100 protein-coding genes and 1 pseudogene (2 of these 101 running past the window's edge) are annotated in these 115343 nt (G+C 74.7%); 60 read left to right on the forward strand and 41 right to left on the reverse strand.

What is annotated here, in order from left to right; genetic code table 11:
• From ACN20G_RS35685 to ACN20G_RS35725, 9 genes are all read left to right on the forward strand, one after another.
• Window positions 1-1347 carry the 3' portion of an MFS transporter gene (locus ACN20G_RS35685; RefSeq protein ID WP_424217510.1) on the forward strand. It extends 150 nt beyond the left edge of the window, so only the last 1347 of its 1497 coding nucleotides appear in the window; its start codon lies off the left edge, out of view; the stop codon is at window positions 1345-1347.
• Between the two features lie 121 nt (window positions 1348-1468).
• Window positions 1469-3016, forward strand: a complete 1548-nt coding sequence (locus ACN20G_RS35690) for an FAD-dependent monooxygenase (RefSeq protein ID WP_424217511.1) — start codon at window positions 1469-1471, stop codon at window positions 3014-3016.
• Complete coding sequence (locus ACN20G_RS35695) at window positions 3013-4116, forward strand: ketoacyl-ACP synthase III family protein (RefSeq protein ID WP_424217512.1); 1104 nt, start codon at window positions 3013-3015, stop codon at window positions 4114-4116. Before ACN20G_RS35690 ends, ACN20G_RS35695 begins: the two co-directional genes overlap by 4 nt.
• Window positions 4117-4193: 77 nt before the next feature.
• Window positions 4194-5300, forward strand: a complete 1107-nt coding sequence (locus ACN20G_RS35700) for a ScbA/BarX family gamma-butyrolactone biosynthesis protein (protein ID WP_424217513.1) — start codon at window positions 4194-4196, stop codon at window positions 5298-5300.
• Window positions 5297-6073: an HAD family hydrolase gene (locus ACN20G_RS35705; RefSeq protein ID WP_424217514.1), complete on the forward strand. Its 777-nt coding sequence runs from the start codon at window positions 5297-5299 to the stop codon at window positions 6071-6073. The genes ACN20G_RS35700 and ACN20G_RS35705 overlap by 4 nt, the downstream gene beginning before the upstream one ends.
• On the forward strand, window positions 6073-7164 hold the full coding sequence (locus ACN20G_RS35710) for a 3-oxoacyl-ACP synthase III family protein (protein WP_424217515.1): 1092 nt from the start codon (window positions 6073-6075) through the stop codon (window positions 7162-7164). Before ACN20G_RS35705 ends, ACN20G_RS35710 begins: the two co-directional genes overlap by 1 nt.
• A 281-nt stretch (window positions 7165-7445) precedes the next feature.
• Window positions 7446-8921: an FAD-dependent monooxygenase gene (locus ACN20G_RS35715; RefSeq protein ID WP_424217516.1), complete on the forward strand. Its 1476-nt coding sequence runs from the start codon at window positions 7446-7448 to the stop codon at window positions 8919-8921.
• A 76-nt stretch (window positions 8922-8997) separates the two neighbouring features.
• A complete protein-coding gene (locus tag ACN20G_RS35720) occupies window positions 8998-11316 on the forward strand; it encodes an SDR family oxidoreductase (RefSeq protein ID WP_424217517.1) in 2319 nt (772 codons plus the stop codon).
• 6 nt (window positions 11317-11322) lie between these two features.
• Entirely contained in the window at window positions 11323-12717 is a 1395-nt protein-coding gene (locus ACN20G_RS35725; protein WP_424217518.1) for an MFS transporter, read from the forward strand.
• 270 nt (window positions 12718-12987) lie between these two features.
• Here the strand turns inward: ACN20G_RS35725 and ACN20G_RS35730 are convergent, their stop codons facing one another.
• Window positions 12988-13773, reverse strand: coding sequence for an SDR family NAD(P)-dependent oxidoreductase (locus ACN20G_RS35730; RefSeq protein WP_424217519.1), 786 nt, complete (start codon window positions 13771-13773; stop codon window positions 12988-12990).
• 127 nt (window positions 13774-13900) lie between these two features.
• Window positions 13901-14854, reverse strand: a complete 954-nt coding sequence (locus ACN20G_RS35735) for an NAD-dependent epimerase/dehydratase family protein (protein ID WP_424217520.1) — start codon at window positions 14852-14854, stop codon at window positions 13901-13903.
• 336 nt (window positions 14855-15190) lie between these two features.
• Between ACN20G_RS35735 and ACN20G_RS35740 the strand changes: the two genes are divergently transcribed.
• The 3 genes and pseudogenes from ACN20G_RS35740 to ACN20G_RS35750 all read left to right on the forward strand — a co-directional run.
• Window positions 15191-16003: a TetR family transcriptional regulator gene (locus ACN20G_RS35740; protein ID WP_424217521.1), complete on the forward strand. Its 813-nt coding sequence runs from the start codon at window positions 15191-15193 to the stop codon at window positions 16001-16003.
• A gap of 286 nt (window positions 16004-16289) precedes the next feature.
• On the forward strand, window positions 16290-17045 hold the full coding sequence (locus ACN20G_RS35745) for a thioesterase II family protein (RefSeq protein WP_424217522.1): 756 nt from the start codon (window positions 16290-16292) through the stop codon (window positions 17043-17045).
• Window positions 17046-17089: 44 nt separating this feature from the next.
• Window positions 17090-17678, forward strand: a pseudogene (locus ACN20G_RS35750) (hypothetical protein); the annotation flags it as partial.
• Between the two features lie 70 nt (window positions 17679-17748).
• On the opposite strand, the gene ACN20G_RS35755 reads toward ACN20G_RS35750, so the two are convergent.
• From ACN20G_RS35755 to ACN20G_RS35765, 3 genes are all read right to left on the reverse strand, one after another.
• The gene (locus ACN20G_RS35755; protein WP_424217523.1) at window positions 17749-18174 is read right to left on the reverse strand and encodes an NUDIX domain-containing protein; all 426 of its coding nucleotides are present in this window, start codon (window positions 18172-18174) and stop codon (window positions 17749-17751) included.
• A 27-nt stretch (window positions 18175-18201) separates the two neighbouring features.
• Window positions 18202-18705 (reverse strand): DUF1772 domain-containing protein, encoded by a 504-nt coding sequence (locus ACN20G_RS35760; protein ID WP_424217524.1) that lies wholly within the window; start codon window positions 18703-18705, stop codon window positions 18202-18204.
• A 354-nt stretch (window positions 18706-19059) separates the two neighbouring features.
• Entirely contained in the window at window positions 19060-19482 is a 423-nt protein-coding gene (locus tag ACN20G_RS35765) for an MmpS family transport accessory protein (protein ID WP_424217525.1), read from the reverse strand.
• Between the two features lie 561 nt (window positions 19483-20043).
• Here ACN20G_RS35765 and ACN20G_RS35770 point away from each other — a divergent pair.
• Window positions 20044-20712, forward strand: coding sequence for a TetR/AcrR family transcriptional regulator (locus ACN20G_RS35770; protein ID WP_424217526.1), 669 nt, complete (start codon window positions 20044-20046; stop codon window positions 20710-20712).
• On the opposite strand, the gene ACN20G_RS35775 is transcribed toward ACN20G_RS35770, so the two are convergent.
• Window positions 20681-23659, reverse strand: coding sequence for a helix-turn-helix transcriptional regulator (locus tag ACN20G_RS35775; protein WP_424217527.1), 2979 nt, complete (start codon window positions 23657-23659; stop codon window positions 20681-20683). The two genes, ACN20G_RS35770 and ACN20G_RS35775, sit on opposite strands and share 32 nt — an antisense overlap.
• A 556-nt stretch (window positions 23660-24215) precedes the next feature.
• Between ACN20G_RS35775 and ACN20G_RS35780 the strand changes: the two genes are divergently transcribed.
• From ACN20G_RS35780 to ACN20G_RS35820, 9 genes are all read left to right on the forward strand, one after another.
• The gene (locus tag ACN20G_RS35780) at window positions 24216-24767 is read left to right on the forward strand and encodes a hypothetical protein (protein ID WP_424217528.1); all 552 of its coding nucleotides are present in this window, start codon (window positions 24216-24218) and stop codon (window positions 24765-24767) included.
• Window positions 24764-25516, forward strand: a complete 753-nt coding sequence (locus tag ACN20G_RS35785; RefSeq protein WP_424217529.1) for a thioesterase II family protein — start codon at window positions 24764-24766, stop codon at window positions 25514-25516. The genes ACN20G_RS35780 and ACN20G_RS35785 overlap by 4 nt, the downstream gene beginning before the upstream one ends.
• Before the next feature lie 207 nt (window positions 25517-25723).
• Complete coding sequence (locus ACN20G_RS35790; protein WP_424217530.1) at window positions 25724-26683, forward strand: methyltransferase; 960 nt, start codon at window positions 25724-25726, stop codon at window positions 26681-26683.
• 193 nt (window positions 26684-26876) lie between these two features.
• Window positions 26877-27704: an AfsR/SARP family transcriptional regulator gene (locus ACN20G_RS35795; RefSeq protein WP_424217531.1), complete on the forward strand. Its 828-nt coding sequence runs from the start codon at window positions 26877-26879 to the stop codon at window positions 27702-27704.
• A 27-nt stretch (window positions 27705-27731) separates the two neighbouring features.
• Window positions 27732-28196 (forward strand): group II truncated hemoglobin, encoded by a 465-nt coding sequence (locus ACN20G_RS35800; RefSeq protein ID WP_424217532.1) that lies wholly within the window; start codon window positions 27732-27734, stop codon window positions 28194-28196.
• A 336-nt stretch (window positions 28197-28532) separates the two neighbouring features.
• Window positions 28533-29759 carry an MFS transporter gene (locus ACN20G_RS35805; RefSeq protein WP_424217533.1) on the forward strand — a complete coding sequence of 409 codons (1227 nt, stop codon included), beginning with the start codon at window positions 28533-28535 and terminating at the stop codon, window positions 29757-29759.
• A 101-nt stretch (window positions 29760-29860) separates the two neighbouring features.
• A complete protein-coding gene (locus ACN20G_RS35810; protein ID WP_424217534.1) occupies window positions 29861-30619 on the forward strand; it encodes a methyltransferase in 759 nt (252 codons plus the stop codon).
• A gap of 75 nt (window positions 30620-30694) precedes the next feature.
• Entirely contained in the window at window positions 30695-32176 is a 1482-nt protein-coding gene (locus ACN20G_RS35815) for an NAD(P)/FAD-dependent oxidoreductase (protein ID WP_424217535.1), read from the forward strand.
• 65 nt (window positions 32177-32241) lie between these two features.
• Complete coding sequence (locus ACN20G_RS35820) at window positions 32242-32616, forward strand: RidA family protein (protein WP_424217536.1); 375 nt, start codon at window positions 32242-32244, stop codon at window positions 32614-32616.
• A 114-nt stretch (window positions 32617-32730) separates the two neighbouring features.
• On the opposite strand, the gene ACN20G_RS35825 is transcribed toward ACN20G_RS35820, so the two are convergent.
• Entirely contained in the window at window positions 32731-32928 is a 198-nt protein-coding gene (locus tag ACN20G_RS35825; RefSeq protein ID WP_424217537.1) for a DUF397 domain-containing protein, read from the reverse strand.
• Window positions 32925-33755 carry a helix-turn-helix domain-containing protein gene (locus ACN20G_RS35830; protein ID WP_424217538.1) on the reverse strand — a complete coding sequence of 277 codons (831 nt, stop codon included), beginning with the start codon at window positions 33753-33755 and terminating at the stop codon, window positions 32925-32927. Before ACN20G_RS35830 ends, ACN20G_RS35825 begins: the two co-directional genes overlap by 4 nt.
• A gap of 107 nt (window positions 33756-33862) precedes the next feature.
• On the opposite strand from ACN20G_RS35830, the gene ACN20G_RS35835 reads away from it, so the two are divergent.
• Window positions 33863-34225: a hypothetical protein gene (locus tag ACN20G_RS35835; protein WP_424217539.1), complete on the forward strand. Its 363-nt coding sequence runs from the start codon at window positions 33863-33865 to the stop codon at window positions 34223-34225.
• A 387-nt stretch (window positions 34226-34612) separates the two neighbouring features.
• Here ACN20G_RS35835 and ACN20G_RS35840 read toward each other — a convergent pair whose 3' ends face one another.
• Entirely contained in the window at window positions 34613-35653 is a 1041-nt protein-coding gene (locus tag ACN20G_RS35840) for a sulfotransferase (RefSeq protein WP_424217540.1), read from the reverse strand.
• Window positions 35654-35807: 154 nt separating this feature from the next.
• A complete protein-coding gene (locus tag ACN20G_RS35845) occupies window positions 35808-37502 on the reverse strand; it encodes an alpha/beta fold hydrolase (RefSeq protein ID WP_424217541.1) in 1695 nt (564 codons plus the stop codon).
• Window positions 37503-37815: 313 nt separating this feature from the next.
• On the opposite strand from ACN20G_RS35845, the gene ACN20G_RS35850 reads away from it, so the two are divergent.
• Complete coding sequence (locus ACN20G_RS35850; protein WP_424217542.1) at window positions 37816-38241, forward strand: lipocalin/fatty-acid binding family protein; 426 nt, start codon at window positions 37816-37818, stop codon at window positions 38239-38241.
• Window positions 38242-38283: 42 nt separating this feature from the next.
• Here ACN20G_RS35850 and ACN20G_RS35855 read toward each other — a convergent pair whose 3' ends face one another.
• A complete protein-coding gene (locus ACN20G_RS35855; protein WP_424217543.1) occupies window positions 38284-38862 on the reverse strand; it encodes a flavoprotein in 579 nt (192 codons plus the stop codon).
• A 229-nt stretch (window positions 38863-39091) separates the two neighbouring features.
• Between ACN20G_RS35855 and ACN20G_RS35860 the strand changes: the two genes are divergently transcribed.
• The 8 genes from ACN20G_RS35860 to ACN20G_RS35895 all read left to right on the forward strand — a co-directional run bounded on the left by ACN20G_RS35860 (window position 39092) and on the right by ACN20G_RS35895 (window position 48989).
• Window positions 39092-42415, forward strand: coding sequence for a non-ribosomal peptide synthetase (locus ACN20G_RS35860; protein ID WP_424217544.1), 3324 nt, complete (start codon window positions 39092-39094; stop codon window positions 42413-42415).
• Window positions 42412-44052 carry a GMC family oxidoreductase gene (locus ACN20G_RS35865; RefSeq protein ID WP_424217545.1) on the forward strand — a complete coding sequence of 547 codons (1641 nt, stop codon included), beginning with the start codon at window positions 42412-42414 and terminating at the stop codon, window positions 44050-44052. The genes ACN20G_RS35860 and ACN20G_RS35865 overlap by 4 nt, the downstream gene beginning before the upstream one ends.
• A gap of 23 nt (window positions 44053-44075) precedes the next feature.
• Complete coding sequence (locus tag ACN20G_RS35870) at window positions 44076-44852, forward strand: thioesterase II family protein (RefSeq protein WP_424217546.1); 777 nt, start codon at window positions 44076-44078, stop codon at window positions 44850-44852.
• 5 nt (window positions 44853-44857) lie between these two features.
• Window positions 44858-46015, forward strand: coding sequence for an acyl-CoA dehydrogenase family protein (locus ACN20G_RS35875; protein WP_424217547.1), 1158 nt, complete (start codon window positions 44858-44860; stop codon window positions 46013-46015).
• A 112-nt stretch (window positions 46016-46127) separates the two neighbouring features.
• Window positions 46128-46817 carry a helix-turn-helix domain-containing protein gene (locus tag ACN20G_RS35880; RefSeq protein WP_424217548.1) on the forward strand — a complete coding sequence of 230 codons (690 nt, stop codon included), beginning with the start codon at window positions 46128-46130 and terminating at the stop codon, window positions 46815-46817.
• 37 nt (window positions 46818-46854) lie between these two features.
• A complete protein-coding gene (locus tag ACN20G_RS35885) occupies window positions 46855-47484 on the forward strand; it encodes a hypothetical protein (RefSeq protein ID WP_424217549.1) in 630 nt (209 codons plus the stop codon).
• A gap of 130 nt (window positions 47485-47614) precedes the next feature.
• On the forward strand, window positions 47615-48646 hold the full coding sequence (locus ACN20G_RS35890) for a trypsin-like serine peptidase (protein ID WP_424217550.1): 1032 nt from the start codon (window positions 47615-47617) through the stop codon (window positions 48644-48646).
• A 73-nt stretch (window positions 48647-48719) separates the two neighbouring features.
• Window positions 48720-48989, forward strand: a complete 270-nt coding sequence (locus ACN20G_RS35895) for a hypothetical protein (RefSeq protein WP_424217551.1) — start codon at window positions 48720-48722, stop codon at window positions 48987-48989.
• 112 nt (window positions 48990-49101) lie between these two features.
• Here the strand turns inward: ACN20G_RS35895 and ACN20G_RS35900 are convergent, their stop codons facing one another.
• Window positions 49102-50067, reverse strand: a complete 966-nt coding sequence (locus tag ACN20G_RS35900) for an NAD(P)/FAD-dependent oxidoreductase (RefSeq protein WP_424217552.1) — start codon at window positions 50065-50067, stop codon at window positions 49102-49104.
• Between the two features lie 697 nt (window positions 50068-50764).
• Between ACN20G_RS35900 and ACN20G_RS35905 the strand changes: the two genes are divergently transcribed.
• The 4 genes from ACN20G_RS35905 to ACN20G_RS35920 are packed head-to-tail and all read left to right on the forward strand — an operon-like array spanning window position 50765 to window position 54646.
• Entirely contained in the window at window positions 50765-51715 is a 951-nt protein-coding gene (locus ACN20G_RS35905) for a pseudouridine-5'-phosphate glycosidase (RefSeq protein ID WP_424217553.1), read from the forward strand.
• Window positions 51712-52419, forward strand: coding sequence for an HAD family hydrolase (locus ACN20G_RS35910; protein WP_424217554.1), 708 nt, complete (start codon window positions 51712-51714; stop codon window positions 52417-52419). Before ACN20G_RS35905 ends, ACN20G_RS35910 begins: the two co-directional genes overlap by 4 nt.
• Window positions 52416-53876, forward strand: coding sequence for an MFS transporter (locus ACN20G_RS35915; protein ID WP_424217555.1), 1461 nt, complete (start codon window positions 52416-52418; stop codon window positions 53874-53876). Before ACN20G_RS35910 ends, ACN20G_RS35915 begins: the two co-directional genes overlap by 4 nt.
• Window positions 53873-54646, forward strand: coding sequence for a maleate cis-trans isomerase family protein (locus tag ACN20G_RS35920; protein WP_424217556.1), 774 nt, complete (start codon window positions 53873-53875; stop codon window positions 54644-54646). The genes ACN20G_RS35915 and ACN20G_RS35920 overlap by 4 nt, the downstream gene beginning before the upstream one ends.
• A 67-nt stretch (window positions 54647-54713) precedes the next feature.
• Here the strand turns inward: ACN20G_RS35920 and ACN20G_RS35925 are convergent, their stop codons facing one another.
• Genes ACN20G_RS35925 through ACN20G_RS35935 form a run of 3 tightly spaced genes read right to left on the reverse strand, consistent with a single transcriptional unit; the run spans window position 54714 to window position 55959 of the window.
• Window positions 54714-54905 carry a DUF397 domain-containing protein gene (locus ACN20G_RS35925; RefSeq protein WP_424217557.1) on the reverse strand — a complete coding sequence of 64 codons (192 nt, stop codon included), beginning with the start codon at window positions 54903-54905 and terminating at the stop codon, window positions 54714-54716.
• Between the two features lie 20 nt (window positions 54906-54925).
• Window positions 54926-55123 carry a DUF397 domain-containing protein gene (locus ACN20G_RS35930; RefSeq protein ID WP_424217558.1) on the reverse strand — a complete coding sequence of 66 codons (198 nt, stop codon included), beginning with the start codon at window positions 55121-55123 and terminating at the stop codon, window positions 54926-54928.
• On the reverse strand, window positions 55120-55959 hold the full coding sequence (locus ACN20G_RS35935; protein WP_424217559.1) for a helix-turn-helix domain-containing protein: 840 nt from the start codon (window positions 55957-55959) through the stop codon (window positions 55120-55122). Before ACN20G_RS35935 ends, ACN20G_RS35930 begins: the two co-directional genes overlap by 4 nt.
• 200 nt (window positions 55960-56159) lie before the next feature.
• On the opposite strand from ACN20G_RS35935, the gene ACN20G_RS35940 reads away from it, so the two are divergent.
• Window positions 56160-56570 (forward strand): hypothetical protein, encoded by a 411-nt coding sequence (locus ACN20G_RS35940; protein WP_424217560.1) that lies wholly within the window; start codon window positions 56160-56162, stop codon window positions 56568-56570.
• A gap of 507 nt (window positions 56571-57077) precedes the next feature.
• Here ACN20G_RS35940 and ACN20G_RS35945 read toward each other — a convergent pair.
• Window positions 57078-57737, reverse strand: coding sequence for a Type 1 glutamine amidotransferase-like domain-containing protein (locus tag ACN20G_RS35945; protein WP_424217561.1), 660 nt, complete (start codon window positions 57735-57737; stop codon window positions 57078-57080).
• A 168-nt stretch (window positions 57738-57905) separates the two neighbouring features.
• Here ACN20G_RS35945 and ACN20G_RS35950 point away from each other — a divergent pair, with 168 nt between their 5' ends.
• From ACN20G_RS35950 to ACN20G_RS35970, 5 genes are all read left to right on the forward strand, one after another.
• On the forward strand, window positions 57906-58334 hold the full coding sequence (locus tag ACN20G_RS35950) for a GNAT family N-acetyltransferase (RefSeq protein WP_424217562.1): 429 nt from the start codon (window positions 57906-57908) through the stop codon (window positions 58332-58334).
• A 56-nt stretch (window positions 58335-58390) separates the two neighbouring features.
• Window positions 58391-58801, forward strand: coding sequence for a VOC family protein (locus tag ACN20G_RS35955; RefSeq protein ID WP_424217563.1), 411 nt, complete (start codon window positions 58391-58393; stop codon window positions 58799-58801).
• Window positions 58802-58925: 124 nt separating this feature from the next.
• The gene (locus tag ACN20G_RS35960) at window positions 58926-59456 is read left to right on the forward strand and encodes a helix-turn-helix transcriptional regulator (protein ID WP_424217564.1); all 531 of its coding nucleotides are present in this window, start codon (window positions 58926-58928) and stop codon (window positions 59454-59456) included.
• 4 nt (window positions 59457-59460) lie between these two features.
• Window positions 59461-60117 carry a glyoxalase gene (locus tag ACN20G_RS35965; protein WP_424217565.1) on the forward strand — a complete coding sequence of 219 codons (657 nt, stop codon included), beginning with the start codon at window positions 59461-59463 and terminating at the stop codon, window positions 60115-60117.
• Window positions 60118-60179: 62 nt separating this feature from the next.
• On the forward strand, window positions 60180-60632 hold the full coding sequence (locus ACN20G_RS35970; protein ID WP_424217566.1) for an iron chaperone: 453 nt from the start codon (window positions 60180-60182) through the stop codon (window positions 60630-60632).
• A gap of 16 nt (window positions 60633-60648) precedes the next feature.
• On the opposite strand, the gene ACN20G_RS35975 is transcribed toward ACN20G_RS35970, so the two are convergent.
• A complete protein-coding gene (locus ACN20G_RS35975; RefSeq protein ID WP_424217567.1) occupies window positions 60649-61644 on the reverse strand; it encodes a DUF5937 family protein in 996 nt (331 codons plus the stop codon).
• A 90-nt stretch (window positions 61645-61734) separates the two neighbouring features.
• On the opposite strand from ACN20G_RS35975, the gene ACN20G_RS35980 reads away from it, so the two are divergent.
• Window positions 61735-62937: an MFS transporter gene (locus tag ACN20G_RS35980; protein ID WP_424217568.1), complete on the forward strand. Its 1203-nt coding sequence runs from the start codon at window positions 61735-61737 to the stop codon at window positions 62935-62937.
• Between the two features lie 33 nt (window positions 62938-62970).
• On the opposite strand, the gene ACN20G_RS35985 is transcribed toward ACN20G_RS35980, so the two are convergent.
• Both ACN20G_RS35985 and ACN20G_RS35990 read right to left on the reverse strand, forming a co-directional pair.
• Complete coding sequence (locus tag ACN20G_RS35985) at window positions 62971-63621, reverse strand: response regulator (protein WP_424217569.1); 651 nt, start codon at window positions 63619-63621, stop codon at window positions 62971-62973.
• Window positions 63606-64826, reverse strand: a complete 1221-nt coding sequence (locus ACN20G_RS35990) for a sensor domain-containing protein (protein WP_424217570.1) — start codon at window positions 64824-64826, stop codon at window positions 63606-63608. The genes ACN20G_RS35985 and ACN20G_RS35990 overlap by 16 nt, the downstream gene beginning before the upstream one ends.
• Window positions 64827-64935: 109 nt before the next feature.
• Between ACN20G_RS35990 and ACN20G_RS35995 the strand changes: the two genes are divergently transcribed.
• Both ACN20G_RS35995 and ACN20G_RS36000 read left to right on the forward strand, forming a co-directional pair.
• Window positions 64936-65733 carry an ABC transporter ATP-binding protein gene (locus ACN20G_RS35995; RefSeq protein WP_424217571.1) on the forward strand — a complete coding sequence of 266 codons (798 nt, stop codon included), beginning with the start codon at window positions 64936-64938 and terminating at the stop codon, window positions 65731-65733.
• Between the two features lie 4 nt (window positions 65734-65737).
• The gene (locus tag ACN20G_RS36000) at window positions 65738-68179 is read left to right on the forward strand and encodes an ABC transporter permease (protein WP_424217572.1); all 2442 of its coding nucleotides are present in this window, start codon (window positions 65738-65740) and stop codon (window positions 68177-68179) included.
• A gap of 24 nt (window positions 68180-68203) precedes the next feature.
• Here ACN20G_RS36000 and ACN20G_RS36005 read toward each other — a convergent pair whose 3' ends face one another.
• Window positions 68204-69337, reverse strand: coding sequence for a glycosyltransferase (locus ACN20G_RS36005; protein WP_424217573.1), 1134 nt, complete (start codon window positions 69335-69337; stop codon window positions 68204-68206).
• A complete protein-coding gene (locus ACN20G_RS36010) occupies window positions 69334-71550 on the reverse strand; it encodes a BTAD domain-containing putative transcriptional regulator (RefSeq protein WP_424217574.1) in 2217 nt (738 codons plus the stop codon). Before ACN20G_RS36010 ends, ACN20G_RS36005 begins: the two co-directional genes overlap by 4 nt.
• A 260-nt stretch (window positions 71551-71810) precedes the next feature.
• On the opposite strand from ACN20G_RS36010, the gene ACN20G_RS36015 reads away from it, so the two are divergent.
• Window positions 71811-73025 (forward strand): RNA-guided endonuclease InsQ/TnpB family protein, encoded by a 1215-nt coding sequence (locus ACN20G_RS36015; RefSeq protein WP_424217575.1) that lies wholly within the window; start codon window positions 71811-71813, stop codon window positions 73023-73025.
• A gap of 197 nt (window positions 73026-73222) precedes the next feature.
• Here ACN20G_RS36015 and ACN20G_RS36020 read toward each other — a convergent pair whose 3' ends face one another.
• The 4 genes from ACN20G_RS36020 to ACN20G_RS36035 form a co-directional block, all read right to left on the reverse strand.
• The gene (locus tag ACN20G_RS36020) at window positions 73223-75367 is read right to left on the reverse strand and encodes a prolyl oligopeptidase family serine peptidase (RefSeq protein WP_424217577.1); all 2145 of its coding nucleotides are present in this window, start codon (window positions 75365-75367) and stop codon (window positions 73223-73225) included.
• A gap of 43 nt (window positions 75368-75410) precedes the next feature.
• Window positions 75411-76850 carry an MFS transporter gene (locus ACN20G_RS36025; RefSeq protein WP_424217578.1) on the reverse strand — a complete coding sequence of 480 codons (1440 nt, stop codon included), beginning with the start codon at window positions 76848-76850 and terminating at the stop codon, window positions 75411-75413.
• Between the two features lie 4 nt (window positions 76851-76854).
• Complete coding sequence (locus ACN20G_RS36030; RefSeq protein WP_424217579.1) at window positions 76855-78045, reverse strand: radical SAM protein; 1191 nt, start codon at window positions 78043-78045, stop codon at window positions 76855-76857.
• A 123-nt stretch (window positions 78046-78168) separates the two neighbouring features.
• Window positions 78169-78507: a hypothetical protein gene (locus tag ACN20G_RS36035; protein WP_424217580.1), complete on the reverse strand. Its 339-nt coding sequence runs from the start codon at window positions 78505-78507 to the stop codon at window positions 78169-78171.
• Between the two features lie 328 nt (window positions 78508-78835).
• On the opposite strand from ACN20G_RS36035, the gene ACN20G_RS36040 reads away from it, so the two are divergent.
• Genes ACN20G_RS36040 through ACN20G_RS36050 form a run of 3 tightly spaced genes read left to right on the forward strand, consistent with a single transcriptional unit; the run spans window position 78836 to window position 81586 of the window.
• A complete protein-coding gene (locus ACN20G_RS36040; RefSeq protein ID WP_424217581.1) occupies window positions 78836-79711 on the forward strand; it encodes a S8 family peptidase in 876 nt (291 codons plus the stop codon).
• On the forward strand, window positions 79708-80301 hold the full coding sequence (locus ACN20G_RS36045; RefSeq protein ID WP_424217582.1) for a GAF domain-containing protein: 594 nt from the start codon (window positions 79708-79710) through the stop codon (window positions 80299-80301). Before ACN20G_RS36040 ends, ACN20G_RS36045 begins: the two co-directional genes overlap by 4 nt.
• Before the next feature lie 46 nt (window positions 80302-80347).
• Window positions 80348-81586 (forward strand): cytochrome P450, encoded by a 1239-nt coding sequence (locus ACN20G_RS36050; RefSeq protein ID WP_424217583.1) that lies wholly within the window; start codon window positions 80348-80350, stop codon window positions 81584-81586.
• Window positions 81587-81616: 30 nt separating this feature from the next.
• On the opposite strand, the gene ACN20G_RS36055 is transcribed toward ACN20G_RS36050, so the two are convergent.
• Together ACN20G_RS36055 and ACN20G_RS36060 are read right to left on the reverse strand one after the other, a co-directional pair.
• On the reverse strand, window positions 81617-82663 hold the full coding sequence (locus ACN20G_RS36055) for a LuxR C-terminal-related transcriptional regulator (RefSeq protein ID WP_424217584.1): 1047 nt from the start codon (window positions 82661-82663) through the stop codon (window positions 81617-81619).
• 196 nt (window positions 82664-82859) lie between these two features.
• On the reverse strand, window positions 82860-83783 hold the full coding sequence (locus ACN20G_RS36060) for a ScbA/BarX family gamma-butyrolactone biosynthesis protein (RefSeq protein ID WP_424217585.1): 924 nt from the start codon (window positions 83781-83783) through the stop codon (window positions 82860-82862).
• Between the two features lie 148 nt (window positions 83784-83931).
• Between ACN20G_RS36060 and ACN20G_RS36065 the strand changes: the two genes are divergently transcribed.
• The 3 genes from ACN20G_RS36065 (at window position 83932) to ACN20G_RS36075 (ending at window position 86510) form a co-directional block, all read left to right on the forward strand.
• Window positions 83932-84579: a ScbR family autoregulator-binding transcription factor gene (locus ACN20G_RS36065; RefSeq protein ID WP_424217586.1), complete on the forward strand. Its 648-nt coding sequence runs from the start codon at window positions 83932-83934 to the stop codon at window positions 84577-84579.
• Window positions 84576-85541: an SDR family oxidoreductase gene (locus tag ACN20G_RS36070; RefSeq protein ID WP_424217587.1), complete on the forward strand. Its 966-nt coding sequence runs from the start codon at window positions 84576-84578 to the stop codon at window positions 85539-85541. Before ACN20G_RS36065 ends, ACN20G_RS36070 begins: the two co-directional genes overlap by 4 nt.
• Before the next feature lie 201 nt (window positions 85542-85742).
• The gene (locus ACN20G_RS36075; RefSeq protein ID WP_424217589.1) at window positions 85743-86510 is read left to right on the forward strand and encodes an SDR family NAD(P)-dependent oxidoreductase; all 768 of its coding nucleotides are present in this window, start codon (window positions 85743-85745) and stop codon (window positions 86508-86510) included.
• Between the two features lie 27 nt (window positions 86511-86537).
• Here ACN20G_RS36075 and ACN20G_RS36080 read toward each other — a convergent pair whose 3' ends face one another.
• Window positions 86538-87872, reverse strand: coding sequence for an IS701 family transposase (locus ACN20G_RS36080; RefSeq protein WP_424217590.1), 1335 nt, complete (start codon window positions 87870-87872; stop codon window positions 86538-86540).
• 169 nt (window positions 87873-88041) lie between these two features.
• Here ACN20G_RS36080 and ACN20G_RS36085 point away from each other — a divergent pair, with 169 nt between their 5' ends.
• Genes ACN20G_RS36085 through ACN20G_RS36105 form a run of 5 tightly spaced genes read left to right on the forward strand, consistent with a single transcriptional unit; the run spans window position 88042 to window position 91600 of the window.
• A complete protein-coding gene (locus ACN20G_RS36085; protein WP_424217592.1) occupies window positions 88042-88680 on the forward strand; it encodes a TetR family transcriptional regulator in 639 nt (212 codons plus the stop codon).
• Entirely contained in the window at window positions 88677-89510 is an 834-nt protein-coding gene (locus tag ACN20G_RS36090) for an AfsR/SARP family transcriptional regulator (protein WP_424217593.1), read from the forward strand. Before ACN20G_RS36085 ends, ACN20G_RS36090 begins: the two co-directional genes overlap by 4 nt.
• Window positions 89510-90094, forward strand: a complete 585-nt coding sequence (locus ACN20G_RS36095) for an RNA polymerase sigma factor (RefSeq protein WP_424217594.1) — start codon at window positions 89510-89512, stop codon at window positions 90092-90094. Before ACN20G_RS36090 ends, ACN20G_RS36095 begins: the two co-directional genes overlap by 1 nt.
• The gene (locus ACN20G_RS36100) at window positions 90091-91044 is read left to right on the forward strand and encodes an Ada metal-binding domain-containing protein (RefSeq protein ID WP_424217595.1); all 954 of its coding nucleotides are present in this window, start codon (window positions 90091-90093) and stop codon (window positions 91042-91044) included. The genes ACN20G_RS36095 and ACN20G_RS36100 overlap by 4 nt, the downstream gene beginning before the upstream one ends.
• 31 nt (window positions 91045-91075) lie before the next feature.
• Entirely contained in the window at window positions 91076-91600 is a 525-nt protein-coding gene (locus tag ACN20G_RS36105) for a methylated-DNA--[protein]-cysteine S-methyltransferase (RefSeq protein WP_424217596.1), read from the forward strand.
• A gap of 91 nt (window positions 91601-91691) precedes the next feature.
• Here the strand turns inward: ACN20G_RS36105 and ahcY are convergent, their stop codons facing one another.
• From ahcY to ACN20G_RS36150, 9 genes are all read right to left on the reverse strand, one after another.
• A complete protein-coding gene (gene ahcY, locus ACN20G_RS36110) occupies window positions 91692-93161 on the reverse strand; it encodes an adenosylhomocysteinase (protein WP_424217597.1) in 1470 nt (489 codons plus the stop codon).
• Window positions 93139-94173 (reverse strand): methylenetetrahydrofolate reductase [NAD(P)H], encoded by a 1035-nt coding sequence (gene metF / locus ACN20G_RS36115; protein WP_424217598.1) that lies wholly within the window; start codon window positions 94171-94173, stop codon window positions 93139-93141. Before metF ends, ahcY begins: the two co-directional genes overlap by 23 nt.
• 30 nt (window positions 94174-94203) lie before the next feature.
• A complete protein-coding gene (gene metH, locus ACN20G_RS36120) occupies window positions 94204-97695 on the reverse strand; it encodes a methionine synthase (protein ID WP_424217599.1) in 3492 nt (1163 codons plus the stop codon).
• Window positions 97692-98678 carry a carbohydrate kinase family protein gene (locus tag ACN20G_RS36125; protein WP_424217600.1) on the reverse strand — a complete coding sequence of 329 codons (987 nt, stop codon included), beginning with the start codon at window positions 98676-98678 and terminating at the stop codon, window positions 97692-97694. Before ACN20G_RS36125 ends, metH begins: the two co-directional genes overlap by 4 nt.
• An 81-nt stretch (window positions 98679-98759) precedes the next feature.
• Window positions 98760-99968, reverse strand: coding sequence for a methionine adenosyltransferase (metK, locus tag ACN20G_RS36130; protein ID WP_424217601.1), 1209 nt, complete (start codon window positions 99966-99968; stop codon window positions 98760-98762).
• A gap of 47 nt (window positions 99969-100015) precedes the next feature.
• Window positions 100016-101431: a lyase family protein gene (locus ACN20G_RS36135; protein ID WP_424217602.1), complete on the reverse strand. Its 1416-nt coding sequence runs from the start codon at window positions 101429-101431 to the stop codon at window positions 100016-100018.
• Entirely contained in the window at window positions 101428-103434 is a 2007-nt protein-coding gene (locus ACN20G_RS36140) for an FAD/NAD(P)-binding protein (protein WP_424217603.1), read from the reverse strand. The genes ACN20G_RS36135 and ACN20G_RS36140 overlap by 4 nt, the downstream gene beginning before the upstream one ends.
• Before the next feature lie 49 nt (window positions 103435-103483).
• Window positions 103484-104524 (reverse strand): methyltransferase, encoded by a 1041-nt coding sequence (locus ACN20G_RS36145; RefSeq protein WP_424217604.1) that lies wholly within the window; start codon window positions 104522-104524, stop codon window positions 103484-103486.
• A gap of 36 nt (window positions 104525-104560) precedes the next feature.
• Window positions 104561-106213 carry a class I adenylate-forming enzyme family protein gene (locus ACN20G_RS36150; RefSeq protein ID WP_424217605.1) on the reverse strand — a complete coding sequence of 551 codons (1653 nt, stop codon included), beginning with the start codon at window positions 106211-106213 and terminating at the stop codon, window positions 104561-104563.
• A gap of 255 nt (window positions 106214-106468) precedes the next feature.
• On the opposite strand from ACN20G_RS36150, the gene ACN20G_RS36155 reads away from it, so the two are divergent.
• Together ACN20G_RS36155 and ACN20G_RS36160 are read left to right on the forward strand one after the other, a co-directional pair.
• Window positions 106469-108136, forward strand: a complete 1668-nt coding sequence (locus ACN20G_RS36155; protein WP_424217606.1) for an FAD-dependent monooxygenase — start codon at window positions 106469-106471, stop codon at window positions 108134-108136.
• Between the two features lie 168 nt (window positions 108137-108304).
• The gene (locus tag ACN20G_RS36160; protein ID WP_424217607.1) at window positions 108305-109213 is read left to right on the forward strand and encodes an AfsR/SARP family transcriptional regulator; all 909 of its coding nucleotides are present in this window, start codon (window positions 108305-108307) and stop codon (window positions 109211-109213) included.
• Here the strand turns inward: ACN20G_RS36160 and ACN20G_RS36165 are convergent.
• On the reverse strand, window positions 109153-110595 hold the full coding sequence (locus ACN20G_RS36165; RefSeq protein ID WP_424217608.1) for an MFS transporter: 1443 nt from the start codon (window positions 110593-110595) through the stop codon (window positions 109153-109155). The genes ACN20G_RS36160 and ACN20G_RS36165 overlap by 61 nt on opposite strands.
• A 327-nt stretch (window positions 110596-110922) precedes the next feature.
• Here ACN20G_RS36165 and ACN20G_RS36170 point away from each other — a divergent pair, with 327 nt between their 5' ends.
• On the forward strand, window positions 110923-111729 hold the full coding sequence (locus tag ACN20G_RS36170) for an SDR family NAD(P)-dependent oxidoreductase (RefSeq protein WP_424217609.1): 807 nt from the start codon (window positions 110923-110925) through the stop codon (window positions 111727-111729).
• 154 nt (window positions 111730-111883) lie between these two features.
• On the opposite strand, the gene ACN20G_RS36175 is transcribed toward ACN20G_RS36170, so the two are convergent.
• The 3 genes from ACN20G_RS36175 to ACN20G_RS36185 all read right to left on the reverse strand — a co-directional run.
• Entirely contained in the window at window positions 111884-112531 is a 648-nt protein-coding gene (locus ACN20G_RS36175; protein WP_424217610.1) for a cupin domain-containing protein, read from the reverse strand.
• 128 nt (window positions 112532-112659) lie between these two features.
• Window positions 112660-113880 (reverse strand): MFS transporter, encoded by a 1221-nt coding sequence (locus ACN20G_RS36180; RefSeq protein ID WP_424217611.1) that lies wholly within the window; start codon window positions 113878-113880, stop codon window positions 112660-112662.
• Window positions 113881-113984: 104 nt separating this feature from the next.
• Window positions 113985-115343 carry the 3' portion of an FAD-binding oxidoreductase gene (locus ACN20G_RS36185; RefSeq protein WP_424217612.1) on the reverse strand. It continues 324 nt past the right edge of the window, so only the last 1359 of its 1683 coding nucleotides appear in the window; its start codon lies off the right edge, out of view; the stop codon is at window positions 113985-113987.

A 115343-nucleotide genomic window follows, 5' to 3' on the forward strand; every position in this document is an offset into this window, starting at 1 on the left:
CTCGCCGTCGACTTCTCCATCATGAACGTCGCCGTCCCGGTCATCGGCCGCGAACTGTCCTTCGCCCCCGAGAACCTCCAGTGGATCGCGACCGCCTTCGCGCTCAGCGCCGCCGGCTTCAGCCTCCTCTTCGGCCGGATCGCCGACATGATCGGCGCCCGCAAGGTCTTCCTCGCCGGCCTGACCCTGCTCACCCTGTCCTCGCTCCTCGGCGGGCTCGTCGACGCCTCCGGCCCGCTGCTCGCCGCCCGCGTCGCCCAGGGCCTGGCCACCGCCATGGTCACCCCGGCCGGCCTCGCCCTGCTGATCACCTCCTTCCCCGAGGGCCCGTTGCGCGACAAGGCCCTCGGCCTCAACGGGGCCATGCTCTCGGCCGGTTTCACCTGCGGCGCGATCCTCGGCGGACTCCTCACCGACGTGCTCAGCTGGCGCTGGGGCTTCTTCGTCAACGTGCCCGTCGGCATCCTGCTGCTCGCCGTCACCCCCCTGCTGCTGAAGGCCACCAAGGGAGCGCGCGGCGGACGCCTCGACATCCCCGGCGCCGTCACCGTCTCCGCCGGCCTGATCGCCCTGGTCTACGGCATCTCCGCCGCCGGCCAGTACGGCTGGGGCGACCCCACCACCCTGATCGCCCTCGCCGCCGGCGTGGTCCTGCTGGTGGTCTTCGGCTTCGTCGAACTGCGCGCCCCCGAACCCCTCGCCCCGCTGCGCATCCTCAGCCGCACCACCGTCACCTGGGGCAACATCGGCGGCGCCGCCACCTTCATCGGCTTCACCGCCATGATCTTCCTGCTGACCCTCTACCTGCAGGACGTCCTCGGCTACTCCCCGCTCGCCACCGGCCTCACCTTCGGCGTCTTCGGCGTCGGCGCCTTCCTCGGCGGGGTCACCGCCCCCCGCTGGATCGGGATCCTCGGCTCCAGCCGCGCCGTCCTCGTCGCCGGCCTCCTCGTGCAGGGCGTCACCGTCGGCGCCCTGTGGTTCGCCGGCGACGCCAAGGGCTGGCTGTACGGGGTGCTCGCGCTGGCCTTCGTCAGCAGCTACGCCCACGTGGCCGCGATCGTCGGCTTCATGGTCACCGCCACCTCCGGCCTGCCCGACGAACAGCAGGGCCTGGCCACCGGCATCACCACCCTCACCCAGCAGGTGTCCATCACCGTCGGCATCCCGATCATGAGCGCGATCGCCACCGCCCGGATCCGCTCCCTGCCCGAGCTGCCCGCGCACACCGCGACCCTCTCCGCGATCAACCTGTCGATCCTGGTCAACGGGCTGATCCTGGTCGTCGTCGCCCTCCTCGTGGCCCTGTTCCTGCGGGCCCGCCGCGCCGCCGCCCACCGGCCCTGACGGCCGCCACGACCGGCCGTCGCCGGGTGCCCGTCACGCGCCCCCGTCCGCACCCGGCGACGGCCGCACCACCCCCGCCCACCGGCCCCCGCAGCCCCTCGCGTCGAGAGGACACCGTCCGATGAACCGGCCCACCCCGCCCCCGCCGCCCGGCGACCCGCGCGCCGTCGACGTGCTGATCGCGGGCGCCGGCCCCACCGGCCTGATGCTCGGCGCGCTGCTGCGCCGGCTCGGCGTCGACGTCGTCCTCCTCGAACCCCGCACCGGGATCGACCCCCGCACCCGCGCCGTGATGGTGCACGCCGCCGCCCTCGAACTCTTCGACACCCTGGGCCTGCACGAGGCCCTGGACGCGCGGGGCGTGCGCTGCCGGCGGATCGACTTCCACACCCCCCACACCGAGCGCCTCGGCGGCCCCTTCCGCGTGGACTTCGCCGACCTCGCCGGGGACACCCCCTTCCCGCACTACCTGAACGTGCCGCAACCGGCCGTCGAGGAACTGCTGGAGGCCGAGTTCACCGCCCGGGGCGGCCGGATCCTGCGGGGCGCGCGCCTGGCCCGGTTCGAGTCCGGACCGCACGGGGTGGACGCCGTCGCCGTTGACGCCGAAGGGGCCGAACCGCGGTTCGCCGCGCGGGTGTTGATCGGCGCCGACGGGGCGGGCAGCACGGTGCGCACCGCGCTCGGCGTCGACTTCCCCGGCACCACCTACCCCATGAGCTACCTCCTCGCCGAGGGCCTGCCCGTGCTCGACCCCGACCCCGAGACCTCCGCCATGTACGTGGGCCCCGGCGGCGCCGTCTCCCTGCTGCCGCTGCCCGACGGACAGGTGCGGGTGGCCGGGCCGGTCTCCGCCACGGCCGCCCTGGACCGCGAGACCGCCCTCGACCCCGAACTCTTCCGCCGCGAGGTCGACGCGCTGGGCCACGGGGACGCGCTGCGCCTGGCCCGCCTGGACCGCACAGCCCACTATCAGGTCCACGAACGCCTCGCCGACACCTTCCGCGTCGGCCCCGTGCTGCTGGCAGGCGACGCCGCCCACCTCAACTCCCCGGCCGGCGGACAGGCCATGAACACCGGCTTCGGCGACGCCTGGGCCCTGGCCTGGCGGCTGGCCGCCATGCTCGGCGGCGCCCCCGACACCCTGCTCGACGACTACGCCCGCGAACGCCGCGCCGCCGCCGCCCAGGTCGCCCGCACCACCGCCGTCCTGCCCCTGCTCACCCGGATGCGCGAGGCCGACACCCCCGCCGCCCGGGCCGCCGTGGACGAGGCCCTGCGCGGACACGCCGCCGCCTGGAGCCGGCTCTACCCGCACCACGAACCCGGCCGCGAGGGCACCGGACCCGAGACGGTCGGCGCCGACCTGCCCGCACCCGCCGAACACCGGCTGCGGCCCGGCGCCCGCGTCCCCGGCCACCGCCCCACCCTCGGCCGGCACACCCTCCTGCACCGCCCCGGCGCCCGGCCCCCGGCCGGCGAGGGCCCCGAACTGCCGCCCGGCACCCTCGCCGCCGCCCTCACCCCCGGGCAGCTCGCCCGCCTCGACCGACACGACCCCGAGGCCGTGGCCGTCCTGGTCCGACCCGACGGGCACGTCGCACGCCTCGTGCGCGCCGCCCGCCCCTCGACCGTCCGCACCGCCCCCGCGCAGGAGGCCCACGCATGACCGTCACCACCAGCCACCCGCCCACCCCCGCGCCCGGGCCCGCCGGCGCGCCCGGGGCCGCTCCCCCGGCCCTCGTGACCATCACCGGCACCGGCTCCCACCTGCCCACCACCCGACTCGACCTGCCCACCGAGGCCGGCCGCCGCACCGGCACCGACCCCGAACGGATCCGCGCCACCGGCTACCGCACCATCGCCGCCGAACGCGCCCACCACCCCGCCGACATGGCCCTGATCGCCGCCCGCCGCGCCCTGGCCGCCGCCGGCACCGACCCCGCCGACCTCGACCTGATCGCCGTCACCGCCATCCACCGCCACGGCCACAAACGCCTGTGGTCCCCGGCCTCCTGGCTCCAGGCCCGCCTCGGCAACGACCGGGCCCTGCCCTTCACCGTCAACCAGGGCTGCAACGCCCAACTCCTCGTCCTCGACCTCGCCGCCGGCTTCCTCGCCGGCCGCGGCCTGCGCACCGCCCTGGTCGTTGCCACCGACCGCTTCGCCGACTCCGCCTTCGACCGGTTCACCGCCGACTACGGCATCGTCTACGGCGACGGGGCCGCCGCCGCCGTCCTCACCACCGACCCCGCCCACACCACCGCCCCCGAGGCCCCCGGCCCGCACTGGCGGGTGCTGGCCGCGCACAGCGTCAGCGACCCCGGCCTCGAAGGACTGCACCGGGGCGACGAACCCGCCCCCGAGACCCCCGACACCCTCGCCGACGAGCACGACGTGCGCGCCGCCAAACGCCGCTACCTCGCCGCCCACGGCTCCGACAGCCTGCGCGCCGCGACCTGCCGAGCCGTCCGCGAGATCCGCGCCGCCCTGCTCCCCGAGGGCGACCACCCGCGACTGCGGCACATCGTCTACCCCAACCTCGGACTGCCGCTGCTGGAGGAGAACTACTTCCCCGAACTGCCCGGCGGCGCCGACCGCTCGCTGTGGGAGTTCGGCGCCACCGTCGGACACCTCGGCAGCGGCGACCAGATCGCCGGCCTCGACCACCTCTCCCGCACCACCCACCTCGCCACCGGCGACCGGGTGCTGCTGCTGGGCGCGGGCTCCGGGTTCACCTGGACCGGGATGCTCCTCGAACGCGTCTGAACCGATCCGCCCCCGCGCACCGAACCGCGCCGGGCACGCACGTACCGGCCGACCCCACCAGAAAGCAGGTTTCGCACGTGACCACCGCACCCTCGCTGCCGGACCAGGCCGCCGACACCCTCGCGGCCGTCCCCGACCTCAGCTACGACCGGACCATCGACCGGTCCCTGGTCCACCGGGACTCCCTGAACGAGGTCTTCCTCACCGACCTGCGCCCCCTGCCCGCCGGTACCGGACCGGGCACCCCCTACGTGGCCGCGGCCCAACTCCCGCGCTCCCACGCCTACTACGGCGACCACCTGCTCAGCCCCACCCTGCACGACCCGATACTGCTGCTGGAGGCCGCCCGGCAGGCCGCGCTGGCCGGCTCGCACGCCTTCCACGGGGTCCCGCGCACCGACAAGTTCATCCTCACCCACCTGCGCGTGCACCTGACCCGCCCGGACCGGCTCGCGGTCGGCGCCGCGCCCTGCCCGCTGCGGCTGCACGCGGCCATCGACAACCACCACCACCGCGAGGGCCGCACCACCGGCCTCGACCACCGGATCGAGTTCCGGGCCGGGGACACCGTCATCGGCACCGCCGCCGTCGGCCTGCGCTTCAAGTCCGCCGACTCCTACCGCGAGCTCAGACTCCGCGGCCGGGACGGCCGGCCGCTGCCCTCCTCCGCCGACCACGAGCCCGGCGCCGGCCACAGCGTCGTCGACCCCTACCTCGTGGGCCGCGCCAACCCCGAGAACGTGGTCCTGTCCGACGTGCGCACCCAGGGCGAGAACCACCTCGCCGCGCTGCGCGTGCCCGGCCGGCACCCCAGCATGTTCGACCACCCCCAGGACCACCTGCCCGGCATGGTGCTCGCCGAGGCCGCGCGGCAGCTCGCGCTGCGGGCCGCGCTGGAGACCCGGGGCATGTCCCCGTCGCGGACCGTGGTCACCGACCTCGCCGTGACCTTCACCCGGTTCGGCGAACTCGACAGCCCGTCCCTGCTGACCGCCGTGGTCGGCCCCGACCGGCCCGCGCCCGAGCCCGAGCCGCACTACACCCAGGGCGGGGTGCTGGAGCCCGAGGAGCCCACCGGGTCCGCCGTCGGCCGGCCGGTGCAGGTGCGGGTGGAGGCCACCCAGGACGGGGCGAGCCTGTGCCTGTTCTCGCTGACCCTGACCCGCGTGCGGACCCCCCGGTGAGCGGCCGGGACGGGGTGCGCGGCGCCCGGGTCGCGGCGTTCTTCGACGTGGACGAGACCCTCGTGGACCTGAAGTCGATGTTCCGGTTCCTCTCCTTCCACCTGCGGCGCGGCGGGGCCGCGCCCGGCACCGACACCCGGCTGTTGGACGCGCTGCGGGGGGCCGCCGCCGACGGCGTGCCCCGCACCGAGATCAACCGGCGCTACTACCGGCTCTTCGCGGGGGAGAGCCGGGCCGAGCTGGCCGCCTCCGGGCGGGAGTGGTTCGCGGCGGAGCTGCGGGAGGAGCCGTTCATCGCGCCGGTCGTGGAGCGGTTCCACGCGCACCGGGAGCGGGGCGAGACGACGGTGCTGATCTCGGGGTCCTTCTTCGCGTGCCTGGACCCGATCGCCGAGCACCTGGGCGCGGACCTGGCGTTCGGGACCCGGCCCCGGGTCGGCGCCGACGGGCGGTTGACGGGGGAGGTGTTCGTGCCGCTCATCGGCGAGGCCAAGGGGCGCACGGCGCGGGCCGTGGGCGCCGTCCTGGACCTGGACCTGTCGCGGTCGTGGGGCTACGGGGACCACGCGAGCGATCTGCACCTGTTGGAGGCAGTGGGCCGGCCGGTGGTGGTCGGCGCCGATCCGGTGCTGCGGGCGCGGGCCGCGCGCGGGGGCTGGGAGGTGCTGCCGCTCGCGGAGCCGGAGTCGGGGCCCGCGCCGGTGCCGGGGCCGGTGTCCGGGTCGGGTGCCGCGGCTGCCTCGGCGCGGGTGCCCGAGGGGGTGAGCGGGTGATGTCGGCCTGGCACCGGACCCCGATCGCGATCCTCGGCACCGGCTCCCACCTGCCCGAACGGGTGGTGGACAACGAGGAGGTGGGCAGGCTCGCGGGGGTGGACGCCGACTGGATCACGGCGAAGACCGGGATCCGGGAACGGCGCCGCGCGGCCCCGCACGAGGCCACCTCCGACCTCGCGGCCCGCGCCGGCCGCGCGGCCCTGGAGCAGGCCGGGCTGACCCCGGCCGACCTCAGCTGGATCCTGGTCGCGACCTCCACCCCCGACCAGCCGCAACCGGCCACCGCCGCCCTCGTGCAGCACCTGCTGGGCGCGGAGCGGGCCGCCGCGTTCGACGTGAACTCGGTGTGCTCCGGGTTCGTGTTCGCGTTGACCGCCGCCGAGTCCCTGCTGCGGGCGGCGGGCGGCACCGGGCACGCGCTGGTGATCGGCGCGGACGTGTACTCGCGGATTCTCGACCACCGCGACCGCAAGACCGCCATCCTCTTCGGCGACGGCGCCGGGGCGGTGGTGCTGGGACCCTCGCCGCACGGGGGGCAGGGGTTCCTCGGCAGCCGGCACCTGACGCGCGGGGAGGCCCACCACCTGATCGGCGTGCCGGCCGGCGGCAGCCGCAACCCGGCGTCGGCGGCGACGGTCGCGAGCGGGGCGCACCACTTCCGGATGGACGGGCGGGCCGTGCGGTCCTTCGTGCACGAGGCGCTGCCGGCGGCGGTGGCCGACGTGCTGGACGCGACGGGGGTGCACCGCGACCGGGTGGACCACTTCGTGCCGCACCAGGCCAACGGGGTGATGATCGGGGAGGTGTGGCCGGCGCTGGACCTGCCCGAGGCCACCCTGCACCTGGACGACCTGGCCCGGTACGGGAACACCGGGGCCGCGTCGGTGGGCATCGCGCTGGACTCGGCCCACCGGGCCGGCGGGCTGGCGGAGGAGGACGTGGTGCTGCTGTGCGCGTTCGGCGGCGGCATGTCGGTGGGCTCCACCGTGCTGAGCTGGGCCCCCACCGCCCACGCCCGTCCGCCCCGGCTGCTGACCACGGCCGGCGCGGGCGGCCCGGGGGCGCGGGGGTCCGGGCCCGCCGCCTGAGACCGGCGGTCGGGCCCGCCCGCAAGGCGAAGGCCGTTCCTCGCGCGCACGGGGTGAGCGCGAGGGGCGGCCTTCCCGCGCCGTGCGGCAAGGTCCGGCGGGGGCGGTTGACGGGATCCTGACCTCGGCCGCACCCGGCCCTGACCGGGCCGGGAAACTTTGACACGACCTCACCGGTCCTTGTCACGACCGTTGCCCTGCCGGGCCCGGCCGCCGACGAGACTGGGCCGACGCCCGCACCCGCGGCGTGATTCCGCCCCGGCCGGTCGAGGAGCAACCCGATGGACACCGCCGTGATCGTCGCGGGCGCCGGCCCCGCCGGACTGACCCTCGCCGCCGAGCTCCGCCTCGCCGGCGCCGAGGTCCTCGTCCTCGAACGGCTCCCCGAGCCCACCGGCGAGTCCCGGGGCCTGGGCCTGTCCGCCCGCACCCTGGAGATCCTCGACGAACGCGGGCTGCTGGAGCGGTTCGCGCCCCTGGAGACCGGCACCCGGGCGCACTTCGGCGGCGTGCCCCTCGACCTCGGCGTGCTGCCCGGCAAGCCCCGCGCGGCCACCGCCGTACCCCAGTCCGTCACCGAGGAGCACCTGGCCGCGCACGCCCTCGCCCTCGGCGTCGACATCCGCCGGGGCCACGAACTCCTCGCCCTCGACCAGGACGAGGACGGGGTGACCGTCACCGTGCGCGGCCCCGACGGCGAGCACGAACTGCGGGCCGGCTGGCTCGTCGGCTGCGACGGCGGCCGCAGCACCGTCCGCAAGGCCGCCGGCTTCGACTTCCCCGGCACCGAGGCCACCTGCGAGATGTACCTCGCCGACCTCACCGGCCTCGACCTCGCGCCGCGCACCATCGGCCAGACCGTCCCCGGCGGCATGGTCATGGTCGGCCCGCTGCCCGGCGGCGTCACCCGCGTCGTGGTCTGCGAACGCGGCACCCCGCCCCGCCGGCGCACCACGCCCCCGCCCTTCGGCGAGATCGCCGCCGCCTTCGAACGCCTCACCGGCGAGGACATCTCCCACGCCACCCCGCTGTGGACCAGCGCCTTCGGCGACGCGGCCCGCCAGGTCACCGAGTACCGGCGCGGCCGGGTCCTGCTCGCCGGCGACGCCGCCCACATCCACCTCCCGGCCGGCGGCCAGGGCATGAACACCGGCATCCAGGACGCCGTCAACCTCGGCTGGAAACTCGCCGCGACCGTCGCCGGGCACGCCCCGCCCGGCCTCCTCGACAGCTACCACGAGGAACGGCACCCGGTGGCCGCCCGGGTCCTGACCAACACCCGCGCCCAAGGGCAGCTCATCCTCGGCGGCGCCGACGCCGCACCGCTGCGCGAGGTCCTCGGCGAACTCGCCGCCCACGACGAGGTCGCCCGCCACCTCGCCGCCATGATCTCCGGCCTCGACATCCGCCACGACGTGGGCAGCGGCCCGCACCCGCTGCTCGGCCGTCGACTGCCCGCCCTGCCGCTGCTCGTGCGCGGCGCCGAGACCACCGCCCGGGCCCTGCTGCGCCGGGGACACGGGGTCCTGATCGACCTCGCCGACAACCCGCGCCTGCGGGCCCGCGCCGCCGGCTGGACCGACCGCGTGGACCTCGTCACCGCGGAGGCCCCCGAGCTGCCCGCCGACACCGGACTGGCCGGCACCACCGCCCTGCTGCTGCGCCCCGACGGGCACGTGGCCTGGGCCGCGCCCGGCAGCCACCACGACCTGCCCATGGCCCTCTCCCGCTGGTTCGGCGACCCCCTCACCGCCTGACCCGCCCCGCACCGTCCGCCCCGCAACCGCTCGACCCGCAACCGTTCGACCCGCCGCACCCGCCCCAGGAGCCCCGATGCCCGCCGACCCCGAGCCGCGCGCGGTGCTCGTCGTCGGCGCCGGCCCCGTCGGCCTCCTGCTCGCCGTGGACCTCGCCCGCGCCGGCGTCGACGTGCTCGTCCTCGAACGCCGCACCGCACCCGACACCGAGTCCCGGGCCACCGCCCTGCACGCCCGCACCCTCGAACTCCTCGCCGACCGCGGCCTGTCGGACCCGCTCGGCCCCTTCGACCGCGACCCCCGGGGCCACTTCGGCGGCATCCCCCTCGACCTCGCCCTGCCCACCACCACCGGGCACCCCGGCACCGGCAAGGTCGCCCAGACCCACCTGACCGCCGTCCTCGCCGCGCACGCCGCCGCACTCGGCGTCGAGATCCGCCGCGGCCACACCCTGAGCGGCCTGACCCAGGACGCCCACGAGGTCCGCGCCGAGGTCCGCGGCCCCGGGGGCACGCACGAGGTCCGCGCCCGGTGGCTCGTCGGCTGCGACGGACAGGACAGCGCCGTGCGCGCCCTGACCGGCGTCGACTTCCCCGGCACCGACCCGCGCCGCGCCCTGCTCCGCGCCGACCTCGCCCCCGGCACCGCCGACATACCCGACCGGCGCTTCCAGCGTCTGCCCGCCGGCCTCGCCGTCGCCGCCCGCAGACCCGACGGCACCACCCGCGTCATGGTCCACGTCCACGCCGACCCGCCCCGCCGCACCCCCGGACCCCCCACCCCCGCCGAGGTCGCCGCCGCCTGGCACACCGTCACCGGCGAGGACATCGCCGGCGCGCGCATGGACTCCCTGGCCGTCCTCGACGACGGCAGCCGACAGGCCGCCCGCTACCGCGCCGGCCGCGTCCTCCTCGCCGGCGACGCCGCCCACCGGCAACTGCCCGTCGGCGGCCAGGCCCTCAACCTCGGCCTGCACGACGCCGCCAACCTCGGCTGGAAACTCGCCGCGACCGTCGCCGGCCACGCCCCGCCCGGCCTCCTCGACAGCTACCACGAGGAACGGCACCCCGTCGGCGCCCGCGCCCTCACCCAGATCCGCGCCCAGACCGACCTGCTGCTCGCCGACCCGACCGGCGAACCCCTGCGCGCCGTCACCGCCGAACTCCTCGCCCTGCCCGCCGCCCGCGCCCACCTCGCCGCCGCGATCACCGGACTCGACCACCACCATCCCGAGCCCGGCGCCGAGGAGCACCCGCTCGTCGGCCGGCGACTGCCGCACCCGCTGCCCGAGGCCGGCGTCGGCCTGCTGCTGGCCCCCGCGGGACCCGAAGGGGCCCCGTACCGGGAGCTCGCGGCCCGCTGGGCCGACCGGGTCCGCGTCCACCCACTGCCCGGAACGCACGAGGCCGAACGCGGGCCCGGGGCGCACGGCGCGCTGCTGGTGCGGCCCGACGGGCACGTGGCCTGGGCCGCCGACACCCCCCACCCCCTCGACCACGCCCTCACCCGCTGGTTCGGGGCCCCCACGCCCACCCCCACGCCCGCACCCCGGTCCGCACCGGAGCCCGCCCCCCACGCCCCCGTTCGCGAGCCCGCCACCCGGCGGGCCGTCACACGAAGGAGCACCACCATGGCCCGGCTCACCGGGAAAACGGCCCTCGTCACCGGGGCCAGCCGAGGCATCGGCCGGGCCACCGCCCTGCGGCTGGCCGCCGACGGCGCCCTCGTCGTCGTCCACCACGGCCGCACCGACAGCGCCGCCGAAGAGGTCGTCACCCGCATCGAGAAGGACGGCGGCCGGGCCTTCGCGCTGCGCGCCGAACTCGGCGTCCCCGGCGACGTCGACCACCTCTTCGACGCCCTCGACGAAGGACTGCGCGCCCGCACCGGCGGCACCGACCTGCACATCCTCGTCAACAACGCCGGCATCACCGGCGGCGGCGAGAGCCCCGAGGACACCACCCCCGACGCCTTCGACCGGCTGATCGCCGTCAACGCCAAGGCCCCCTTCTTCCTCGTCCGCCGCGCCGCCCGCACCATGCCCGACGGCGGGCGCATCGTGAACATCTCCTCCGGCCTCACCCGCGTCGCCAACCCCGCCGAGATCGCCTACGCCATGACCAAGGCGGCGCTCGAACAACTCGCCCTGCACTGGGCCCGGCTCCTCGCCCCGCGCGGCATCACCATCAACACCGTCGCCCCCGGCATCACCCGCAACGACAACCCGGTGTTCGACAACCCCGACGCCGTCAAGGCCATGGCCGCGCTCTCCGCGTTCCAACGCGTCGGGGAACCCGAGGACATCGCCGACGTGGTCGCCTTCCTCGCCGGCGACGAGGCCCGCTGGATCACCGGCGCCTTCCTCGACGCCACCGGCGGCACCCTCCTCGGCTGACCCCCGATGAGACCCTCCCGGCCCCCCGCCGCCCCCCGCCTGGCCGGCGCGCTCCCCGCGAGCGCGCCGCCCGGCCGGGCCCTCGCGCACGTGCTCGCCGCCGGCATGCTGCTCGACGCCCTCTCCGTCTCCCTCGCGCTGCCCCTGCTGCCCGCGCTCACCGGCCCCGACACGCTGGGCCCGGCCTGGCCGTTGACCCTGTTCGCGGCCGGTTTCGCGAGCACCCTCCCCCTCGGCACCCACCTCGCCGCCCGCCTCGGCCGCCGTCGCCTGCACCTGGCGGCCCTCGCCGGCTTCGCCCTCACCGCCCTCGTCGGCGTCCTGTGGCCCGACCCCTGGGTCCTCGCCGCCGGCCGCGTCCTCCAAGGCGCCGGCGCCGCCCTCACCGCCCCCCTCGGGCTCGCCGTCCTCACCGCCGGCCGGCCGCCCGGCCCCGCCCGCGACCGCGCCCTGGCCCCTTACACCCGCGCCGGGGTCCTCGGGTTCACCACGGGCCTGCTCCTCGCCGGCCTGCTCGCCGTGCCCGCCGGGCCGCACCGCGCGCTGGCCCTGCCCGGCCTGCTGGCCCTGCCGCTGCTGCTCGCGGCCCGCCGGCTGCTGCCCCCCGACCCGCCCGCCCGGCCCGCCCCGGCCGCCGTGCCCCGGCCGCCGCTGCGGGCGCTCGCGGCGGGCGCCGTGCTGCTGCTGGCGCTGCCGCCCGTGCTGCGGGCCGCCGCCGACCCGGCCACCCCCGCCCTGCTGACGCACCTCGCGCTGGCCGCCGTCCTCCTGCTCGCGCTGGCGCTGGCGCTGCTCGCGCACGCCCGGCCCGGACTCCTGCTGCCGCCCCACCCCGGCTCCCTGCACCGCGCGGCCCTGACCGCGGCCTGCCTCAACGGGGCGCAGGCCACCGTCCTCGTCCTGGTGGCCCTGCGGCTGCACGGGGCCGGCCTCGGCCCGACCGGGACCGCGCTCGCGCTGCTGCCGGCCGCCCTGCCCGCGGCCCTGCTCGGGCTGTTCGGCGGCGGGCCCACCCGCCGGGTCCTGGCCCGGCACGGCACCACCGGGCCCGTCGCCGCCGGTCTCGCGCTCGCGTCCCTCGGCGTCCTGCTCCTGCCCCGGGACGCGGCCGGGCCGGGGGAGGTGGGGGCCGTGCTGCCCACCGTGACGCTGCTCGGGCTCGCCCTCGCCCTCGCCTTCACCCCCCTGCACACCCGGGCCTTCGCCGAGGTGGGCGAACGCGGCCGGGCCGGCGCCGTCACCCTCTACCAGACCGCCGTCCAACTCGGCGCCGTCCTCGTGCCCGCCGCCGGCCTCGCCCTCGCCCCCCGGGGCCCGGACGCGGCCCTCCTCGTCCCGCTCGCGGCCCTCGCCGCCGGCCTGCTGCTCACCCTCACCCCGGCCCGGGGCGGCGGGCGCTGACGGTCCGTCGCGCGGTGCCGTCGGCGGATGTCGTCGCCGGATTCGGAGGTTCCGGGCGCGGGTGATCATGGGGTAGAGTTCTGTTCGTGCTCGCGGGGGAAACCCGACAAAGCGGGTTCATGCGTTGGTGGTCCAAGGAAAGACACCCCACTTCCCGTGGGGGGATGTAGGTGCAAGGCCTGCCCAGCGCTCGATGTTCGAAGGCCCCGGCCTCCTCACGGAGACCGGGGCCTTCGGCGTTCCCGCGCCGGTGCGCGCGGGAGCGGCGGATCAGTAGTTGCCGAGGCCGCCGCAGACGTTCAGCGCCTGCGCCGTCACGGCCGCCGCGTCATCGCTCACCAGGTACTCGACCATCGCCGCGACCTCACGGGTCTCCACGTAACGCCCCATCGGCACCCGCTGGGTGATCCGGTCGAACGCCTCCCGCTCGGTGACCCCCCACACGGCGGCGTAGCGGGTCCGGACCCCCTCCGCCATCGGCGTCTCCACGAAACCGGGGCAGACCGCGTTCACGGTGATGCCCGTCCGCGCCAGCTCCAGGCCCAGGGCCTTCGTCAACCCGACCACCCCGTGCTTGGACGCCGAGTACGGCACCGCCAGCACCACGCCCTGCTTGCCGCCGGTCGAGGCGATGTTGACGATCCGCCCCCGTCCCTGGGCCAGCATCCCGCCGGCCGTCAGGACCTCGCGGGTCATGCGGAACAGGCCGGTCAGGTTCGTGCCGATCACGTCGAGCCACAGCTCGTCCGTCAGCTCCGCCGTCTTCCCGCCGCCGCTGCGCCCCGCGTTGTTGACGAGGATGTCCACCGGACCGAAGCGGTCCACGGCCGCGGCCACGAACGCCTTGATCTGCTCCGGGTCCGACACGTCGCAGGTGGTGCCGTCCACCTCGAAGCCCTCGTCGGTCAGCTCCTTCACGGTCGCCGCCACCCGGTCGCCCTGCCGGGCGCACAGGAACACCCGGGCCCCCAGACCGGCCAGCCGACGGGCCACCGCGAGCCCGATGCCGCTGGTCGCGCCCGTGACGAGGGCCACCGGCTTCGTTGCCTGGGTCATGATCGAAAACTCCTCGCAGTCGCCGTGGGACGTCGAACGCGCCCCGCCCCCACCCTGCGGCCCGGCCCTCGCGTCCCGGTCGAGCCCGGGCCGGCCGGGATGCGGGGCGGTCGGGGCACGGGCCGGCTCAGACGGTGGTCCGGGCCTGGGGGCGGGGGCCGCAGGAGGACACGAGCCGGGCGAGGGCCTCGGGACCGCCCACGCCCAGCGGCGGCCCCGGGCTCACCCCGAGGTCGGACCAGAGCGGGGAGCTGTCGAACCAGTGGTCGCCCAGCAGCATCTCCAGCGAACCCGAGGCCCACGGCCCCGTCTCCGCCGCCACCGCCCGCGCCTGCGCCGCGCCCGTGACCCGTTCCGGCCACGGGACCCCGCCCCACAGCGCCGCCGCCCGCAACAGCCGCTCCACCGGCACCGGGATCGGGTGCGCCGCGTGGTAGACCCGCGCGCCCAGGCGCTCCGGCGGCGCCAGCGCCACCCCGACCAGGGCCCGGGCCAGGTCCGAGGCGGTGATCACGGAGTGCAGGGTGGACCGCTCGGTCGGCGCCCCCGGCAGGGTCCGCAGCAGGCGCACGAGCGTCGGCAACACCCACCGGTCGCCCGCGCCCACCACGATGTGCGGGCGCAGGACCGTGCCGCCCGCCGCCGTCACCAGGTCCTCGGCCAGCGCCCGGGTCCGCGAGGTCTCCGACCCGGGCCGGCGCGTCAACTCCTCGGGCCGCGCCGCCCGGTACTCGCCCCGCCCGTACACCGAGGCCGTGCCCAGGTACACCAGCCGTCGCACCCCGGCCCGCCCGGCGTGCTCCAGCAGCGCGGCCGTGCCCCGTGCGTTCACGCGTTCGTTCGTCGCGGCGTCGCCACCGATCTGCGAGGCGCAGTGGACGACGGTGTCGACCCCGTCGCACAGCCCGCGCAGCGCCGTCGGATCGCCGAGGTCGCCCCACACCACCTCGGTCCCCGGCGGCAGTTCGCCCGGATCCGCGCGGTGCGCCAGCACCCGCAGGGCGCGGCCCGTGGCGGCGGCCTCCCGGACGACGTGCCGTCCCACGAACCCCGCCGCACCCGTGATCAGAACAGTGCTCATCCGACATCCCCTCATGCCATCCGGAAAAAAATACGGACTCCCCGGTCCTTTATTGAGGATGAGGGGGGCGGATGGGGAGCGTCGAAGCCCGGTTCTGTCACCTCGCGGGGTGCGCGGGGGCGTGCGGAGGGGTGGTTTCGGGCGCCTGATCACGGGGTTTTCGGGGGTCCTGGGCGGGCTGGGGTCGGGCGCGGGCGGGTGGTGGGCGGATCAGGGGAGGGCGGCTTGAGCAGGGGACCTCCTGGATGTGATTGACAAACCGTTCGTGCTGTTTTCTACTCGGGCCATCGCCCGCCAGGGGTGCGGCCCGCACCCGAGCCGGCAGGAGGAGATCACGTGGACGACACCGGACGCCAGTCCCGCCCGGAACCGGACCGCGCGACCACCCCCGGCCCTCGGCGTGTCCCCCCATCGGGCCGCGCCCCCGAAGGCACCCTCACCGCCGGCCTGGCCCGACTCGCCCGCCTCGTGCGCGTCACGGGCCGCCGGAACCCGAGCCGGGCGGAGGCCGAACGCACGCGCCGCCGGATCCTCGACGCCGCCTGCGAACTGATCGCCCGCGAGGGCCCGGCCGCCGCCGCCCCGGCCCGCCTGGCCCGCGCCGCCGGCGTGCGCCGGGCCGTGCTGCGCCGCTACCACCCCACCCCCGAGTCGCTGGCCGACGCGGTCTGCGCCCGCGCCCGTGACCCCTTCGCGGAATTCGTGCGGCGCGCGTGGGAGACCGGCACGCCGCCGCTGCGCACCCTCGTCGAACTGACCGCGCGTCAGACCCGTGCGGTGGGCGAGGATCCGGCCGTCCGCGCCGCCCTGCGGATCGCCGCCGAACGCGCGACGCGACCCGATGCGGCGGGCGGCGACCCGTACCGGGCCTGGACCGTTGAGGTGCTGCGGCTGCTCGGCGAGGCCCGCGAACGCGGGGACCTGCCGGCGCGCGCCACCGGCCCGGCCGTCGAGGACCTGGTCCCGGGGCTGTTCCGGGCCCTGGGCGCGGTGGCCTCCCGGGAACTGCCGCCGGCGGAGGCCCGCGGCCGCGCGGAGGCGTGCCGGCTGCCGCTGCTGGCCGCCCTCCCGAAACCCGGCCGGGGCCCGCGCGCGCGGACGGGCTTCGGGGCCAACGGTGGTGACGGAGTGTCGGTGATCATGGGGTAGAGTTCTGTTCGTGCTCGCGGGGGAAACCCTGACAAAGCGGGTTCATGCGTTGGTGGTCCAAGGAAAGACACCCCACTTCCCGTGGGGGGATGTAGGTGCAAGGCCTGCCCAGCGCTCGATGTTCGAAGGCCCCGGCCTCCTCACGGAGACCGGGGCCTTCGGCGTTCCCCCACGCGTCCGTCCGTCCGTCGAGGTGGGCGCCGGCGATCCTCCGGCGCGCCGCGAGCGGTGCGGTCCAGGGTCGGGCCACGGGGCCGCGTGGCCGCCGACGAGGAGAGGGACGCGGATGACCGAGCGGCGGATCCGACTGCACTGCTTCGCGCACGCCGGCGCCGGGGTCTCCGGCTTCCGACGCTGGGGGCAGTTGCTCGCCCCCGCCGGGATCGACCCCGTCGCGCACCCGCTGCCGGGCCGCGAGGGCCGGGCCGGCGAGGCCCGCGTCACCGACCGTGCCGCGCTGCTCGCCGCGATGCTGCCGCTGGTCGCGCCCGCGCCGGGAGCGCCGCGCGACCCGGTGGTGTTCTACGGGCACAGCCTGGGCGGCCTGGTCGCCCACGCCCTGACGCGGGCCCTGCGCGGGGTCGGCCTGCCCGGCCCGGACCTCCTCGTGCTCGGCGCGTGCCCGCCCCCCGGCACCCCCAACTCGCTGACCGACGCCCGACACGCCTCCGACGAGGACCTGCTGCGGCTGCTCGTCGACCTCGACGGGGTGCCCGCCGACCCGGCGCTCGCCAGGTTCTGGCGCCGGATGGTGCTGCCGGTGCTCCGCGACGACCTGCGCCTGGGCGCGGACCTGCGCGACCGGGCCCTGACCGACCGCGCCGACCCGCTGCCGGACCAGCCGATGCTGGTCCTGGCCGGCGACCGTGACCCGCTGGTGCCGGCGGAGGCGATGGCCGGCTGGTCGGCGTACACGACGGGCCCGGTGTACACCCGCACCCTGCCGGGCGACCACTTCTTCGTCCGCGACCCGGAACTCCCCACCCTCCTGCGCCGCACGGCCCGAGTCCTCACCCGAACCCGCACCCCGATCCCGGCCTGAGCCGGCGGGGCCGCCGGCGGGGGCTTGCTACCGTCGGTCAGTCGCTGGGCGGGGTCGCGATGCCGAGGTGGCTGCGAGGGGCGGCGTGGCGACAGGGCGACGGGGACGAGCCGGTGATGTGGCGTGTCGACGAGACCGATCGATCCGGAGCTGCCGGAAGCGTGGTGGGAGGCGTTCAACCGTTCCTTGGATGCCCTCGCGGCGCAGGAGACCAGCCGGGTGGCGACACCCGACACGGTGACGATCACGCAGGACGGGGTGACGGAGGCGGCGCGTCGCTTCGTCCCGGAGGGCGTGGACACCGTGGTGCGGCGGTGGCGCCCGGCTCACGCCGATCTGAACTGGGCGAACATGACGGGCCCGGAGTTCTGCCTGTTCGACTGGGAGGACTGGGGCATGGCACCGCGGGGGTTGGACGCCGCGTCGTTGTGGGGGAACTCGCTCGCCGTCCCGGACCTCGCCGAGCGCGTGCGCCACGAGCGACGGCACGACCTGGAGAGCCGGGACGGCAAGCTGATGACCCTGTTCGTCTGCGCGAAGATCCTCGCCCCGGACGCGCACCCCGAGGACCCGCGCCTCGAACCCGCCCGCCGGACGGCGGAGCGGATCACGGCGGAACTTCGATCCGCCTGACGGGCGGCCCGTGACGTCGGGCGGGTACCGGAGGGCGTCGATCAACTCCCGGCCCGAGGCGGCGGGGCGTCTATACGGTTTGCTCGGCCATGGCGTTCTCGATCAGGGGCACGGCGGTCGGGGGTTGGAGACCGAGTGCGGCGAGGGCCTGGGGGGTGAAGGGGACTTCGGCCAGTTCGTAGGTGCCGCGATCGGTGCGGGCGAACTCGGGGCCGGTGCGGTCGTCGAAGGACCAGGCCCGGGCCTCGGCGAGGTAGATGTGCTGGACCTCGTCGCGCTCGGTGTCGGTGAGGGTCCCCAGCAGTCGGACGATGCGCGCCTCGCCGGCGATCTCCTCGTGGATCTCGCGGTGGAGGGCGGCTTCCGGTGTGGGGTCGCCGTCCTCGACGCCGCCGCCGACGAGCACGTGGTAGACGCCGCGCCCGGGGACGGTGCGGCGGATGGCGAGCATGGTGCGGGCCGGGGTGACCAGGACGGCCCGGACGCGTTCCTTCACGGTCTCTCCTCGGGGTGGGTGTCGGGGTCAGAGGGGGGTCTCTGTCAGGAGGGAGTAGGTCAGGAGGGCCAGGGTGAGGGTGCACAGGAGGGTTCGGACGCGGTTGGCTCGGGTCCAGGGGGATTCGAAGCGGGTGCGCAGGGCCGTGGCTTCGGCGGGGGTGAGGTGTTCGGGTGGGCCGGCCGCTTCCAGGGCGTTGTTCAGCGGGATGTTGATCCTGCCCGTGACCGCGAGGGAGGCCAGGTAGACCACGAGGGCGGCGGTGACCGGGAGGGGGGTGGGGTGGGGGTTCGGGGCGAACCAGGTGAGGGCGGCGGCGAGCGCGGTGAACAGGGCGGTGCCCAGGTAGCCGAGGAGGAACCAGCCGTTGAGGATGACCCGGTTGATCCGCTGCATCACCTCGATCAGGGTTCGGTCGTCGGTTTGGCGCAGGGCCGGCATCACCGAGATGCCGAAGCCCCAGAACAGTCCGGCCACCAGGCCCGCCGTCAGCGTCGCGGCCCCCAGGGCCGCCACTCTCGCGATCTCCACCCCGACATCCACCCCTCGTCGTCTCGTCCGGCGGCCATCATGGCAGCGGGAGGGCGGTGTCGGCACGGTGGTTTCGGCGGTGCGGGGCACGGGTGGTGACGGTCCGTCGGCGGACGTCGTCGCCGGATTCGGAGGTTCCGGGCGCGGGTGATCATGGGGTAGAGTTCTGTTCGTGCTCGCGGGGGAAACCCTGACAAAGCGGGTTCATGCGTTGGTGGTCCAAGGAAAGACACCCCACTTCCCGTGGGGGGATGTAGGTGCAAGGCCTGCCCAGCGCTCGATGTTCGAAGGCCCCGGCCTCCTCACGGAGACCGGGGCCTTCGGCGTTCCCGCGTGGGTCAGCGGGTCAGCGGGTCAGCCGGTGATCGGGGAAGTGCCGATGCAGGTGGCGCTGCCGGTGCCGGTGTTCTCGGCGAGGACCTTGCCCTTGTGGAGGATCTTGCACGTGATGGAGGCGTCGGGGGCGCCGGCCGGCACGAGGCTGGAGGCCATGACGCCGCGCAGGGTGACGTTCTTCTTCCACGGCACGGTGGGCTTGGTGACGGTCTCGGTGCCGGGGTTGGTGGCCTCGCCCTTGCCGTCGCCGAAGACGATGACCTCGACGCCGGTGCCCGTGACCTCGTAGGTGACCTCGTAGGGGGTGTCGACGGCCTTGTCGACGGCCTCGGCGACCGCGCCGTCGACCGCCTTGCCGGCGTCCTCGGCGGCGGAGCAGGCGCCGAGCCCGGCCACCAGGGCGGCGACGGCGACGACTCGGGCGATGCGGCTCACGTGCATGGTGGGTGTCCTCGGGGGTGGTACGGATCTGGTGTGCATCTGGTGCGGATGCCGATCCCGCACTCAACAGTAAAGGATTCTTAAAGTCAACCTGTGAGGGGGGTGGGGTCCGGCCGGGGGTGCGGGGTGGGGGGCGGCCGGTTCCGGGTGCTCGGGGGAGGGGGGAAACCTACCTTTCGGGGCCTTGAATATGCCTTCGAGGGGCAATGTTCGGCATTCCGGTTCGGATTTCGCGGGTTTCCTTGCCGGTTTTCTCGCGCGGGGGGTGTGGGGAACCGGTGGGGTGATCGGCTTATTCGGAATGGTGCCTTCCGGAGTGGGGGTGAGAGGGGTTCCCGGGGTTTTCCGGCCGGGGGTGGGGGAATCGGGCCGGCCGAAAGTTTGTGGGGTGCGGGGAGTTGTCGACGTGCGGGGTGCGAGGCGGCTCGGGGGCCGGAAGCGGAACACGACAGTCGTGTTGCGGGACTCGTGATCGAGGGGTCCCGGCGGCCGGGGTGGGGGATGATGAGCGCGCCCGGGGGCCTCCCCGGGGGCCGGCGGCGAGCACGGGGTGGGGGACGGGTGCGTCCAAGCGGGGTCGGATCACCGGTACGGGCGGCGCGGCAGCCGCTGACCCGCCCGCGGATCGTCGCGGCGGCCCTCAGGATCCTGGAACGCGAGGGCACGGCGGGCCTGAGCATGCGCAAGCTCGCCGACGAGCTCGGCAAGGCCCCCGCCGCCGTCTACCGGCACGTCAGCGACAAGCGCGAGCTGATGGGGCTGCTCTTCGACGAGGTCTCGCGCCGCATCGTCATTCCCGAGTCCGACGACGAGCCCCGGGCCCTGATCCTGGCCGCCGCCCAGAACGCGCACCGCACCCTGGAGGAGCACGGCTGGGTCGCCGCCGGCATGTTGGACGGCGCGCTGGTGGGCGCGACCTCCCTGCGGCTGTCCGAGTTCGTCCTCGACACCCTCGTGCGACACGGGATGAGCGACGAGGCGGCGGCGCGGCTGCACCTGGCGATCTGGCAGTACCTGATCGGGCACCTCGTCGCCGGCGCGCCCCGCGTCATCGGGCCGGAGACCGGCGACGCGGAGCCCGGCCGGTATCCGACCGTGCACCGCGTCGCCCCGCTCATCGAGCGGATGAGCGACCAGGAACGTTTCACCGCCGGGCTGCGCGTGCTGTTGGACGGGGCCTTCGCGCCGGCCCCGCCCGTCACCCGGTCCGCAGGCGCGGCACCGGCGTGAGCGCGGCGGCCCGGGGCCGGCGCAGCGGCACCGGCTCCGCGGCCCGCCGCCCGCCGCCGAAGGGCCCGGTGTCCGGGGACCTGGTGTCGGGCGGTTCGGGGGCCGGCGTGTTCGGTGCGTCCGGTGCCGGTGTGGTCGGCGCCTGTGTGTTCTGCGAGGGGAAGAACAGGGTCAGTTCCGCCCGTCCGCTGATCCGCAGCTTGCGGTAGGAGTGGGTCAGGTGCGATTCCACGTTGCGCAGGCTGACCTTGAGCGAACGCGCGATGCTCCGGTTGCTCATCCCGCGCGCCGCCAGGTCCGACACCAGCCGTTCCGTCGGCGTCAGCAGGGACTCCGCCGAGGCCTTGCGCGGGTCCGGTCGCCCGCCCGCGTCCCGCAGCTCCCGCTGCACGGCCCGCACCAGGCCGTCCGCGCCCAGCGAGATGCCCACCTCGTTGGCCCGGTGCAGCAGTTCCCGGGCCCGGCCGGCCCGGCCGCCGCGCCGGTGCGCGCACCCGGCGGCGAACAGGGCCTGCGCGAACAGCAGCGGCGCCGGTTCCGGCTCCAGCAGGTCCGCCGCCTGCCCCGCCCAGCGCAACGCCTCCTGCCCGGTGCCGGCCGCGGCCTGCGCGACCAGGGCCCGGCCCAGCGCGAACGGCGCGTCCCAGCGCCGGGCCAGTTCCGTCTCCTCGCGGGCCGTGCGCCGCGCCCCCGTCACGTCGCGCAGCTCCATCTCCAGCGCCGCCCGGGTCGAACGCCAGGGCAGCACGGCCGGGTTGACCACCCCGCGCCGGGCCAGTTCCTCGGCCACGTACCCGATCAGCGCGAGCCCCTGCGGGGCCTTGCCCAGCCGGCCCAGGGCGCGGGCCGCGCTGTGCGCGAGGTGCAGGTGCCACCAGGTGCCCGGCCGGTCCCCGGCGCCCACCGGCACCTCGTCCACGAGGGCCCCGGCCCGCGCCACGTCGTCCTTCTCCAGCGCCACGTCGATCAGCACGCTGCGGGCCAGCGCCCCCACGTGGTGCCGGCCGGCGCCGATCCGGGTCAGGAGCTCGGCGGCCTCCCGCGCGTCGTGTTCGGCCTCGGCCAGCGCGCCCCGGTGCAGCCGCACCAGGGCCCGCACGGCCAGGGCCTCGGCGAGCCGGGGCACCGCGCCCTCGGCCCGCGCGAGCCGCACCTCGGCCGCCATGTGCCGGCCCGCGCCGTCCACGTCCCCGGCCCACAGCAGGGCCAGCAGGGCGTGGTACCAGCTGGGGGAGCCGTGCGGGGCGCGCGGCACGGACAGGATCCGGTCCGCTATCCGGCGCACCGCCGGGGCGCTGTCCCCGGCGGCGGTGCGGGCGAGCAGCACGCGTTCGAGGCGGTCGCCCTCCGGGCCGCGCGCGCCGAGGCCGTCGGGCGTCCCGTCGGCTTCAGGCGTGCCGGCTTCGGGTGTGCCGGCCTCGGGCGCGGGCGCGCCGGCGGTGCCCTCGTGCAGGCGCAGGTGGGTCAGGGCCCGGTGCAGCCGGGCCAGTTCGGCCGGGTCCCGGGGCACGTCCTCGCGCCGTACCTCCTCCAGCACCCGGCGGGCCCGCGTCGGCTCGTCCAGCCGCAGCAGCGCGTCCGCCAGTCGCAGGGAGCGGCGCAGTCGCTCGCCCGGGTCGCGGGCGCCGGCCGCGTGCGCGGTCAGGGCGCGGGCCGCGGCGGGCAGGTCCAGGCTGGTCAGGGCCTCGATGCGCAGGCCCTCGGCGTCCCCGTCGGCCTCCGGTCCGCCGTAGAGCACGGCCTTCTCGATCAGTCGGCGGGCGCCGGCCGGATCCCGACCCAGCGCGCCCCGGGCCACGTCGAGCAGCAGCGGCGCCATCCACGGTTCGTCCAGCCGGTGCGCGCGCACGAGGTGCGCGGCGACCTCCGGGGCGGGGGCGCCGCGTTCGCGCAGGCAGCGGGCCGCCGCCCGGTGCAGTTCGGCGCGTTCGGCGCACGGGATGTCCTGGTAGAGCAGCCCGGCCAGCAGCGGGTGCCGGAACCGGGTGTCGTGCGGGTCCAGCAGCCCGGACTCGGTCAGCCGGTTCAGGCAGCGGCACGCGTCCTGCGCCGAGACCCCGCACAGCCGGGCCAGCAGGCCCACGTCCACGGGCCCGGTCAGGGCGCTGACGGCGCGCGCCACGTCCAGCCCGTGCGGGTCCAGCCGCCGCAGCAGGCACAGGATCCGCTCGCGGACCGCCGGCAGCGGGCGCCGGCCGTCCGCGCCGACGCCCTCGGGCGTCTCGCCGCCCGCGCCCGCCGGGGTGGTGCGCAGGCGTTCGGTCAGCAGGTAGGGGTTGCCGCCGGTGTCGGCGATCAGGGCGTCCACGGACTCCCGGCCGTGGTCCCCGAGGGCCGCCGCCAGGTCCACGGCCGCGCTCGTGCTCAGGTCGTGCAGGTGGATGTGCCGGTCGGGCCGGATGCCCTCGCCGAACTCGACCAGCAGGTGCGGGTCCCGGGTGGGTTCCCCGCAGCGCTTGGTGGCGACCAGGGCCACCGGGAGGTGTTCCAGCCGGCGGGCCAGGAAGCCCAGCCAGAGCAGGGACTGCCGGTCGGCGTGCTGCACGCAGTCCACGGTGAGCAGGACCGGGGCCCGTCGGGCCGCGCCCGCCAGGGCCGAGAACAGCTCCGCGAGCAGCGGGTAGTCGGGGTCGACGGGGGCGCCGTTGGGGCCCGCGCCGCACGAGGCGAAGGCCCGCTCCCAGCCCCGGGCCGTTTCCGGCAGGGTGCCGAGCAGCTGGTGCACCACCCCGAGGGGAAACCTTTCCTCAGTGGCCGAGGCCGTCGCCGACAATACGATCATGGACCGCTCCCGGGCGGTCTCCTCGGCCCAACGCAACAGGGAGGTCTTGCCCGTTCCGATGAACCCCTCGACCAACGCCACCGCACCCGAACCCGCCCTGGCGGAATCGAGCACCCCGGTGATGATCCCCGCTTCTTCGTTCCTGCCGAACAGTTCCTGGGGCACCGCCCCCACACCTCCTGCTAGCACGGTCGACGATCCGGTCAACGGTTCGGCGGACCAGGAGAGGGCCCGTGTCCGCGCCGCCCTCGGCGCCCGCCGCACGGCCGGATTCTCGTCCTGTTCGGGGCCCCCGGAAAGCAGTCGGCCGAACGCATGGGAAACCGGCGCGGTCAAGGCCGGTTCTCGGTCACGCGAAAAGGTGCCGGCCCGAGTTCGGCGCGGCGCGCGGGAAACGACGTGGAAGATGTGGGAGCGACCCGGCGCTCCGACCCGTTCCCACCCCCCGGAAATCGGTGAACGGTGTACACCCGCAATGCCCGCCGACGGTAGCACGGCCACCCTCCGGTTTCGCGGGGAAGTTTCGCCGACTCCCTTTCAAACGTGTTCCTTCGGCCAGTGCTTCGGTGGCACCGTATTGCCGCCCCGGACCCGGGTACCGGTACCGTCGGCACGGCTTTCGCGGTGCCGGCCGACCGTCCCCGCACCCGAGGACGGGAGGGACCCCGGCCCGAGCGCCCCGACCTGTTGGCGGAAAACACATCCGAAGGAGCGCAGCCGCGTGTCCCCGATCCGACCCGAGGACCACCCCTGGCGCCGGCCGGCGGGCGAGCAGCCCGGCCCCGACCGCACCGAACGCTTCACCCTCACCCTGACCGGACTCCTGCCGCACGCCTACGCCCACGCCTGGCGCACGGTCCTGGCCGCCGACCCGCTCGGCCGCACCGCCGTCCACCGCGACCCCGACGGCCGGCCGCGCCGCGTCCCGGTGCCCGGCGCGCGCACGGAACTGCGCATGGTGGACTGGCGGGCCACCCGCCCCGCCGTGCAGGACACCCGGCTCGCCGAACTCCTCGCGGCGGAGGCCGCGGCCGGCCTGCGCCCGGAGCACGCGCGCCCGGGGCACGTGCGCCCCGAATACGTGCGCCCCGAGTACGCGGTCCCGATGCGGGCCACGTTGATCCGGCGCGACGAGGACACCTGGACCCTCGCCTGGCGCTACGCCCGCGAGCTCGCCGACCGGGCCACCGGCCTGCGGCTGCTCGCCGAGGTCGCCGACACCTACGCCGTGCTGCTGCGCGGGGACCTCGTGCCCGAGGGGGCGGGCCGGTGAGCGCCGGGGACTCCGTCCGCCTGTTCTGCCTGGCCCCCGAGGGCGTCTCGGCCGGGGTCTACCTGCCCTGGGCCGACGCCCTGGGCCCGGCCGTCCTCGTCACCCCCGTCGAACTCCCCGGGCACGGCCGCCGCACCGACCGGCCGCGCACCGCCCCCGACCGGGTCCTCGCCGAGATCCTCCCCTACGTGGCCCGGCTGCGGGACCGGCCCTTCGCCCTCTACGGGCACGGCCTCGGCGCCCTCCTCGCCCACGAGATCGCCGTCCGGCTCGAATGGGAGCACGACGCCGTCGCCGAACGCCTCTACGTCTCCGGCACCGGCCCCCACCCCCGGCCCGCGCCCGCCGGCGCCGCCCCCGCCCCCGTCCCCGTCGACGCCGACCTGCTGCGCTCCCTGGCCGATCAAGGCCGGATCCCGCCCGGCGCCGCCGAACCCCGCCGCGCCGCCCGCACCCTGGCCGCGCTCCGCGCCGATCTGACCCTGCGAGCACAGTGCCGGCCCGACCCCCGGCACGTGCTGCACTGCCCCCTCACCGTCATGACCACCCCCCGGGACCCCGACCTCACCCCCGCCGACGCCGCCGCCTGGCGCGCCCGCACCCGCAGCACCACCCGCGTCGAGAGCTTCACCGGGGACCCGCACTTCCCCCTCAGCGCCCGCTGGGAGGTGCTCGGCACCTTCGAACGCGACCTCGTGCGCCCCCGCGCGGCCCACCGCGCCGCCGGTCTCGCCGGCACCGCCTTCTGAACCCCGCGCACACCCCCGGGACCCCCGCCGTCCCACAACCGGCAACGGGAATTGCCCCCGGCGCCCGGCATCCACATGCTGGGCGCCGGAGGTGACCTCCGATGCCGACGGACCCGTCGCAGCCCCCCACCGGCCGCCGCCCCCGCCGTGCCACTGCCGGCGTCCGGGCCGTCCGGACGCGCCGAACCGACCCGGAAGGCGGACCGCATGACCGCACACCCCTTGGAGGACCGGGGCCACGAAGCCTTCGACGAGGACCCCGACCCCGACCTGCCGGACGCCTCCCTCGACGACGCGGCCGTGGACGCGGCCGCGGATCCGACGGGCGGTGACGCGGGCCTCGACGACACCGACCCCGGCCTGCCCCCCGAGGTCCTGCCCTGGCTGCGCGGCCTGTTCGGCCCCGGCGACACCGCCGACGCCGTCCGCCGCGTCCTCGACGCCGCCGGCGCCGCCGGGGCCGGGACCCGCGCCCTCGCCGCGACCTTCCCCCGCGCCGAGATCCTCGTCGCCGACCGTTCCCCCGCCCGCCTCGCCCGCGCCGCGATCCGCGCCGCCCGCGCCGGCATCGGCGACCGCGTCGGCACCCGCCGCGCCGACCACCCCGCCGACCACGCCGCCCTGGGCCCCGCCGAACTCGTCTGGACCGGCAACGCCTGCCGCCGCCTGGGCGACCAACAATGGGCCCTGACCGGCCTGGCCGCCGCCCTGCGCCCCGGCGGGATCCTCGCCGTCGCCGAACGCGGACTGCCCCCGCGCTACCTGCCCCGCGACATCGGCATCGGCCGCCCCGGCCTCCAGGCCCGCCTCGACGCCGTCGAGGAGTCCCTGATCGCCGCCGACCGGGCCCGCCTGCCCGGCTCCGTGCCCGTCGTGGAGGACTGGCCCCGACTGCTGGCCGCCGCCGGACTCGTCCCCACCGGCAGCCGCACCTTCCTCGTGGACCTGCCCGCCCCCCTCGGCCTCGCCGCCCGCCGCCGCCTGCACGCCCGACTGACCCGGCTGCTCGCCGAGGCCGGCGACCTCCTCGACCTCGTGGACCGGCTCACCGTCGAGGAACTCGTCGACGGCGACGCCTGCACCGGCATCCTGTGGCGCCCCGACGCCTTCTACCTGACGGCCGTCACCGTGCACACCGCCCGCCTCTGCGCCCCCCGCGCCTGCTGACCGAAGGACCACCCGTGAACGCCCCCGGAGCGCCCCGCGCCCGGGGGCGTTCGGCCGCCCGGGGCAGGGCCGGGCCGCTCATCCTTCGGTCAGTTCTGCGGTCGGACCGTATTGAGGCCCCCACCGCCGCGAACCTACGTTCCCGGTGCAGCGGACGGCACTCGTCCGGGACGGCTCACGTGGGGAGGACACGGTGCGGATCGGAGTACTGGGACCGTTGCACGCCGAGCTCGACGGGGTGGACGTCGTGCCCACCGCCGACAAGAAGCGCCGCATCCTCGCGCTGCTCGCCCTCCACCCCGGCCGGCTCGTGCCGGTCGCCGACCTCGCCCACGAGGTGTGGGGGCCCTGCCCGCCGCGCAGCGCCCACAACACCCTCCAGACCTACGTGCTGCGCCTGCGCCGCGACCTCGCCGCGGCCCACGGCGGGCCCGAGGGCCCGGCCCGGGCCCGCGCCCTGCTCGCCACCGGCCACGGCGGCTACCTGCTGCGGATCGACCCCGGCGACGTGGACGCCCACGCGTTCACCGCCGCCGCCCGCACCGGGCACGCCGCGTTCGCCGCCGGCGACCCCGCCGGCGCGGCCCGCGAACTCGGCCGCGCCCTGGCCCTGTGGCGCGGACCCGCCCTCGTGGACCTCGCCGGCTCCCCGGGCCTGCGGATCCGGGCCGCCGCCCTCGAAGAGGAACGCCTGCTCGCGCTGGAGCGCCGGCTCGACGCCGAACTGCGCCTGGGCCGGCACGACGAACTCCTCCCCGAACTCGTGGAACTGACCGGACTGCACCCCACCAACGAACGCCTGCACTCCCAGGCCATGGTCGCCTTCCACCGGGCGGGCCGCTCCGCCGTCGCCCTGGAGCTGTACCGGGAACTGCGCCGCCGGCTCGTCGGGGACCTCGGCCTGGAGCCCTCGATCCGCCTGCAACGCCTGCACCGGGCCGTGCTCACCCTCGATCCCCGCCTGGAGGAACTCGCCCACGGCGGCCGGCCCACCCCCACCTTCGACCTGTACGCGGCCTGACACCACCCACCACGAAAGGGGACCACCGTGACCCAGCAGCCCGTCACCCTGTACGAATGGGCCGGCGGCGCCGAGGCGCTGGAACGGCTCACCGAGGAGTTCTACACGCACGTCCGCAAGGACGAGCTGCTCGCCCCGCTCTTCGCGTACATGACCGACGACCACCCCCAGCACGTGGCCACGTTCCTCGGCGAGGTCCTCGGCGGACCCCCCGCCTACACCGAGCACCACGGCGGCTACCGGCGCATGCTCTCCAGCCACCGGGGCCGCGACATCACCCCCGAACAGCGCGCCCGCTGGGTCGAGTTGATGCTCGCCGCGATGGACACCGTCGGACTCCCCGACGACGCCGAGTTCCGCTCCGCGTTCGTCGGCTACATCGAGTTCGGATCCCGGCGCGCCATGGCCAACTCCCGGCCCGACGCCGGCCCCTCCGGCCGCACCACCATCAAGACCTGGGGCTGGGGCGAGGCCCTCCCCGGCGATGACTGACCGGCGTCCGGGCCGGGCCCCGGGCCGGATCCCGGGTCGGGCCCCGGGCTCGGCGCCGCGCGGGCGTCCCGGGAACGGCAACAAATGTTGTCCGCGTCACCGCCCCGGTCCGAGCATGAGCACCCTCGGCGACAGGACCGACCGGACCGACATCACCGACCGTACGGGCCCCCGTCGCCGCGCGACCACCCGCGACGGGGCCGGCCGCCCGCCGCCCCGACCACCCCCGTGAACCTCGAACAAGGAGTTCGCCATGCGCCCGATCCCACGCCCAGGCCCCGCGCGGCACACCGCGCACCGACCCACGCGGCGGCCGCGGACGGGAGGCGACGCGCGATGAGCGTGGAGACCGAACCCCGCACCCCCACCCCCGAGAAGGGCGCGGGCCGCCTGCCGTTCGCGGTGTACCTGCTCGCGTTCAGCCTGTTCGCGATGGGCAGCGCCGAGTTCCTGCTCGCCGGCGTGCTGCCCGACATCGCCACCGACCTGGACATCTCCCTGTCCCAGGCGGGCGCCCTGATCTCCGCGTTCGCGATCGGCGTCGTCATCGGCGGGCCCCCGCTGGCCGTGCTCACCCTGCGCTGGCCGCGCCGCACCACCCTCGTCGTCTCGCAGGTGTTCTTCGCCGCCGCCGTCGCGGTCGGCCTGGTCACCGACGACTTCGTGGTGCTGCTCGTGACCCGCTTCCTGTGCGGCCTGGCCTACGCCGGGTTCTGGGCGGTGGCCGCCGTCACCGCGATCAGCCTCGTCACCCCCGACCGCACCGCCCGCGCCTCCGGCGTCGTCGTCAGCGGCCTCAGCATCGCCATGGTCGCCGGCGGCCCGGCGGGCGCGCTGCTCAGCCACTTCACCGACTGGCAGGGCGGATTCTGGGCGGTGGTGGCCCTCACGGTGCTCGGCGCGATCTCCACGGCCGTCGCCGTCCCCGCCACCAGCGCGGCCGGCGAACCCAGCGTGCGCCGCGAACTCACCGCGATGAAGCAGCCCCAGCTGTGGGTGATCTACGCGGCCACCCTGCTCAGCACCGCCGCCTACATGATCACCTACAACTACTTCGCGGCCTTCCTCACCGACATCACCGGCATCGACGCCGTGTGGGTGCCCGCCGTCCTCGTCCTCTTCGGCATCGGCGCCTTCATCGGCCTGTCCATCGGCGGCCGGATCTCCGACGGACGCCCCCACCACGCCCTGCTCATCGGCGCGGCCGGCATCCTCGTGACCTCCGTGCTGCTCGCCCTCCTCGGCCGGCACACGGCGGCCGTCGTGCCGCTCGCCCTGCTCCTGGGCGTCGCCGGCTTCATCCTCAACCCCGCCATCTACGGCCGGGTGTTCACCGTGGCCTTCCAGGCCCCCACCCTCGCCGGCGCCACCGCCGTCTCCATGTTCCAGCTCGGCATCAGCATCGTGCCGGTCGTCGCGGGCGTCGCCCTCGGCGCGGGCGCCTCGCTGACCGCCATCCCCTGGCTGGGCGCGGTCATCGCCGTGCTCACCGTCCCCACCGTCCTCATCGACCGGGCCATGAACCGCAAGCGGCAGGCAGCCGCGACCCCGGCCGAAGCCTGACCCCGCGCGTCCCTCACCACCGGCCCGGACCCCGGGCCGGACGGTGGGTGCGCCCCGCGAGGTCGGCGACCACCCGCCGTGAGAGAGGAACACGCACACCCATGCCCGACATCGACAACGCGCTCGGATACGAACTCGGCAGCCGCGTCGTCTCGACCATCGAGAGCGACGCCCGCCGCGAACCGGTCACCTTCCGGCTGCTGGACCGCGAGTGGGAGCTGCTGCCCGAGGTGTTCCCGCCGTTCACCGACCCCGGCCCCGGCCTGTTCGCGTCCTGGGTGCCCTACGAGAAGGGCACCCGGTTCCTGGAGATGGGTTGCGGCGCCGGTCTCGCCGCCGTCCTCGCCGCCCTGGAGGGCTGCGAACGGGTCTGGGCCCTGGACGTGAACCCGGCCGCCGCCGAGAACGCCCGCCGCAACGCGGAGCGGCACGGCGTCGCCGACCGGGTCACCGCCCTGACCGGCGACCTGTTCGCGCCGCTCGCCCCCGGCGAGACCGTGGACACCATCTTCTGGAACACCCCCTTCATCGAGGCCCCCGAGGGCCGGCCCTACCGGGGCCACATCGAACGCGCCGTCTTCGACCCCGGCTACGGGCTCGTCGCCCGCTTCTTCCGCGAGGCCGCGACCCACCTGGCCCCCGGCGGCCGGGTCCTGATCGGCACCAGCGAGGTCATGGGCAACGCGCCCAAGATGCTGCGGGCCGCCGCCGACGCCGGCTTCGAGGGGACGCGGCTGCGCGGGGAGTCCGTGGAGCTGCCGCCCGAGGCCCTGGGGGACTCCGAGACGGTCCGCGCCCACGTGGACGAGCGCGGGGTCCTGGCCATGGACTTCACGCTCTACGGGTTCACCCGCCCGTGAACGCCGCCCCGTGCACGCCCTGTGTGACGCATCCGACCGTGAACAGCTCGACTCGACGAACGATGGGACTGTGACGTGAACGCCAACGGGAAAGCCGACCGCACCACCGACCGCACCGGATTCGACGTGGTCGTGGCCGGCAACGGGGTCCTCGGGCTCTCGCTCGCCTGGGAGCTGGGCCGGCGCGGGCAGCGGGTGGCCGTGGTGGGCAGGCCGCACCGGCCGTGGGCCGGATCGGCGGCGGCCGGCGCGATGCTGGGCTCCTTCGGCGAGGTGACCACCTCCCTGCTGTCCACCGAGCACGGCCGCGCCAAGCTGGAACTCGGCATCGACGCCGGCCGGCTGTGGCCCCAGTGGTTGGAGCGGCTGGAGGAGGAGACGGAGGGCGGCGAGCACAGCGGACCGATCCGCACCGCCAACGGCACCACCGTCATCCTCAACACCATCGGCACCGCCGAGATCGACGACACCAACTACAACGCGATCCGCGCCGAACTCGACCGCTACGACGAGCCCTACGAGGACGTGGAGCCCGCCGACCTCGACTGGGTCGACGCCGAACCCATATCCAGGCCCCTGAAGGCATTCCACATCCCCGGCGAACACGCCGTCGACGCCTCCGCCCTCCTCACCCGCCTGGAGACGGCCGCCGTCCGCGCCGGCGTCACCCTCGTGGACGCGTTCGCCACCCGCGTCGAACACCGCGGGGACCGGGTCACGGGCCTCGTCCTCGACAACGGCGAGACCCTGCACGCCGACCACGTCACCCTCGCCGCCGGCGCCCGCACCCAGGAACTCCTGGACTCCCTGCCCATCGGCACCCGCATCCCCCGCCTGGTCAGCGGCTACGGCGTCTCCTCCCTGATCGCCACCGGCGACGGCACCACCCCCGACAGCGTCATCCGCACCCCGAACCGCAGCTTCGCGTGCGGGCTGCACGTCGTGCCGCGCGGCGAGGGCCAGGTGTACGTGGGCGCCACGAACGTCATCTCCGTCGAACCCCGCGACACCGCCGAGATGCGCGACCTGGTGTTCCTCCTCCAGTGCGCGCACCGGCAGGTCCGGCGCAACCTGTGGAACAGCGATGTCAGCAAGGTGCAGGTCGGCAACCGGCCGGTGTCCGTGGACGGCTTCCCGCTGCTCGGCGCCGGCGGCATGGACGGCCTGTGGGTGATGACCGGCACCTACCGCGACGGCCTGCACCTGAGCCCGCTGCTCGCCCGCGACTTCGCCGCCCGCATCCTCGGCGAGACCCCGATCGCCGACCTCGACCGCTTCGCGCCCGTCCGGCAGCCGCTGAACGGGGGCGGCCGGCAGGAGATCGTGGACGTGCTCATCGACCACCAGATGGGCATCGGCTACGAGCAGGACTGGACCATCCCCGTCGAATGGCACCAGTGGATCGAGATGGACCTGCGGCCGGCCACCCTGGCCTGGGCCGACGAACTCGACCCCGAGTACACCCCGCCGGCCGAACTGCTCTTCGCGTCCCGCTTCGACCCCGAGCTGGTCAGCCTGCTGCGCAAGTACTACGCGACCTGCCGCGAACACCGCTGAGCCTCGGCGGCCGCCAGGCCCACGTTCCTCACCCTCTGCCCGCGCACCACAGAAAGGTCCCGACCATGGCCGTGGAGAACATCGACCCGCCCGAACTGCCCAAGCCCTACGGATGGCGACAGGTCGCCGTCGGTACCGGTGACCGCCTGGTGTTCCTCAGCGGACAGGTCGCCAAGAGCGCGGACGGCACCCCCGTCGGCACCGGCGACCTCGCCGCGCAGACCGAACAGGTCTACCTGAACATAGCCACCGGCCTCGCGGCGGGCGGCGCGAGCTTCGACGACGTGCTGCGGCTCACCGTGTACGTCAAGGACTGGCACCTCGACAAGTGGGAGGCCATCACGGCGGGGCCGCGCGCGCGGCCGAGAAACTGGGCGTGGACGTGGTCAAGCCGACCACGCTGGTGGGCGTGGCCACGCTCGCGGAGCCCGAGTTCATGATCGAGATCGAAGCCTGCGCCATCGCCTCCTGACCCACCCCGCCCCACCCCGAAACCGCGGCCCCCCTCCGGGACCTTCCCCCGTTCCCGGAGAGGGGCCGCTTCGCGCCCGGGCTCAGCGGTGGGCGTCCTTGACACCGGCCACGAACGCGGTGAACGCGGTCGCGCCGAAGGCGAGGGTGGGGCCGGCGGGGTTCTTGGAGTCCCGGACGGGCACGGTGGCGGAGGCCATCAGATCGGCCGAGACCTCGACGCACTCCCCACCGTTCTGGCTGTAGGACGACTTGAACCAGCGGATGGCTTCGGTGCTCACGATGTGCCCTTTCGTAGTTCGTGGATCAGGGCCACGGATGCCGCCTGGGACATCGCTCGGGCCTGGAGCTGATAGTAGGCCGCCAGCATTCGGCCTGTCGTACGCGTGTCCCGCTCCAAGTGCCCACGCTGTGCCGACTCCGCGTAGGACACCACCGACCGGTTCGGCATGGTCAGGATGTAGAGCGGCAGGTGGAGCGGGCGCCAGGCCCCCATGCCGAACGGTGCCACTTGGAGGATCGTGTTCGCGGCATCGGCGAACTCGATGAGGGCGTCCAACTGAGCGGCCCACACCTCCGGTGGTCCTACGGTTCGCCGGAGGCAGCTCTCGTCCAGGACCAAGTGGATCAGCGGGCGCCGGGAGTGGATCCGCTGACGGTCGGCGATCACCTGGAGTCGTTCCGCAGCCTCGTCCGGGGTGGCCACGTCCATGCCGACCTCGGCCTGTACGAGTTCGGCGGCGTAGCCCGGCGTCTGCACCAACCCCGGGATCGCGCTCACCCCGTACACGCGCAGTTCGACGCACTGCGTCTCCAGGTCCACGTACTCGGCGAAGCCTTCGAGGAGCGCGCCTCCCTTGATCCGTCGCACCTCGGCCTCGAAGGACTCCCGGGTGCCTCCGAGACTGAACGCCACGTCGACGGCCCTCGCGAACTTGAGGGTTGCCGGTCGCTGGGCAATTTCGACGTTCGAGATGTGCGAGGCGGTGTACCCCGTCGCCTCGCTCATGCGGTCGCATGACCAGCCCTGTTGGTCGCGCAGTCTGCGCAGACGCACCCCCAGCTTCGCGTGTGGTCCGGAGTTGGGGTCCACCATCCGTCGGTTCATGCGCGTGCCTCCCACCCTCAGTCAGCGAACGGCTAGTTGATGGTCATCCGACGGTACGCCACGCTTGCCACGTACCGCAGCCGGTTCGTTACGGAGAGGAGCGGCTCATGTCCGCGTTGTTCGAGGAGACTGCCCGTCCGCCCGCCGAGGGGCCCGTTCGGGCCTGTCCGGCGCGGTTGGTGCGGGTGCCGCAGGCCGTCGTGGCCACCGTGCCCGTCGGGATCGAGTACGAGCGGTCCGCCGCGTGCGAGTTGGGGGCCGGGCACCTCGGGGCGCACGCCGATCTGTTCTACGAGGTGAGCGGGTACGCCGCCGTGTGGGTGCGCTGGCACCTGGGGGACACGCCCGGGACCGATCTGCCCGTCGTCTACTGCCCGGCCGTCGAACCCGGGGGCGGCGAGTGCTGCGGGTTGTTCCTGGACCACGCCGGTGCGCACTCGTGGGCCGTCGAATGGCTCCGGGGCGAGTGAGCGTTGCCGCTTCGTGCGGCGTCCGCTTCTTCGGGCCGGCGGCGGTGTCCGATCGGCCGTGCGTGCTCGCCGTCGCGCATCCGGGGCCGCACATGCGGCCGGTGATGGAGGCGCCCGAGGGGCGGGGGCTCGCGGTGTGGTTCGTGTGGGGCGGGGCGGAGGGGCGGACGGGGGTGTTGCCGTACTGCCCCGCCGTCCCCGCGCCCGGTGCGCCCGGCTGCCGTTACCCGGCCGGGCACGGCGGGCGCGGGCACACCTGGGGGTGAGGGGGCCGGTCAGGCCACCGCCCGGTCGGGCCGCCGGCGGGCCAGGCCACCGGCCGGTCGGGCCACCGGCCGGTCGGGCCGCCGGCCGGTCGGGCCGCCGGCCGGTCGGGCCAACGGTCGGTCAGGCCACCGGGGCCGTTGCGAAGAGGGCGGTCTGGCGGGCCAGGGCCGCGTTGCCGGGGGCGCAGGCCGAAAGGGTCTCGGGGTCGGTGATCGGGGGGCGCGGGGTGCGGTTCACGGAGGCCGCGGCCCCGCGCAGCCACGTGGGGTCGGCCTCGGCGCCGGCGAACTCGGCCAGGCGCGTGAAGTGGTGTTCGGGGTCTTCGAGGATGTCCTCGTAGTGCAGGGACAGGCGGCGGTCCGCCGGGACCTGCGCGAGTTCGTCCACGCCGCGTTCGACCAGGGCCGACCAGAAGCCGCCGAACGCGGCGAGGGGGAGGTCTGCGTTCATCACGAGGTCGCAGTCCACGTCGCCGGCGAGGTGCGCGAGGTGGGCGGGCAGGTGGGCGACGTGTTCGGGGCCGAGGGCGAAGGGGGAGTCCAGGCCGAGCAGGGTCATGGCCTCGGTGCGCAGCAGCAGCGTGCGGAACCCGATGTGTCGGCTCATGGAGAGGGCGGTGGCCGGGCCGGAGCGGGTCAGGTGCGCGAACCGGGCGTCGGGGAACATGGCGCGCAGGGCCGGGAAGAACGCGGCGGAGGCGCCCGAGCGTTCCACCACCACCGTGTTGTTCTCACGGCGCCCGAGGTCCGCGAAGAGTTCGCGGTACTGCTCGGGCAGGGGGCGGGCGGGCCAGGTGGGGACGGTCTCGGCGAGTTCGTCGTGCAGCGCGTCGGGGGTGTCGGTGAGGGTGGGCAGGGCCATGTGGGAGATGGTCGGCACGCCGCCGGCCTCGGCGCGGAAGCGGCCCTGCCCGTAGGGGTAGGTCAGTTCCGGCATGGGGTACCCGGAGGCCGCGATGGCGTCGAGGGGGCGGACGGGGCCGCCGAGGATCTCCCAGAAGGCGGGGCCGTCGAGGGTTCGGTCACCGAAGCCGATGGTGCCGCGACACGCGATGGAGGTGAAGAACTCGTTCATGCTGAGCACGTCGGGATGGGCTTGCAGGGCCCGGGACAACATGGTCGATCCGCAACGACCGCTGCCGACGATGAAGGTGATGCTCATGCGTTCTTTCTCCCTGACCCGGTGACGATGACACGTGTGATCTCGGGGTGACAGTACGTCAGCGGGCGGATGCGGTGCGGCCCCGCTCCCCCTCGTGCGTGGGGAGGGAGCGGGGCCGGTGCGCCGCTGTGGCCGGGGGCCGGGCGGAGCCGGGTCAGTCGAGGGGGTGGAGGGGGATGTCGAGGTAGGACTCGGCGCCCTTGGGGGAGGTGATGTCGACGGTGAACACCGGGGTGGTGGCCAGGGTCGGGGAGTAGAAGGGGTCGTGGGTGTCGATGACGAGCTGGACGCGCCGGCCCTTGGCGACGATGTGGTCGGTGGGCTGGAGGGGGAAGGTCACGGTGGTGGGCTGCCCGACCTGCTCGGTGGTGAACGTCCAAGGGGCCTGGGTGATGATGTGCGCCCTGCCGGTGGCCGGGTCGGTGTCCAGGAGGTAGGCGACGAGCGTGACGTCGGCGTGCTGCGGGGTCGCCGTGATCCGCAGTTCCAGCTCGCCGCGGACGCGGTGCGCCTGGGCGAGGGGTTCGCCGGCGAAGACGGTGGCCAGGCCGCGGTCGATGTCGTTGGTCTTGTAGACGTGCGGCAGGCCCACGCGTTCGGCCAGGCCGGTCTGGACGAGCTTGGGGGCGACGACGATGTCGGTGCCCGTGCCGGTGGCCTTCACCGAGCGGGTCCAGCCGGTGGCCGGGCCGTCCTCGGTCAGGCGGCCGTCGCTCTGGCCCGCGGCCGCGTCGGCGAGGTGCAGCCGCTTCTTCGGCAGGGCGTACTCCTCCCAGGAGGCGTGGCGCACGTCGGAGAGCGGGTTGAACTGGTACTCCGAGCGGACGTCGAACCGGGGGGTGTTGCCGTCGCCGGCGGTGCCGCCGAGGTGGTGGTCCATCCACCGGTAGGCCATGTCGGTGGGCTTGGCGGGCAGGCCGGCCAGGCCCGGGAGCTCGGCGTTGCCGTGGTCGCCGACCTGGACGAGCAGGGTCTTGGGGCTGGTCAGCTGGTTGTGGAAGTCGATGACGGCGGGCACGGAGAAGATCGTCTCGTGCCAGGTGGTGGTCAGCAGGATCGCCGTCGCGTTGTCGTTGTACGTCGCCAGGTGGTTCTTGGGCGAGCGGGCGTGGGCGAACTCGTGCACCTGGTCGTCGATGGTGTTCGCGCGGATCTTCTGGATGACCTCGCGGAACTCGGGCGAGCAGCGCTCCTCGCCGAAGAGCGCCACGAGGGCCTCGAACGCCTTGAGGTGACGGGTGCCGTTCTCGTACAGCGAGGCGAAGAGGTCGGTCCAGACGCTGGTGCCCGCGACGGCCTTGATCCGCCGGTCGTTGGCCGCCGCGAGCAGGCTGGTGCCGGCGCCGTAGGAGGAGCCGAAGAACCCGATTCGCTCCGGGTCCACGCCGTCCTGCGCGATCAGCCAGTCGACCACCTCGGCCGCGTCGGTGATGTCCTGCGGGCCGGCGACGTGGATCTCGCCGGTGGACTTGGCCAGGCCGCGCTGGCTGTAGGCCAGCACGGCGTACCCGCCGCGCGTCCAGCGGGCGATCATGCCGAGGTAGGCGCGGTGCCCGATGTTGATCAGCGGGGCGGGCAGGACGACGGCGGGGAGGGTCTGTCCGGGTGCGAGGTCGCGCGGAACGCTGAACGAGGCGTCCAGTTCCGTCCCGTCCGCCATGGTGAGCCGCGCCTCCGAGTAGCGGCCGATCTCCGCGTACGTCTCGTACTCGTCGGCCAGACCCCACTGGTCGAGGCGGCCGATCCGACGCGGCGACGGGTCCAGCAGGGCCTCGCGGATCGCGTCGATCTTCGCGAGATCGTCGGCGCCGAGGGCGAACGGGGTCTCGGGAGTTCCGTCGACAGACATGGCTGTGCCGCCTTCGTGGGAAATGTGGTGATGACGAGGTGTCGGCCACATGCTCGCCCGAACAAGATCGTCACGGGGAGGCCCGAATCACTGTCCACCCGAACGAGTGAACGGCGCCACGTAAACCCCAGATCGGTCAACAGGCCAGGAATAGGCCGAGAGTCGTCGGACGATACGGGACGCGGGGAGCGGCGCCCCCTGCGGATCCTTCGGTTCGGGGGTTCTCACCCGCACCCGGGCGGCTTCGTGGATCATGTGCGGGCGGTGTCCGGTGTGGGCGTCGCGTGGTGATGAGCGCGAGGGAGGGGGCCGTATGGCAGGCGGGGCTTTCACCGATTTCTCCGGCACGTACGAACCGGTCGGCAGCGAGGGGTACGCCGCGTTTCTGGCCGCGATCGGGGTCGACGAGGCGACGAGGGAGGTGCTGGCGGCGGATCCGCAGGGGGTGCGGATCACGCAGGAGGGCGACCAGTACACGTTCCGGAGCACCGTCGCGGGCAAGGAGTCGGTGCTGCGGTTCACTCTCGGGCAGGAGTTCATCGCCGACTACGGGTACGGCGACGACCGGCGGGCCAAGGGCATCGCCCGCCGCGACGGCAACCGGATCGTCCTCCGGCGCAAGAGCGGCGAGGTCGAGAGCACCGACGTGTACACCGTTGACGACGAGGGCAACTTCGGCACCGCGCTCATCGGGCCGAACGGCGTGAGCGCGACCCGGAGCCACAAGCGCTCGTCCTGACCTGAGCCAACCGGCCGCTCAGTCGGCCGGCCGCTCAGGAGGTCAGTCGGTCAGGAGGTCCGCCACCAGGGTCGCCGCCTTTTCCGGGGCGGGCAGGCCCGGGTGGGGGGCCGTGGCGCCGAGGGCCGGGTCGAAGCCCGGGTGCCATTCGGGTTCCGGGACGATCCCGCCGTCCTCGCGGATCCGGGCCACGTTGCGTTCCACCGCCGGTTTGCGCCACATCTTCGCGCCCATGACCGGGAACCACACCACCGGCGCGTCCGTGGACAGCACCACCGTCAGCAGCCGGTTGGGGGCCGCGCCCGTCGCCGCTGCCGACAGGGCGTGCGCGGTGGCCGGCAGGACGACGACGATGTCGTGGTCCGCCGCGAGCCGGGAGGGCTTGTCGGTGGGCCAGTCGGCCGGGGACTCCCCGCTCACCACCCGTTCCGCGAACAGCCGGGCCGCGTCGGGGGAGAGGAAGGAGGTCGCGGTGTGGGTGAGCAGCACCGTGTACACGCTGCCCGGCAGGGCCCGGCGCATCGCCTCCACGTAGGGCTGGAGGCCGCCGACCGCGATCGAGCCGGTGCCGCCGATGAGGATCCGCTTCCCGGCCGGGCCGGGGGTGCCGTGTGGGGTCATGGGCCGAGGATGGGCCGGGGGTGACGGGCTCCGTCAAGGCGTGCCCCCGCCCGGTCCAGCGGCCCGTCCGGCCGGGGTCCAGCGGGGTGTCCGGGCCCGGAAACCCTTCGGTCGGACCTTCGGTCGGACCGTATTGAGCGCCCTGTCGGCCGCTGCCTAGCGTCCCCCTCGACCAGCGGGTCCCGGCACCGTACGGGACCCCCAGCCAGGACGAGGGACGGGAAAGTCGATGGAGGACCTTCACACGCGGTCGGACCGGGCCGGCGACCGGGAACGGCCGACGCTCACCGCCCGACCCGGGCAGCGCCACGAGCCGTTCCCGCTCACCGACATCCAGCAGGCATACCTGATCGGCCGGCACAAGGGGCTCGAACTCGGCGGGGTGCCCAGCCGCTACCACGTCGAACTCGACTGCCCCGCCCTCGACCCCGAGCGGCTCACCGGGGCCCTGCGCGCGGTGGTCGCCGCCCACGACGCGCTGCGCGCCGTCACCCTGCCCGACGGCACCCAGCGGACCCTGCCGGCCGACGAGCTCGCGCCCGTCGAGGTGCGGGTGACGGACCTGCGGGGGCTGTCCGTCGTGGACGCGGACGCCGAACTCGCGCGGATCCGGGCCGAACTCGACGCGCGGGTGCTGCCCACCGACGCCGCGCCGCCCTTCGACGCCCGGCTGACCCTGCTCGACGGGGAACGGTCCCGGCTGCACCTGTCCGTCGACCTGTTCTTCGTGGACATGCGGGGCCTGTTCCTGCTCCTCGACCAGTGGCACGCCGCCTACCGGGACCCCGGGGCCGCGCCCGTCGCCCCCGTCGCCGGGCTGTCGTTCCGGGACTGGGTGCTGGCCCGCGAGGCCCTGCGCGAGGGGTCCGCCGGCCGCGCCGCCGCCGCGTACTGGGCCGATCGCCTCGACACCCTGCCGGCCGCGCCCGAGCTGCCGCTGGCCGTGGCCCCCGAACAGCTCGGGGTGCCCTCCTTCTCCCGGCTGCGGGCCGAACTGCCGGCCGACCGGCGGCGGGCCCTGTACGCCGTGGCCGAGGACCGGGGGCTGAGCCCGTCGGTGGTGCTGCTCGCGGCGTGGGCCGAGGTGCTGCGGACCTGGTCGCGGCGGCCCGAGTTCACCCTCACCGTCACCGGCTTCGACCGGCCCGGCACCCACCCCGAACTCGACGCGCTGATGGGCGACTTCGTGTCCCCGAGCCTCCTCGCCGTCACCGCGCGGCCCGAGCAGGGCTTCGCCGAACGGGCCCGCGCCGTGCAGGACCGGGCCCTGGCCGACCACCCGCACGCCCTGCACGGCGGGATCCGCGTGCTGCGCGACCTCGCGCGCCGCAAGGAGGACGGGCGGGCCGCGTTCCCCGTGGTGTTCACCAGCACCCTCGGCGGGCCGGCCGGCGCGCCCACGGCCGCCGCCCTCACCGCGTTCGACGGCCGGATCGCGCACGACGCGAGCAGCACCCCGCAGGTGTGGCTGGAGAACCAGGTCCTCGACCTCGGCGACCGGATCCGGATCTCGTGGAACCTGGTCGAGGGCCTGTTCCCCGCCGGGACCCCCGAGGCCATGTTCGCCGCGTACACCGCCTTCCTCGACCGGCTGCTGGACGACCCGGCCGTGTGGGACGCGAGCCGCGGGCTCGTGCCGCTGCCCGCCGCGCAGCGCCGGGAACGCGAGGCCGCCAACGACACCGCCCAGGACATCCCGCCGGCCCTGCTGCACGAACTCGTCGCCGAAGCCGCCCGCCGCGACCCCGCCGCCCTCGCCGTCGTCACCCCCGGCCGCGAGACCAGCTTCGGTGAACTCACCGACACCGCCCACCGGTTGGCGCGCCGACTCCTCGCCGACCCGGCCGTCGACCCGGGCCCCGGCCGGATCGTCGCCGTGTCCATGCGGCCCGGCGCCGACCAGATCGCCGCCCTCCTCGGGGTGCTGCACACCGGCGCCGCCTACGTGGCCATCGACCCCGAGCTGCCCGAGGAACGCCGGCTGAAGCTGCTGGCCCGCTGCGCGGTCCGCGCCGTGATCACCGAACCCGAACTGCGGGAGAAGCTGACCTGGCCCGCCGACGCCGTCCTCGTCACCGCCGCCGACCCCGAGGTCCTCGCCGCCGACCCCGCCCCGATCGCGCCCCGCCAGGGCCACGACGACCTCGCGTACGTCATCTTCACCTCCGGCTCCACCGGCGAGCCCAAGGGCGTCACCATCACCCACCGCAGTGCCGCCAACACCGTCCAGGACATCAACCGCCGCTTCGGCGTCGACGCCCGGGACCGGGTGCTGGCGCTCGCGCCCGCCGGATTCGACCTGTCCGTGTACGACGTGTTCGGGGTGCTCGGCGCGGGCGGCGCGGTGGTCGTGCCCGATCCGGCGCGCGGCAACGACGTGGCCCACTGGTCACAGCTCGTGGGCCGCTACGGGGTCACGATCTGGAACAGCGTGCCCGCCCCCATGCGCATGTGGACCGACTCCCTCGACACCTCCGGCCTGCCGCGCGGCTGCCGGCTGCGGCTCGCGCTGCTCAGCGGCGACTGGATCCCGATCGACCTGCCCCGCCGGATCCGCGAACGCATCCCCGCCCTGCGCGTGATCAGCCTGGGCGGCGCCACCGAGGGCTCCATCTGGTCCATCCACCACCCGGTGGGCACGGTGCTGCCCGACTGGACGAGCATCCCCTACGGCAAGCCCCTCGCCAACCAGACCATGCACGTGTACAACCCGTGGGGCGAGGAGTCCCCGATCGGGGTCACCGGCGAGATCCACATCGGCGGGATCGGCGTGGCCCAGGGCTACCTCGGCGACCCGGCGCGCACCGCCGAACGCTTCCTCGTCCACCCCGACACCGGCGAACGCGTGTACCGCACCGGCGACCTCGGCCGCTACCTGCCCGGCGGGGACATCGAGATCCTGGGCCGCGAGGACTTCCAGGTGAAGATCAACGGCTACCGGGTGGAACTCGGCGAGATCGAGGCCGCGCTGCTGCGCCGGCCCGAACTGCGCACCGCCCTGGTCACCGCCCCCGCCCACGCCCGCACCGGCCAGCGCCAGATCGCCGCCTACGTCGTCCCCGAACCCGGCGCCGAACCCGACCCGGCCGTGCTCCGCGAGGCGCTGGCCGCGCAACTGCCCGGCTACATGGTGCCCAGCCGCTTCCTGACCCTGGACACCCTGCCGCTCACCGCCAACGGCAAGATCGACCACAAGGCCCTGCCCACCCCGTGGAACGAGGACCCCGACACCGTGCCCGGAGGCCGGATCGGGCCGCGCGGGCCGCGCGAGGAACGCCTGTTCGCGCTCTGGTCCCGGCAGCTCGGGCACGGGGACTTCGGGGTGGAGGAGGGCTTCTTCGACATCGGCGGGGACTCCCTGCACGCGGTCGGACTGCTCGCGCTGCTCCGCAAGGAGTTCGCGATCGACCCCGACACCGAACAGGACATGGTCGAGGGCCTGTTCATGAACGCCTCCATCGCCACCTTCGCCGAACTCCTGGACACCCTCACGGGCGACGCGGACGCCCGTGACGCGGACGCCGGCGCCGAGGTCGAGGGGGCCGCCGCGTGAGCCGCCGGCCCACCGCCTTCGCCACCGCCGACGCCCGCCGCGCCTGGGACCACCTGATCGTCGGCGCCGGCTCCGCCGGCATCGTCACCGCCGCCCGGCTCGCCGCCCGCGACGCCGGCGACGTGCTGCTGCTGGAGGCCGGCGAGGACCAACCCGACCCCCGCCCCCGCACCCACCCCCTCGCCGACGCCGGCCGGCTCGTGCTCTCCGGCCACAACTGGGACCACCTCGCCAACCTCCGGCACAGCGACCGCTACGCCCGCCTCCTCGCCGGCGAACGCCCCGACCCGAACGCCGGCCCCGCCCCCGCCCGCGCCCTGTGGGAACGCTTCCCCTACCAGCTCGGCAAGGTCGTCGGCGGCGGCTCCGCCGTCAACGGGGCCATCGCCCTGCGCGGCCTGCCCCGCGACTTCGCGGCCTGGGCCGCGGCCGGGAACCCCGACTGGTCCTGGGAGAAGGTGCTGCCCTTCTACCGGGCCGTCGAACACGACGCCGACTTCCCCGCCCACCCCGACCACGGCGACACCGGCCCGCTGCCCGTCCACCGCACCCCCCGCGACCGGGTGCACGTCCTCGACGACGCGTTCCGCGCCGCCTGCCGGGCCGAGGGCGTCCCCGAACTCGACGACCTCAACGGCGGCCGCGAACACGGGGTCGGCACCATCCCCGGCAACACCGTCGACGGCGAACGCGTCGACGCCGCCACCGCCTTCCTCGACCGAGACCACCCCGCCCTGCACCTGCGCACCGGGGTCCGCGTCACCCGCGTCCTGTTCGAGGGCACCCGCGCCGTCGGCGTCGAGGTCGACCACGGCGGCCGGCTCGTCGCCGTCCGCGCCCGCACCGTGACCCTCGCCGCCGGCGCCGTCGGCACCCCCGCCGTCCTGCAACGCTCCGGGATCGGCCCCGCCGGTCTGCTGCGCGCGCTCGGCATCACCCCCGTCCTCGACCTGCCCGGCGTCGGCCGCGACCTCGTCGACCACCCCTCGGTGGTCATCTGGTCCAAGCCCGCCGACGGGGTCTGCACCCCCGGCCTGCCCTGGCGGCAGGTCGCCGCCCGCATGAGCGGCGGGTACGACGAGGACACCGACGTGCAGATCGGCCTCCTCAACAACGTCGAGAGCCACACCATCCCCGGCTTCAGCGACCGCCTCGGCTGGCCCCTGGTCGTCGGGATCTCCGTGATGCTCATGCGGCCCCGCTCCCGAGGCCGGGTCTACCTCGACAGCGCCGACCCGCACGCCGCGCCCGTCGTGGAACTCGGCCTGGGCACCGACCCCGAGGACGTGGAACGCCTCTGCCACGGGGTCCGCCGCGCCTGGCGGTTCCTGCGCACCCCCGCCATGGCCGAACGCCTCACCCACACCCAGTTCTGGACCGACCGCATGGTCGCGAACGACGGCGTGCTGCGCAGCGGGGTCCGGCACATCATGAACCCCGGCTGGCACGCCGCCGGCAGCTGCCGGATGGGCCCCGCCGACGACCCGCACGCCGTCACCGACCAGGACGGGCGCGTACACGGCACCGAACAGCTGCGCGTCGTGGACGCCTCCCTGTTCCCCACCATCCCCAGTGCCCCCACCAACCTCACCACCCTCATGCTGGCCGAGAAGCTGGCCCGCACCGCCAAGGAGTGACCGTGCGATCCGACGAGCCATCCGTGCGATCCGAGCCGGCCACCCCTGGTGTCCCGCTGCGGCTGTACTGCTGCCCGCACGCCGGCGCCACCTCCCTGGTCTACCGGGGCTGGCAGCAACTGTGCGAACCCGGCGGCCTCGTGGTGCGCGGCGTGGACGCCCCCGGGCGCGGCACCCGCCGGCGCGAGCGGCGCGCCGCCGGCTTCCAGGCCCTCGTGCGCTCCATGGCCGAACCCGTGATCGCCGACCTCACCGCCGAACGCGAACGCCGGGGAGAGCTGCGCTGGGCCACCTTCGGGCACAGCTTCGGCGCCACGATGAGCCTGGCCGTGGCCGCCGAGGTGACCCGGCAGGTCGGGGTGCCGCCGGTGCGGGCCGTGCTCTCGGGGGCCGTCCCGCCGGGCCTGCAACGGCCCGGGGAGCTGCTGGCGAGCGTGCCCGACGAGGAGCTGTTGGCCCGCACGGCCGCCGACGGCGGCACCCCGGCCGCCGTCCTCGCCGACCCCACCATGAGCCGCATCCTGCTGCGGATGCTGCGCGAGGACGACGCGGTGCGCGCCGAGTTCTGCCGGGAGGCGGCGCGGCTGCGGGTGGACTTCCCGCTGACGCTGATCGCGGCCGGCGAGGACGTGCACGCGCCACCGGAGCGGGTCTGGCCCTGGGCCGAGCACTCCACCGCCCCCGTGCGTCGGGTCGAGATCGAGGGCGGGCACTTCGCCGCCGTGCACCGGCCGGCCGAGACCCTCGACACCATCCTGCGCGACACGATCCCGCGCGACACCGACACCGAGGAGCGTTGAACCCCGTGACCGAACCCGTGACGGCCGGCACCGGCCACGAGGCGGAGCACGAGCAGTTCCGGCAGACCTGTCGCGAGTTCCTCGCCCGCGAGGTGCTGCCCCACCACGCCCGCTGGGAGAGCGAGGGGATCGTGGACCGGGCGGTGTGGCGGGCGGCCGGCAAGGCCGGGCTGCTCGGCATCGGCGTCGCCCCCGAACACGGCGGCGGGGGAGTGGCCGACTTCCGCTACCCCGCCGTGCTGGCCCGCGAGATCATGTGGGCGCGGGCCACGGCCCCCGGGTTCGTCGCCCACAACGACGTGATCGCCACCTACCTGGACGGGCGCGCCACCGAGGAGCAGCGGGCCCGCTGGCTGCCCGGACTGTGCTCGGGGGAGCTGGTCGCGGCCATCGCGATGAGCGAACCCGACGCCGGCTCCGACGTCTCCGACATCCGCACCACCGCCGTCCGCGACGGGGACCACTGGGTCCTCAACGGGCAGAAGACCTTCATCACCAACGGCGAGAACGCCGACGTGATCGTCGTGGCCGCCAAGACCGCCCCCGACAAGGGCGCGCAGGGCATCAGCCTGATCGTCGTGGAGCGCGGCGCGCCCGGGCTGACGCGCGGGCGGCGGATGGAGAAGCTGGGCTGGCACGCCAGCGACACCTGCGAGCTGTTCTTCGACGACTGCCGGGTGCCGGCCGGGAACCTGATCGGCAAGGAGAACGCGGGCCTGGCCTACCTGATGTCCGGGCTGCCCCGGGAGCGGCTGAGCATCGCGACGGTGGCGGTGGGCGCGGCCGAGCGGATGCTCGCCGACACCCTGGAGTACGCGCGCACCCGCCGCGCCTTCGGGCAGAGCATCGGCTCCTTCCAGCACACCCGCTTCCAACTCGCCACGATGGACACCGAGGTGACGGTCGCGAGGGTGTTCCTGGAGCACTGCGTGAACGAGCTGAACGCGGGCCGGCTGTCGGTGACGGACGCGGCGAAGGCCAAGTGGTGGACGACCGAGCTGCAAGTGGACATCGCGGGCCGCTGCCTCCAGATCCACGGGGGCTACGGCTACCTGAAGGAGAGCGCGATCTCCCGCGAGTGGGTCAACAGCCGGGTGCAGACCATCTACGGCGGGACCACGGAGGTCATGAAGGAACTCATCGGCCGCTCCCTGGGCCTGTGACGGGCGGGCCGGTGACGGGCGGGGCGGGGGTGGTGTCGCGCGGGGCGGGGGTGGTGTCGGGCCGGCGTGAAAACGGCACCCTTGGTTGTCGATACGGGGACGGATCGGTGTAATGGGGGCCGTGGAGCAGACACCGAGCATCGCCCAGGCCCTGTCCGAGGTCGGTCCCCGTCTCAAGCGGGTCCGGGCCGCCCGGGGCGTCACCCTCGCCGCCCTGTCGGAGGCCACCGGCATCTCCAAGAGCACCCTGTCCCGACTGGAGGCCGGGCAGCGCCGGCCCAGCCTGGAACTGCTCCTGCCGATCGCCCAGGCCCACCAGATCCCGCTGGACGAACTCGTCGGCGCGCCCGAGGTCGGCGACCCCCGGGTGCGGCTGAAGGCGCACAGCGTCAACGGCAACACCGTGCTGCCGCTGACCCGTCAGCCCGGCTCGCTCCAGAGCTACAAGATGGTGCTGCCCGCGACCCGCGACACCCCCGAGCTGATCACGCACGAGGGCTACGAGTGGCTGTACGTGCTCTCGGGCCGGCTGCGGCTGATCCTCGCCGATCACGACATCGTGCTGGGCACCGGCGAGGTCGCCGAGTTCGACACCCGGCTGCCGCACTGGTTCGGGAGCACGGGGGAGGGGCCGGTGGAGGTGCTGAGCGTGTTCGGCCGGCAGGGGGAGCGGATGCACGTGCGCGCCCGCCCCACCCGCCGCACCCCCGACCCCGACGGGCACGGGCACGCACACGAGCACGGGCACGGTCACGCGGATGGGCACGCCCCGGCCGGTGGGGACCGGGAGGCGGGGTCGTAGGCTCGGCCCGTCCGCACGAACACCCGACGGGGGGACCATGAACGGCCCGGCCGGCCTGCCCAGGCACTACCGCACCCGACGCGGAAACCGGGCCTTTTACGGTTTCCTCTCCCTGCTCCTGGCCGTGGCCCTGATCCGGCTCTGGATCAACCCGGACACGTTCCCGCCGGCCGTGTCGGCGGCGATCACGGCCGTCCTGGTCCTCGGGGTGGGGTGGCTGCTGTTCGCACGGGCGCGGCGGGTGACCTCCGCGGACGCCGAGGGGATCACGATCCGCGGCTACGGGCCCCGGCACCGGCTGCGGTGGGACGAGATCCACGACATCCGGCCCGTGGACATCCCCGCGGCCGGCCGCGGCATCGGCCCGAGCCGGGTCGCGTACGTGTACCGGGTCGACGGCCGGCGGGTGCAGATGGCGTGCGTGGACGACGCGGAACAGCGCGACCTGGAATGGGAGCTGGCGGCCCTGCGCGACCAGCTGTTCCGCCGCCGGAACCCGCACTGGACGCCCGACTCCGGGGCCGAGCCGCGCATCGCCCGACAGAACGCCCGCTGGGCGGCGTACTACCGCTGGGCCTCGGGATGGCGCCTGCTGCTGATCGTCGCCGGCACCCTCGCCCTGGGCGCCGCGATCATCGCGACGGCGGTCCTCGTCTCGATGGCCTGAGCCGGTCCGGGCCGGGGGTGGGTCGGCGGGCTCTCGGTTACCGGCCATTTCCCTGACTTTTTGTTGACGGAGCGTCAGTTTCCGGTCGAACATGACGCGTTCATGTCGGCAACAGGAAGCGAGACAGCACGTGTCCGGCTTGCGTGGCAGACATTCGTTCACCCTCGGCATCGCCGCCACCGCGGCGCTCCTGCTCTTCCCCGCCGCCACCGCCGTCCAGGCGGCGGACGTGGGCACCGTCGCCGTGGCCGCCGCGAAGGCGGCCCCCACCACCGCCGTCGAGCACACCGTCCCGACCGGCTCCGGCGCCGGGGCGCGGATCGCGCGGTACTGGACGCCCGAGCGGATGGCGGCGGCGATCCCCGTCGAACCCGTCGGACGCGCCTCCGCACCCGACGGGGCCGCCCGGGCACCCCAGGCCCCGACCGGGCCCGCGACGACCGGGGCCGACCCCGTGGCGGGCACCGCCGCGGACACCGACGGCGTCAAGCTCGCGGTCACCGCGACCCGGGTCGTGGGCAAGGTCTTCTTCACCGGCTCGGACGGCGTCAACCGGGTCTGTTCCGGTTCGGCCGTCAACAGCACCAACAAGAACATGGTCCTCACCGCCGGTCACTGCGTGCACGGCGGACCCGGCAAGTCCTGGGCCACGAACTGGCAGTTCGTGCCCTACTACGACCACGGCAGCCGCCCCTACGGCAGCTGGCAGGCCGAAACCCTCGTCGCCTTCAACGGCTGGACCAACAGCGGCGACTTCGGGTACGACCTGGGCATCGTCATCACGTCGCCGACCTCGCGCGGTGAACTCGTCAACGCGGTCGGCGGGCTCGGCATCCAGTGGAACCAGTCCAAGAGCCGCTCCGTCGTCACCATGGGCTACCCCCAGGACCCGCCCTTCGACGGACAGTGGCAGTACTACTGCACCGGCACCACCGCCCAGCGCAGCGGCTCCGTCACCAACCAGATCAAACTGCCGTGCACCCTGACCGGCGGGTCCAGCGGCGGCCCGTGGATCTACGGCAAGGACGACGCCACCTACTACAGCGGCTGGGTCAACGGCGTGAACAGCAACGTCAACGACGCCAAGAAGCCCACCGAGATGCGCTCCCCGTACTTCGCGACCTGGGTCGGGGACGCGTTCACCAAGTACTCCTCCTACTGACCTGACACCGACGCCGCCGCCGACGTACGGTCGACGCACGGACCGGGTGTCCACGAGAAGGGCGGGACCGCTGATGACGCGCTTCGCACACGCCGCGCTCGGTGTCCTAGCGGCGGTCGTGCTCGCGGGCACGCTCGCCGGCTGCGGGGGCGAGGCCGGCGACGCCGACCGCCCCGGGGACCCGTGCCCGTCCTCGTCCCCCCACCCGTCCCCCGACCCACCGGCCACGCCGGAGCCGTCCGGCACGACGGGTGCGCCCGGGGACAGCCAGGAGCACTCCGTCACGCCCCACCCGAGCTGCCCCATCGAGAGCGGCGTCCCGGACATGCCCGTGGACCCCTGACCGGGGAACGCCACGCGCACCCGAAGACGGCCGATGGGAAGGGCGAGGGAGGGTCCGGGGCCACGAGCCCCGGACCCTCCCCTCCGGCCGTGGCGGCCGGCCCGGTGGCGGGTCAGGCGGGGGTGGTGCGGGTGCGGTGGGTGGCCAGGTCCTGGGCGAGTTCCTCGTCGACCAGGTCGTGGTTGAGGGCGAAGGCCGCCGCCGCGCCCATGCCGGCCGCTGTCACGGCCTGGGCCCGTGAGTCGATCACGTTGCCCACCGCCCACAGCCCCGGCCGGCTCGTGCGCCCGGCCCGGTCGGTGACCAGCCGGCCTTGCTCGTCCTTCTCGCAGCCCAGGCCGTCGAAGGGCTGGTCGTTGGGGATCATGCGCGGGAAGAAGAACACCCCGTCGCACTCCAGGCTCCGCCCGTCGGCCAACTCCACCGCGTGCAGCGCCCCGTCCTTCTCCACCACCGAGGACACCGGCCCGTCCACGACCGTGATGCCGCGCGCGTCGAGGCGTTCGCGTTCCTCCGCCGACAGCGGCCGGTCGTGCGGCACGTACACCAGCTCCGAGGTCCACTGCCGCAGCAGCGTGGCCTGCCCCGGCGAGGCCGGGTGCACGCCGAGCACGACCACCCGCCGGTCGCGCACCTCCCAGCCGTGGCAGTACGGGCAGAAGTGCACGTCACGGCCCCACAGGGCGCGCAGGCCCGGGATCTCGGGCATCTCGTCGCGCAGTCCGCTCGCCAACACCACGTGCCGCGCGCCCAGGGTCGCGCCGCCCGCGAGCCGCACCGTGTACCCGCCGCCCTCGGCGGCGTCCACCTGGTCCACCCGACCCGTGATCGACACCGCGCCGTAGCGCGCGATCTCGGCCCGCCCCGTCTCCAACACCGCGAGCGGCGAGGCCCCGTCGCGGGACAGGAAGCCGTGCATGTGCGGGGAGGGCGCGTTGCGCGGCTCCCCGGCGTCCACGACGGCGACGCTCCGCCGCGCCCGCGCCAGCACCAGCGCCGCGTTCAACCCGCCCGCGCCGCCCCCCAGCACCACGACGTCGTACGAGGTCCGGTCGGTCGTGTCGTCAATTCCGGTCATGGTGACCACCTCCGCGCACAGCCTGCGGACCCCTCCCCCGCGCGACCAACCTTTGTTGCCGTTTCCGGGACGGGGCGCGCCGGCTCGACGGGCGGTCGAGGAACGCCGGCGAAGGGCCGGCCGGCCGGTGCTCCCTTTCGCCGAGGGCGGGTGGAGGTCGGGGCCGGGCGCGGGGGACGGGACGAGGGGCGGACGGGGCGAAAACCGTCCCCCCGGCACGTTCCGCCCCGCCCCGCCGCGTCCGGACCCGCCGGCCCCCGGCGGTGGGCGACACCCGGCCCGGAGCAGCCCGTTCGTCCGTTTCCCGGTCGCGAACGCGAAGGGCCGCAGACGGGAACGGACCGTCGGAATCCGGCCATTCGGCCGGTCCCGTGCGGGTCCCGGGAGTGCCCGGCAGGGCCCCCGACGTGGCCGGCAGGGGGGTTTGACACCCCCGGCGAGACCTCTGCAATCTCGACACGGAACCCGAATCCCCCGCATTCCCTCCCGCGCACACCGGACGCGGACCCGAGCGGAGCCACGGGGGAAACCCGTTCCCGACGCCGAACCGAACCCGAGTCGACCGGGCCGGTCCGACGGGCCGGTCCGAGGGGACGCCGCACGCCCCCTCGGCCACGCACCACCCGCACCGCACGCATCACCCGCACCGCACCGTACGCACGCGCAGCGCCACCCCTCACACGACAAGGCGAACCACATGACCGTGCTCACGCAGTCCCGCCCGTCCACCGTCGACCCGAGCCTGCTGCTGATCAGCGAGGAGGTCGCCGACGCCCTCGTCGCCGGCCGGCCCGTCGTGGCCCTGGAATCCTCCGTGCTCTCGGGCTTCCCCTACCCCGAGAACCTGGCCCTGGCCCGGCAGATGGACGACCGGATCCGCGAGCACGGCGCCGTCCCCGCCCGCATCGGCCTCCTCGGCGGCCGCATCCTCGTCGGCATGGACGAGGACCGCCTCGACGCGTTCTGCGCCCACCCCAAGGTCCCCAAGGTGTCCACCCGTGACATCGGCATCACCCTCGCCGGCGGCGGCCCCGGCGGCACCACCGTCTCCTCCTCACTGGCCGCCGCCGAGATAGCGGGCATCGAGGTGTTCGCGGTCGCCGGCATCGGCGGCGTCCACCGCGACGCCCCCACCAGCTTCGACATCTCCACCGACCTCGCCCAGTTCACCCGCTCGGGCACCGCCGTCGTCTGCGCCGGCGCCAAGTCGATGCTGCACCCGCGCTGGACCCTGGAATGGCTGGAGACCGCCGGGATCCCCGTCATCGGCTACCGCTGCGACGACTTCCCCGCCTACCTGTCCGTCTCCAGCGGCGTCCGCAACCCGCACCGCCTCGACGACCTCGGCGACATCGCCCGCGCCACCCGCGCCCACTGGCGCTCCGGCAACCACACCAGCGTGCTCGTCACCCACCCCATCGCCGAGGCCGACGGCATCCCCTCCGAGGAGATCGCCGAGGTCCTGGAGACGGCAACGGCCGCCGCCGCGCGCGACGGCGTGACCGGCCCGGCCGTCACCCCGTACCTGCTCAAGGCCCTCGCCGAGGCCACCGAGGGCCGCACCGCCGCCGCCAACCGCTCGGTGCTGCTGTCCACCATCGCCGTCGCCGCCCAGTTCGCCGTGCGCCTCGCGGAGGAGAGCCGATGAACCACCCCAGCGTCCCCGCCGCCGTCCTCTTCGACCTCGACGGCACCCTCCTCGACACCCCGTCCGCGATCGCCGACTGCCTGCGCACCACCCTGGCCCGCTCGGGCCGGCGGGCCACGGACGAAGAACTGCGGGCCACCATCGGCCGCCCCCTGAACGCCGTGTTCGCGCAGCTCACCGGCCTCCCCGAGGAGGACCCCGAGGTCGCCGAACACGTCGCCGGCTTCCGCCGCGCCTTCCGCGAGGAAGCCGTGCCCCGCGCCCGCGACCTGATCTTCCCCGGCGTCCCCGAACTCCTCGACCGCCTCGCCGACCACGGCGCGCAACTCGCGATCGTCACCAGCAAGATCCTCCCCAGCGCCGAGGAACTCCTGCACCCCGCCGGACTGCGCTCCCGCTTCGACACCCTCATCTGCCACGGCATGGCCCCGCGCGGCAAACCCCACCCCGACCTCGCCCTTCTCGCCGCCGAATGCCTCGGCCGGCGCCCCGAGGAGTGCGTGGTGGTCGGCGACGCCGTCGACGACGCCCGGATGGCCCGCGCCGCCGGCATGACCTCCCTCGGCGTCACCTGGGGCGTGGGCCGCGCGGAGGAGCTCACCGGCGCCGGCGCCCACAGCGTCGTCACCGACGTGCCCGCCCTGGCCGCCGCCCTCGACGCGTTCCTCTCGACCCGAGACGCCGCCCTCTCCCTGCCGACATGAGTGAGACCCCCGACATGACCACCACAGCCCCCACACCCACCGCGAACGAGACCACGAACCCGAGCACGAGCCCGAGCGCGAGAAAGGGCGCGGGCGCGGGCACCACCGGCGGCCTGCTCACCATCTCCGCCGCCCAGTTCCTCATCGCCCTCGACTTCTCCGTCATCTTCGTCGCCCTGCCCAGCATGAGCGCCGAACTCGGCCTGTCCGGGGCGGCGGCCCAATGGGTGGTCAGCGCCTACAGCGTGTTCTTCGCCGGCTTCCTCATCCTCGGCGGCCGACTCGCCGACCGCCTCGGCGCCCGCACCCTGTTCGTGGCCGCCCTTGGCCTGTTCGGCGTGGCCTCCCTCGTCGGCGGCATAGCGGCCGGCGCGGTCGTGCTGCTGCTGGCCCGAGCCGCCCAGGGCGTCGCCGCCGCCACCCTCCAGCCCGCGATCCTGTCGCTCCTCAACACCACCTTCGCCGCCGGCCGCGAACGCACCCGCGCCATGGCCGTGTGGGGCACCGTCGGCGCCAGCGGCCTGGCCGCCGGAGTCGTCGTCGGCGGCCTCCTCACCACCCTGTCCTGGCGCTGGACCTTCTTCGTGAACCTGCCCTTCGCCCTCGTGTGCGTGCTGGCCGCGCCCCGCTTCCTGCGCGGCGGACGCGCCGGCGGCGAGGCCAAGCCCCTCAACGTGATCAGCGCCGTGCTGTGCACCGCCACCGTGCTCGGCTTCGCCTCGGCCCTCACCTTCGCCGCCGACGCCGGCTGGACCGCGCCTACCACGCTCATCGGCTTCGGCGTGGCCCTGCTGTGCCTGGTCGTCTTCGCGGTCCGGGAACGCGTCAGCGCGGTCCCGCTGATCGAACGCTCCCTGCGCGGCACCCGCACCCTGTTCGTCGGCTGCGTCTCCACCGCCCTGTACATGGCGAGCGTCGCGGGCGTCGAGTTCTACCTCGTCACGCTCTTCCTCCAGGAGAACCGCGACATGACCCCGCTCACGGCCGGCCTCGCCTTCCTGCCGCTCGCCGTGTGCATCACCCTCGGCAACATGCTCGCCGGCCGGGCCATCCCCCGCGTGGGCGTCGGCGTCACCCTGCCGCTCGCGTTCCTCGTCGGCGCGGGCGGGCTCGCGCTGCTGGCCTTCGGCGTGCACACCGAGTCCTACTGGCTCGGCGTCGCCCCCGGCCTCATCGTCTCGGGCCTGGGCCACGGCATGATCTACACCTCCATGTTCGTCGGCGGCAGCCGCGACGTGGACGACGCCAACCAGGGCGTCGCCGGCGCCCTCATGACCACCAGCCAGTACGCGGGCGGCGCGGTCGGCGTGGCCGTCCTCGTCATCCTCCTCGGCGATCGGCCGAACGACGCGGCGTTCCTGCCCGCGTTCCTCGTCGCCGCCGGCATCGCCGTCATCGGAGCCCTGTGGGGCGCCCGCGGCTTCGCCCACCTGCGAGGGAAGGAGCACGCGGCGTGACCCGCCTCGGCATCCTCGTCATCCACAACGACCCCGTCCCCGAACGCGAGATCTGGCGCCAGGCCCCCGCCGGCACCGAGATCCACACCGCGCGCTTCGCCTGCCCGCGCCCCGAGGACACCGAATACGTCGGCACGGAAGGCCCCGGCCTGGCCAACGCGACGGAGGTCCGCCGCGCCCTGGACCACCTCGGCACCCTCGGCGTGGACCGGATCGCGTTCTGCTTCGGCTCGCCCAGCTTCTTCGGCGGCCCCGAGTTCGACCCGGCGTTCACCGAGACGGCGAGCGCGCACGCGCACGGCACGGAGGTCTTCACCGCCGGCCAGGCCATCACGGCGGCGGCGGACGCGCTCGGCGTGCGCCGGCCGCTCGTCGTCATGCCACCGTGGTTCACCCCGCCCACGCACGAGGCGGCGCGGGCCTACCTCACGGCGCACGGCGCGGAATCGGTCCGCGTCCGGCCCTTCGACCTCGGACCGGAGTGGGCGCACGTGCCCCCGCCGAACGCGTTCGACGAGGGCGCCCGCTGGGCCATCGACCCCCGCGAGGTCGTCCGCCAGGTCCGCGAGGCGGCCGAGGAGACGGACGGCGGGATCGACGGGGTCATCGTCCCCGGCAGCGGCTTCGCCACGCACCCGGTCGTCGCCGAACTCGAACGAGAACTGGGCCTCCCGGTCACCACGGCGAACCAGGCGGTCCTCTGGTACGCGCTCAGGGCGGCGGGCGAGAAGGGCGACGAGGCGCACGGCAGCCTCTTCACCCGAGCCTGACCGCACCCCACCCCCGTCCGGGGCCCGCCCCACTGTGCGCGCGGCGGGCCCCGGAACCGCGCCCGGCTCACCCCCGCCGCCGCACCCCACGCACAAACGCCCCGAACGCCCCCACGGACACCAGGACGACGGCCCCACCCACCACCTTGGAGTCGCGCACGGGCACGGTCCCGGAGGCGAGGAGATCACCGGAGACCTCCAGGCACGCCCCACCGCCCTGACTGTGGGACGACTTGATCCAACGCAGATCGAGGGTCACGGGCTCTCCCCAGCGGTAGGTCAGACCTCGGTGTGCTTGGTCCCGGCGACGAACGCTCCGAACGCCTCGGCGGAGAACCCGATGACCGGCCCGGCGGGGTTCTTGGAGTCTCGGACGGGGACGGTCCCGGAGGCGAGAAGGTCTGCGGAGACCTCGACGCACACACGTTGGTCATTGCTGTAGGACGACTTGAACCAGGTGAAGGATTCGGAGGTCACGAAACGGCCTTTCGTAGACGTTCGATCATGGCTACGGAGTCCCTTTGGGACAACGAGGCTGCCTGGAGCTGATAGTAGGCAGCCAGAAGCTTGGAGACTGCTTTGTCATCCCGTTCGAGGTGACCTTGGTGGGCCGACTCGGACCAGGAGATGACCGATCGGTCGGGCATGGTCAGGATGTGTACAGGGACAGGCAGAGACCGATCTGTTCCCAGGTCGAATGGAGTTACCTGAAGGACCGTGTGGCCGAGCGTGGCGAAGTCCAGCAGGACGTCCAATTGGTCCCTCCACTCGCGCGCCGTGCCGATCCTCCGCTGGATGCAGCTTTCGTCGAGGATGACGTGCATCAGGAGCGGAGGATCCCGCCTGATTGCTTCTTGGCGGTCGAGGATCGTCTTGGCCCACCGGTCGGCTTGTGCTTGTGTGCTGACGCCACGCCGTACCGGGCCTTGGGCCATGGCATTGGTGTAAGCCGATGTTTGTACCAGCCCGGGTATGACCCCCAATTCGTTGATACGGATCTCTCGGGCCTTGGCTTCGTGCTTCTGGTAATCGGGCAGCCCCTCGACCAAGAGACTGTGCCGGACTGCCAGGAAGTCGCGGGTGAACGACTCCTCCGAAGCGTCGTGCAGGTCGAAGGTGCTGTTCAACGCCCTTGCGAGACGAAGGGTGAAGGGTTTTCGGCCGGTTTCGACCAGGGACATGTGGCCCGGCGAGTAGCCGGTCAGTTCGGCCATGTCTTCTTGGCGTAACCCTCGGGCCTTCCGCAAGCTGCGCAGACGCGCGCCCATGGCTGCCTGGGGTGAGGACTCGGGGTCCAACGGCTTCTCGGGCATGGCTCGTTGCCCACCCTTTCTTTCGTACTTGGCACATTGAAAGGCGAGCCGAGCCTAGGTCAATCTGAACACGCACCGCAGCCGGTTCGCCACGGTGGGGAGTGGCGGGCTGGGGTGCGACCTGTTGCCGTGCGCCCCCCCCTCGTCACCACTTCGCGCCGGCTCGGTTCGTCCTCTCGTCACCACCTTGTGGAGTCGCCGTGATCCAGTGCACCGTCGCGTCCCGAATCCTCGCCCCCGACGTTCTGCGGGCCGTGCCCCGAGAGGCCGAGCACGACCCGGGCGTGCGCTGTGAGCTGGGGGCTCCGCACGCCGGGCGGCACGCCTCGTTCGTCTGCTACCTCGACCCCGGGGCCCGGCCGCTCGCGCTGTGGGCGCGGTGGGCCGACGAGGCGGGCAAGGCGCAGCCGGAGCGGCACATGGACTGCCCGATCCGGGCCGAGGACGGCGACGTGTGCGTGCTGTTCAGTGGGCACACCGGCCCGCACGGTTGGCAGGTCGACCCGGGCGCGGACACCGGTGGTGGCGTCGACACCGGGGCGGGGGCGGTCGGGACCGCGCCCGGGGCCGCGCCCGGGCCCGGGGCCGGTGTGGCGCGGGCCGTTCGGTAGGGCGGGTTCGGTCGTGCTCGTCGTGCTGCGGTTGCTCTGCGGGCACGGGTTCTTCGTGGGGGTCGCGCGGGAGCGGGTGGCCGGGTGTTGTCTGGCGCCCGACCATCCCGGTCCGCACGCGCGTTACCTGGGCGCGGCGCCCGAGCGGGAGGGGGCGCGCGGGGTGTGGTTCGTGTGGGCGGGTGGTGGGGACGGCCGGACCGGGGTGTTCCCGTACTGTCCGGCCGCCGTGCCCGCTCCCTCCGTGCCCGCCCTCTCCGCGCCCGTCACCCCCGTGCCCGTCCCCTTCGTTCCCGTCACTCCCGTGTCCGTCCCCGTGTTCACCGGTGCCGTGCCGGGTGGAGGGGGGCGGCGGTGTGTGTTTCTCGGGGGGCATCAGGGGGTGCACTCGTGGGCCGTGCCCCGTCGGACCCTTGGCACCTCGTCCCACCCGCTGCCCCCGGATCCGCCCGGCGGCGTCTCCGTCGTCCTGGACCCGGCCTGAGGGCCCGGCCCGGCCCCGGTCGGTCAGTGGACGCGGGTGTCGTGGCCGTCGATCACGAGGGCCTGGCCGTCGCGCAGGGGCGTGTGGGGGACGCCTTCGGTGCGGTAGCGGGCGGCCACGATGCCCAGGACCTCGGTCTCGGGGTGCCCGGGCGAGTCGATGTGCGGCACGATCACGCGGTCGAGGAGGCCCAGGCCGTCCCACCGCGCCGGGTCCCCGTACGCGGCGCGCACGGCCTCCGGGTCGTCGCACAGCTCCAGCCCGCGCAGGTCGGGGGCGAGGACACAGGCGGCGGCACTGTAACCGGCGTAGACCGCGGCGTCCCGTGCCAGCAGGTCGATCAGGGCGGCGTCGGCACCACTGCGGGCCAGGGCCTGCCGCAGCACGAACACGTTCCCGCCCCGCACCCAGACCAGCGGGAACCGGGCCAGGACGGCCGCCACCTCGTGCGCGGGCCGGTCGAAGAACACGCGCAGGTCCACCTCGACCGGCCGCAGCCCGAGCCCGGCGAGCGCGTCGAGTTCGCGTTCCACCGCGTCGCGACGCTCGGCGGCCGGCAGGGCGTCGACCGCGTTGGCGATCACCGCGACGGGGGCGGCGGCGGTCCGCGCCGAAGGGTGCAGCAGGGCCACCATCCGGTCCGGATGGTGGCCGGTGCGAAAGGAGGAGAGGTACATCCGCATCCGACGACCGTAGTGCGCGAGGGCGTGACCGCGTCGGCGGGCGGTGGTGGTGGGCGATTTCGGGGTGGCGTCGGATGCCGGCAGTATGGGGACAGTGCAATGACGTTATTGCACTAGTGCAAATACGGGCTGTCGTGGTCCGGTGTGACGAAGGACGGACGGGTTCCCGTGTGGACGTGTGAGCAGGTGGTGGGCGCGAGCCTGGACGTGGACGAGGTCATCGACCTCTACCGGGCGGCGGAGCTGACCGAGGACCGTCCCGTCGACGACGTCTCCCGTTTCGCGCGGATGCTCGCGGGGTCCAACCTGGTGGTCACCGCGCGGACCGCGGACGGGCGCCTGGTCGGCATCGTCAGGGCCGTGACGGACGGGGTCCGCGTCACCCACGTCGGCGATCTCGCCGTCGACCCCGCCCGCCGACGCCTCGGCATCGGCCTCGACCTCATCGCGGCCGCTCAGGCGGCCGTCCCCGACACCCGGATCGTCCTCCTCGCCGACGCGCCGGCGGCCCCCTACTACCCGCACATCGGCTTCGCCCGTCACGAATCCGCCTGGACCCTGCCCGGCACCGCACCGCGGCCACGCCCGGGCCGCTGAGCGATCGATCAGGAATCGAGAAGCGCGGCGGCGTGACCGGCCCTAGCCTGCTGAGCATGGACATCACCATTCACACCACCGCCCTGCCGCACGAGGACCCGGACGCGTCGGTGGCCTTCTACCGCGACGTGCTCGGGTTCGAGGTCCGCAGCGACGTGGGGCAGGGGCGGATGCGGTGGATCACGGTCGGCCCGGTCGGGCAGCCCGGCACCTCGATCCTCCTCGCGCCGCCCGCCGCCGACCCCGGGATCACCGAGGACGAGCGGCGCACCATCACCGAGATGATGGCCAAGGGCACCTACGGCTGGATCCTGCTGGCCACCCCCGACCTCGACGGCGTGTTCGAGAAGGTGCAGGCCGGGGACACCGAGGTCGTGCAGGAGCCGACCGAGCAGCCGTACGGGGTGCGGGACTGCGCGTTCCGCGATCCGGCGGGAAACCTGGTGCGGATCCAGCAACTGCGCTGATTCGCGCGGGTGTTGGCGCGGGGGTGTCGGTGCGGGGTGCGGGCCGGCATCGTGCTTTTCGTCCGGGGTGTCCGTCGAGGCGGGCACCCCGGAGTCGTTCGACGGGTGAAGGGGAGGGCTGCCCGTGTGCAGGCCCGAATGGAGACGAGCGCTCGTGGAGTCACAGAGATTGGCGGACCTCGCGCGGTTGCGGCGGGTCCGGGACCGGATCGACCGGGAGTACGCGCAGCCATTGAACGTGGAGGCGCTGGCCCGGGACGCGCACATGTCGGCCGGGCACCTGAGCCGGCAGTTCCGGGCCGCGTACGGGGAGTCCCCGTACTCGTACCTCATGACCCGCCGGATCGAGCGGGCGGCGGCGCTGCTGCGGCGCGGGGACCTCAGCGTCACGGAGATCTGCTTCGCGGTGGGCTGCGCGTCGCTGGGGACGTTCACCACCCGGTTCACCGAACTGGTCGGGATGCCGCCCGGGGCCTTCCGACGGCAGGCGGCGGCGGAGGCGGCCGAGGTGGCCGGGGGCGACGAGCCGGTCGGCGCGGGGGCCGGTGAGCGGGTCGCGGTGCGGGTCGAGGGGATGCCGGCGTGCGTCGCGAAGCAGGTCTCCAGACCGGTCAGGAATCGAGAAGCCCCGGACCCGGGCCGGCGCCTAGCGTGAAGACATGGCAACCACGACGCTCGACCAGATCCGCGGCTCCCTCTCGTCCGTCACCCTGGAGGTGACCGACCCCGACGCCGCCCGCCGCTTCTACTCCGCGTTCGGCCTCGCCTCGCACGTCGGCCTGCGGGCCGCCTCCGAGGCGCCGTCCACCGGGTTCCGGGGCTTCACCCTCGGGCTCACGGTGGCCGGGCCGGCCGACGTCGACGGGTTCGTCGGCGCGGCCGTCGAAGCCGGCGCGAGCGTGCTGAAGCCCGCCGCCCGGTCCCTGTGGGGCTACGGCGGGGTCGTCGCGGCCCCGGACGGCACGATCTGGAAGATCGCCACCTCGGCCCGCAAGGACACCGGCCCGGCCACCGGCCGCGTCGACGAGCTCGTGCTGCTGATCGGAGTCGAGAGCGTCAAGGCGACCAAGGAGTTCTACGTCGGCCGGGGCCTGAGCGTGGCCAAGAGCTTCGGCGGCAAGTACGCCGAGTTCGCGCCCGCCCGGCCCGGCGCCGTCAAGCTCGCGCTGTACAAGCGTCGGGCGCTCGCCAAGGACCTCGGGGTCGCGGTGGAGGGCGACGGGTCGCACCGTGTCGTCCTCGCCGGCGACCTCGGCGCGTTCACCGACCCCGACGGGTTCGTGTGGGAGTCCGAGTCCGGCCCCGCCGCGTTCTGAAGCACCTCGCCCTGAAGCACCTCACCACCACCGCGTCACCCCTACACGAGAGGACGACCGTCATGGCCACCGAGAAGGAGTACGGCGGGTTCTCCGCCGACGAGCGGGCCGCGATGAAGGACCACGCCCGTGAGCAGAAGAAGGCGACGGCCCGGCGCGGGCTGTCGCGGGCCGAGAAGGAGGCGGCGGCCGAACGCGACGTGCTCGCGAAGATCGCCGAGATGCCGGACGCGGACCGGGCCTTGGCCGAGCGGGTCCACGAGATCGTCCGCACCGTCGCCCCGGACCTCGCGCCCAAGCTCTGGTACGGGATGCCCGCGTACGCCCGCGACGGCAAGGTCGTCTGCCACTTCCAGGCCGCCGAGAAGTTCGGCACCCGCTACGCCACCCTCGGGTTCAGCGACCAGGCCGCCCTCGACGACGGCGCCCTGTGGCCGGTGGCCTACGGGCTGCGCGAGCTGACCGACGCCGACGCCGAGCGCGTGGCCGCCCTCGTGAAGGCGGCGGCGGGCTGAGCCGGCGTGCCCGGGCTCAGCCGCGGCCGGTGGGGGACAGCAGGGCGTCGGCGACGGTGGTGCGGGCGTAGAGCACGGAGCGGCCGTTGCGGTGGGCGCTGACCAGGCCCGCGTCGCGCAGCGCGGTGAGGTGCTGGTTGGCGCCGGGGGCGGACATGCCGCAGCGGTGGGCGAGTTCGGTGGTGGAGGACGGGGTGTCGAGCTCGGTCAGGAGCAGGGTGCGGGAGCGGCCGAGGACGGCCGCGACGGCCTCGGCGGAGGTGCCGGCCCGGGGTTCCCAGAGGGTGCCGATGCCCCGGGCGGGATAGGCGAGCTGCGGCGGGTCCGGCGGCGTGGACCTCGTGAGCACGCGGGGCCAGGCGAAGGCCGAGGGGACGAGGAGCAGCCCGGAGCCCACCTCGGAGCGGCTGAGCGCGCAGTGCCGGTGGACCAGGCGCAGGGTCCCGGCGTCCCAGGAGACCGATTCGTGCAGGTCGCCCAGGACGTGCCCGGCGCCGTGCTCGGCGACCTGCCGGGCGCGGTGGAAGACATCGGCCTCCAGCAGTCGGCGGATGCGGTCCCAGTAGGGGGCGACGGCGCACTCCCAGTAGAGCCCGATCTCCTCGGTGATCCGCTCCAGCGCGACCTCCGGGTCCTGGCGCAGGAGTCGGATCCGGGCGGATCTCGACAGGTCGCGTTCCGCGCTGAGCATGTCCGCCTCGGCGCGGGCCCGGCCGGCCGGGGTGCGGCGGATGGCCTCCAGCTCTTGGGCGAGGGTGGGGAAGGGGTCGTCGGGGGTCGGGTTCAGGAAGTCCGGGAGGTAGCCGACGGCGGGGATCAGCGCGGCCAGCCAGCCGCGGTCGAGACCGGCCTCCGTGACGCGGGGCCGGACCTGTTCGGTCCAGCGGCGGTGCAGGGGCTGATCCCGCTCGGTGCGCAGCAGGCGGTAGCTGGTGACCACCTCCCACATCGGCGAGACCGCGAACCGGGTCTGGGCCATGTCGGCGGCGGAGAAGACGAGCTCGGCCTTCACGGGACACCCCTTCCCTTCGAGTTCCCTTCGAGGATTAAGCCTGATGTTAATCAATGCGGACCCGGGTGGGTGGGGCCGGAGGCTGTTCGCATGTTCACCACCTTCCGCGATCTGCCCTCCGTCGTCTGGACCCTTTTCGCCGGCACCGTCGTCAACCGGCTCGGGCACCTCATCACCCCGTTCCTGGTGTTCTTCCTCGCCGACCGGGGGGTGACCGGCGCGGGGACCTCCTGGGTGCTCGGCGCCCTGGGCGCGGGCAACCTGCTCGGGCCCGCGCTCGGCGGTCTGCTCGCGGACCGGATCGGGCGCCGCGCCACCATGCTGATCGGGCTCGTCGGCGCGGCCGTCGCCCAGGGCGCCCTGTTCCTCGCGCCGGGCGTGGCCACGATGGCCGTCGCCGCGCTGCTGCTGAGCGCGGCGGGCGGGACGGTGTCGCCGGCGACGTACGCGCTGCTCGCGGACTCCGTGGACGCGGGGCGCCGGCAGCGGGCGTACGCCCTGTTCGGGTGGGGCGTGAACGTGGGCACGGCCGCCGCCGGTGTCCTCGGGGGCGTGCTGGCCGTGCACGGGTACTGGCTGCTGTTCGCGGTCGACGCGGTCACCGTGCTCGGGTTCGCGGCGATCGCCGCCGTCCGCCTCCCCGAGACCCGGCCCGGGACGCGGCCCGGCGGCGGTGTCGTGGCCGAGGGGTCCGGGACGGGGTACGGGGTGGTGCTGCGGGACCGGTTGATGCTCGCGCTGCTCCCGCTCTTCGGGTTCCAGCTGTTCGTCTACTCCCTCACCGAGGTGGCCCTGCCGCTGGCCGTGCACGACTCCGGTCTCTCGCCCGCCGTGTACGGGGCCATGGCCGCCGTGAACGCCGTGCTCGTGGTGGTGCTCCAGCCCCTGGCCGTCCCGCTGCTCGCCCGGTTCCCGCAGTTGTCCGTGCAGGCCGCGGGCGGGGTGCTGATCGCCGTGGGCGTGGCCCTCACCGGTGTCGCCGACAGCGTCGCCGGCTACGCGTTCTCCGTGGTGGTCTGGTCCCTCGGCGAGGTGGTCGTGGCGGGGATCGCGGCGACCGTGGTCGCCAACCTGGCGCCGGCCGACGCCCGGGGCCGCTACCAGGGCGCGTTCCAGTGGACCTGGGGCCTGGCCCGGTTCGCCTCCCTCACCGGCGGCGTCGCCCTCTACGGGACCCTCGGCCCGGCCGCCCTGTGGTGGACCGCGCTGATCGGCGGGACCGCGACGGCCCTGGCCATGCTCGCCCTGCGCCGCCGCGTGGAACTGCGCACGGCACTGGCCCTGGCGGCCTGAGGGCCGGCCGTTCCCGGGGGCACCGGCCCCCCCTCAGGTCGCGCGGAGGTAGGCGAGGACGGCCAGGACGCGGCGGTGGCCGTCCGTGGCCGGGGGGAGGTCGAGCTTGGCGAAGATGTTCCCGATGTGCTTGTTGACGGCCGCGTCGCTGACGAAGAGGCGCGCGGCCAGGGTGCTGTTCGAGCAGCCCTCCGCGATGAGGCCGAGGACCTCCCGTTCGCGGGGGCTGAGGCGTTCCAGGGGGTCGCGGCGCAGCCGGACGAGCTGCTGCACCACCTCCGGGTCGACGACGGTGCCGCCCGCCGCGACCCGTTCCACCGCCGACGTGAAGTCGACGACCTTCCCCACCCGCTCCTTGAGCAGGTAGCCCACGCCCGTGCCGCCGCCCGAGTCGAGCAGGCCGAGGGCGTAGCTGCGCTCCACGTACTGGCTCAGGACCAGCACCGGCAGCCCCGGGAACTCCTCGCGCAGGGCCACCGCCGCCCGCAACCCGTCGTCGGTGAGGCCGGGCGGCATCCGGACGTCCGTGACGACGAGGTCGGGGCGGTCCGCGCGGACCGCCGCCACCAGGGCGTCGGCGTCCCCGACCGAGGCGATCACCTCGTGCCCGACCCGCTCCAGGAGACCCACCAGCCCCTCCCGCAACAGGACGGCGTCCTCGGCGACGATCAGGCGAAGCGACACGGAACCTCCACGTGGACGAGGGTGGGGCCACCCTCCGGGCTCGACACCCGCAGCCGCCCGTCCAGGGCCGCGACCCGGTCCGCCAGCCCGGTCACCCCGGTGCCGCCGGCCGGATCCACCCCGCCCGCGCCGTCGTCGGTGATGTCGATGATCAACAGGTCCGCATGGTAGCGACCGCGCACGGCGGCGCTCGTGGCCCCGCTGTGCTTCGCGATGTTCGTCATCGCCTCGTTGATCAGGTAGTACATGGTCGTCTCCAGCGCGCGCGGCAGCCGGCCGGGCAGCGCGAGGTCCACGGTGACGGGGATCGGGAACCGGCCCGCGTAGTCCTCGATCGCCGCGACCAGCCCGTGATCGGCCAGCACCGGCGGGTTCAGACCCCGGATCAACGCCCTCAACTCCCGCTGCGCCCGCCCCAGTTCCTCCTCCGCCCGGGTCAGCAGCCCGGCCTGCGGGGAATCGGACGGGGTGTCGAGTCGCAGCATCCCCAGGGTCATGCCCAGCGCCACCAGGTGCTGCTGGGCGCCGTCGTGCAGATCGCGTTCGATCCGGACCCGCTCCGCGTCGAAGGAGTCCAGCAGCCGTGACCGCGTCGCCTTGACCTCCCGCAGCTCCTCGCCCAGTTCGCGGTCGCGCGGGGCGAGGAAGCTGCGGGCCATCGCCGCCCGCGCCCCGGCCCACGCCGTCACCGTGTAGGGCGAGGCCAGCAGCACGAAGGCCCCGAACACCGCCCACGGCCAGGTCTCCCCGTCCAGGGAGGAGAAGGTCAGCGCGGGCAGGCCGAAGGAGAAGCCCAGCACCAGCAGGTCCAGCCACCACAGGGCCGCCGCCGACACCAGCGTGAACGCCAGCTCCCGCCACGTCGCCGGCTCCCGCAGCCGCGTCGCCAACCAGGCCCGCGCGCCCGGGGCCGCGGCCGGCCGGTGCGGATCGGGCAACGGGTCCAGGTCCACCAGCCGCAGCCGCCGGCGCTCCACCGCCGCCACCACCGTGGACGCGAGCACCAGACCCACCAGCGGCGCCACCCCCACCAACACCACCAGCAGCGTCAGCCCCACCGCCAGGCCCGCCGCGAACACGAGCACGGCCGGCGCGCCGAGCAGCACCCCGCCCGCCACGTACCCCAGCGACCGCCAGGGCCACGCCGAGGTCAGGAAGCTCAGGGGCCGCCGGGCCATGGCCTGCCAGGCCGTTGTGGGACGCATGGGGCCCACGGTAATCGGCGGTCGCGGCGGGCGCGGTAGAGCGGGCACTACCCCCGAAGTAGCGCACGGGCCCGTGCCCCGACCCCGGCCGACGGCGTGGAATCGGGGCATGACGAAGACGATCAGCACGAGGATGACGGACAACACGAGGGCGGGGCACGACACGGCGTACGCCGTCGAGTTGCTCGGCGTGCGCAGGACGCACGGCGCGGGCGAGCGGGCCGTGACCGCCCTCGACTCCGTCTCCCTCGCCCTCCGGCCCGGCACGTTCACCGCGATCATGGGCCCCTCCGGCTCCGGCAAGTCCACCCTCCTGCGGTGCGCCGCCGGCCTGGAGACCCCCACCGCCGGCCGGATCCTCCTCGCCGGCGTCGACATCGGCGCCCTGGACGAGAAACGCCGCACCCTGCTGCGCCGCACCGAGATCGGCTTCGTCTTCCAGGCGTTCAACCTCGTGGCCTCCCTCACCGCCGCCCAGAACACGGCCCTGCCCGCCCGCTTCGCCGGCCTCAAGGTCAGCCGCGAACGGATCGACGCGGCCCTCGCCGCCGTCGGCCTCGCCGACCGCGCCGGGCACCGGCCCGCCCAACTCTCCGGCGGCCAGCAGCAGCGCGTGGCCCTCGCCCGCGCCCTCCTCACCCGCCCCGCCGTGCTCTTCGCCGACGAACCCACCGGCGCCCTCGACACCACCGCCTCCCGCGAGGTCCTGCGGATGATGCGCGAGCTCGTGGACCGGGAGGGCCAGACCACGGTCATGGTCACCCACGACCCGGCCGCCGCCGCCGTCGCCGACGAGGTCGTCCTCCTCAAGGACGGCCGGATCGCCGACGGCCTCGCCCTCGACCCCGCCGCCGGCCCCCGCAACGCCGAGACCATCGCCGCCCGCACGACCCGACTGGAGCCGTGACCCGATGCTCTCCCTCGCCAACCTCCGCGAACGCCCCCTCGCCTTCCTCGGCGCGTTCCTCACCGTCCTCGTCGGCACCGCCCTCGTCACCACCACCCTCGTCCTGCACGACTCCACCCGCCCCACCGTCCAACCCCGCTACGCGGGCGCCACCGCCCTCGTCCTGCCGGCCCGCGCCCACGACACCGACGGCAGCCCCGAGGACCGGATCCCGTGGAGCCCCGCCGAGGCCGAAGCGCTGCGGCTCGCCCTCGCCGCCGTCCCCGGCGTCACCGCCGCCGTTCTCGACCGCTCCTTCTACGCCCAGGCCCTGCGCGGCGACACCCCCGTCACCGACCCCGGCGCCCTCGAAACCGGCCGCCCCTGGAGCACGGCCGCCCTCGACCCGCGCCTGCGGCTCACCGGCCGCGCCCCCACCGCCGACCACGAGGTGGTCGTGGACCGGGCCCTCGGCGCCGGCCCGGGCGACACCGTCACCCTCAACCTGACGCAGGGCCGCCGCCCCTTCACCGTGACCGGCACCGTCGACGGCACCGGCACCGGCACCGGCCCCGCGCTCTTCTTCGCCGACGCCTTCGCCGCCCGACAACACCCCGGGGTCGACGCCATCGCCCTGACCACCGCGCCCGACACCACCCCCGCGAGCGCCGCGAGCGTCGTCGTCGCCGCCCGCGCGCACCTCACCGGCGGGGCCACGCTCGTCACCGGCACCGGCCGGGCCGCGATCCAGCCCGCCCACCTCGAACACCAACGGTTCCTCGGCGTCCAACTCCTCGGCGCCATGGCCGTGCTCGCCCTGTTCACCACCGTGTTCGTCGTCGCCTCCCTCCTCGCCTTGGCCACCGGCACCCGCCGCCGCGAGATCGGCCTGCTGCGCACCCTCGGCGCCACCCCCGCCCAGATCCGCCGCATGGTCCTCGGCGAGGCCGCCGCCACCGGCCTGCTCGGCTCGCTCGCCGGCATCCCCACCGGGATCGCCGCCGCGCCCCTCCTGCGCGACCTGCTCGCCGGACTCGACGTCACCCCCGCCGACCTGCCGATCACCGTCTCCGCGTGGCCGCCGCTCACGGCCGGCGCGATCGGCGTCGGCGTGAGCGTCCTCGCCGCCTGGGCCGCCGGCCGCAAGGCCGCCCGCGTCGCCCCCGTCGAAGCCCTCCTCGACGGCCGGGCCGCCGACGCCGCGCCCGGCCGCGCCCGCCTCCTGACCGGACTCGGCGTCCTCGCCGCCGGCCTGCTCCTCGCGACCGCCGGCGCGGGCGCCGCCGCCGACGACCGCGTGAACGCCGCGATCCTCTCCGGCGCCGCCCTCATCGTGGCCGCCGCCCTCCTGGCCCCCGTGCTCGTCGGCCCCGCCGGCCGGCTGCTCACCGCGCCCTTCCGCCGCGCCGGCCGACGCAGGGTCGGCGCCGGGCCGCTGCTGATCCACGCCGAACTCGTCGCCCACCCGCGCCGCGCCGGCGCCCTCGTCGCCCCCGTCATCGCCGCCGTCGGCTTCGCGGTGCTGCTCAGCGGCATCGTCGAGACCATGCGCGTGGCCTACCCGGCGGGCCAGGCCCGCCAGGTCGCCGGCCAGAGCGTGATCACCCCCGACGGGATCCCCGGCAACACCGACGAGACCGTGGCCGCCAACCCCGTCGGCAAGGCCGCCCTGCCCACCCGCGCCTTCGTCCCCACACCCGGCCGAGGTGAGGCCGGCGCCGAGGCCGGGCTCACCGTGCTCGACGTGCTCGGCAGCCGCGACCCCCGGTGGAACCGGCCCGGCGAGGCCGTCCTCGGCGAACGCACCGCCCGCGAGCTCGGCCTCGCCGCCGGCGGCCGGGTCCCCGTCCGCTTCGCCGACGGAGCCACCGTCACCCTGACGGTCGCCGCCGTCCTGCCCGAGGACCCCGCGCGCGGCGCGTTCGTCGTCCCCCGCGACCTCGTCCGCGCCCACGACCCCGGCGCCCTCACCGACGACCTCTTCGTGCCCGCCGGCGCCCCCGCCTCCGACGCCGTGCCCGGCACCGCCCGCCACGACGCCGCCGCCTACGCCCTCGCCGACTACGAGACCGACGCCCGACTCACCGAGAGCCTCGCCCGGATGCTGATCGTCATCGCGGTCGGGTACAGCGTCATCGCCGTCGCCAACGGCACCGCCATGGCCGCGCACGCCCGGCGCCGCGACCTCGCCGTCCTGAGGTCCGCCGGCGGCACGAGCGGCGCCCTGCTGCGGATCGTGGCCGGGGAGACGGCCCTGCTCGTCCTCGTGGGCGCCGGCCTCGGCGTGCTCGTCACCCTGCCCCCGCTGGCCGGCATGGCCTCCGGCCTCTCCCAGGCCACATCCGCCGACGTGGGCACCCACCTGGCCGCCGGCACCCTCGCCCTCGCCGTCCTCGGCACCCTGGCCGTCGCGGTCGGCGTCGTCCTCACCGTCACCCGTCGCGGCCTCGCCCGGGCACGGGCCTGAGCACGGGCCTGAGCGCGGGGCCGGTCAGCCCAGGCGGGCCGCCTCCTCCACCAGCTCGGCGGCGCGCCCCGGACCGCCTTCCGGTGGGGTCGCGGCCGGGGGCGTCGCGGGCGCGGCCAGCAGCCGGTGCAGGGCGACGGGGGAACGCGGCATCGGCACCGCCACCCCCGCCCGCACGCACGCGGCGGCCAACAACCGCTGCTCCCCGCCGTTCGGCGCCAACACCAACCGGCGGCGGTGCCGGAGCGCGGCCAGCACCGGGGCGCTGGTGCCGTTGCCGAGCACCGCCGTCGCCCCTCGCACCAGCGGCTCCAGCCACGGCAGCCGCACCGGGTGCAGCCACGGCCCCGGCCGCGCGGCCCGCCCGTCGGTGCGGCCCGTCTCCACCACGGCCTGGAACGGCCCGTCGGCGAAGGCCGCTTCGAGCCGGGGCCACAAGCCCTCGCCGCCGAACACCCGCCCCAGGTGCACGTAGACCAGCGGTTTCCCGCCCGCCGCGAGCCGCGCCCGCAGCTCCTCCCACACGCCCGGCTCCGGCGCCGGCTCCCACACCAGCCCGCCCACCCGGTGCACGTGCGCCGGCAGCCGCGCCCCCGGATGCTCCAGGGCGGCGGGACCGCGCAGCAGACAGGCCGCGCCGGACAGCAGGTGCTGCCCGTACCCGCCGCGCGGCCGGGAGCGGAACCCGCACTCCTCGCGCAGCTTGCGGTACTGGGTCAGCACGTCGTTCAGCCGCCACTCGCGGGTGTCGCCGATCTCCGGCTCGGCCGCGCCGCCACCCGCGTACGGCCACAGGTGCACGGCCAGGCCGACCACCACCACCGGCAGGTCCAGTCGTTCGGCGGCCAGCAGCGCGCCGGGACACAGCAGCGAGGTGACGAGCACGTCGGGCCGGGCCTCGCGGGCGGCCCGCAGCACCGCCCGGTACTGGGCCGGGCCCTCCAGGAACCAGCGGTCCACCCGGAACGCGCGCGGCGCGTCCGGCCCGGCCACCGCGCCCGCGTCGAGCACCGGCAGGCCGCAGGCGCGGGCGGCGGGGCCGGTGGGGTCGGCGGACAGGAGGGTGACGGCGTGCCCCCGGGCGAGCAGGGCCCGGCCGGTCGCGACGACGGGATACAGGAACCCGGGGGAGCTCTCCGGGCACAGCAGGACCCTCATCGGTCTCCTCGGCGGGGCGGCGCGCCGGCCGCGCGCTCACGGGCGTGGGCGTGCAACAGGACGGGCAGCTCGTGCAGTTCGTGCGGCGCGTACGGGGCGTACGGGGCGTGCGGGCCGGTGCGCGGGTCGGCGTGCGGTGCGGCGTGCGGTGCGTGCGGGGCGTGGGCGGTGGTGTGCGCGTGGGCCTCGACCTCGGGGCGTTCGGGGCGTTCCGGGTGGGCGGCGTCCGCGAGCGGGCGGGTCGTCACCCCCGCCTCGACCAGGGACTCCAGGACCCGTTCGGCCTCGTCCTCGGTGCGGCCCAGGGCCGCGGCCGCGTCGGCGAGGGAGAACAGCGGGCCGGGCAGGGTGCCGAGCCGGTCCAGGGCGTGCCGGGCGGGTTCGGGCAGGTCCCGGCACCAGGCGGCGAGCCGGTCGCGGACGGTGAGGTCGCCGGCGGCGAGTTCGTCCAGCGGGGCGGGGCCGCGTTCGAGGCGGTCGGCGTACCGGTGCAGGGGCAGCGGGTCGAGGGCGGCGAGGCGGCTGCCGGCCACGCGCAGGGCCAGCGGCAGCCGGCCGACGGCCGTCGCGATCCGTTCGGCGGCGGCGCGTTCGGCCCGCACCCGGTCCCCGCCGATGACCCGGTCGAGGAGGGCGAGGGCCTCGTCGGGGGCGCAGGGACCGAGTTCCACGCGGTGCAGCGGGCCCAGCCCGGTCAGGCGGGCGCGCGAGGTGATCAGCACGCGGGAGGGGCCGGCGCCGGGCAGCAGGGAGCGGACGGCGGACTCCTCGGGAGCGTCGTCGAGGAGCACCAGGGCGCGGTGCCGGGCCAGCCAGGACCGCCACAGCGCGGCGGCGTCCTCCACGGCGTCCGGGTCGGCGCCGGGGTCGGGGGCGGGCTCGGGCAGGGAGACGGCGCGGAACAGGGCGGCGAGGACGGCGGCGGGCGGGCGCGGGGACCCGTCGGCGCGGCGCAGGCGCACGCCGGCGCAGCCGTCGGGGAACCGGTCCCGGACGCGGTGGGCCAGGCGCACGGCCAGCGCGGTCTTCCCGACCCCGACCGGGCCCCGCAGCAACACCGCGCGCCCGGCGTCGGGACGGTCGGGGACGTCGAGCAGGTCCGCCAGCCGGCGCAGGGTCTCGGCGCGGCCGGTGAAGTCGGGGAGGTCGGCGGGCAGGGTGTGCGCGGGCTGCGGGCCGGTCGCGGGCGCCGGGGCGGGTTCCGGGGTCGGGCGGAGGTCGGTGGGGGACGCGGGCGGGGGCACGCTCGGGGGTGCCGGTGCCGGTGCGGGCGCGGGCGCTGTCGCGGGCGCGGTGTCGAGGATCTGGCGGTGCAGGGCCTGGAGGGCGGGGCCGACGTCGAGTCCGAGCCGGTGCGCCAGCAGTTGCCGCAGCCGGTCGTAGACGGCCAGCGCCTCGCCGCGCCGGCCGCACCGGTGCAGGGCCGTCATCTGGGCGGCGACCAGGCGTTCCCGCAACGGGTGGTCGCGCACCGGATCGGACAGGGCCTCCGCGACGGCCGCCGCGTGCCCGCGCGCCAACTCGGCCTCCGCCCAGTCCTCGTGGACGGTCAACCGGCGCTGCTCGTGCCGGGACGCCTCCTCGCGGACCACCGGGTGACCGGCCAGGTCGCCGAGGAACGGGCCCCGCCACAGGTCCAGGGCCTCCCGCAGCAGCTCCGCCGCGTGCCGGTCGGAGCCCCGGCGCGCCGCGTGCCGGCCGACCCGGGCCAGCTCCTCGAAGGCCAGCAGGTCGAGTTCGGCCGGGCCGGCGGTGAGCCGGTAGCCCGAGGGGTGGTGGGCGAGGCGTTCGGCGTCACCGGCGCCGTGCGGGGCCGTCGGGCCCAGGACCCGGCGCAGGGCGCAGACGTAGGACTGGAGGTTCTTGCGGGCCGAGCGGGGCGGGTCGTCGCCCCAGACGGTGTCGGTCAACAGGTCGGTGGAGACGACCGTGTTGGCGCGGCACAGCAGCACGGCGAGGACGAGCCGCTGCTTGAGCGGCCCGAGCGGCACCGGCCGGCCGGCGCGCAGCACGGCCAGTTCGCCCAGCACCCGGAACCGGACCGTCGCCGGTTCGGCGACCGGCTCCCCCAGGCCCGGTCCGGGTCCGAAGGTCTCGCCGGGGTACGGGGCGCGCGGGGGCGGGGCGAGGGTGGGGAACCACGGGGTGCGCGCGTCGCCCCCGGGGGCACGGCGCGGCATCGGCGCCGCCCGTTCGCTCGTCGGTCCGGGCACGGCCGGCGGGGCTCAGTGTCCCCAGGCGGTGTCGTCGGGTCGGGCGCCGGGAGCGGGCGGGCCTGCGTGCGGACGACCGGTGACGAGCGCGAACGGCGGACACGACCGCTTCATCGGATACCTCCAAGGAAACCCCGTCCTTCAGGGCGGGGATGAATTGGGCCCTTGCGGAGCGGAGCAGCGAGCTGCGATTCGCCCTCGGGACGGAGCGCAGTGCTCTGCGTCGCAGGTTTGGTCTTTACAAGCGGCCACGCTGGCTTGTGAGCGTGACCACGAGCCGTGTGAAGCGGGCGTTCAAGTACCGCTTCCATCCGACCGATGTGCAGGCGGCCGAGCTGTCGCGCACGTTCGGATGCGTTCGGAAGGTCTACAACCTCGCGCTCGCCGCCCGCACCGAAGCGTGGACGCGCCGGGAACGGGTCAACTACAACCAGACCTCGGCCATGCTGACCGCGTGGAAGAGGACCGAGGAGCTGTCCTACCTCTCCGAGGTCTCTTCCGTCCCGCTCCAACAGACGCTCCGGCACTTGCAAGGAGCGTTCACCGACTTCTTCGGCAGGCGCGCCAAGTATCCGACGTTCAAATCGCGCAAGAAGTCGCGAAGGTCCGCCGAGTACACCACCAGCGGATTCCGCTACCGCGACGGCAGGCTGACGCTGGCCAAGATGTCCGAACCGCTGGACATCGTGTGGTCCCGTCCGCTGCCCGAAGGAGTGGCACCGTCCACGGTGACCGTGTCGCAGGACGCGGCGGGGCGCTGGTTCGTGTCGATGCTGTGTGACGACCGTCCCACGATGCCTGATCCGATCAACGCGGCGGTCGGAATCGACGCCGGTGTCACCAGCCTGGTGACACTCTCCACCGGAGAGAAGATCACCAACCCGAAGTTCGAGCGCGGGGACCGCGCCCGCCCCGCCAAGGCCCAGCGGAATCTGTCCCGCAAGGCCAAGGGCGACGGGGCCAACCGTGCCAAGGCCCGGCGCAAGGTCGCCAGGGTCCATGCCCGGATCGCCGACCGGCGCCGGGACTTCCTGCACAAGCTGACCACTCGTCTCGTTCGTGAGAACCAAACGATCGTGATCGAGGACCTGACCGTCCGCAACATGGTCAAGAACCACAGGCTCGCCCGCGCCATCTCGGATGCGAGCTGGACCGAGATGCGGTCCATGCTGGAGTACAAGGCCGGATGGTACGGACGTGAGGTGATCGCCGTGGACCGGTGGTTCCCCTCGTCCAGGCTGTGCTCGGCCTGCGGCGACTTGCGGAACAAGATGCCGCTGAACGTCCGGGAGTGGACGTGCGGCTGCGGTGCGACCCATGACCGGGACGTGAACGCGGCCGTCAACATCAAGGCCGCCGGGCCGGCGGTCTCTGTCTGTGGAGACGGTGTAAGACCTCAACGGAGTTCTCCCGAGGGGCGACGGTCAGTGAAGCAGAAAGCCCGACCCGTGAGGGAAGGAACCCCCGTGCTTTAGGGCGGGGAGGATGTCAAGGGGGCCCCTTGTGAGGTGTGCGGCGAACGCGAGGATCTGCCCGTGCCGGTTCTCGGGTACCCGAAGCCTGCCGCCGGGCCCGGGAGCGGCCAAGGGCCCGCGGACTGCAACATGCTGCACGCAGCAAAGTACCGCCGGCACGAACCGGTGCGAACCGGCCAACCCGGAACTTCGGTCGGCTACGGGCGCAGGCGGTCCGTGAAGAAGGCCAGGGCGTCGCCCAGGAGGGCCGCCAGGTCGCCCGTGCCCCGGGCGCCGTGGCCCAGGCCCGTCTCCCGCCGCAGCAGCACCGGGCCCTCCTCGAAGGGGCGGGTGCTCGCGGCCTGGAGGGCGGCGCACATCTTGCGCGCGTGCAGCGGGTCCACGCGGGTGTCGCCGTCGGCCACCCCCAGCAGCACGGCCGGGTAGCGGACCCCCGGCCGCACCCGGTGGTACGGCGAGTAGGACAGCAGCACGGCCGCCTGCGCCGGGTCCTCGGCCGTCCCGTACTCCTCCCGCCAGCTCGGCCCCAGCCCCGACCGCTCGTAGCGCACCATGTCCAGCAGCGGGGCCAGCGCGACCACCGCCGCGTACCGCTCCGGCCGCCGGGTCAGGGCCGCGCCCACGGTCAGGCCCCCGTTGGAACTGCCCAGCAGCCCGACCCGCGACCCGTCCGCCCAGCCCTGCGCCACCAGGTGGTCCACGGCGGCCTCCAGGTCGGCGAAGGTGTTCGTCTTGCGCTCCCGCCGCCCCGCCCGGTGCCAGTCCTCGCCCTCCTCGCCGCCGCCCCGCAGGCAGGTGAACACCCACACCCCGCCCGCCTCCACCCAGGCCAGCGCGTGCCCCGCGTACCCCGGCACGATGGACGCGCCGAACCCGCCGTAGCCGGTCACGACGGTGGCGCGCGGCCGGTCGGGCCGGCCCGCCGGCGAGATCACGTACATCCGCACCGGTGTCCCGTCCGCCGACGCGCACACCGACTCCGTCACCACGGCCCCCACCGCGCCCCCGACCGGGGACGGCGCCCCGGGGCCGGCCCAGGGGGTGGTCTCGTGCCGCAGCGCGTCGTAGCGCAACACCCGTGCCGGGGTCACGTGATCGGTGTACCGGAACCACACCTCGTGCCCCGGCCCCGCCGCCGGCGTCGGCACCCCGACGCTGCCCCGCCCCGGCAACGGCACCCGGCCGAGCTCGCGGCCCGTGTCCGCGTCGTGCACGCCGATCGAACCGATCCCGTGCAGGGTCCGCGTGACCAACACCAGCGGCCCCGGCAGCTCCGGCCCGTCCAACAGCGCCGCCCCCACCAGCACCTCCCGCGCGTCCTCGGGCACCAGCACCCGCCGCGCCCCCATCGGATCCCCCGGCCCGCGCGGCTCCACCAGCTCCACCCGCCCGCGCGGCGCCCCCACCCGCGTGCACGACAACACCCCGCGCCGGTGCGCCCACACCGTCGTGCGCCCCGGCCCGGCCGGGCGCACCGGCCGCAGCAGGGGCCGGGCCGGGTCCCCCGCGAGGGGATCGGCCGCCCACACCTCGGCGTCCGGGGAGGCCCCGGCGGTCACCGTCACGGTCAACAGCCGGCCGTCGGACGCGAGGTCCACGGAGTAGAAGTCGGCCGCCGCCCGCCCCCGCCCGAACACCTCCGTGTCCTCGACCGGGTCCGTGCCCACCCGGTGGTGCCACACCCGCCGGTGGTAGCGCTCCTCCCCGGGATGCTCCTCGGGCGGCAGCCGGCGCACGTAGTAGAAGGACCCCCCGCCCGGCAGCCAGGCCACGTCCGTGCGCCGCAGCCGCCCGATCGGCCCGTCCACGACCTTCCCGCTCGCGCGGTCCAGCACGTGCAGCACCGAGTCCTCGGTGCCGTCCGAGGAGGTCTGCACGGCGATCAGGTCCCCCTCCCACGACGGGGACCAGGCGTCCAGTACCGTCCGGCCGGTGGGGTCCCACACGAGCGGGTCGAGCAGCACGCGCACCGCGTCGCCCTCCACCACCACCAGCTCCGGCCGGTCCCGGCCAGGGTCCTGCCGGGTCAGGAAGAACCGCCGGCCGCGCACCAGCGGCACCGACACGTCCCCGGTGTCGAGCAGCTCCCGCACCCGCGCCGCGACGGCGTCCGGCGCGGACCAGCGGGCCCGCGCGGCCCGGAACAGGGCGTCCTGCGCGGCCGACCAGGCCGCGGTGCGCGGGTCGCAGGGGTCCTCCAGCACCCGGTACGGGTCCGCGACGCGCAGCCCGTGCCGGGTCTCGACCAGCCCGCTGCGCGGCGCGGGCGGATACACCGGATCGGGGCGGCCGGGGCGCGGGCCGGGGTCGGGGCGCGGGCCGGGGTGCGTGGGGTCGGGCACGGTGGGGTCGTCCTCTCCGGCGGGGCGGGTCACGCGGGGCGGATCACGCGGGGTCCGGGCGCCGGCGATCGCGGGACTCCGGGCCGTGCGGGCCCGGGGTGCGCGGTTCGGGGGCGTGCGGGGCCGGTTCGTGCGGGCCGGGTTCGCGCGGGTCCGGTGCGTGCGGGTCCGGTTCGGGGGTGTTCGGGGGGATGGATTCCTGGGTCGCGATCACCTCGGGCTCCTGCTCCCGCTCCCGCTTCTCCTCCGGCTCCCGCTGCTCCGCCGGTTTCTCCGCGCGCGTCGTGAGGTCGCGGTCCCGGAGCATCGGCAGTCCGCACAGCAGCGTGCTCACCGCGACCAGCGCCGCCATCGTCGCCCAGGTCGGCGCGACCCCCCAGAACGCGATCGACACCCCCGCCGCCCCCGGCCCGAACGCGGCCGGGCCCGAGGCCAACAGGCCCACCGCCGTGCTCACCCGCCCCAGCAGCTCCCTCGGCGTGCCCTTGAGCATCGCCTCCCCGAGCACCACCCCCGCCACCGGCGTCAACAGCACCATCAGCACCAGCAGCGGCCCCAGCACCACCGGCCGCGAGGTCGACGCGAACACCGCCAGCCCGCCCGCCCACACCGCCCCGATCAGCAGGAACAGCCGCCCCGCCGACAGGGCCCGCATCAGCCGGGGCGCGGCCAGCGAGCCCAGCACCGCGCCCACCCCGGCGCAGGCCATGACCAGCCCGATCACCGTCGACGAGGTGCCGCCGGTCTTCAGCCCCACCACCATCGCGACCTCGGCCGAGGCCCCCACCAGGTTCAACAGGGCCGCGAACACCAGCGCCCGACGCAGCGGCGGCTGTGAGAACAGCAGCCGGAAGCCCGCCGTCAGCCGACGGTCCGGCGGCCCGCCCGACGCGGCCGCCGGCATCGGCCGGACCCGCATCCGCCACACCAGGAACGCCGACACCCCGTACGAGACGGCGTCCACCGTGAACGGCAGGATCGGGTCCACCGCGTACAACCAGCCCCCGAGGAAGGGCCCGACCAGCGAGGCCGCCCCCATCGACGCCTGCCCCTTGGCGAGGGCGTCCGGCAGGTCCTCCTCGGCCACCACGTCCCGCACCGCGATCGTGCCCGCCGGCGTGAACAGCGCGGTCGCCGTGCCCTCCACCACCGCCACCACCAGCAGCTGCGGGAACGTCAGCACGTCGAGGACGGCGGCCAGCGGGATCCCGGCCAGCGCCGCCATCCGCACCAGGTCCGTGCCCAGCATCAGCCGCCGCCGGTCCACCCGGTCGGCCACCTGCCCGGCCGGCAGCCGCAGCAGCATCCGGGTCACCAGCGAGCACGTGGCCACCAGACCCGCGTTCGCCGCCCCGTACCCCAGCGACAGCACCAGCAGCGGGAACGCGATGAGCGACATCTGCGAGCCCAGCGTGGACAGCGAACTGCTGATCCAGTACCTGCGGAAATCACGATTGGTGCCCAGCACCCCGGCCCGCGCCACGGGGTCAGATCCGACCGGCCGCGTGCAGCCGGTCCAACAGCGCCGCGTCCACCGCGTCGCGGAACGCGTCCAGGCGGCCGGCCTCGGCCCCGTGCCGGTACTGGTCCTCGCACGTCACCCACAGGCCCTCGGTCCGCTCCGGCGGGTAGTAGCCCTCCTCCAGCGTCCCGACCTCCCAGCCCGGCCGGCCCGCCGTCTCCCAACAACTCGACAGCACCCCGTCGGCGTTGACGACGGCCCCGTAGCGCCCGTCCCGGATCGAGCACGCCTGACAGCCGGCCGCCGACCGGGGCCGGGTCACCGCGAAGCCCAGGGCCAGGGCCCGCGCGTACCAGCGGACGAAGTCCGCCGCCAGGCCCGTGTCGTACGCCAGCTCGTTGCCGTACCCCACCCCCACGTCCCCGACCAGCGCGAACCGCAGGCCGCACCGGGTCGGGTCCAGCCGCTCGGACAGCCGGTCCAGCAGGTCGTCCATGCCGTGCCGGTTGTGGTGCGAGACGTTCACCCGCAGGTCCCAGCGCAGCTCGGGGACGTCCATGGCGCGCGACAGGTTGTCCACGATCGTGTCGAAGGTGCCCCCGCCCGAACGCCGCACCCGGATCGCGTCGTGGTCCGCGCGGTCCCCGTCGAAGGTGACCTGCACCGACCGCAGCCCCGCCGCGCCCAGCTCCCGCGCCACCAGCGGCGTCAACAGCACCCCGTTCGACACCATCGCCGCGTACACCGGTCCCAGCCCGGCGGCCCGTTCCAGCAGCTCGCGGCAGCCCCGCAGGTTCAGCAGCGGCTCGCCGCCGAACAGCATCAGCGCCAGCCGCTCCAACCGCGCCTCGGCCATCCGCCGGCGCGTGAACTCCAGCACCCGGCCGATGGTCTCCGAGGTCAGCCGCACCGTCTTGATCCGGGGCGGCCGGGAGCCGCCCGAGGCGTCCTGGCCCGTGTTCTGGAAGCAGTAGCCGCAGCCCAGGTTGCAGCTCGTGCTGGTCAGCACGGTCAGCGAATAGCTGCGCAGCGTCTTCGGTTCCCGCAGCCCGGCCTTCTCCAGCCACCGCTCCGCGTGCGGCAGCAGCGCCCCGTCCGGGCCGACGTGCCCCGGCCGCAGCCGGGCGATCCCGCCGGAGCCCAGGAACCACCAGTCGCCGTCCGCGCGGATCAACCGGCCGGGATCGGGGGTCGGGGTCTCGTGCGTCACCGTCATGGGGCTCTCCGTGGACGAGGCGGCGGGAGGGGGGAGGGGCGTGCGGGGGACGGGGTTCGGGGCCCGCCGACGAGCGCGGCGGGCCCCGAACGACGCCCGGCGGCGGGCCGGGCGCGGGCGCCGTCAGTCCTCGTCGACGTTCGGCTGCTGCGAGTTGCCGATGCACCACGGGGTCTCGTCCTCGCCGTGGGCCACGACCTCGGGGTCGTCCACGTTGGACTGCTGCGAGTTCCCGATGCACCAGGGGGTCTCGTCCTCGCCGTGCGCCACGACCTCGGGGTCGTCCAGGTTCGGCTGCTGCGAGTTGCCGATACACCACGGCGTCTCGTCCTCGCCGTGCGCCACGACCTCCGGCTCGTCCACGTTGCTCTGCTGCGAGTTCCCGATGCACCACGGGGTCTCGTCCTCGCCGTGCGCCGTCACCTCGGGCTCCTCGCCCTCCTGCGGCTCGATCTTCGCCATGGTGCTCTCCCTTCACGAAAACCCGCTGGTTCGGGAGTCGGACACCACGCCGTCCAGGCGGGCCGCCGACGAGCCGAAAACTAGGCGCGACGCCGCCCGGAATCGGTCCACCACCGGTACGGGAACGCCCCAACCGCAGGCCGGCGCCCCGGCCGGCGCCCCCGACACCGCGCCCGCCCGCGCGCCGCCCGCCCCGGCCCCCGCCCCGGCCTGCGGATGTACCGGATCCCGCCCGCGCCGTACCCGGCCCGGACCACCCCGCGCGAGCCTGCCGGAGCCCCGTGCCGTGCCGTGCCGCGCCCCGACCCGAGCAGGAGCCACGCCGACGATGAGCAGCCCGCACCCCGACCCCCGGGCCGACCCCGACCCCGGGGCCCCGGCCCTGACGTGGAGCCTGCGCGGGCGGCGGCCCGCCGACATCCCCGTCGTCGCCGACGGCCCGCCCGTCACCCCCGAGTGGGCCTGGGGCGGCTCCACCGGGCGCGGGGTCCGGGTCTGCGTCGTGGACAGCGGGGTGGAACGCGACCACCCGGCCGTGGGGCCCGTCGACGGGTCCTTCGTGGTCGTCAAGGACGAGACGGGCGCGATCCGCGTCGAGGCCACCGACACCGGCGACGCCTGCGGGCACGGCACCGCCTGCGCCGGCATCGTCCGCCGCACCGCCCCCGACTGCGGGCTCTACAGCGTGCGGGTGCTCGGCGGCCGGTTCTCCGGCACCGGCGACGTGCTCCTCGCCGGGCTGCGCTGGGCCGTCCGCGAGGGCTTCGACGTGATCAACATGAGCCTGTCCACCAGCCGCGTCGGCTTCGCCGAGACCCTGCGGGTCCTGGCCGACGAGGCGTACTTCGGGCGCAGCGTCATCGTCGCCTCCGCGCACAACACGCCCGTCGAGAGCTTCCCGTGGCGGTTCTCCTCGGTGATCTCGGTCGGCAGCCACCGCGAGGACGACCCCGACCTGTTCCTCTACAACCCCGACCCGCCCGTCGAGTTCTTCGCCCCCGGCCAGAACGTCACCGTGCCCTGGCTCGACGGCGCCGTCATCCGCTCCAGCGGCAACAGCTTCGCCACCCCCCACATCACCGGCCTGTGCGCCCGCATCCTGGCCAAGCACCCGCGGCTGACGCCGTTCCAGCTGAAATCGGTGCTCTACCTGACCGCCGCCAACGTCGGCGTCCGCGCCGACCCCACCGGAGGCACCGCGTGACCGTTCCCGAGCCCGAGGACCCCGTCGCCCGCGAACTGCTCCAGTCCGTGGTCCACACCGCCCGCATGATCTTCGGCGCGGCGGCCGGGTCGATCTTCCTGTACGACGCCGAGACCCACGAACTCGTCTTCCAGGCGGTCTCCGGCGAGGGCGAGGACTTCCTCGTCGGCACCCGCTTCCCCGCCGACCGGGGCATCGCCGGGTGGGTCGCGAGGTCCGGCGAACCGATGGTCGTGACCGACCTCGGCCGGCACCCCGGGTTCGCCCGCGACCTCGCCGAGTCCACCACCTACCTGCCCGACTCGCTGATGGCGGCCCCGCTGCGGCACGCCACGGGCATCCTCGGCGTCCTCGAAGTCCTCGACCCGGCGCCCCAATCCCGTACGAGCCTGGGCGAGTTGGAACTCCTCGACCTGTTCGCCCGGCAGGCCGCCACCGCCCTGCGCGTGGTCCTGGACCGCCCGCGGCCGCACCCGCACGGCGGCCGGCCCGACCGGGTGTCGGAGGCGCTGGCCGGCCTGGACCCGGCCGCGCGGGCCGCCGGCCTGCGCGCCCTGGACGCCGTCCGCGAACTCCTCACCGACCACTGACGCCCACCACTCCCGCCGCCCCGCCGTCGCCCAAGGGACCCCGCGTATGCCGGCCAGCCCCGAACAACCCGCACGCCCCGCCCCCGCACGCCCCGCCCCCGGGCGCTCGCCGCTCGGGCCCGCGTTCCTCGCCCGGCCCGAACCGCTCCTGGACGAACTGCGCGAACGCTGCCCCGTCGCCCCCGTGACCACCCCGGCCGGCAACCGGGTCTGGCTGGTCACCCGCGACGCCGCCGTCCGCGCCGGCTTCCTCGACCCGCGCCTGAGCCTGCACACCCCCAAGCCCCCGCCCGACCGCCCGCACCGCGCCGGCGACACCAGCCTCGTGCACCGCGACGGCCCCGACCACCTGCGGATCCGCCGCCTCGCCGGCCCCGCCCTCGCCCCCGCCCGGGTCGCCCGGCTGCGTCCCCGCGTGGAGGCCCTCGCCCACACCCGGCTCACCGCCCTCGGCCGGCCCGACACCCTCGACCTGCTCGGCGCGTTCGCCGAACCCTTCGCGTTCGACGTGCTGTGCGCGGCCTTCGGCATCCCCGACGCCGACGCGCCCCGCCTGCACGCCGCCGTCCGCGACCTGCTCGCGCACCGTCTCGTCGACCCCGCCCTGAACACCCTCGACGCCCTGATCCGGGCCCTCGTCGCGCGCGCCGAGGCCGGCGCGGCGGCCCCCGGCGTGATCACCGACGTGCACGCGGCCTGGCGCGAGGCCGGGAACGTCACCGCCGACGAACTCGTCGACCTCCTCGCCATGCTGGTCCTCGCCGGCTTCGACGCCACCGTCCAGATGGTCGGCCTCGCCGTCCGCACCCTCCTGGACCGGCCCCACCTCGCCGACCGGCTGCGCACCGACCCGGCCGCGACCGGCGCCGTGATCGAGGAACTGCTGCGCCGGGACACCCCCGCGCCCTTCGCGACCCGCCGGATCGCCACCGCGGACCTCACCATCGACGGCACGGCCGTGCCGCGCGGCAGCAGCGTCCTCCTCGCGATCACCGGCGCCAACCGCGACCCCCGCCGGCACCCCGAGCCCGACACCGACCCGCACGCGGACCCGCGCACCGGCCCCGCCGCGTCCGCGCGGCCGCACCTGACGTTCGGGGCCGGCCCGCACTTCTGCCCCGGCGCCGCCCTGGCCCGGCTGGAACTCGCCGTCGCCCTGCCCGCCCTGCTCGCCCACTGGCCCCGACTGCGCCCGGCCTGCCCCGCCGACCGGCTCCGCTGGACCGGCGGCTTCCAACACCGCCGGCTCACCGCCCTGCCCGTCCACCCCGACCCGGCGCCCTGACCCGGCACCCCGACCGGTCCGGGGGCGGGGTCAGTCCGCGCGCGCCACCCGGGCCCGCGCCAGGTACCCGGCCTGGAAGCGGCTGTTCGCCCCCAACACCTCCATCACCTCCGCGATGTGCTTGCGGCAGGTCCGCAGCGACATGCCCAGACGGCGCGCGATCATCTCGTCCTTCATCCCCTCCGACAACAAGCGGATGATCGCCTCCTTGATCTCGTCCAGCGGCGCGCCGCCCACCGTCACCTCGTACGGGGCGGCGAGGGTCCACGAATGGTCGAAGACCCCGCACAGGTAGGCCACGGTCGACGGGTCACGGATCACCACCGCCCCGTCGTACGCCGCGTGGTGCGGGATCACCACCGTCTCCCGGTCGAACGCGAGCAATTGGCCGAACAACGCCGTCAACGTCCGCACCTCGCCCCCGGCGGCCGTCACCCGCCGCACGTACTCCCGCGTCGGCGGGTGCCGGCGCGCCGTGTGCTGGTACAGCGTCCGCATCACCACCCCGCGCCGGATCATCGCCAGGTCCCGCGCGAACGCCTGCTCCAACAGGTGCGGCGCGCGCGGCCCGCCCGGCTGGCACGTCAACACCTCCGACCGGCACCTCAGGGTCAGCACGTCGATCAGCTCGACCATCGCCGACAGGTCCAGCACCTCCTGCACCGACTCCGCCGGCCGCCGCGACCGCCCCCGCTCGTACAGGGGGGTGAGCCCGGAGATCTCCGCCCGGACCCGCTCGATCTCCGCGAGCCGCGTCCGCAGGTCCGCCTCCGCCCCGGCCAACAGGCTCGCCGAGGCCAGATCCGGCGGCACCGCCACCAGATCCGGCTCCTCCCCGTCCCCCTCCCCGCCCGCCTCCGGACCCGCCGGCACCGGACGCAACAGGTGCATCCGGCACAGGGCCCCGACCGAACGCCGCACGACCTCCTCGGACAGCCCCAACTCGACGGCCGCGACCCGCACCACGAACCGCGGCCGGCCCGCCGCCCACCCGTACACCCGGGCGTCCACCTCGCTCGGCGGCGTCAGCGGAGCCGAGCCCCCGACCCCCCGGCCGCCCTCGAACGACTGCGGCACAGATCCCTCCCCGGTCCGGCGGGCCGCCCACCGCGCCACCCGCGCGGCCACGCCCCGCCCGCACCCCAACACGCCCCGGTCCCTCCGTCAACCACGCCCCTCAAGCCACACCCCACGCCCTCCTCGCCCGAGGAGTTCACGTGATCGCGGGCAGGCCCCGCCGGGGCCTGCCCGCGATCGGGTCGGCGGTGGGGGGTCAGGGGGTGATGGGGTGGTCGAGTACGTCGAGGAGGGCCTCGAAGGCGGGGGCGCCGTCCTGGACGGCCGAGACGCGGAGGGTGCGGCTGCCGTCGCCGCCGGTCTGGGCCGGGCCGTCCGCGTCGTGGGGTTCGGCGAGGACCTGACAGGGACGCCCGAATTCGACGTACCGCAGGAAGGAGACGTCCATGGACGCGGGCCAGCCGGCGCCGCCGGGCGGGCGGGTGGCGTAGGCGGCCTGCCGGGCCGCTTCGAGGAGCAGCATGCCGGGGACGTGGTCCACCGGGTGGTCGAAGAGGATGGGGTGCGCGATGTCGGAGCGCAGTTCCCACCGGCCGGACCGTTCGGTGGGGGAGAGGACCACGTCCCGTTCGCGTTCCGACCCGCATTCGTGGGGCGGCAGGGGGGCCGGCGGGCGGGGGATGTCCCAGAACGCGGCCGTCATGTCGGCGCGTTCGCCGCGCAGTCGGCGGTAGACGGCCGGGGTGTGGCAGGTGAAGGTGGTGCCGGCCACGGCGAGGAGCCGGTTCTCGCGCAGGACCTCGTAGCGCAGGTCGAGGGAGGCCGGCAGGCCGCGCCGGTAGGTGGCGTTCCGGCAGGTCACGCGCAGGGTGAGCTCGGCGGGGGTGCGTCCGATGACCATGGCGCGGGAGTCGACGGAGTACCGGAAGCGCTGCCACATCAGTTGGTGGCCGATGGGGACGTCGTAGCGGGTGTGCATGAGGAACGGCAGGCTCTGCCGGATCGTCTCGCACAGCATCAGCGGGTCGTACAGGCCGTGGTCGTTGCGGTAGAAGCTGTGCACGCGCGGCCACTGGGCCGTGATCGTGAAGGTGTCGGGACCTCCGCTCGCGCAGCCCGTGAGGAACACGTCGGCCAGTGAGGTGCGGTGCACGTGCTCCTTGGCGACGGTGGTCGTCAAGGCGTCTAACGCGGAACGTTCAGGCGACATGAGCATGCTGTTTCCCCCTGGTGTACGCACGTGGAGAGCCCGGAGAATCCGTCAGGTCCGCGACTCGCGCTGTAAAGTAAATGACGTTCGCTTTGTTTGTCGAGGGAGGGCGCGGGACGTGGTGGAACAACAGGTGAACCAGGAGCGGGCGGTGAAGACCCGGGCGGCGATCATCCTCGCCGCGGCCGAGGTGTTCGACGAGAGCGGCTATCACGGGGCCGCGATGCGCGAGATCATGAAGCGCGCCGGCATCACGCTGGGGGCGGTGTACTTCCACTTCCCCAACAAGGAGGCCCTGGCCGTGGCCGTGATGAACTCGCAGCCGCAGACCATCATGCCCAGGCTGACCTCCGACGGGCTGCAACGACTGATCGACCTGACCCTGGTGTGGTCGCACCAACTGCAAGTGGACCGGATCCTGCGCGCCGGCGTCCGGCTCGCCGTCGAGCAGACCGGGTTCGGCCGGCACGACTCGGAGTCCTTCGACGAGTGGAAGGTGATCATGCGCACCTGTCTGGACGAGGCCCGCGCCCGGGGTGAGCTGCGGGAATCCGCGGATCCGGAGCAGGTGGCGGAGTTCGTCGTGAGTGCCTGTACGGGCATGCAGTTCTACTCGAACCTCGTGACGGGCCGCACCGACCTGCCGCGCCGCACGGTGGACATGTGGAACCTGCTGATCCCGACCCTGGCCGAACCGGAGGCCGCGGCGGCGCTGCGGGTGAGCGAACGGCGGGCCGCCGAGCTGATGGCCGAGGCCCGGGCATGAGCGTGAGCGTCCTGCCGGCTTCCGGCGGGGAGTCCGCGAGACCGGTCGCGGTCGCCGCGGCCGCCGGCCGGGACGCCGGTCCGCCCTTCGCCGAGGGCTCCGGGACAGGGCCCGAACCGGCCCCCTTCGCGGCCCGGTTACCGGCCTCGTCCGCGTCCTTCGCCGGAACGACCGTCCTCATCGCGGGCGGCGGTTCCGGCATCGGCCTGGCCACCGCCCGGATGCTCGCCGGCCTCGGCGCGCGTCCCGCGCTGCTGGGCCGGGACGAGGCCCGCCTGGGCATCGCGGCCGACTGGCTGGCCGCGAGCGTGCCGGGGGCCGAGGTCCGCACCTACCGGGCCGACGTGCGCGACGAGGAACGGCTGGGCCAGGTCCTCGACGAACTCGGCACCGTAGACCACGTGTTGGTCACGGCCGGCACCGTGGCGGGCGGCCCGCTGGCCACCGCCCCCCGCGAACACGTCGCCGACAGCGTCGAGGGCCGCCTGTGGGGCGGCTACGCCGTGGCCCGGACCGCGGCGCCCCGCCTGGGACCCGGCTCCTCCCTCACCTACCTGTCCGGCATCTACGTGGTGCGCCCCGTGGCCCACGGCTCGGCGGTGATCGCCGCCGCGGCCGCCACGGAGGGGCTCACCCGGGCCCTGGCCGTGGAACTGGCCCCGCGTCGGATCCGGGTGAACGCGGTACGGGCCGGCTCGGTGGACACGCCCATGCTCCGCCGCCGCCTGCTGGCGGCCGTCGCGGAGCACCCCGCGCCCGCAGCGCACGGCGCGCACGACGACCCCCTCACCCCGGGCGGCGCGGCCGGGGACGCGGCGGTGGCCCTGGCCGGCCGCACGATGCCCCTGGGCCGGTACGGCACCGCCGAGGAAGTGGCCTCGGCCGCCGTGTTCCTCATGGCGAACGCGTACGTGACCGGCACCGTGGTGACGGTGGACGGGGGGCAGTCCCTGATGGGCTGAGCGGGGGTCCCCGATCGGCCGTCGGTCACGACGCGGGATCGGGGGACCTTGCCCGTCTTTGCGGTACCGCTCTGTCACGCGCTGGGCGAATCCGGTGCGCCCGGGGCGTGGCCGAAACCCCGTCGGAGCGGTGCGCGGCGGTTTTCGAGCGGTCCGGATTGTCCTGCCGCCGCGCTGTGCGCTGTGATAAAACGCCTGGTCATGAGCGACATGAGATTACTCGAGGGCAAGGTCGTCATGGTCACCGGGGCGTCCAGCGGGATCGGCGCGGCGGCGGCCCGGCGCTTCGCCGCCGAAGGCGCCGAGGTGGTCGTCACCGCCCGCCGCGGTGACCTCCTCGACCGCCTGGTGGAGGAGATCACCGCGACGGGCGGGCGGGCCACGGCGGTCGTCGCGGACGTCACCCGGGTCGCGGACGTGGCCCGCGTGGTCACCGTCGCCGTCGAGGAGCACGGCCGGCTCGACGCGGCCTTCAACAACGCCGGTTGGGCCACCGCCGGCACCCTGCTGCACGAGACCGAGGACGAGGTCTTCGACAAGGTCGTGGACGTCAACCTGCGCGGGGTCTGGAACTGTCTGAAACGGCAACTCCCGGTCATGGCGGCGGCCGGCGCCGGCGCCGTCGTGAACACCTCCAGCGTGGCGGGACTGCGCGCCACCGGCGCCACGGCCCCCTACATCGCCGCCAAACACGCGGTGATCGGCCTCACCAAGGCCGCCGCCGACGAGTACGCCCCCTTCGGCCTGCGGGTCAACTCGCTGGTGGTCGGCAGCACCCGCACCGAGCTGATGGACGAGGTGCTCGGCCGGACCCCGGCCCTGGAGCGCTCCTTCACCGAACGCTCCCTGCAACGCCGGATGGCCGCCCCCGACGAGGTGGCCCAGGCCGCCGCCTGGCTGCTCAGCGACCGCGCCTCCTTCGTGACCGGCGCGGCCGTGCCCGTGGACGGGGGGTGGACGGCGGCCTGACGCGGCCCGACCCGGCGCGGGGAGGGGTCAGCAGCCGACGCGGACGGGCGCCGCGTGCCCGTCGCCCCCGCCGAACCCGCCGCCCCAGCCGTGCGCGTGCTCCCCCGCCCCCGCCCGCAGGTGCCAGGCACGGGCCGCCGACACCAGCGTCGTGTGCCGGTGCCAGCCGGGGAAGGACCGGCCCTCGAAGTCCGACAGCCCGAAGTCCTCGCGCAGCGCGTGCATCGAGGTCACGGCGGCGGACTGGGCCTCCACCAGCGGCAACAGGCCCTCCGGAGCGACGCGCGCCGGATCCGTGGCCCAGATCCGCACCGGCCGCGACCCCCGGGTCGGCCACTGGGCCAACAGCCGCAGCGAATGCCGGGCGCCGGGCAGGTGCACCGGCCCGGACAGGGTCCACAACTGCCCCGCGCCCCGCACCGCCCGCCGCGCGGGCCCGACCCGGACCGCCCCGCCGACGCGCCCGCCCGGCCGTTCCCCCGTCGCGGCGTCGACGTCCGGCACCGGGACCAGGCCCGGCCCCGGCGCCCGCAACGACAACGGGCGCGGCAGCCGCAGGGAGGAGCCCCGCCCCACGAGGTGGTCCTGCGCGCACAGGCGCTCGGCCGTCGACGGCGAGCGCGGTCGCCCCCGGTCGTCGAGGTGCGGTCCGGCCAGCAGGGTCAGGCCGGGGGGCACGGTCACCAGGAAGCGGTGCCCGCGTTCGCCGAGCCCCGACAGCAGGGCGGCGGCGTCCTCCGTCTCCACCCCGTCGGCGAGGACCGGGCGCGGATCGGTCCGCGCGGCGAGGGTGTCCACGAGGTCGAGCGCGTGCCGCCACAGCGGCAGGTGGCGGGCCGTGTCGGGGATCCGCCCGCGCCGGCGCAGCGCCGGATCGTGGCACCAGGACTCCGGCAGGTGCAGCCGCCAGTCCACCGGCAGGTCCCCGCAGCAGGTGGAGAGCTGGATGCCCATGCCGACCTGGCCGTTGACGACCCGGCCGAGGGCGCCGTCGAACCGGCGGTGCACGCCCACCGAGTGGTCGCCGCGCTTGTGGGCGAAGACCGTGCCCAGGCTCCAGGCGCGCACGCTGGTCCGCTCCTCGATCCAGTGGGTCAGCGCCTGCCGGGCCGGGTCCCAGGCCCACGGGCTCTCGCTGACGAACTGGTGCAGCGACTGGGAGGCGGTGGGGGCGGCGGCCAGCGCCTCGGCCATCCGGCGGACCGATTTGCGGCCCGGGGTGCCCAGCAGTCCCTCGACGTAGGTCTCGGCCCAGCGGCGCTGGTCCCGGCGCGGCAGGTGTCCGAAGACCCTCTCGATGAACGCGGCCCGCGACGGGTGTCGTTGGTGGTCTCGGATCGGCGTCGTGCGGCGCTCTGACATGTCCAGTCCCCCTGCGTGCGGTCAGCTCGTTCGGTTGACGCGAAAAAGCATAGCGAACGTTCGCTATGTTCTAGGATGCTGGGAGAGCCGGTCCACCGACACCTTTGGCAAGTCGACCTCACCCTCCCGGCCGCCCGACCGCCCGACCACCCACCACCTGGAGAAATCCATGGCGCGACAACCACGGGCCGTGCGCACCCGTGCGCTCCTCATCCACTGCGCCGCCACCGAGTTCGACCGCGCGGGCTACGAGGCCGCCACCCTCAGCGCGGTCAACGCCCTCGCCGAGGTCTCCATGGGGGCCATGACCTTCCACTTCCGCAACAAGGCCGCCCTCGCCGACGCCGTCCAGAGCCGGGGCGGCGACCTCGTCCGCGACGCCGTCGCCGAGGTCCTCGCCCGCCCCCGCCCCGCCCTCGCCGCCGGCGTGGCCCTCACCGTCGCCCTCACCCGACTGCTGGAGGAGAACGTCGAGGTCCGCGCCGCCGCCCGCCTCGCCCGCGAACGCTCCCCCTCCACCTGGGGCGCCGACTGGCTGCCCGCCCTGGGCGACCTGTTCCGCCGGGCCGGCGACGAATACGGCCTGCGCCCCGGGAGCGATCCCGCCGTCCTCGCCCGACTCGCCGGCCACCTCGTCACCGGCATGGAGATGCAACTGCGCGAAGCCCGCACCAGGCCCCCCGCCGCCCCCGACGAGGACCCCGGCACCGAGCCCGGCCCCGTGCCCCAACTCGCCGAGATCTGGCGCCTGGTACTGCGCGGGGTCACCGACAAGGACCCCGACGAATACGAGCAGGACCTCACATGACGCACCTCGCCCCCGAACCGACCGGAACCCCCGTCCGATTAGGCGTGCTGGGACCCCTCTCCCTCGTCGTCGACGGCGAGGACCGCACCCCCAGCGCCCCCAAACCCCGCCGGCTCCTCGCCCTGCTGATGCTCAACGCCAACCGCACGGTCCACGCCTGCGACTGCATCACCGAACTCTGGGGCTCCGACCCGCCCAAGACCGCGGTGTCCACCCTCCAGACGTACGTCCTGTGCATCAGACAGATCCTCCGCGACACCACCGACCACAGCCACACCCTCGTCACCCGCAACCAGGGCTACCAGCTCACCGTGTACCCCGAGGCCAGCGACCGCCTGCGCTTCGAACACCTGGCCCGCCGCGGACTCGACGCCTCGATCGGCGGCGAACCCGCCGTCGCCTCCGCCCTCCTGGCCCGCGCCCTCGACGTCTGGCGCGGACCCGTCCTCGCCGACGTGCCGCACGGCACCCTCAGCTCCGCGCACGTCGTCCACCTCGAAGAGGCCCGCAGCTCCGTCCTCCAATGGCGGATCGAGGCCGACCTCGGACTCGGCCGACACCGCGAACTCCTCGACGAACTCGAAGGGCTCGCCGCCGCCCACCCCACCCACGAGAACGTCCAGGCCCAGTTCATGCTCGCGCTGCACCGCTCGGGCCTGAGCGACCGGGCCCTCGCCGTCTACCGCGGACTCCACGACCGGCTCGGCGACACCTTCGGCATCGAACCGGTGCCCCGCCTGCGCCGCCTGTACGAGGCCATCGCGGCCGACGACCCCGTGCTCACGACGCCTCCAGCAACCCTTTCCCGAGGGACGGTGTTTCTTCAGTGATGGACAACGTGGCCGAGCAACTGACCGACTTGTTGGCGGAGGACGTGGACGACGGCTTCACGGAGCTGGTCCGCGTGCACGCCAAGCAGGTGCACGCGTTCCTGCTGCGCGTGTCCGGGTCGGCCGCGGAGGCGGACGACCTGGGACAGGACACCTTCCTGCGCGCGTACACGGCACTGCGCACCTACACGCCCGAACGGCGTCGACAGCTCAGCCCCCGGGCCTGGCTGATGACGATCGCGGCCAACGTGTGGCGCAACCACGTCCGCAGCAGCGTCCGCCGCCCCGTGTCGGCCATGCCGGTGGACGACGTGCGCGACACCTGGTCCGACACCAGGCCGGGCCCGGCCGAACACGCCCTGAACACCGACGACCGGGGCCGGCTGGTCGCCGCGCTGTCCGAGCTCCCGGAGTACTACCGGATACCGGTGGTGCTGCGCCACGTCGTCGGCATGAGCTACGTCGAGGTGGCCCAGGTGCAGGGCTGCCCCGTCGGGACGGCCAAGGCCCAGGTCTCGCGCGGCATGGGGGACCTGCGACGCTTGTTGGCACCGGACGAGCAGTTGAAGGAGGTGAGCACGTGAGCGGTCACGAAGGGAACACCGGCCGGAACGACCACGGCCGACCGACCGGGCACGAGGAGACGACGGACCACGGACGACCCGCCGTACCCGGCGGCGGCGCGGGCCCGACCGAGCCCGCCGCGCACGCCGGCCCCGCCCACCCCGGGCGCCCCCCGGCGGGCCCCGACGGGGACACCGGCGACGCCGACCTGCCCCCGCTCCCGGCGGACTTCGCGCTGCGCGTCCTGCGCCGCGCCGGCGTCCCCCGAGAGCGCTACGACACCTACGCCTCCCTCGACACCCCGGCCGGCCCCCTGTTCGTGGCCGCCGCCCCCGACACCGTCACCGGCTCCGCCCTCGGCGGCGCCGGACTGACACCCACCCGCTTCGAGGAACTCCACCGCGCCCGCACCGGCCGCTCCGCGATCTCCGTCCCCAAACCCTTCCCCGGGCTGGTCACCGCCCTGCGCACCGGCCGTGCCCGCAACCTGCCCCTGGACCTCGGCCCCGAGGACACCCCCACCGCCCGCGTCCTCACCGCCGTCCGCACCGTCCCGCCCGGCCAACTGCGCCCCCTGTCGTGGATCGCGCGGGAGGCCGGCGCGGGCACGACGGACCCGCCCCCGGACCCGGCCGCGCTGATCGGCGTCCTCGCCGCCAACCCCTTCCCCGTGCTCGTGCCCTGCCACCGGATCACGTACGACAACGGCGCGCCCTGCGACGCGGGCCACCTGCCGGCCCTCGGGGACGCGCTCCGCACGGCGGAGGGAGTCGACATGGCCGAGGTGCGGCGCTGGGCGAGCGGCGGCTCCGTGTTCCTGGGCAGCGCCACGACGAACATCTACTGCCACCCCACCTGCGGCCACGCCCGACGCATCACGGCCCCCCACCGGGTCCCGTTCGCGACCGCCCGCGACGCCCGCCGGGCCGGTTACCGCGCCTGCAAGAGCTGCCGGCCGCTGACGGTCTGACCACCGAAGCCCTCGTACAAGGAGCCCCACCATGCCCAGCCCTCGTTCCGTGGCACTGACCCGTCACCCGAGCGCCGTCGGCGAACTGCTGCTCGGCGTCACCGAGGACGCCCTGGTCTACTGCGGCTTCCAGGACCTCGACACGGTCCGGGGCCGGATCGCGCGGGCCGGCCTGACGGAGCGGGAACAGGCCCCGAGCGAGCGGCAGCGCGAACTCCTGGCCCGCACGGCCCGTGAGCTGGACGCGTACCTGGCGGGACGCGCCACCGCCTTCGCCGTCCCCGTCGACCCCTGCCTGGCCACCCCGTTCAGCCGGGAGACGGTGCTGGCCCTCGACGCGTTCGTGCCCTACGGGCACACCACCACCTACAAGGAACTGGCCATGGCCCTGGACCGGCCGCGGGCCTCGCGCGCGGTCGGCACGGCGCTGGGGGCGAACCCCCTGTGCGTGGTCCTGCCCTGCCACCGGGTACTGGCCTCCGACGGCTCCCTCGCGGGCTACGCGGGCGGCCTGGACGCCAAGCGCCACCTGCTCGCCCTGGAACAGCGGCCCTGATCGGCCGCCCCACGAACCGGGACGCCAGGTCCCACCCCCGTGACCTGGCGTCCCTTTCCCCTGCCAGTCGCGACGCGCGCGGACTCGCGCGTCAGTAGCGGTAGTGGTCGGGCTTGTACGGGCCTTCGACCTTGACGCCGATGTAGTCGGCCTGCTCCGGGCGGAGGGTGGTCAGCTTGACGCCGAGGGCGTCGAGGTGGAGGCGGGCGACCTTCTCGTCGAGGTGCTTGGGCAGCACGTACACCTCGGTCGGGTACTCCTCGGGCTTGGTGAACAGCTCGATCTGGGCCAGGGTCTGGTCCGCGAACGAGTTCGACATCACGAACGACGGGTGCCCGGTCGCGTTGCCCAGGTTGAGGAGGCGGCCCTCGGACAGGACGATGAGGACCTTGCCGTCCGGGTGGGTCCAGGTGTGGACCTGCGGCTTGACCTCGTCCTTGACGATCCCGGGGATCTTGGCGAGGCCCGCCATGTCGAGCTCGTTGTCGAAGTGACCGATGTTCCCGACGATCGCCTGGTGCTTCATCCTCGCCATGTCCGAGGCCAGGATGATGTCCTTGTTGCCGGTGGTGGTGATGAAGATGTCGGCGGTCTCGACGACCTCGTCCAGGGTCGTGACCTGGTAGCCGTCCATCGCCGCCTGCAACGCGCAGATCGGGTCGATCTCCGTGACGATCACCCGGGCGCCCTGACCGCGCAGGGACTCCGCGCAACCCTTGCCGACGTCGCCGTAGCCCGCGACGACGGCCGTCTTGCCACCGATCAGGACGTCGGTGGCACGGTTGATGCCGTCGATCAGGGAGTGGCGGCAGCCGTACTTGTTGTCGAACTTCGACTTCGTGACCGCGTCGTTCACGTTGATCGCCGGGAACAGCAGGCTGCCCTCCGCCATCATCTCGTACAGACGGTGGACACCCGTGGTGGTCTCCTCCGTCACGCCGCGGATCTCCGACGCGAGACGGGTCCACTTCTGACCGTCCTCACCGAGGGTCCGGTTCAGGAGGGTCAGGATGTGCGCGTACTCCTCGGAGTCCGCCGTCGACGGGTCCGGGGCGGAGCCGGCCTTCTCGAACTCGACGCCCTTGTGGACGAGGAGGGTGGCGTCGCCACCGTCGTCCAGGATCATGTTCGGACCGCCGGTCGGGGTGTTCGGCCAGGTCAGCGCCTGCTCTGTGCACCACCAGTACTCCTCCAGCGTCTCGCCCTTCCAGGCGAAGACCGGGACGCCCTGCGGGTTCTCCGGGGTGCCGTTCGGGCCGACCGCGATCGCGGCGGCGGCGTGGTCCTGGGTGGAGAAGATGTTGCACGAGGCCCAGCGGACCTCGGCGCCGAGCGCGACGAGGGTCTCGATGAGCACGGCCGTCTGCACCGTCATGTGCAGGGAGCCGGTCACGCGGGCACCGGCCAGCGGCTGAGTCTCGGCGTATTCGCGGCGGATCGACATCAGGCCGGGCATCTCGTGCTCGGCCAGGGTGATCTCCTTGCGACCGAACGCGGCAAGGGAGAGATCGGCGACCTTGAAATCGGTCAGGGTGGTGTCAGCGGGCGGTCGCGAGGACATCGGTGCTCCTGTGGTCATGGTGAGAGGAAGAGGAAGAGGAGGAAAGGTCGGCGGGGGTGCTCGGGATGCCCGGCACGGCCGATGAGCCGAGCACGTCGCGGTGGATGTCCAGAGTGGCCGTCGACTTGTTCAGGGTGATGTAGTGCAGTCCGGGGGCGCCCTCCGCGAGCAGGCGCCGTGCCATCCGCGTCGCGTGGTCCACGCCGATGCGCCGACCGGCGGCCGGATCGTCCCGTGCCGCCTCCAGCCGCGCGGCCAGGGCGACGGGGAAGTGCGCGTCGCTCAACTCGGCGAAGCGTCGCACCTGACGGAAATCGGTGGCCGGCATGATCTCGGGGATCACCGGGGTGGTGCAACCGGCGGCGGCCAGCCGGTCGCGCAGCCGCAGGTAGTCCTCCACCCGGAAGAACATCTGCGTGATCGCGTAGTCCGCGCCCGCCTCGCACTTCTCCACGAAGTGCCGGATGTCGCTCTCCCAGTCGGGCGAGCGCGGATGCCGCTCGGGAAAGGCCGCGACACCGACGGAGAAGTCCCCGGACTCCCTGACCAGGCGCACGAGGTCCCGGGCGTGGGTCAGGCCCTCGGGATGGGGCACCCACGGCCCGCGGGGGTCGCCCGGCGGATCACCCCGCAGGACGAGCACGTCGCGCACGCCCGCGTCGGCGTACCGGCCGATGATCTGCCGCAGTTCCGCCACCGAGTGCCCCACGGCCGTCAGGTGGGCCACGGGCCGCAGGGTGGTCTCGGCGGCGATCCTCTCGGTGACCTCGATGGTCGTGTCCCGGGAGGACCCACCCGCGCCGTAGGTGACGGACACGAAGGTCGGCGCGAACCGCTCGATCCGGCGGATCGCGCTCCACAGCGCGTGGGCGCCGGCCGCCGTCTTCGGCGGGAAGAACTCGAAGGAGAAGGTGGGTTCGGCGCGTTCCCGGGCCGTGCGAAGGGCCTCGCGCAGACCGGGACGGGCGAGCGGCCGGGCTGCGACCGGCGGCGCCGCGGGTGACGACGGCATGACGTGCTGTTCCTTTCCGACGTTCCGACCTCAGCGTGCGTTGAAGTACTTCGCTTCGGGGTGGTGGATGACGATGGCGTCGGTGGACTGTTCGGGGTGGAGTTGGAATTCCTCGGAGAGGTGGACGCCGATGCGTTCGGGCCGCAGGAGGTCGGCGATCTTCGCGCGGTCCTCCAGGTCGGGGCAGGCCCCGTAGCCGAGCGAGAAGCGGGCGCCGCGGTATTTGAGGGCGAACATGTCCTCGACGTCGGCGGGGTCCTCGCCGGCGAAGCCGAGTTCGGAGCGGACCCGGGCGTGCCAGTACTCGGCGAGGGCCTCGGCGAGTTGCACGGACAGGCCGTGGAGCTCCATGTAGTCGCGGTAGGCGTCGGCGGCGAACAGCTTGGCGGTGGCCTCGCCGATCCTGGAGCCGACGGTGACGACCTGGAGCCCGACGACGTCGACCTCCCCGGACTCCTCCGGCCGGAAGAAGTCCGCGAGACACAGGTGCCGGCCACGCCGCTGACGCGGGAAACTGAACCGGGTGCGCTCCCCACCGTGCTCGTCCAGGATGATCAGATCATCACCCTTGGACACGCACGGGAAGTAGCCGTGCACGACCGCAGCCTCCAGCAGGTTCTCCGTGTGCAGCTTCTCCAACAACCCGCGCAGCCGGGGTCGCCCCTCCGTGTCGGCGAGCTCCTCGTAGGACGGCCCGCCCTTGGCCTGTTTCAGGCCCCACTGGCCCTTGAAGAGGGCGCCCTCGTCGATCCAGGAGGCGTAGTCCTTCAAGGGAATGCCCTTGATGACACGGGTGCCCCAGAACGGCGGCGTCGGGATCGGATTGTCCACGGACACGTCCGAGCGCGCCGGCAACTCGGGCTCCACGATCTCCAACGGCGTGTCGCGCTTGGCGACGCGCCGCTGCTTCAGCTCGGGGAGAGCCGCCCCCGGCACACCGCGTTTCACCCCCATGAGCGCGTCCATGAGGCGCAGGCCCTCGAAGGCGTCACGGGCGTAGCGGACCTCGCCCTCGTAGATCTCGTGGAGGTCTTGTTCGACGTAGGCGCGGGTCAGGGCGGCGCCACCGAGGATGACGGGATAGTCGGCGGCCATGTTCCGCTGGTTGAGCTCCTGGAGGTTCTCCTTCATGATCACGGTGGATTTCACGAGGAGACCCGACATGCCGATGACGTCGGCCTTGTGTTCCTCGGCGGCCTCCAGGATCGCGGCCACGGGCTGCTTGATGCCGAGGTTGACGACGTTGTAGCCGTTGTTGGAGAGGATGATGTCCACGAGGTTCTTGCCGATGTCGTGGACGTCGCCGCGGACGGTCGCCAGGACGATGGTGCCCTTGCCCTCCGCGTCGGACTTCTCCATGTGCGGCTCCAGATGCGCGACCGCCGTCTTCATCACCTCGGCCGACTGGAGCACGAACGGCAACTGCATCTGCCCGGAACCGAACAGCTCGCCGACGACCTTCATGCCCTCCAGCAGCGTGTCGTTGACGATCGCGAGCGCCGGCCGCTCCGTCAACGCCTCGTCGAGATCGGCCTCCAGACCGTTCTTCTCCCCGTCCACGATCCGCCGCCGCAACCGCTCCTCCAACGGCAGGGCGAGGAGCTCCTCCGTCTTCCCGGCCTTCAACGACTTGGTGTTGACGCCTTCGAAGAGGGCCATCAGCTTCTGCAGCGGGTCATAGCCCTCCGCACGCCGGTCGTAGATCAGATCGAGAGCGGTGGTGACCTGCTCCTCGTCGAAACGGGCGATCGGCAGAATCTTCGACGCGTGCACGATCGCCGAGTCCAGGCCGGCTTTGACGCACTCGTCGAGGAACACCGAGTTCAGCAGGATGCGGGCGGCGGGGTTCAGACCGAAGGAGATGTTCGACAGGCCCAGGGTGGTCTGCACCTCCGGCCGGCGGCGCTTCAACTCCCGGATCGCCTCGATGGTGGCGATGCCGTCACCCCGGGACTCCTCCTGCCCGGTACAGATCGTGAACGTGAGCGTGTCGATCAAAATGTCCGACTCGCGGATGCCCCAGTTCCCCGTCAGGTCCTCGATGAGGCGCTCGGCGATGGCGACCTTGTTCTCGACGGTGCGGGCCTGGCCCTCCTCGTCGATGGTCAACGCGATCAGGGCCGCGCCGTGCTCCCCGGCCAGGGCGGCGACCTGCGCGAACCGCGAGTTCGGACCGTCGCCGTCCTCGAAGTTCACCGAGTTGATCACCGCCCGGCCACCCAGCTTCTCCAGACCGGCCCGCAACACCGGAACCTCGGTGGAGTCCAACACGATCGGCAGGGTCGAGGCGGTCGCGAAGCGGCCGGCCAGCTCCTCCATGTCTGCGACGCCGTCGCGGCCCACGTAGTCCACACACAGGTCGAGCATGTGGGCGCCCTCACGGATCTGGTCCCGGGCCATCTCCACACAGTCGTCCCACCGGGCCTCCAACATGGCCTCACGGAACTTCTTCGACCCGTTGGCGTTCGTGCGCTCGCCGATCGCCATGTAGGAGGTGTCCTGCCGGAACGGCACCGCCTGATACAGCGACGACGCACCCGGCTCCGGCCGCGGCTCCCGCACCGTCGGCGTCAGACCGCGGACACGCTCGGCGACCTGCCGCAGGTGCTCGGGGGTGGTGCCGCAGCAGCCGCCGACCAGCGACAGCCCGTACTCGCGGACGAAGGACTCCTGCGCGTCGGCCAGCTCGCTCGGGCCGAGGGGGTAGTGGGCGCCGTCCTTCGTCAGGACCGGCAGGCCCGCGTTCGGCATGCACGAGAGCGGGATCCGGGCGTTGCGGGCGAGGTGCCGCAGGTGCTCGCTCATCTCCGCCGGCCCCGTCGCACAGTTCAGACCGATCATGTCGATCCCGAGCGGCTCCAACGAGGTGAGTGCGGCGCCGATCTCCGAGCCGAGCAGCATGGTGCCGGTGGTCTCCACCGTCACCGACACGATCAACGGCACCGACAGACCCAACGCGTCCAGGGCACGGCGCGCGCCGATCACCGACGCCTTGGTCTGCAACAAATCCTGGGTGGTCTCGATGACCAGGGCGTCCGCGCCGCCGGAGAGCAGGCCCTCGACGTTCACCTGGTAGGCGTCACGGATCGTCCGGAAGTCGATGTGGCCGAGGGTGGGGAGCTTGGTGCCCGGGCCGACCGAGCCCAACACCCACCGCTGCCGCCCGGTGCTCGCCGTGAACTCGTCCGCGACCTCCCGCGCGATCCGGGCACCCGCCTCGGACAGCTCGAAGTTGCGGTCGGTGATCTCGTACTCGCCCAACGCCGAGAAATTCGCACCGAAGGTGTTCGTCTCCACCATGTCCACACCCGCCGCGAAGTACTCACGGTGGACGTTCGCCACGATGTCCGGGCGCGTCACGTTCAGAACCTCGTTGCAGCCCTCCAACTGCTCGAAGTCCTCCAGGGAGGGGTCCTGGGCCTGGAGCATGGTGCCCATCGCACCATCGGCGACCACCACACGGGTGGCCAGTGCCTCACGGAGGGCGTCGATCCGCTGTCGCGGGGTGGGCGGGGTGCTCATATCGCGGAACCTCGCAGTCGGGTCTCCATGTCCCGGGCGGCGTCGGCGCCGTAGGCGTGTTCCACCCGCAGCAGCAGGTCGGCGGCGGACAGTTTGTACTCCTGGGTGCCCGTCGACTCCAGCACCACGGTCGCGATCGCGCAGCCGAGCCGGGCCGCCTGTTCGGGGGACCACTGCCAGGACAGGCCCGCGAGGAAGCCGGCGCGGAAGGCGTCACCCGCGCCGGTCGGGTCGGCGATGTCCCGCGTGGGGACGGCCGGGACGAGTTGTCGGGGGTGGCCGGCGCGGGCGATGGCCGCGCCGTTCTCGCCGAGGGTGGTGATCCAGGTGCCGACGCGGTCCAGGATCTCCGGTTCGCTCCAGCCCGTCAGCCGGCCGAGCAGGGCGGCCTCGTACTCGTTGGTGAACAGGAACCGGGCCCCGTCCACCAGGGCGCGGGCCTCGTCGGCCGTCAGCCGGGCCAGCTGCTGTGAGGGGTCGGCGGCGAAGGGGATGCCGAGGTCGCGGCATTCGGCGGTGTGCCGCAGCATGGCGGTGGGGTCGTTGGGGGAGACCAGGACGAGGTCGAGGCCGCCGTCCCGGGTCGCCGCGGGGGCCAGGGTGATGTCCCGGGCCGCGGCCATGGCCCCGGTGTAGAAGGTGGCGATCTGGTTGAGGTCGGCGTCGGTGGTGCACACGAAGCGGGCCGTGTGCAGGGTGTCGCTGACCAGCACCAGTTCGGTGTCCACGCCGTGTTCGTGGAGCCATCGCCGGTAGTCGGCGAAGTCGGTGCCGACGGCCCCGACCAGCAGCGGGCGGACGCCGAGCCGGCCGAGACCGAGGGCGATGTTGGCGGCGACGCCCCCGCGCCGGACCTCCAGACGGTCGGCGAGGAAGGACAGCGAGACCCGGTCGAGCCGGTCGGGGATCAGTTGGTCGGCGAAGCGCCCGGGGAAGACCATCAGGTGGTCGGTGGCGATGGAGCCGGTGATGGCGATGCGCACGGGTCTCTCCTCGGAGGCGGGGTCGTGGCGCGGGGGCGGGGGCGGGAACGGTGGCGGCGGGGCGGGGCCGGGGCGGGCCGGTTACAGGCCGGCGGCGGCGCGCAGGGCGTCGACGCGGTCGGTGCGCTCCCAGGTGAACTCGGGCAGCTCGCGGCCGAAGTGGCCGTAGGCGGCGGTCCGGGCGTAGATCGGGCGGAGCAGATCGAGGTCGCGGATGATCGCGGCGGGGCGCAGGTCGAAGACCTCGGTGACGGCGGCCTCGATGCGGTCGGTGGCGACGCGGGCGGTGCCGAAGGTCTCGACGAAGAGGCCCACGGGTTCGGCCTTGCCGATCGCGTACGCGACCTGGACCTCGCAGCGGGAGGCGAGGCCCGCGGCGACGACGTTCTTGGCGACCCAGCGCATCGCGTACGCGGCCGAGCGGTCGACCTTGGACGGGTCCTTGCCGGAGAAGGCGCCGCCGCCGTGTCGGGCGTAGCCGCCGTAGGTGTCGATGATGATCTTGCGGCCGGTGAGGCCGGCGTCGCCCATCGGGCCGCCGATCTCGAAACGACCGGTCGGGTTGACCAGCAGGCGGTAGCCCTCGGTGTCCAGCTTGATGCCGTCCGCGGCGAGTTCCCGCAGCACGTGTTCCACGACGTGTTCGCGCACGTCCGGGGAGAGCAGGCCGTCGAGGTCGATGTCGGCGGCGTGCTGGGAGGACACGACGACCGTGTCGAGTCGGACGGGTCGGCTGCCCAGGTATTCGACGGTGACCTGGGTCTTGCCGTCGGGGCGCAGGTAGGGGACGGTCCCGTTCTTGCGGACCTCGGTCAGGCGGCGCGCGAGGCGGTGGGCCAGCTCGATGGGGAGCGGCATCAGGTTCGGGGTCTCGTCGCAGGCGTAGCCGAACATCAGGCCCTGGTCGCCGGCGCCCTGGCGGTCGAGTTCGTCGTCCTCGCCCTCGACGCGGGTCTCGTAGGCGGTGTCGACGCCCTGGGCGATGTCCGGGGACTGCCCGCCGAGGGACACCGAGACGCCGCAGGAGGCGCCGTCGAAGCCCTTCTGTGAGGAGTCGTAGCCGATCTCCAGGATCTTCTCGCGCACGAGGCGGTCGATCGGGGCGTAGGCGGAGGTGGTGACCTCGCCGGCCACGTGCACCTGGCCGGTGGTGACGAGGGTCTCCACGGCGACGCGGGAGGTGGGGTCCTCGCGGAGCAGGGCGTCGAGGATGGTGTCGCTGATCTGGTCGGCGATCTTGTCGGGGTGGCCCTCGGTCACGGACTCCGAGGTGAACAGGCGGCGGGACATGGGGACTCCTGGGCGGTCGGGGTGGTCGGGGCGGTCGGGGTGTGGGGTCAGGGTGCGCGCAGGGCGCGGTCGACGAGGGGGCCGGCGGCGCCGGTGTACGCGGCGGGGTCGAGCAGTTCGGCGAGGCGTCGCGCGTCGAGGTGCGCGGTGACCTCGGGGAGCGCGGCCAGCACCTCGGACAGGGGCACGCCGTCCCGCGCGGCCCGGGCGGCGGCGTCGGTGAGCAGTCGGCGGGCCCGGTCGCGGCCGAGGGGGACGGCGAGGACGGCGGCGAGCCGTTCGGAGACCAGCGCGCTCCCGGTCAGGTCCAGGTTGGCGCGCATCCGCGCGGGGTCCGCGGTCATGCCCTCGGCGAGTTCGACGGCGGTGTGCGCGGCCCCGCCGGCCAGGCGCAGGCACTCGCGCAGCAGCGCCCATTCGGCGTGCCAGGCCCCGCCCGCCCGTTCGTCCTCGGCGACCACGCACTGGGTCAGGGCGGCGGCGAGGGCCGGTACCTGGAGGGAGGCGGCGCGGATCATGGTGGCGAGGACGGGATTGCGTTTGTGGGGCATCGCCGAGGAGGCGCCGCGGCCGGCGGGGCCGGGTTCGGCGACCTCCCCGACCTCCGTGCGCGTGAGGTTCTGCACGTCGAGGGCGATCTTGCCGAGGGCCCCGGCGGTGAGGGCCAGGGCGCCGGCGAGGTCGGCGATCGGGGTGCGCAGGGCGTGCCAGGGCAGGTGTTGGGGGGCCAGACCGGTCTCCCGGGCGAAGGCGTCGACGAGCCGGTCGAGGTACGTGCCGTCGGCGTCGGCGGCGGGGTTCGGGGCGGGGCCGTCGAGGGCCGCGAACTCCAGGTAGCCCGCGAGGGTGCCGGCGGCCCCGCCCAGCGAGACGGGCAGGGAGTCGGCGACGTCCGCCAGTCGGCGTTCGGCCTGTCGGACCAGTTCGCGCCAGCCCGCCGCCCGCAGCCCGAAGGTGGTGGGCACGGCGTGCAGGGCGAGGGTGCGGGCCGCCGCCGGGGTGTCGCGGTGTCGGGCCGCCGTCGCGGCCAGCGCGTCGGCGGTGCGGGCCAGGTCCGCGCGGATCAGGGCCAGGGCCCGCCGGGCCACCAGCATCGCCCCGGTGTCGAGGACGTCCTGACTGGTGGAGCCGCGGTGCACGTACTCGGCGGCGGCCGGGTCGAGGGCGGCGACCTCGTCGGTCAGGGCCCGGATCAGGCCGACGACGGGGTTGGCGGTCTCGCGGCCGGCCAGGGCCAGGGCGCGCACGTCGAAGGAGCCCGTGGCGGCGGCCTTGGTGACGGCCTCGGCGGCCGACGCGGGCAGCGTGCCGAGTGCCGCCTGGGCGCGGGCCAGGGCGGCCTCGGCGTCGAGCATGGCCCGGATCCACGCCTCGTCGGAGACGGCGTGCTCCACCGGGGTCCCGGCCCGCACCGGGGTCAGCAGGCCGCTGTCGAGGAGGGGTGTCGCGGCGGGGGCGGTCACGTGGTCACCCGCGTCAGGTCGGCGTCGGCGTCCCACCGGTCGCGCCGGCCGGGGGAGGCCGCGGGCGTCAGGTCGAGGACGGCGCGGGCGATGGCGTCGGAGTCGCCCAGGGTGACCGAGTCCACGCCGGGTCGGATGCCGGCGGCCGTCACCCAGTGGACGGCCTCGGTGGGTATTCCGTAGGCGAAGCGGCGCGGGTGGGCCCGGCCCTCGGCGTCCACCACGTGGTAGGGGCGTCGGGTGACGGTGAGTCCGCCGGTCTCGTGGCCGGTGCCGTAGGAGCCGGGGATCCGGTAGGGCGCGGCCTGGCCGGTGGCCAGCAGGTGGGCCAGCAGGGGGTCGTCGGTGCGTCGCAGGTCGGGTTCGGGGAGCCGGGCCTCGATGAGGGTGTCGGCGCGCACCGGTTCCCCGCCCACCCGGTCCGAGGTGGCCTCGAAGGCCGGTCCGTCGGGCCCGTCCGGGTCCACCCGCACCCGCATGCCGGGGCCGATGAGTTCCACGATCCCGGCCCGCATCAGCGCGGCCAGTTCCTCGATCCGCGAGACCGGCGGGCCGATGGACAGGAAGGCGTTGAGGGGGGTGTACCAGCCCTGGAGTTCGTCACGGTGGGAGTTGCCCTCCAGTCCGCCGTGGTCCACGATCAGCCGGATCTCGTTGCGCAGGTCGCGCAGCACGTCCAGGGCGGCCTTCAGGGGGCCGCTCAGGTTGCCGGCGCGGGCCTCCCGGGCGTCGGCGGCCAGGTGGTCCAGCAGCCACCGGCCGAACGCGGCGCGGTCGGCGAACACCCGCTGCCCGTAGGGCTGGGACAGGCCCTCCCAGCTCCACGCCACGTCGGCGGAGATCCGGTGGGCGGCCAGCAGTTCCCACGTGGCCTCGCCGGCGGGGGTGGCGAGGTAGCGGTCGACGAATTCCTCGCGTTCGGCGTCGCGGCCTCGGGAGGTCAGCAGGGTGCCGTAGTAGACGCTCTCGACCTCCCTGGCGACCAGGGGCCACACGTCGGCGCCGAAGTGGACCCGGTCGCCGGCCGCGGCGCGCGCCGCGAGGGCGGCGATCGTCTCGGGGGTCAGCAGCCGGGGGTGGTACCGGCCGTGCGCGCCCTTCTCGTTCTCGCCGCGCGCGTGGTAGGGGATGCCGCGCCGGGAACCGGCGTACAGGAGAGGTTCGCGGCCGGAGGGCCGGTAGACGAGGGTGCCGGGGCCGCCGTCGGGGTCGTCGACCCGTTCGAAACGGCCGCCGCGACCGGTGGTGAGCAGCGCCATGTGGTCGAAGAAGTTCAGCCCCAGGCCGCGCAGCAGCACCGGCCGGCCGGGCCGGGGGCCGCTCGGGTCCACGTCCGCCGGGTTCGCGGGCAGCACGTGCCGCAGACCCAGGGCCCGGGCCTCCTGCGCGGTGCGGGCCTCCCGGGGGGTGGGGCGCGCGGGCACGTGCCCCTGGGCGAGGACCACGGCGTCCAGTCCGTCGAGCCGGGTGCCGTCGGCCAGGGTCAGGCACTGGGCGTCGGGCGTGCCGCCCTCGCCGAGGGCGACGGCCGTCGTGCGGTGCACCCGCACGCGCACCCGCTCGGGCGCGCCCATCACGATCCGGTCGAAGGCGTCCTCCAGGTAGGCGCCGTACAGGGCGCGGCCGGGGTACGTGTCCGGGCCCAGTCGGGCCGCCTCGGCGAGGACGGCGGCGTCGACGCCCTCGGGGCCGGCGGGGGTCCCGGACAGGGCGAGGGCCGCGCACCACTCGTACAGGCTCGGGCCCTTCTCGACCGGTCCGGCCATCGTGACGCTGTCGTCCGTGAACACGGTCACCTGGGAGGCGACGGTGTTCATGAGGAGGTGTCGGGACTGGGCCGTGCGCCACACCCGGCCGGGTCCCGGCCGGTGCGGGTCGACCACGTGCACGGTGATCGTCCGGGGCGCGGACACGGTGCGCGCGTTGGCGCAGATCCGCTCCAGCACGGACAGGCCGCGGGGTCCGGCACCCACGATGCAGACCGTGAGGTCGCCGCTGCTCATCACGTTTCTCCGATACAGGTACGGGGGGAGGGGGCGGGCTCGCGCGCGCTCACGCGGCGGCCGCGACCAGCAGGCTGGTCTCCAGGGACAGGGGGTGCACCGACTCCAGGCGCAGGCCCGCCGCCGCGAGGACGGCCCGGTACCCGGCCAGGTCGCGTTCGCGACCGCCCGCGGCGACGAGCAGGTGCAGGTCGTACAGGAGCGGCAGCAGGGTCTCCCCGTGCTCCGGGACGACCCGTTCGAGGATCAGCAGCCGGCCGCCGGTGTCGCCGAGCGCGGCCCGCAGGCGGGACAGCAGGGCCACGCACCGGTCGTCGTCCCAGTCCTGGAGCACCCGTGACAGCAGGTACACGTCGGCGCCCGCGGGGAGCCCCGGCTCGTCCGCGAACAGGTCGACGGCGCGGGCCTCGTAGCGGTCCGGGCCGACCGTCGCGTCGAGGTGTTCGACGGCCACCGGGATCATGTGCGGTTGGTCGACGAGGATCCCGCGCGCCTCGGGACGGGCGGCCAGGACGGTGCCCAGCAGCATGCCGCTGCCGCCCGCCACGTCCACCACGGTCCGGGCCCCGGAGAAGTCGAAGGCGGCCGGCACGTCGGGGAAGAACACGTTGCCCGCGTTCATGGCCCGCTGGAACCGGGCCCCGGCCTCCGGGTCCCGCAGGTACTCGTGCAGGCTCTGCCCGAAGGCGTGCCGGAACCCGGACTCCCCGGTGCGGATCGCCGGCACCACCGCGCCCCAGGCCCGGTGGAACTCCTCGCCGTAGATGCGGACCATGGCGGCCAGGGAGCGGGGCACCCCGGTGCGCAGCAGTTCCCCGGTGGGGGTGAGCCGGTGCACGGGGCCGTCCGGGCCGGGGGCTTCGGCGGGTTCGAGGACGCCGAGCGCGGTCAGCAGCCGGGTCAGCCGGCGCACGCCGTCCTCGCCGGCCCCGGCGGCCGCGGCGAGCGCGGAGTCCGTGACGTGGCCGGCGGCGACGTGGTCGGGCAGGTCGAGCGCGACCGCCGCGTACAGGGCCTGGGCCTGCCAGGTGCCGGTGATCACGTCCACGACCCGGCGCACCGCTTCCTGGTCGGTCTTCTGGTCGGGCATGGTCGGTCCTTTGCCGTGGGGCGGGCTGACGGGGACTCAGACGGAGGTGGTGGCGGTGCCGGGCCCGGGCGGCGCGGAGAGCAGGTCCCGGTGGCGTTCGCGCAGCACGCGCTTGAGGACCTTGCCGGTGACGCCCACCGGCAGCGCCTCGCGGTCGGCCGCCACGACCAGCGCGTCGAGGCGGGGCAGCCCCGCCGCGTCCAGGGCCGTGTTGCACCCGGCGAGCAGTTCGGCGGGCGCGCGCTCCGCGCCGTCCGTGAAGTACACGACGGCCGCCGGGCGGGACCTGCCGGGCTGCCGGGGGTCGGCCACCGCGATCACCGCCGCGTCCAGGGCCCCGGTCGCGTTCAGGACGACCTCTTCGAGGGGCAGGCTGTGCACCTCGCCGGCGGCCGTGCCGATCACGTCGGGGGTGCGGTCCAGGTGGTACCAGCTGCCCTCGGTGTCCCGGCGGACGATGTCGCCGGTCAGGAAGTAGCCGGCGAGCAGCGACTCCTTGTTCAACGCCGGGTCGTCCCAGTAGCCGGGCGTGACGCTGGGGGTGCGCACGCCGAGCATGCCGGCCTGCCCGGGCGGCAGTTCGGTGCCGTCGGGGGCCAGCACGGCGGCCTTGCGGACCACCCCGGCCGGGGTGCCGATCAACCGGCCGAAGCGCTCCGAGTCCCGGGTGTGGGCGGCCTTGAACAGCACCATCCCCATCTCGGAGGAGCCCAGCCCGTCGACGTAGACGGAGCCGGTCCCGGGCGCGCCCAGCGCGGTCAGCGGCCGGATGTGCCGCTCGTGGGAGGCGTCGCCCATCCCGTTCCAGGTGTGCACGTTCCGGGCGGCCTCCGGCCGGATCGCGGCCGGGTCCACCTCGGCGAGGGTCAGCGGGAAGCCCAGGACCATCGTGGGCCTGAACCCGTTGATCGCGCGGGCCACCCGGTCGCCGTCGGCGCCGTCCAGGATCAGGGTGGGGACGCCCAGCAGCAGCGCCATCGACAGGTGGCTGATGCCGGCCGAGTGGCTGTGCGGCAGCGCCGTCAGCAGCCGGTCGGTACGGCGCGAGGGGAAGGTCCACAGCCGTTCGCGCTTGCCGATGAAGAACGAACGGTGGTGGAAGACGGGCGCCTTGGGCCGGCCCGTGGTCCCCGACGAGTGGGAGATCATCACCAGGTCGTCGGGGGCGTGCCGGTGCGGGAAGTCCGCCAGGGGCCCCGCCGGCCGGGGGGCCCGCTCGTCCAGGAGACGGATGTCGGCGAGCGCGGGCGGCTCCCCGCCGGCCGCCTCCCGGGCCGCCGTCAGGTCCTTGAGCAGGTCGGCGTCGCCCACGACCAGGTCGGCGCCGGTCCGCCGGAAGTACTCCGACGCGGTCGCCGGCGCCATCCGCGGGTTGCAGTGGACGGCGGCCGCGCCCAGCCCGGTCACGGCGATGTGGTGCAACAGCCCGAACAGGCCGTGCCCCGTGTACAGGCCCACGTGCGAGGCCGGGGTCACCCCCTGCTCGCGGTACCAGTTCGCGTACCGCAGCACCGCGGCGCGCACGTCGTTCAGCGACAGGCCGCGCGGCTCCCGGTCCTCCCAGCCCGGCACGGTGGGATCCGGGTGGAACAACAAAGGCCGGTCCCGGTCCCGGGAAACACGCCACGCGTGCCAGAAGAAGTTTCCCGCCCCCAGGTCGCGGTCGGCGGTCAGACGCAGACGTTGCACGGGGGATCGGTGCGTGCCGAGCAGGAACATGGGAATACCTCGCACTCCGTCGTGGGCCACACCGGCCGGTGATCTTCGGCCGGTGATCTCCGGCCCAGGGGATCCGGGTCGCCGCCGAGTCTTCCGGCAGCGTCTAAAGATCCTCTGGAGGGAAAAGCCCCGGGGAATTGCGCGGAGGTCTCCATTCATCCTTCAGCCGGGATTGGGAGGATCTCTCGCGCCCAATTCCCGCACCGAAGGCTGGAGGCCCGTTCGATGGACCGCCCCGCGCACCCCCCGCACCCGCCGGTCGCCGTCGTGGGAGGCGGGCCCGTCGGCCTGATGCTCGCGCTGCTCCTCGACCACCACGGGGTCGCCTCCGTGGTCCTCGAAGCCGAGGACGGCCCCGCCGCCGAGCCGCGCGGCAGCACCCACGGCGCCCGCACCATGGAGCACTACCGGCGGCTGGGCCTGGCCGACCGGATCCGCGCCCTCGGCCTGCCCGGCGGCCACGACGCCGGCATCACCTTCCTCACCCGCTACGGCGGCCGGCTCCTGGCCCACCTGCCGCACCCGGGCGCCGACGCGGCGCGGGCCGCGGTCGCCGCCGCCGGCCCCACCGACCAGGTGCCCGAACCCCTGCACCGCGCCAACCAGATGTACGTCGAACACCTGCTGTGGGAGCACGCCGCGACCCGGCCGCGGATCACCCTGCGCCCCGGCACCCGCGTCACCGACCTCACCCAGGACGCCGACTCCGTCCTGCTCACCCTCGTCGACCGCACCGGTACCTCCACCCTGCGCGCCTCCCACGCCGCGGGCTGCGACGGCGGCCAGGGCCCCGTGCGCCGCGCCCTGGGCATCCGGTACACCGGCGAGGGCTCCCTCGACCAGGACGTGCTGGGCCGCCGCGCCACCGCCGCCCACCTGCTGATCCCCGGCCTCCACGAACGACTCTTGGGCGCCCGCGCCGCCTGGAGCAACTGGGTGTTCAACGCCGAACTCGCGCTCAACCTCATCTCCCTCGACGGAGCCGACCGCTTCTTCCTGCTCAGCAGCTCCGTCGACCCGGACACCGCCGACGACGAACAGATCGCGGACCTGGTGCGCCGGGCCGCCGGCACCGACCTCGACGTCCGCGTCCTGTCCCGCCGGGCCTGGACCCCCGGGGCGGCCCTGGTCGCCGAGAGCTTCGGCACCGGCCGGATCTGGCTCGCCGGCGACGCCGCCCACCTGTTCACCCCCAACGGCGGCTTCGGCATGAACACCGGCGTCGACGACGCGGCCAACCTGGCCTGGAAACTGGCCGCCGCCGTCCAGGGCTGGGCCGGACCCCACCTGCTGCCCTCCTACGAGGCCGAACGCCGCCCGGTGGCCCTGCGCAACACCGCCGCCGCCCGCGAACTCGGCAGCGGACTCGGCGCCGTCGAACGCCCCCCGACCCTCGAACAGGACACCCCCGAGGGGCGGGCCGCCCGGGACCGGGTCGGCAAACAGCTCGCCGAGTACGGCCGGCTCACCCTCGACACCCTCGGGGTGCAACTGGGCGCCCGCTACGACCACTCGCCCGTCGTGGACGCCGGCGGCGACACCCCGCCCCCCGACGCCTTCACCTCCTACACCCCCTCCGGGGTGCCGGGCGGGCGCGCTCCCCACCTGTGGCTCGGCGCCGCGCACGGCCCCGGAGACTCCCTCTTCGACCACCTCGGGCCCGGCTTCACCCTGCTCGCCCTGTGCCCCCTGCACCAGGAGACCGCGGCCCTGGAAGAGGCCGCCGAGGCCCGCGGCGTCCCCCTCGCCGTGCTCCGCGTCCCGACGCCCGCCGCCCGCGAACTCCACGGCCGCGATTTCGTCCTGATCCGCCCCGACCAGCACATCGCCTGGCGCGGCAACCGCCTCCCCAGGGACCCCGACCGACTGCTGGCGAAGGTCACCGGACACTGACCACGAACTCCCCCGCGCATTCTCGGACGGAAACCCGAGAACCGGACGAATTCCTGCGGAACAAAGCCCGGAAAGCGGAGTTGCCAAAGTAGAGAGAACGTCCTGCGAACCCCCGCGGATTGTCGTTACGGTCGTCACGTCATCGGCTTTCGATTCCGTGGAGGAGTAATGCTTTTCCGTGTGCTCGGATCCATGTCCGTCACCGACAACGGGGAGGACAGAACACCCAGCGCCCCCAAACACCGCCAAATGCTCGCCCTGCTCCTGATGAACGCGGACCACGTCGTCTCCACGGCCCAGTTCGTCGAGGAGCTGTGGGAGTACAACCCGCCGCCCCAGGCCGTGGCCGCCGTGCACACCTACGTCATGCAGCTGCGCCGACTCCTGCGCGGCCCCGCCGGCACGCCCGCCGACGGCCCCGGCCGGCTCCTCACCCGCGACCAGGGCTACCTGCTGCGCGTCGAGGACGGCGAACTCGACCTGCACGCCCACCGACGGCACCTGCGGGCCGGCCGCGCCCTCCTCGCCGCCGGCGACCTCGCCGCCGGCGCCCGCCGGATCCGCGTCGCCCACGCCCTGTGGGGCGGCGCCGGCCTGCCCGACGTGCCCACCGGCCCCCTGCTGCGGGCCGCCCTCGCCCCCCTCGAACGCGAACGGGACCAGGCCACCCTCGAACGCGTGCGGGCCGAACTCGCCCTCGGCCGACACCACGAACTCCTCGCCGAACTGTGCGCCCTCGTCCACCAGGACCTCGCCAACGAGGAGCTCACCGCCCAGCTCATGACCGCCCTCTACCGCTCCGGCCGGCAGGCCGACGCCCTCGCCGCCTTCCACCGCCTGCGGCACGCCCTGCGCGAGGACTTCGACACCACCCCCGGCCCCGAGGTCCACCGGCTCATCACCGACATCCTCGCCGGCCACCCCCGCCTCGAACCCCCCGCCACCGCCGGGCCCGCGCTCTCCCTCGACGCCGTCACCCGGCCCCGCGCCCTGCCCGCCCCCGACCCGGCGCCCGCTCACCGGCTCGGGACCGCCGGCCGCTCCCCCGAAGCCGGCCGCGTGCTGCTCGGCGCGTAGCCCGGGGCGGGCGCGGACCCGCAGGACTCCGCGCCCCGCCCGGCCCGCAACCCGAACCACGCCGTCAACGCCACACACCCCATCAGTCCCGCGCACAGCCAGAACGCCCGCGCTGCCCCGCGCGCCACCAACGCCGGATCCGCCGCCCCGGAACCCGCGCCCCCGTACACCGTCACCACCAGCGCCAACCCGATCGCCGCCCCGATCTGCCCCGCGCACTGCACCACCCCGGCCGCCGCGCCCATCGACGAGGCCCGCACCTCGGCCACCGCCGCCGTCTCGTACGCCATCCACAGGAACGGCAGGCCCGCGCCCAACAGCGCCAGCCCCGGCAACAACCCCGTCGCGTAGCCGGACTCCGGCGCCACCCGGGTCAACGCCACCAGGCCCGCCCCGCTCAACGCGCACCCCACCAACGCCGCCCGCCGCGCCCCGGACCGGCCCAGCATCCGCGCGCACACCCGCCCCACCACCAACACCCCGCCCACCACCGGCAGCAGCGCGCAGCCCGCCATCCACGCCCCGTACCCCCGCACCTCCTGCAGGTACAGGCTGGCCACGAACATCACCGGCCCGGTCGACGCCGCCACGAACAGGATCCCCGCGGCCCCCACCGCCAGCCGCCGGTCCCGCCACAACACCGCCGGCAACAGCGGATCGCGCGCGGTCCGCTGCCGGCGCAGGAACAGCGCCCCCGACACCCCGGCCGCCGCGAACAACGCCCAGGTGCCGCCCGAGACCCCGTGCCCGGCCGTCCCCACCAGCGCGTACACGAACGTCACCAGCGTCCCCACCAGGAACAGCGCGCCCGCCACGTCCAGCGGCAGGCCCCGCGACCCCTCGCGCGGACAGCGCGGACACCACCGCCGCCCGGCCGCCCACGCCAACAGCGCCACCGGCACGTTCAGGAAGAAGGCCCAGCGCCAGTCCAACCGGCTCACGGCCATCCCGCCGAGCAGCACCCCGGCCACCGAGCCCACGCCCCCGCACACCACCCACCACGCCAACGCCCGCCGACGCTCCGCCACCGGCACCGTCGTCAACAACAGGCACATCGCGGCCGGCACCAGCAGCGCCGCCGCCACCGCCTGCCCGGCCCGCGCCACCAGCAGCACCGGACCGTTCGGCGCCGCCCCGCACAGCGCGGACGCGAGACCGAAGGCCACCAGCGAGCCCAGCAGCAGCCGCCGGGCCCCCACCCGGTCCGACAGGCGCCCGCCCAACAACTGCAGGCCGCCCACCAACAACACGTACACATTGGTGACCCAGTGCGCCCCCGACAGGCTCATCCCCAGGTCCCGCTGGATCTCGGGCAGCGCCAACACCACCAACCCGGCGTCCGCGTTCGCCAACAAGGGCGCCAGGCACAACAGGAGCGTCACCCCCCGCGACGCGACCGCGGGGACGCGGGGGACCGCCGGGGCGGCGGGTATGACGGGGACGGCCGAGGACATGCGGACCTCCGGTGACGGGCGTGACGGGATGCCGTCAAAACCCCGTCGGCCGAAGGCCGGTTGCACCCCCGGACCCCCACGACCACCCCGAGACCACCCCGCGCCGCCCCCGCCGCCGAACCCGCCGTCGACCCCCGTGCAACCCGTTCGCGCACACCGGTGTTCAACCATCCGAGAGCGCACGACACGGCGCTCACCTGCTTCCCGGGCCAGGCCCCGCCCCCCGGGTCCGGCCCGTTCACGAGAAGGACAACCATGGATCTTCAGCTTTCCGGCCGCGTCGCCGTCGTCACCGGTGCCTCCAAGGGCATCGGCTTCGCGGTCACCCGCTCGCTCCTGGAGGAGGGCGCCAAGGTCGTGGCGGTCTCCCGCAAGGTGACCCCCGAGCTCGACGCGCTCGCGGGCCCGAACCTCCTGCACGTCGCCGCCGACCTGACCGACCCGGAGGCCCCCGCGCAGGTCATCGCCCGCGCCGTGGAGCACTTCGGCGGCCTCGACATCCTCGTGAACAACGCGGGTGGCCCCCCGCCCGGCATCACCATGCCGCGCACCGGCTTCTTCGACAGCAACGACGAGCAGTGGCGCTCGATCTTCGACTTCAACCTCTTCTCCGTGGTCCGCGCCATCCGCGCCGCCATCCCCGAGTTCCAGGCGCGCGGCGGCGGCTCCATCGTCAACGTCTCCACCGGCATGGCCCGTCAGCCCGCCCCCGTCAACATCGAGTACGGCGCGGCCAAGGCCGGCCTGTCCAACCTGACCAAGGCCCTCTCGGAGGAGTTCGGCGGTCAGAACATCCGCGTCAACACGGTCTCCCCGGGCGCGGTCCGCACGGCCTGGTGGACCGAGGAGGGCGGCGCCGCCGACGTCATCGCCGGCATGGCGGGCGCCGACCGCGACAGCGTCATCGAGACCATCGCCCCCCAGATGATGGGCCAGGTCACCGGCCGCCTCATCGACCCGCAGGAAGTGGCCGACGCGGTGCTGCTGCTCGCCTCGCCGCGCTCCGCCAGCACCACCGGCGCCGACTTCGCCGTCGACGCGGGCTTCGTCAAGACCTTCTGATCGGCCCCGCGCCGCTCAAACCCCACGGGACGGACCCCGGAGACCCCCTCGGTCTCCGGGGTCCGCCCCGTTCTCCGCACGCCCGCCCCCGCACACGACGGCGGGCCGGCGCCCGCGCGGTCACCGCGCGCGCACCGGCCCGGACCCGGCCCCCTCACACCCGGTCGGTCGCCGGGTCCAGCCGCCGCGCCACGAGGTCCGGGAGCACCTCCAGCTCCGCCACGTCCAACGGCCGCCGGTTCGCGTAGTCCGGATTGCACGCCTGATAGCCCAGCAGCCGCGCGATCGGCGCCAAGGCCCCGTTCACCAGCCGCTGTACCGGCCAGGGCCGGTCGGTGAACCGCAGCACGTCCGAGAACTCGCGCATGGTCACCGCGTGCTGCAACAACGAGGGCCGGCCCTCGGCGTCCGTCTTGCCGTCCTGCGCCAGCCCGAAGAGCTGCCGCAGGATCAACTGCTCGAACCTCTCGGCCCGGTTGACCAGCTCCACCACCGCGAACGAGGTCTCGTCCTCGGTGTTGCCGAACCAGCGGTGCTCGGTGCCGGCCGGCACGGTCACGGTCTGGCCCACCTCGTCCAGGATCACGTCCCGCCCGCCCACGCGCACCCGCAGGCTGCCCCGGACCAGCGTGAACACCTCCTCGCTGAACGGGTGCACGTGATAGCCCGCCGCGAAGCCGCCCGGCTCCACGTACAGGTCCATCACGGCCCGCCGGCCGCCGGTGGCCGCGGCCGGGGTCCGGATCACGATCTTCTCGCGGCATCTCGGGTTGTAGTAGACCTCGCCCGGGTGGACGGTCATGGCTCCTCCAGAAAAAGGGGACGGCGCGCCACCGACAGGACACCGGTGGGCCGGACGGGGGCCGGCGGGACTCCTCGGTCACGCCGCACGACCCCTGTGTCCCCACCCTCCCGCGCGCGGGGCACCCCTCACACCACCGATTCTTGCTGCTCTCTTCGGACCGCCCGGCGTTCCGCCGGCAGCGCCGCGAGCACCGCCGCCACCCCGGCCGCGGCCGCCCCGAGCCCCAGGGCCGCGGGGATCCCCGGCCCGTCCGCCACCGCCCCGCCCAGCAGCGAACCGCCCGCCAACGACAGCTGAACCACCGTCACGAACACCGCGAGCCCGTGCTCCGGCGCGTCCGGCACGGCCCGCAGCACCCCCATCTGGAGGGCCAACGGAGCCGCCCCGAAGACCGCGCCCCACACCACCACCAGCACCACCACCGGCAGCGCGGCGGGCGCCGCCGGCGCCAGACCCCCGACCACCAGCGCCAGCGCCCCGGCCACCCCGACCACCGTCCCCCGCACCGAACGGCCCAACGCCCCCGCCGCCGCGAAGTTCCCCACGATCCCCGCGACCCCGTACCCGAGCAGCAGCGCCGCCACCGCGCGCGGCCCCAACCGGGCGTGCTCCTCCAGGAACGGCGTCACGTAGGTGTACGCGGCGAAGTGCCCGAGGAAGACCAGCGCGGTGCTCGCCAACGCGACCCGCGCGACCGGCCGCCGGGGCACGCCCAACAGATCGCGCCACCCCGCCGACCCGCCGGCCGGCAGTCTCGGCAACAGCCGCACCTGCGCCGCCAGCGCCACCAGCCCCAGCGCGCCCGCCGCCGCGAAGGCCCACCGCCACCCCGAGCCCCCGTCCTGCCCGCCGCCCCCGGCGGCCAACGCCGCCAGCGGCAGGCTCGCCACCGTGCCCACCGAGATGCCGGCGGTGACCAGCGAGGACGCCCGGTGCTCGGCGCCGGCCGGGACCAGCCGGCCCGCGACCGCGGCGCCCACGGCCCAGAACCCGCCCAGCGCCAGGCCGAGCAGCAGCCTCCCCAGCAGCATCACGGACAGGTTCGGGGCCAGCGCGCACAGCACGTCGGCCAGGACCGTCAGCGCGGCCAGGGCCCACAGCACCGGCCGGCGGTCCAGCCCCCGCGAGGCGACCGTCAGCACCGGCGCGGCCACCGCGGCGGCCAGGCCCGGCGCCACCACCAGCAGCCCCGCCGTGCCGGTGGACACGGACAGGTCCGCGGCGATGGCGGGCAACGCGCCCACCGGCAGCAGCTCGGACAGCACCAGGGTCAGGGACCCCAGGGCCACCGAACCGACGGCGGCCCGGCCGCCGCGCGCGGGGGCGGGTCGTGGAGGAGTACGCATGGGGGCACCTGCTCTTTCGGCGAGGGGGCGGTGGTGCGCGGGACGGGGCCGGACACGACGGAGCCCCCGTGTCCGGTCGGGCACGGGGGCTCCGCGAGCGGGGCTCAGGAGGAGGGCAGGCGCACGGACTGGCTGTGCCGGAACACGTCGCGCGGGTCGTACTTCTTCTTGATCTGCTGGAGCCTGGCGTAGTTGTCCTTGTAGTACAGCCGGTGCCAGGGCACCCCGGAGGTGTTGTACACCGGGTCGTGCAGGTCGATGTCCGGGTAGTTGACGTAGCAGCCGTCGGTGACCGAGTCGATGACCGGGACCCCGCCGGTGGCCGCGTACACCCCGTGGTAGAACTCGCGGATCCACGACAGGGACTTGGCCTCGTCCCCCGGATCGGTCCACCAGATCATCCACGCCGCCTTGTACGCGGCGCCGCGGTGCGGGGCCGCCGTGGCGTCGTCGGCGACGGCCGCGACCTGCCCGCCGAAGGAGCTGAGCAGCACCGAGGCGGTGGGATTGCCCAGGTCCTCGCGGGTCAGGTGCCGGTAGAACGCGTCGACGTGCGCGTCCGGCATCGCCGTCCGGTAGTACGAGGACTTGAAGTCGCCCCGCAGGCTCGGGTCGTTCAGCGTCGGGTTGGTCGTGCCCATGTAGCGGGCGGCCTGCAACCACGGCATCCGGCGCGGCCGGACCAGGTCCGTCATGGCCGAGAACTCGCCCATCGGGGTGCTCAGCGGCTCGTGCGCCAGGTCGAGGCCCTTGGTGATCTCGGCCAGGAACTCGTCGAGGATCCGCTCGGCGTCCGGGACGGTCGCGTCGACCTGGGTGACCAGACCGATGTACCCGTTCGACCTGTGGTTCAGCGCGAGCATGCTGACCAGGTTGTCGTTGACGGTGCCGGGCCGCAGGTTCCGGGCGTGCCAGTCCCCGTAGTTCCGGACCAGGCGCGCGAACCGCTCCCGGGTCATCTCGGCCCAGGGCCAGGACACCGCGCTCAGCAGCACCTCGGACGGCGGCTGCGGCAGCAGCCGGGAGGGGTCGGTGCCGGTGGCGCCGGGGGAGCGGAACCAGAAGCGGGTGATCACCCCGAAGTTCCCGCCGCCGCCCCCGGTGTGCGCCCACCACAGGTCGCGGTGCGGGTCCTCGGCCTCACGGGTGGCCACGTGGGTCCGCGCCGTGCCGTCGGCCTGCACCGAGACCACCTCGACGGCGTACAGGTGGTCGACGACCAGCCCGAGCTTGCGGCACAGCAGGCCCCAGCCGCCCCCGCTGACGTGACCGCCGGCCCCGACCTGGAAGCACATGCCGGCCGGCACGATCACCCCCCAGGTGCGGTACATCCGCTCGTACACGTTCAACAGCTGCGCCCCGGCCTCGACGCAGACGGCGTTCTTCGCGGGGTCGAAGTACACGCGGTTCATCTTCGACATGTCGAGGATCATCCGGACCTCGCGGTTGAACACCCAGTCCTC

Origin of the sequence: Streptomyces dryopteridis (assembly GCF_049606955.1) — a bacterium.
In the GTDB taxonomy this organism is placed as follows: domain Bacteria; phylum Actinomycetota; class Actinomycetes; order Streptomycetales; family Streptomycetaceae; genus Streptomyces.

Coding starts and splice junctions, on each gene's coding strand:
- ACN20G_RS36160 (WP_424217607.1), top strand. CDS start 108,305: ATGCTTTTCCGTGTGCTCGGATCCATGTCCGTCACCGACAACGGGGAG.
- ACN20G_RS35845 (WP_424217541.1), bottom strand. CDS start 37,502: ATGTCTGTCGACGGAACTCCCGAGACCCCGTTCGCCCTCGGCGCCGAC.
- ACN20G_RS35995 (WP_424217571.1), top strand. CDS start 64,936: ATGACGAAGACGATCAGCACGAGGATGACGGACAACACGAGGGCGGGG.
- ACN20G_RS36040 (WP_424217581.1), top strand. CDS start 78,836: ATGAGCAGCCCGCACCCCGACCCCCGGGCCGACCCCGACCCCGGGGCC.
- ACN20G_RS35885 (WP_424217549.1), top strand. CDS start 46,855: ATGAACGGCCCGGCCGGCCTGCCCAGGCACTACCGCACCCGACGCGGA.
- ACN20G_RS36180 (WP_424217611.1), bottom strand. CDS start 113,880: ATGCGTACTCCTCCACGACCCGCCCCCGCGCGCGGCGGCCGGGCCGCC.
- ACN20G_RS36145 (WP_424217604.1), bottom strand. CDS start 104,524: ATGCCCGACCAGAAGACCGACCAGGAAGCGGTGCGCCGGGTCGTGGAC.
- ACN20G_RS35745 (WP_424217522.1), top strand. CDS start 16,290: ATGACCGAGCGGCGGATCCGACTGCACTGCTTCGCGCACGCCGGCGCC.
- metH (WP_424217599.1), bottom strand. CDS start 97,695: ATGAGCACCCCGCCCACCCCGCGACAGCGGATCGACGCCCTCCGTGAG.
- ACN20G_RS36080 (WP_424217590.1), bottom strand. CDS start 87,872: ATGTCAGAGCGCCGCACGACGCCGATCCGAGACCACCAACGACACCCG.
- ACN20G_RS36075 (WP_424217589.1), top strand. CDS start 85,743: ATGAGCGACATGAGATTACTCGAGGGCAAGGTCGTCATGGTCACCGGG.
- metK (WP_424217601.1), bottom strand. CDS start 99,968: ATGTCCCGCCGCCTGTTCACCTCGGAGTCCGTGACCGAGGGCCACCCC.
- ACN20G_RS35905 (WP_424217553.1), top strand. CDS start 50,765: ATGACCGTGCTCACGCAGTCCCGCCCGTCCACCGTCGACCCGAGCCTG.
- ACN20G_RS35840 (WP_424217540.1), bottom strand. CDS start 35,653: ATGAGCATCACCTTCATCGTCGGCAGCGGTCGTTGCGGATCGACCATG.
- ACN20G_RS35860 (WP_424217544.1), top strand. CDS start 39,092: ATGGAGGACCTTCACACGCGGTCGGACCGGGCCGGCGACCGGGAACGG.
- ACN20G_RS35835 (WP_424217539.1), top strand. CDS start 33,863: ATGTCCGCGTTGTTCGAGGAGACTGCCCGTCCGCCCGCCGAGGGGCCC.
- ACN20G_RS36035 (WP_424217580.1), bottom strand. CDS start 78,507: ATGGCGAAGATCGAGCCGCAGGAGGGCGAGGAGCCCGAGGTGACGGCG.
- ACN20G_RS35735 (WP_424217520.1), bottom strand. CDS start 14,854: ATGAGCACTGTTCTGATCACGGGTGCGGCGGGGTTCGTGGGACGGCAC.
- ACN20G_RS35915 (WP_424217555.1), top strand. CDS start 52,416: ATGAGTGAGACCCCCGACATGACCACCACAGCCCCCACACCCACCGCG.
- ACN20G_RS35970 (WP_424217566.1), top strand. CDS start 60,180: ATGGCCACCGAGAAGGAGTACGGCGGGTTCTCCGCCGACGAGCGGGCC.
- ACN20G_RS35790 (WP_424217530.1), top strand. CDS start 25,724: ATGACCGCACACCCCTTGGAGGACCGGGGCCACGAAGCCTTCGACGAG.
- ACN20G_RS36090 (WP_424217593.1), top strand. CDS start 88,677: ATGACGCACCTCGCCCCCGAACCGACCGGAACCCCCGTCCGATTAGGC.
- ACN20G_RS36140 (WP_424217603.1), bottom strand. CDS start 103,434: ATGAGCAGCGGCGACCTCACGGTCTGCATCGTGGGTGCCGGACCCCGC.
- ACN20G_RS35990 (WP_424217570.1), bottom strand. CDS start 64,826: ATGCGTCCCACAACGGCCTGGCAGGCCATGGCCCGGCGGCCCCTGAGC.
- ACN20G_RS35725 (WP_424217518.1), top strand. CDS start 11,323: ATGAGACCCTCCCGGCCCCCCGCCGCCCCCCGCCTGGCCGGCGCGCTC.
- ACN20G_RS36085 (WP_424217592.1), top strand. CDS start 88,042: ATGGCGCGACAACCACGGGCCGTGCGCACCCGTGCGCTCCTCATCCAC.
- ACN20G_RS35715 (WP_424217516.1), top strand. CDS start 7,446: ATGGACACCGCCGTGATCGTCGCGGGCGCCGGCCCCGCCGGACTGACC.
- ahcY (WP_424217597.1), bottom strand. CDS start 93,161: ATGTCCTCGCGACCGCCCGCTGACACCACCCTGACCGATTTCAAGGTC.
- ACN20G_RS35805 (WP_424217533.1), top strand. CDS start 28,533: ATGAGCGTGGAGACCGAACCCCGCACCCCCACCCCCGAGAAGGGCGCG.
- ACN20G_RS35730 (WP_424217519.1), bottom strand. CDS start 13,773: ATGACCCAGGCAACGAAGCCGGTGGCCCTCGTCACGGGCGCGACCAGC.
- ACN20G_RS36030 (WP_424217579.1), bottom strand. CDS start 78,045: ATGACGGTGACGCACGAGACCCCGACCCCCGATCCCGGCCGGTTGATC.
- ACN20G_RS35935 (WP_424217559.1), bottom strand. CDS start 55,959: ATGCCCGAGAAGCCGTTGGACCCCGAGTCCTCACCCCAGGCAGCCATG.
- metF (WP_424217598.1), bottom strand. CDS start 94,173: ATGCCGTCGTCACCCGCGGCGCCGCCGGTCGCAGCCCGGCCGCTCGCC.
- ACN20G_RS35720 (WP_424217517.1), top strand. CDS start 8,998: ATGCCCGCCGACCCCGAGCCGCGCGCGGTGCTCGTCGTCGGCGCCGGC.
- ACN20G_RS35895 (WP_424217551.1), top strand. CDS start 48,720: ATGACGCGCTTCGCACACGCCGCGCTCGGTGTCCTAGCGGCGGTCGTG.
- ACN20G_RS35910 (WP_424217554.1), top strand. CDS start 51,712: ATGAACCACCCCAGCGTCCCCGCCGCCGTCCTCTTCGACCTCGACGGC.
- ACN20G_RS35980 (WP_424217568.1), top strand. CDS start 61,735: ATGTTCACCACCTTCCGCGATCTGCCCTCCGTCGTCTGGACCCTTTTC.
- ACN20G_RS35900 (WP_424217552.1), bottom strand. CDS start 50,067: ATGACCGGAATTGACGACACGACCGACCGGACCTCGTACGACGTCGTG.
- ACN20G_RS36070 (WP_424217587.1), top strand. CDS start 84,576: ATGAGCGTGAGCGTCCTGCCGGCTTCCGGCGGGGAGTCCGCGAGACCG.
- ACN20G_RS35695 (WP_424217512.1), top strand. CDS start 3,013: ATGACCGTCACCACCAGCCACCCGCCCACCCCCGCGCCCGGGCCCGCC.
- ACN20G_RS35880 (WP_424217548.1), top strand. CDS start 46,128: ATGGGGGCCGTGGAGCAGACACCGAGCATCGCCCAGGCCCTGTCCGAG.
- ACN20G_RS36175 (WP_424217610.1), bottom strand. CDS start 112,531: ATGACCGTCCACCCGGGCGAGGTCTACTACAACCCGAGATGCCGCGAG.
- ACN20G_RS36095 (WP_424217594.1), top strand. CDS start 89,510: ATGGACAACGTGGCCGAGCAACTGACCGACTTGTTGGCGGAGGACGTG.
- ACN20G_RS36155 (WP_424217606.1), top strand. CDS start 106,469: ATGGACCGCCCCGCGCACCCCCCGCACCCGCCGGTCGCCGTCGTGGGA.
- ACN20G_RS36105 (WP_424217596.1), top strand. CDS start 91,076: ATGCCCAGCCCTCGTTCCGTGGCACTGACCCGTCACCCGAGCGCCGTC.
- ACN20G_RS35850 (WP_424217542.1), top strand. CDS start 37,816: ATGGCAGGCGGGGCTTTCACCGATTTCTCCGGCACGTACGAACCGGTC.
- ACN20G_RS36000 (WP_424217572.1), top strand. CDS start 65,738: ATGCTCTCCCTCGCCAACCTCCGCGAACGCCCCCTCGCCTTCCTCGGC.
- ACN20G_RS36005 (WP_424217573.1), bottom strand. CDS start 69,337: ATGAGGGTCCTGCTGTGCCCGGAGAGCTCCCCCGGGTTCCTGTATCCC.
- ACN20G_RS35965 (WP_424217565.1), top strand. CDS start 59,461: ATGGCAACCACGACGCTCGACCAGATCCGCGGCTCCCTCTCGTCCGTC.
- ACN20G_RS35830 (WP_424217538.1), bottom strand. CDS start 33,755: ATGAACCGACGGATGGTGGACCCCAACTCCGGACCACACGCGAAGCTG.
- ACN20G_RS35955 (WP_424217563.1), top strand. CDS start 58,391: ATGGACATCACCATTCACACCACCGCCCTGCCGCACGAGGACCCGGAC.
- ACN20G_RS36170 (WP_424217609.1), top strand. CDS start 110,923: ATGGATCTTCAGCTTTCCGGCCGCGTCGCCGTCGTCACCGGTGCCTCC.
- ACN20G_RS35710 (WP_424217515.1), top strand. CDS start 6,073: ATGTCGGCCTGGCACCGGACCCCGATCGCGATCCTCGGCACCGGCTCC.
- ACN20G_RS36050 (WP_424217583.1), top strand. CDS start 80,348: ATGCCGGCCAGCCCCGAACAACCCGCACGCCCCGCCCCCGCACGCCCC.
- ACN20G_RS35690 (WP_424217511.1), top strand. CDS start 1,469: ATGAACCGGCCCACCCCGCCCCCGCCGCCCGGCGACCCGCGCGCCGTC.
- ACN20G_RS35855 (WP_424217543.1), bottom strand. CDS start 38,862: ATGACCCCACACGGCACCCCCGGCCCGGCCGGGAAGCGGATCCTCATC.
- ACN20G_RS35820 (WP_424217536.1), top strand. CDS start 32,242: ATGGCCGTGGAGAACATCGACCCGCCCGAACTGCCCAAGCCCTACGGA.
- ACN20G_RS35945 (WP_424217561.1), bottom strand. CDS start 57,737: ATGCGGATGTACCTCTCCTCCTTTCGCACCGGCCACCATCCGGACCGG.
- ACN20G_RS35765 (WP_424217525.1), bottom strand. CDS start 19,482: ATGCACGTGAGCCGCATCGCCCGAGTCGTCGCCGTCGCCGCCCTGGTG.
- ACN20G_RS35810 (WP_424217534.1), top strand. CDS start 29,861: ATGCCCGACATCGACAACGCGCTCGGATACGAACTCGGCAGCCGCGTC.